Source organism: Klebsiella michiganensis (assembly GCA_000963575.1).
Lineage (GTDB): Bacteria > Pseudomonadota > Gammaproteobacteria > Enterobacterales > Enterobacteriaceae > Cedecea > Cedecea michiganensis_A.
This window is the reverse complement of sequence record CP011077.1, coordinates 2,651,082-2,766,424: the sequence shown is the minus strand read 5'-3', so window position 1 is coordinate 2,766,424 and position 115,343 is coordinate 2,651,082. Positions and strand designations below refer to the sequence as shown.

The 115,343-nt window shown below is 55.3% G+C and carries 92 protein-coding genes, 2 tRNA genes and 3 pseudogenes (2 of these 97 cut by a window edge); 61 read left to right on the top strand and 36 right to left on the bottom strand.

Going from position 1 to position 115,343, the window contains the following annotated elements; genetic code table 11:
• The 3 genes from VW41_12845 to VW41_12835 all read left to right on the top strand — a co-directional run.
• On the top strand, nt 1-1,469 hold the 3' portion of the coding sequence (locus VW41_12845; GenBank protein ID AJZ89856.1) for a hypothetical protein. It extends 1,093 nt beyond the left edge of the window; the window shows 1,469 of its 2,562 coding nt (coding positions 1,094-2,562); the start codon falls outside the window, past its left edge; it ends in the stop codon at nt 1,467-1,469.
• 9 nt (nt 1,470-1,478) lie between these two features.
• A complete protein-coding gene (locus tag VW41_12840; GenBank protein AJZ89855.1) occupies nt 1,479-4,031 on the top strand; it encodes a hypothetical protein in 2,553 nt (850 codons plus the stop codon).
• Between the two features lie 296 nt (nt 4,032-4,327).
• The gene (locus tag VW41_12835; GenBank protein AJZ89854.1) at nt 4,328-6,007 is read left to right on the top strand and encodes a malate:quinone oxidoreductase; all 1,680 of its coding nucleotides are present in this window, start codon (nt 4,328-4,330) and stop codon (nt 6,005-6,007) included.
• A 245-nt stretch (nt 6,008-6,252) separates the two neighbouring features.
• Here VW41_12835 and VW41_12830 read toward each other — a convergent pair whose 3' ends face one another.
• From VW41_12830 to VW41_12810, 5 genes are all read right to left on the bottom strand, one after another.
• Entirely contained in the window at nt 6,253-7,263 is a 1,011-nt protein-coding gene (locus VW41_12830) for a glyceraldehyde-3-phosphate dehydrogenase (GenBank protein ID AJZ89853.1), read from the bottom strand.
• A gap of 78 nt (nt 7,264-7,341) precedes the next feature.
• Nucleotides 7,342-8,322, bottom strand: a complete 981-nt coding sequence (locus VW41_12825; protein AJZ89852.1) for an AraC family transcriptional regulator — start codon at nt 8,320-8,322, stop codon at nt 7,342-7,344.
• Between the two features lie 40 nt (nt 8,323-8,362).
• Nucleotides 8,363-9,160, bottom strand: a complete 798-nt coding sequence (locus VW41_12820) for an N-formylglutamate amidohydrolase (GenBank protein ID AJZ89851.1) — start codon at nt 9,158-9,160, stop codon at nt 8,363-8,365.
• Nucleotides 9,153-10,361 (bottom strand): imidazolonepropionase, encoded by a 1,209-nt coding sequence (locus VW41_12815; GenBank protein AJZ89850.1) that lies wholly within the window; start codon nt 10,359-10,361, stop codon nt 9,153-9,155. Before VW41_12815 ends, VW41_12820 begins: the two co-directional genes overlap by 8 nt.
• Before the next feature lie 51 nt (nt 10,362-10,412).
• The gene (locus VW41_12810) at nt 10,413-12,089 is read right to left on the bottom strand and encodes a urocanate hydratase (GenBank protein AJZ89849.1); all 1,677 of its coding nucleotides are present in this window, start codon (nt 12,087-12,089) and stop codon (nt 10,413-10,415) included.
• Between the two features lie 495 nt (nt 12,090-12,584).
• Here VW41_12810 and VW41_12805 point away from each other — a divergent pair, with 495 nt between their 5' ends.
• From VW41_12805 to VW41_12770, 8 genes are read left to right on the top strand one after another with little or no spacing between them, the layout of a single operon-like run.
• Nucleotides 12,585-13,682 carry a glycine/betaine ABC transporter ATP-binding protein gene (locus VW41_12805; GenBank protein ID AJZ89848.1) on the top strand — a complete coding sequence of 366 codons (1,098 nt, stop codon included), beginning with the start codon at nt 12,585-12,587 and terminating at the stop codon, nt 13,680-13,682.
• A complete protein-coding gene (locus VW41_12800; GenBank protein AJZ89847.1) occupies nt 13,679-14,323 on the top strand; it encodes an ABC transporter permease in 645 nt (214 codons plus the stop codon). Before VW41_12805 ends, VW41_12800 begins: the two co-directional genes overlap by 4 nt.
• A gap of 3 nt (nt 14,324-14,326) precedes the next feature.
• Nucleotides 14,327-15,007 (top strand): ABC transporter permease, encoded by a 681-nt coding sequence (locus VW41_12795; protein AJZ89846.1) that lies wholly within the window; start codon nt 14,327-14,329, stop codon nt 15,005-15,007.
• Between the two features lie 33 nt (nt 15,008-15,040).
• Nucleotides 15,041-15,925: a glycine/betaine ABC transporter substrate-binding protein gene (locus VW41_12790; protein AJZ89845.1), complete on the top strand. Its 885-nt coding sequence runs from the start codon at nt 15,041-15,043 to the stop codon at nt 15,923-15,925.
• A 9-nt stretch (nt 15,926-15,934) separates the two neighbouring features.
• The gene (locus VW41_12785; GenBank protein AJZ89844.1) at nt 15,935-17,494 is read left to right on the top strand and encodes a histidine ammonia-lyase; all 1,560 of its coding nucleotides are present in this window, start codon (nt 15,935-15,937) and stop codon (nt 17,492-17,494) included.
• A complete protein-coding gene (locus VW41_12780) occupies nt 17,487-18,683 on the top strand; it encodes an acyl-CoA transferase (GenBank protein ID AJZ89843.1) in 1,197 nt (398 codons plus the stop codon). The genes VW41_12785 and VW41_12780 overlap by 8 nt, the downstream gene beginning before the upstream one ends.
• A 16-nt stretch (nt 18,684-18,699) precedes the next feature.
• Complete coding sequence (locus VW41_12775; protein AJZ89842.1) at nt 18,700-19,593, top strand: 3-hydroxybutyryl-CoA dehydrogenase; 894 nt, start codon at nt 18,700-18,702, stop codon at nt 19,591-19,593.
• Entirely contained in the window at nt 19,586-20,347 is a 762-nt protein-coding gene (locus VW41_12770) for an enoyl-CoA hydratase (protein ID AJZ89841.1), read from the top strand. The genes VW41_12775 and VW41_12770 overlap by 8 nt, the downstream gene beginning before the upstream one ends.
• A gap of 208 nt (nt 20,348-20,555) precedes the next feature.
• On the opposite strand, the gene VW41_12765 is transcribed toward VW41_12770, so the two are convergent.
• Both VW41_12765 and VW41_12760 read right to left on the bottom strand, forming a co-directional pair.
• Entirely contained in the window at nt 20,556-21,110 is a 555-nt protein-coding gene (locus VW41_12765; GenBank protein ID AJZ89840.1) for a hypothetical protein, read from the bottom strand.
• Nucleotides 21,107-21,868: a histidine utilization repressor gene (locus VW41_12760; protein AJZ89839.1), complete on the bottom strand. Its 762-nt coding sequence runs from the start codon at nt 21,866-21,868 to the stop codon at nt 21,107-21,109. The genes VW41_12765 and VW41_12760 overlap by 4 nt, the downstream gene beginning before the upstream one ends.
• 107 nt (nt 21,869-21,975) lie before the next feature.
• Between VW41_12760 and VW41_12755 the strand changes: the two genes are divergently transcribed.
• The 8 genes from VW41_12755 to VW41_12720 all read left to right on the top strand — a co-directional run bounded on the left by VW41_12755 (nt 21,976) and on the right by VW41_12720 (nt 30,688).
• Complete coding sequence (locus VW41_12755; GenBank protein ID AJZ89838.1) at nt 21,976-23,343, top strand: N-formimino-L-glutamate deiminase; 1,368 nt, start codon at nt 21,976-21,978, stop codon at nt 23,341-23,343.
• Between the two features lie 92 nt (nt 23,344-23,435).
• Complete coding sequence (locus VW41_12750; protein AJZ89837.1) at nt 23,436-24,143, top strand: short-chain dehydrogenase; 708 nt, start codon at nt 23,436-23,438, stop codon at nt 24,141-24,143.
• Nucleotides 24,144-24,230: 87 nt separating this feature from the next.
• Nucleotides 24,231-25,694, top strand: coding sequence for a hypothetical protein (locus VW41_12745; GenBank protein ID AJZ89836.1), 1,464 nt, complete (start codon nt 24,231-24,233; stop codon nt 25,692-25,694).
• A 151-nt stretch (nt 25,695-25,845) separates the two neighbouring features.
• The gene (locus VW41_12740; protein AJZ91957.1) at nt 25,846-26,676 is read left to right on the top strand and encodes a cell division protein; all 831 of its coding nucleotides are present in this window, start codon (nt 25,846-25,848) and stop codon (nt 26,674-26,676) included.
• Nucleotides 26,677-26,832: 156 nt separating this feature from the next.
• Nucleotides 26,833-27,468: a carbonic anhydrase gene (locus VW41_12735; protein ID AJZ89835.1), complete on the top strand. Its 636-nt coding sequence runs from the start codon at nt 26,833-26,835 to the stop codon at nt 27,466-27,468.
• A 205-nt stretch (nt 27,469-27,673) separates the two neighbouring features.
• Nucleotides 27,674-28,075 carry a hypothetical protein gene (locus tag VW41_12730; protein AJZ89834.1) on the top strand — a complete coding sequence of 134 codons (402 nt, stop codon included), beginning with the start codon at nt 27,674-27,676 and terminating at the stop codon, nt 28,073-28,075.
• Nucleotides 28,076-28,420: 345 nt separating this feature from the next.
• Complete coding sequence (locus VW41_12725; protein AJZ89833.1) at nt 28,421-29,857, top strand: sulfonate ABC transporter substrate-binding protein; 1,437 nt, start codon at nt 28,421-28,423, stop codon at nt 29,855-29,857.
• 312 nt (nt 29,858-30,169) lie between these two features.
• Nucleotides 30,170-30,688: a hypothetical protein gene (locus tag VW41_12720; GenBank protein ID AJZ89832.1), complete on the top strand. Its 519-nt coding sequence runs from the start codon at nt 30,170-30,172 to the stop codon at nt 30,686-30,688.
• Nucleotides 30,689-30,956: 268 nt separating this feature from the next.
• Here VW41_12720 and ychF read toward each other — a convergent pair whose 3' ends face one another.
• Together ychF and VW41_12710 are read right to left on the bottom strand one after the other, a co-directional pair.
• Nucleotides 30,957-32,051, bottom strand: a complete 1,095-nt coding sequence (gene ychF / locus VW41_12715) for a GTP-binding protein (protein ID AJZ89831.1) — start codon at nt 32,049-32,051, stop codon at nt 30,957-30,959.
• Between the two features lie 139 nt (nt 32,052-32,190).
• Complete coding sequence (locus VW41_12710; GenBank protein ID AJZ89830.1) at nt 32,191-32,775, bottom strand: peptidyl-tRNA hydrolase; 585 nt, start codon at nt 32,773-32,775, stop codon at nt 32,191-32,193.
• A gap of 274 nt (nt 32,776-33,049) precedes the next feature.
• Between VW41_12710 and VW41_12705 the strand changes: the two genes are divergently transcribed.
• Together VW41_12705 and VW41_12700 are read left to right on the top strand one after the other, a co-directional pair.
• The gene (locus VW41_12705; GenBank protein AJZ89829.1) at nt 33,050-33,328 is read left to right on the top strand and encodes a hypothetical protein; all 279 of its coding nucleotides are present in this window, start codon (nt 33,050-33,052) and stop codon (nt 33,326-33,328) included.
• A 123-nt stretch (nt 33,329-33,451) separates the two neighbouring features.
• The gene (locus tag VW41_12700) at nt 33,452-34,504 is read left to right on the top strand and encodes a MerR family transcriptional regulator (protein ID AJZ89828.1); all 1,053 of its coding nucleotides are present in this window, start codon (nt 33,452-33,454) and stop codon (nt 34,502-34,504) included.
• Here the strand turns inward: VW41_12700 and VW41_12695 are convergent.
• Complete coding sequence (locus VW41_12695) at nt 34,461-35,372, bottom strand: LysR family transcriptional regulator (GenBank protein AJZ89827.1); 912 nt, start codon at nt 35,370-35,372, stop codon at nt 34,461-34,463. The two genes, VW41_12700 and VW41_12695, sit on opposite strands and share 44 nt — an antisense overlap.
• Before the next feature lie 118 nt (nt 35,373-35,490).
• On the opposite strand from VW41_12695, the gene VW41_12690 reads away from it, so the two are divergent.
• A complete protein-coding gene (locus VW41_12690; protein AJZ89826.1) occupies nt 35,491-36,231 on the top strand; it encodes a 3-oxoacyl-ACP reductase in 741 nt (246 codons plus the stop codon).
• A 13-nt stretch (nt 36,232-36,244) separates the two neighbouring features.
• Nucleotides 36,245-36,454: a 4-oxalocrotonate tautomerase gene (locus VW41_12685; GenBank protein ID AJZ89825.1), complete on the top strand. Its 210-nt coding sequence runs from the start codon at nt 36,245-36,247 to the stop codon at nt 36,452-36,454.
• Nucleotides 36,455-36,468: 14 nt separating this feature from the next.
• Here VW41_12685 and VW41_12680 read toward each other — a convergent pair whose 3' ends face one another.
• The 4 genes from VW41_12680 to lolB form a co-directional block, all read right to left on the bottom strand.
• Nucleotides 36,469-38,151, bottom strand: coding sequence for a transporter (locus VW41_12680; GenBank protein AJZ89824.1), 1,683 nt, complete (start codon nt 38,149-38,151; stop codon nt 36,469-36,471).
• Between the two features lie 116 nt (nt 38,152-38,267).
• Nucleotides 38,268-39,233, bottom strand: a complete 966-nt coding sequence (locus VW41_12675; GenBank protein ID AJZ89823.1) for a ribose-phosphate pyrophosphokinase — start codon at nt 39,231-39,233, stop codon at nt 38,268-38,270.
• 107 nt (nt 39,234-39,340) lie between these two features.
• The gene (locus tag VW41_12670) at nt 39,341-40,210 is read right to left on the bottom strand and encodes a kinase (GenBank protein AJZ89822.1); all 870 of its coding nucleotides are present in this window, start codon (nt 40,208-40,210) and stop codon (nt 39,341-39,343) included.
• Complete coding sequence (gene lolB / locus VW41_12665) at nt 40,210-40,833, bottom strand: outer membrane lipoprotein LolB (GenBank protein ID AJZ89821.1); 624 nt, start codon at nt 40,831-40,833, stop codon at nt 40,210-40,212. Before lolB ends, VW41_12670 begins: the two co-directional genes overlap by 1 nt.
• A gap of 202 nt (nt 40,834-41,035) precedes the next feature.
• On the opposite strand from lolB, the gene hemA reads away from it, so the two are divergent.
• From hemA to VW41_12635, 6 genes are read left to right on the top strand one after another with little or no spacing between them, the layout of a single operon-like run.
• A complete protein-coding gene (gene hemA / locus VW41_12660; GenBank protein AJZ89820.1) occupies nt 41,036-42,292 on the top strand; it encodes a glutamyl-tRNA reductase in 1,257 nt (418 codons plus the stop codon).
• Between the two features lie 36 nt (nt 42,293-42,328).
• Complete coding sequence (prfA, locus tag VW41_12655) at nt 42,329-43,411, top strand: peptide chain release factor 1 (GenBank protein ID AJZ89819.1); 1,083 nt, start codon at nt 42,329-42,331, stop codon at nt 43,409-43,411.
• Nucleotides 43,411-44,241 carry an SAM-dependent methyltransferase gene (locus VW41_12650; protein ID AJZ89818.1) on the top strand — a complete coding sequence of 277 codons (831 nt, stop codon included), beginning with the start codon at nt 43,411-43,413 and terminating at the stop codon, nt 44,239-44,241. Before prfA ends, VW41_12650 begins: the two co-directional genes overlap by 1 nt.
• Nucleotides 44,242-44,261: 20 nt before the next feature.
• Complete coding sequence (locus VW41_12645) at nt 44,262-44,651, top strand: siroheme synthase (GenBank protein ID AJZ89817.1); 390 nt, start codon at nt 44,262-44,264, stop codon at nt 44,649-44,651.
• A 2-nt stretch (nt 44,652-44,653) separates the two neighbouring features.
• Nucleotides 44,654-45,463, top strand: coding sequence for a hypothetical protein (locus VW41_12640; GenBank protein ID AJZ89816.1), 810 nt, complete (start codon nt 44,654-44,656; stop codon nt 45,461-45,463).
• 24 nt (nt 45,464-45,487) lie between these two features.
• Nucleotides 45,488-46,342, top strand: a complete 855-nt coding sequence (locus VW41_12635) for a 2-dehydro-3-deoxyphosphooctonate aldolase (GenBank protein AJZ89815.1) — start codon at nt 45,488-45,490, stop codon at nt 46,340-46,342.
• Between the two features lie 172 nt (nt 46,343-46,514).
• Here the strand turns inward: VW41_12635 and VW41_12630 are convergent, their stop codons facing one another.
• Nucleotides 46,515-47,618, bottom strand: a complete 1,104-nt coding sequence (locus tag VW41_12630) for a calcium/sodium:proton antiporter (GenBank protein AJZ89814.1) — start codon at nt 47,616-47,618, stop codon at nt 46,515-46,517.
• Between the two features lie 572 nt (nt 47,619-48,190).
• Here VW41_12630 and VW41_12625 point away from each other — a divergent pair.
• Nucleotides 48,191-48,886: a transporter gene (locus tag VW41_12625; GenBank protein AJZ89813.1), complete on the top strand. Its 696-nt coding sequence runs from the start codon at nt 48,191-48,193 to the stop codon at nt 48,884-48,886.
• A 180-nt stretch (nt 48,887-49,066) separates the two neighbouring features.
• Here the strand turns inward: VW41_12625 and VW41_12620 are convergent, their stop codons facing one another.
• The 3 genes from VW41_12620 to VW41_12610 all read right to left on the bottom strand — a co-directional run bounded on the left by VW41_12620 (nt 49,067) and on the right by VW41_12610 (nt 51,786).
• Entirely contained in the window at nt 49,067-49,312 is a 246-nt protein-coding gene (locus VW41_12620; protein ID AJZ89812.1) for a hypothetical protein, read from the bottom strand.
• 222 nt (nt 49,313-49,534) lie between these two features.
• Entirely contained in the window at nt 49,535-51,322 is a 1,788-nt protein-coding gene (locus VW41_12615; protein AJZ89811.1) for a chemotaxis protein, read from the bottom strand.
• Between the two features lie 110 nt (nt 51,323-51,432).
• A complete protein-coding gene (locus tag VW41_12610) occupies nt 51,433-51,786 on the bottom strand; it encodes a hypothetical protein (protein AJZ89810.1) in 354 nt (117 codons plus the stop codon).
• A gap of 161 nt (nt 51,787-51,947) precedes the next feature.
• On the opposite strand from VW41_12610, the gene VW41_12605 reads away from it, so the two are divergent.
• Nucleotides 51,948-53,348 carry an invasin gene (locus VW41_12605; protein AJZ89809.1) on the top strand — a complete coding sequence of 467 codons (1,401 nt, stop codon included), beginning with the start codon at nt 51,948-51,950 and terminating at the stop codon, nt 53,346-53,348.
• A 6-nt stretch (nt 53,349-53,354) separates the two neighbouring features.
• Here VW41_12605 and VW41_12600 read toward each other — a convergent pair.
• Nucleotides 53,355-53,657: pseudogene (locus VW41_12600) on the bottom strand (transcriptional regulator NarL).
• Nucleotide 53,658: 1 nt separating this feature from the next.
• Nucleotides 53,659-54,675, bottom strand: a pseudogene (locus tag VW41_12595) (nitrate/nitrite sensor protein NarX).
• A 307-nt stretch (nt 54,676-54,982) separates the two neighbouring features.
• Between VW41_12595 and VW41_12590 the strand changes: the two are divergent.
• From VW41_12590 to VW41_12535, 12 genes are all read left to right on the top strand, one after another.
• Nucleotides 54,983-56,374: a nitrate/nitrite transporter NarK gene (locus VW41_12590; protein AJZ89808.1), complete on the top strand. Its 1,392-nt coding sequence runs from the start codon at nt 54,983-54,985 to the stop codon at nt 56,372-56,374.
• A gap of 346 nt (nt 56,375-56,720) precedes the next feature.
• Nucleotides 56,721-60,467, top strand: coding sequence for a nitrate reductase (gene narZ, locus VW41_12585; GenBank protein AJZ89807.1), 3,747 nt, complete (start codon nt 56,721-56,723; stop codon nt 60,465-60,467).
• Nucleotides 60,464-62,002, top strand: a complete 1,539-nt coding sequence (gene narH / locus VW41_12580) for a nitrate reductase (GenBank protein AJZ89806.1) — start codon at nt 60,464-60,466, stop codon at nt 62,000-62,002. The genes narZ and narH overlap by 4 nt, the downstream gene beginning before the upstream one ends.
• Complete coding sequence (locus VW41_12575) at nt 61,999-62,703, top strand: nitrate reductase (protein AJZ89805.1); 705 nt, start codon at nt 61,999-62,001, stop codon at nt 62,701-62,703. The genes narH and VW41_12575 overlap by 4 nt, the downstream gene beginning before the upstream one ends.
• Nucleotides 62,703-63,380, top strand: a complete 678-nt coding sequence (gene narI, locus VW41_12570) for a nitrate reductase (protein ID AJZ89804.1) — start codon at nt 62,703-62,705, stop codon at nt 63,378-63,380. Before VW41_12575 ends, narI begins: the two co-directional genes overlap by 1 nt.
• 132 nt (nt 63,381-63,512) lie before the next feature.
• Nucleotides 63,513-63,854, top strand: a complete 342-nt coding sequence (locus VW41_12565; GenBank protein ID AJZ89803.1) for an ArsR family transcriptional regulator — start codon at nt 63,513-63,515, stop codon at nt 63,852-63,854.
• Between the two features lie 69 nt (nt 63,855-63,923).
• A complete protein-coding gene (locus VW41_12560; protein AJZ89802.1) occupies nt 63,924-65,213 on the top strand; it encodes an arsenical pump membrane protein in 1,290 nt (429 codons plus the stop codon).
• 10 nt (nt 65,214-65,223) lie between these two features.
• Nucleotides 65,224-65,652, top strand: a complete 429-nt coding sequence (locus tag VW41_12555; GenBank protein AJZ89801.1) for an arsenate reductase — start codon at nt 65,224-65,226, stop codon at nt 65,650-65,652.
• 186 nt (nt 65,653-65,838) lie between these two features.
• The gene (locus VW41_12550) at nt 65,839-66,750 is read left to right on the top strand and encodes an inorganic pyrophosphatase (GenBank protein AJZ89800.1); all 912 of its coding nucleotides are present in this window, start codon (nt 65,839-65,841) and stop codon (nt 66,748-66,750) included.
• A complete protein-coding gene (locus tag VW41_12545) occupies nt 66,747-67,178 on the top strand; it encodes a universal stress protein (protein AJZ89799.1) in 432 nt (143 codons plus the stop codon). The genes VW41_12550 and VW41_12545 overlap by 4 nt, the downstream gene beginning before the upstream one ends.
• A gap of 10 nt (nt 67,179-67,188) precedes the next feature.
• Nucleotides 67,189-68,478 (top strand): enolase, encoded by a 1,290-nt coding sequence (locus tag VW41_12540; GenBank protein ID AJZ89798.1) that lies wholly within the window; start codon nt 67,189-67,191, stop codon nt 68,476-68,478.
• Between the two features lie 53 nt (nt 68,479-68,531).
• The gene (locus tag VW41_12535) at nt 68,532-68,909 is read left to right on the top strand and encodes a camphor resistance protein CrcB (GenBank protein AJZ89797.1); all 378 of its coding nucleotides are present in this window, start codon (nt 68,532-68,534) and stop codon (nt 68,907-68,909) included.
• A gap of 41 nt (nt 68,910-68,950) precedes the next feature.
• On the opposite strand, the gene VW41_12530 is transcribed toward VW41_12535, so the two are convergent.
• The 7 genes from VW41_12530 to VW41_12500 form a co-directional block, all read right to left on the bottom strand.
• Nucleotides 68,951-70,720, bottom strand: a complete 1,770-nt coding sequence (locus tag VW41_12530; GenBank protein AJZ89796.1) for an arsenic ABC transporter ATPase — start codon at nt 70,718-70,720, stop codon at nt 68,951-68,953.
• Between the two features lie 19 nt (nt 70,721-70,739).
• Nucleotides 70,740-71,102 (bottom strand): arsenic resistance operon repressor, encoded by a 363-nt coding sequence (locus VW41_12525; protein ID AJZ89795.1) that lies wholly within the window; start codon nt 71,100-71,102, stop codon nt 70,740-70,742.
• A 74-nt stretch (nt 71,103-71,176) separates the two neighbouring features.
• Entirely contained in the window at nt 71,177-71,722 is a 546-nt protein-coding gene (locus VW41_12520) for an RNA polymerase sigma 70 (protein AJZ89794.1), read from the bottom strand.
• Nucleotides 71,723-72,458: 736 nt separating this feature from the next.
• Nucleotides 72,459-72,543 (bottom strand) — tRNA-Tyr (locus tag VW41_12515).
• Nucleotides 72,544-72,672: 129 nt separating this feature from the next.
• Nucleotides 72,673-72,757: transfer RNA gene (locus VW41_12510), tRNA-Tyr, on the bottom strand.
• A 157-nt stretch (nt 72,758-72,914) separates the two neighbouring features.
• Nucleotides 72,915-73,757, bottom strand: a complete 843-nt coding sequence (locus tag VW41_12505) for a formyltetrahydrofolate deformylase (GenBank protein AJZ89793.1) — start codon at nt 73,755-73,757, stop codon at nt 72,915-72,917.
• A 63-nt stretch (nt 73,758-73,820) separates the two neighbouring features.
• Nucleotides 73,821-74,177: an SEC-C domain-containing protein domain-containing protein gene (locus VW41_12500; protein AJZ89792.1), complete on the bottom strand. Its 357-nt coding sequence runs from the start codon at nt 74,175-74,177 to the stop codon at nt 73,821-73,823.
• Nucleotides 74,178-74,390: 213 nt separating this feature from the next.
• Between VW41_12500 and VW41_12495 the strand changes: the two genes are divergently transcribed.
• From VW41_12495 to VW41_12480, 4 genes are all read left to right on the top strand, one after another.
• Nucleotides 74,391-75,299: a hypothetical protein gene (locus VW41_12495; protein AJZ89791.1), complete on the top strand. Its 909-nt coding sequence runs from the start codon at nt 74,391-74,393 to the stop codon at nt 75,297-75,299.
• Nucleotides 75,300-75,380: 81 nt separating this feature from the next.
• The gene (locus VW41_12490; GenBank protein ID AJZ89790.1) at nt 75,381-76,394 is read left to right on the top strand and encodes a response regulator of RpoS; all 1,014 of its coding nucleotides are present in this window, start codon (nt 75,381-75,383) and stop codon (nt 76,392-76,394) included.
• A gap of 202 nt (nt 76,395-76,596) precedes the next feature.
• Entirely contained in the window at nt 76,597-77,505 is a 909-nt protein-coding gene (locus tag VW41_12485) for a UTP--glucose-1-phosphate uridylyltransferase (protein AJZ89789.1), read from the top strand.
• A 24-nt stretch (nt 77,506-77,529) separates the two neighbouring features.
• Complete coding sequence (locus tag VW41_12480) at nt 77,530-78,870, top strand: UDP-glucose 6-dehydrogenase (GenBank protein AJZ89788.1); 1,341 nt, start codon at nt 77,530-77,532, stop codon at nt 78,868-78,870.
• Between the two features lie 743 nt (nt 78,871-79,613).
• Here the strand turns inward: VW41_12480 and VW41_12475 are convergent.
• The 4 genes and pseudogenes from VW41_12475 to VW41_12460 form a co-directional block, all read right to left on the bottom strand.
• Entirely contained in the window at nt 79,614-80,021 is a 408-nt protein-coding gene (locus VW41_12475; GenBank protein ID AJZ89787.1) for a transcriptional regulator, read from the bottom strand.
• A 312-nt stretch (nt 80,022-80,333) separates the two neighbouring features.
• A pseudogene (locus VW41_12470) lies at nt 80,334-82,514 on the bottom strand (transposase).
• Nucleotides 82,515-82,546: 32 nt separating this feature from the next.
• Entirely contained in the window at nt 82,547-85,513 is a 2,967-nt protein-coding gene (locus VW41_12465) for a transposase (GenBank protein ID AJZ89786.1), read from the bottom strand.
• 3 nt (nt 85,514-85,516) lie between these two features.
• Nucleotides 85,517-86,077, bottom strand: a complete 561-nt coding sequence (locus VW41_12460; protein ID AJZ89785.1) for a transposon Tn21 resolvase — start codon at nt 86,075-86,077, stop codon at nt 85,517-85,519.
• Between the two features lie 309 nt (nt 86,078-86,386).
• Between VW41_12460 and VW41_12455 the strand changes: the two genes are divergently transcribed.
• Together VW41_12455 and VW41_12450 are read left to right on the top strand one after the other, a co-directional pair.
• Complete coding sequence (locus tag VW41_12455; protein ID AJZ89784.1) at nt 86,387-87,964, top strand: chemotaxis protein; 1,578 nt, start codon at nt 86,387-86,389, stop codon at nt 87,962-87,964.
• A 469-nt stretch (nt 87,965-88,433) separates the two neighbouring features.
• On the top strand, nt 88,434-89,039 hold the full coding sequence (locus tag VW41_12450) for a thymidine kinase (protein ID AJZ89783.1): 606 nt from the start codon (nt 88,434-88,436) through the stop codon (nt 89,037-89,039).
• A gap of 119 nt (nt 89,040-89,158) precedes the next feature.
• Here VW41_12450 and VW41_12445 read toward each other — a convergent pair whose 3' ends face one another.
• A complete protein-coding gene (locus VW41_12445; GenBank protein AJZ89782.1) occupies nt 89,159-91,831 on the bottom strand; it encodes an acetaldehyde dehydrogenase in 2,673 nt (890 codons plus the stop codon).
• A gap of 526 nt (nt 91,832-92,357) precedes the next feature.
• Here VW41_12445 and VW41_12440 point away from each other — a divergent pair.
• The 7 genes from VW41_12440 (at nt 92,358) to VW41_12410 (ending at nt 100,262) form a co-directional block, all read left to right on the top strand.
• On the top strand, nt 92,358-92,954 hold the full coding sequence (locus VW41_12440) for a hypothetical protein (GenBank protein AJZ91956.1): 597 nt from the start codon (nt 92,358-92,360) through the stop codon (nt 92,952-92,954).
• A gap of 803 nt (nt 92,955-93,757) precedes the next feature.
• Nucleotides 93,758-95,389 carry a peptide ABC transporter substrate-binding protein gene (locus VW41_12435; GenBank protein AJZ89781.1) on the top strand — a complete coding sequence of 544 codons (1,632 nt, stop codon included), beginning with the start codon at nt 93,758-93,760 and terminating at the stop codon, nt 95,387-95,389.
• 108 nt (nt 95,390-95,497) lie between these two features.
• Entirely contained in the window at nt 95,498-96,418 is a 921-nt protein-coding gene (gene oppB / locus VW41_12430; protein AJZ89780.1) for an oligopeptide transporter permease, read from the top strand.
• A 12-nt stretch (nt 96,419-96,430) separates the two neighbouring features.
• Nucleotides 96,431-97,339 carry a peptide ABC transporter permease gene (locus VW41_12425; protein ID AJZ91955.1) on the top strand — a complete coding sequence of 303 codons (909 nt, stop codon included), beginning with the start codon at nt 96,431-96,433 and terminating at the stop codon, nt 97,337-97,339.
• Nucleotides 97,340-97,350: 11 nt separating this feature from the next.
• Nucleotides 97,351-98,364: an oligopeptide transporter ATP-binding component gene (gene oppD, locus VW41_12420; GenBank protein AJZ89779.1), complete on the top strand. Its 1,014-nt coding sequence runs from the start codon at nt 97,351-97,353 to the stop codon at nt 98,362-98,364.
• Nucleotides 98,361-99,365, top strand: a complete 1,005-nt coding sequence (locus tag VW41_12415) for a peptide ABC transporter ATP-binding protein (protein AJZ89778.1) — start codon at nt 98,361-98,363, stop codon at nt 99,363-99,365. Before oppD ends, VW41_12415 begins: the two co-directional genes overlap by 4 nt.
• Nucleotides 99,366-99,416: 51 nt before the next feature.
• Nucleotides 99,417-100,262, top strand: a complete 846-nt coding sequence (locus VW41_12410) for a transporter (protein AJZ89777.1) — start codon at nt 99,417-99,419, stop codon at nt 100,260-100,262.
• Between the two features lie 29 nt (nt 100,263-100,291).
• On the opposite strand, the gene VW41_12405 is transcribed toward VW41_12410, so the two are convergent.
• From VW41_12405 to VW41_12395, 3 genes are all read right to left on the bottom strand, one after another.
• Nucleotides 100,292-100,615 carry a dsDNA-mimic protein gene (locus tag VW41_12405; protein AJZ91954.1) on the bottom strand — a complete coding sequence of 108 codons (324 nt, stop codon included), beginning with the start codon at nt 100,613-100,615 and terminating at the stop codon, nt 100,292-100,294.
• Between the two features lie 43 nt (nt 100,616-100,658).
• Nucleotides 100,659-102,119, bottom strand: coding sequence for a cardiolipin synthetase (cls, locus tag VW41_12400; GenBank protein AJZ89776.1), 1,461 nt, complete (start codon nt 102,117-102,119; stop codon nt 100,659-100,661).
• 231 nt (nt 102,120-102,350) lie between these two features.
• A complete protein-coding gene (locus tag VW41_12395; GenBank protein AJZ89775.1) occupies nt 102,351-102,584 on the bottom strand; it encodes a hypothetical protein in 234 nt (77 codons plus the stop codon).
• Nucleotides 102,585-102,626: 42 nt separating this feature from the next.
• Here VW41_12395 and VW41_12390 point away from each other — a divergent pair, with 42 nt between their 5' ends.
• Both VW41_12390 and VW41_12385 read left to right on the top strand, forming a co-directional pair.
• Entirely contained in the window at nt 102,627-104,156 is a 1,530-nt protein-coding gene (locus tag VW41_12390) for a diguanylate cyclase (GenBank protein AJZ89774.1), read from the top strand.
• A gap of 27 nt (nt 104,157-104,183) precedes the next feature.
• Nucleotides 104,184-104,948: a diguanylate phosphodiesterase gene (locus tag VW41_12385; protein AJZ89773.1), complete on the top strand. Its 765-nt coding sequence runs from the start codon at nt 104,184-104,186 to the stop codon at nt 104,946-104,948.
• Between the two features lie 43 nt (nt 104,949-104,991).
• Here VW41_12385 and VW41_12380 read toward each other — a convergent pair whose 3' ends face one another.
• Nucleotides 104,992-105,288 (bottom strand): hypothetical protein, encoded by a 297-nt coding sequence (locus tag VW41_12380; GenBank protein AJZ91953.1) that lies wholly within the window; start codon nt 105,286-105,288, stop codon nt 104,992-104,994.
• 215 nt (nt 105,289-105,503) lie between these two features.
• Here VW41_12380 and VW41_12375 point away from each other — a divergent pair, with 215 nt between their 5' ends.
• From VW41_12375 to VW41_12365, 3 genes are all read left to right on the top strand, one after another.
• Nucleotides 105,504-106,244, top strand: coding sequence for an energy transducer TonB (locus VW41_12375; protein ID AJZ89772.1), 741 nt, complete (start codon nt 105,504-105,506; stop codon nt 106,242-106,244).
• Nucleotides 106,245-106,529: 285 nt separating this feature from the next.
• Nucleotides 106,530-108,191 carry a peptide transporter gene (locus VW41_12370; GenBank protein AJZ91952.1) on the top strand — a complete coding sequence of 554 codons (1,662 nt, stop codon included), beginning with the start codon at nt 106,530-106,532 and terminating at the stop codon, nt 108,189-108,191.
• A gap of 9 nt (nt 108,192-108,200) precedes the next feature.
• Nucleotides 108,201-115,343 carry the 5' portion of a hypothetical protein gene (locus tag VW41_12365; GenBank protein AJZ89771.1) on the top strand. It continues 6,615 nt past the right edge of the window, so only the first 7,143 of its 13,758 coding nucleotides appear in the window; the start codon lies at nt 108,201-108,203; the stop codon falls past the right edge of the window.

The window sequence follows — 115,343 nt, the reverse complement described above, 5'->3', positions numbered from 1 at the left end:
TAACGCCTTCACAGCTTGATGAAGATAAAACCGTAGATGAGTTGTGGCGGAAGTTTTCAATTTGGGCAGAAGAAAAACAGGATGGCATTGCGCTGACTAACGCCGAATCGTTTCTTAAAGTGAGAACCATGCAATCGTCCGAGGCGCTTGATTTAAACTCGCTGATTGCCTTCAATCCGCTGTTGCAGAAAAATCGTTATAGCTGGGCTAAAAAGGATTTTTATACTCAACAGATAAATAACATAGCGGATTTGAAAGCGCATAAAACTAACAAAGGAATATTGGATACTGTTTTTTCTCAGCAATACGAAAGTCTTCTGGAGAGTAGAGATTATACGCTACGTAGTTTACCTCCTCTCGAGTTAATTATGGAACCATTATTCCTCAGTAAAGAAGTGGCTGAGAAGAAAGATGTAAATAATAAGTTACTGGCAATTTATACATATAATAATTACTATAGCCGTCAGCATAACAGGCGATACCATATTTTCTTTAGCCGCGCCTTTGAGGTTTTGGCTTGGTCACTGTTAGCCGTCACAGGTAATCTCCCTAAAGAATTTAGCGATAAAAAGGTGTTCAAGGAGCAATTTAAAAATATGTTCTTGAGAGCACCTTTTTATTCCATTTTTGCTTTGAATCCAACAAGGATTATCGATGAAGATGGTGAAGACGATCCAGATTTTGATGATTCCAGTTCGTATTCCGAAGAAATAGATAATATCGGTGAAGATATCTATAATTGGTCGGCTGATTATGCAATCCCTTCGCTTGCCGAGAAAAACTTCATTCCATTAATGTCCGTGTTGTTCAACAAAACATTTTCCCAACTAAATGTTTTAAGGAAGAATCTTGTTACGGACAAAAAACAATTCAAATATGAGCATCTTTCAGACCTGGCTTGTCGATTTGAATACATTTTCATAAACTCATTAACATCATTCTTGCGAGATGGGATAGTTATCAACACTAACGTGGCAACAGGTGCAAGATCTAGTTTGGTTAGAGATTTTGATGAGTTCAATAAGTATGACAGAACCTTGTCAAAAAATCTCGATGGAATATTACATTTAATTAGAGATGATAATAAAAAAGAATTAATCAAACATGAGAATGATTACATTAGATTAATTGTTGTCATGACTCAAAACCCTGTCTTTGAGTTAGGTCATAATAATCATTATCTCATTGGTAATAGTCGGGGTGAAGGCAAGGGTAATTTAGAGAAATTAAATGTTCTAATAAAAAGCATGGATTTCCCTGGGGTTAAAAGTTATTACTTGTCAAGATCAGGAAAGAATAGCGTTAAAATTAATGATGTGGAATCATGGGCAGCTTTAAATGTTGATGAAGCTCGTCTCCTATACAATAAAATTATAAACGATGAAAAAATAAGTAGTGCAATCGATTCCGGCGGCCAGATTGAATGGATGTATAAGGGCCTGGCCCGCGGCTTAGGCTTAGAGGAATAAAGGCGGCCTATGTACAACCAGGACCCTTATTGGCTGATCCCGAGCGCTTATTTAGCTTCCGACCGGCTCTTTAATCACCGTCTGCGGGAGCATATCGACAGCGTACCTTTCCAGAATAATGACTGGGCGGGAGACCGTAATGCCCTGCTGCGGGCGGCCCAAGACTATCAGTTTTATTTTGGTGGCCGCCTGCGAAAGGAAGACATTGAACATAATGCAAAACAATGGGATCTGCCCTCCGCTGGAACGGATATCCATCAACTGCTGAAGAAATATATCGATCACTTTCTTGTCTGGCAGGGGGATTGCTTTGAGGTTAGGCGTGAAAAGCTTGAATCTTGGGTGATGCTTTGCTCAATAGTCGATCCGGCGTGGATTATCGCCAGCGCCTATGTTCGGCTGCTGAAAGAGAATATTTTATCCGAGCATGAGTTTATTGCTGCCGTTATCGGACAGCAATGTGCTTTTGCTTTTCCCGGCGAGCGAAATGAGCTTGAGTATGCCGATAACCACGTGCATTTTAACGGACATGGCTATTCTTCTTTGTCCATGCTGAGTTTTATTGACGGGGATTTTGAACTTCAAAAAGGTGTCAACTGGCCACACCGGGAAGAATATACGCTTTTTGAAAGCCATCATCTGGACAAGAGAAAGCTCCCGCACTGGCTATCCGCGTATGTTGCCTGTTTATTACCGGCGATCTATAACGCCCCTGACGCGTCAAAAGAGATTGATTTCACGAAGCTTAATAGTGCGACTGCGTTGTTAAGCTCCACAGATGAGCGGTCGGGGCTTCTGGACACGGCCGCGCTTCGCGAGCCTGTGACGCAGCAGCAGCGTATTTTGCAGATTGCGATTCAGTCCGATGAGCAGGGGCATAAACGCTGGATGCTTTTTTGCTGCGGATTAATGCTGGGAGCGCACGCATCCGGGTACGAACACTGCCTCGAAAACCTCATCCGCGTCAGTAATATCCTCCGCAACTATATGGTGGTCTCGGCGGTGGGCCTTGGCCAGTTTGTGGAATATTTCAGCTTTGGGACTCGCCGGGCGGACAAGGAGTTGTTCAGGCGAGAGGCGACACGCTATGACTTCGGCAAGCATATTTCCCGTGAATACCGGGTTTCCCCAGACTTTGTACTGGGCAAAAGAAAAAAGCCGAATATTTACCATCACGAGCTTAAAGATTTCTACGCCAGCCACCATCAGCAGGCTTTGCCAGAACAGGCTCACTTGGTCATTCACTTCACGCGCGGATTACCGGACAAAAAGAAACCTTACGATCGTAGGGTAGAAAGCTTTCGAGATGATCTGTTGCGGCAGGTCAGGGGACTCGAGGCCTTCAATGCTTCCGTCACGCTAAAGAATGGCGAACATACGGGCGACATAGATGCAGAGCCACAACCTGTTGATTTACGTCGTCTTGTGCGCGGATATGATGTGGCAGGGAATGAAAATGACCTGCCGATTGAGATATTTGCCCCAGTGCTAAGGGTTCTTCGAGCGGCCAAACACCCAGGCGGCATGCCCATGTCGACGCGATTACAGCGACCGTTTATTACCGTGCACTGCGGCGAGGATTACAGCCATCTGTTAAGCGGCCTTCGCGCGATGGACGAAGCCGTAGAGTTTTGCCAACTCAGGGAAGGTGACAGGCTTGGGCACGGCCTGGCACTGGGCGTGGATGCGGGTCAATGGGCAAACCGGCAGCGCCGGGCCTGGCTCACCGCTGGCCAGCACTTAGATAATTTAGTCTGGGCCTATCACCAGGCTGTTCAGCTCTCGCAACACACAACTGAGCATATTCCCGTGATGCATGAGCTAAGAGATAAAATTCACCGCTGGTCTCAGCAGCTTTACCATATTATTTGCACGCCTGACATGCTTTATCGCGCCTGGCTGCTGCGGCGTAACTGGCCTGATTATGAAAAGATGCAGCCCGACATCAGTAACGTTGCCGAATGGGCACCCGATTATGAATGGCTGCACAGGGATGATAAGGACGAAGTGCGTGAGGCCAGTAAGCTATGGACACGCTATCTCAACAGTGGAATAGAAGATAATAATCCTTTTAATAGCATTATTTCAGTGAACTGCCAGACAGACGCGGGGGATCTTTTTGCGCCGAAAATTCACGACAATGAAGACGTGTTATCTCAGGGAGAGCTCCGCCTCTATGAGGCCATTCAGGATTTCCTGATGGAAAAATACAGCCGCAAAGGCTTGATCGTCGAGGCCTGTCCAACATCTAATATCTATATCGGACGGTTTGAAAAATACCACGAGCACCCGCTGTTTCGCTGGAACCCGCCGCAGCAAGAGTGGCTTAAGCCTGGAGAGAAGTTTAACCGCTATGGTTTGCGTTCTGGCCCACTGGCCGTCTGTATTAATACGGATGATAGTGCACTGATGCCGACAACGATAGCGAACGAACATCGAGTGATGCGTGAAACGGCCATTCAGTGTTTTGGCGTGGGGGCGTGGAGCGCAGATTTATGGATCGATTCCATCCGGCGTAAGGGCGTGAGTACGTACAGGTCAAATCATCTGCCTCAGAAATAAAAAAATAGTCTTTTTGTGCCGCTCGTGTTGACTGATATTCGGGCAAACATATACCGCAGCAGAATCGTCTTCTAGGATGATTTTGCTGCGGTTATATCTGCAGATATCCTCGTAACTGTCTAAAATAATTAATCTATTATCCGGGTTATTCTATTGTTCATTAATCCAATAAGTTTTCTGTTGTCTGGTTTTTTTAATTAAAAAAATCATTGGCATTAATTGTATGGATTAATAAGAATGTGAATGAGATTTTAAAATATCGTAAAAGTGGGTTAACATAGAAAGACTTCATTCACCTGCGATGCAATAGAATTATTATGCCTGCAATGAAAAAGACAATTATTTCTCTGACAACACTGGCGTTATTTGTAAGCTCTGCTAGCTATGCTAACGCTGATTCCACGCAAAAAACTGACTTCCTGCTGATTGGCGGCGGTATTATGAGCGCCTCTCTCGGGACGTGGCTCCAGGAACTGCAGCCGGACTGGAAACAGGTCATGGTTGAGAAGCTTGACGGCGTGGCGCTTGAGTCCTCTAACGGCTGGAATAACGCCGGTACCGGGCACTCTGCAAATATGGAACTGAACTATACTCCGGAGCGCCCGGATGGTTCTATTGATGTCAGCAAAGCGCTGGAAATTAACGAACAGTTTATGATTTCTCGTCAGTTCTGGTCCGCGCAAATTCAGCGTGGTATTTTGAACGACCCGCATTCGTTTATTAATTCCACACCTCACATGAGTTTTGTCTGGGGCGATAAAAACGTTGAGTATCTGACCAAGCGCTATGCCGCGCTGCAGAAAACAACGCTTTTCCAGGGCATGAAATTCTCCACTAACCACGAGCAAATTAAGCAGTGGGCTCCGCTGGTGATGGAAGGGCGCGATGCTAATCAAAAAGTGGCGGCAACCTGGACGCCAGTGGGTACCGACGTTAACTACGGGGAAATTACCCGCCAGCTGATCGGCAGCCTGAAAAAAAGCCCGAATTTCTCCCTGCAAACCTCTTCTGAAGTCACCGACTTCAAACGCAACGGCGATAATTCCTGGCACGTCACCATCAAAGACGTGACCAGCGGGAAAGAGCACGCCATCGATGCGAAATATGTCTTTATCGGGGCAGGCGGCGGCGCGCTGAAGCTGCTGCAGGAAACCGGTATTCCGGAATCGAAAAACTACGCCGGTTTCCCGGTGGGTGGCTCGTTCCTGATGACCGAAAACCCGGCGGTAACCAGCCAGCATCTTGAAAAAGTGTACGGTCAGGCCTCCGTGGGTGCACCACCGATGTCCGTGCCGCACATTGATGCCCGCTTTATCGACGGTAAGCGCGTGGTGCTGTTCGGGCCGTTCGCGACCTTCTCCACTAAATTCCTGAAAAACGGCTCTTTCTTTGATCTGCTGAGCACCACCACCACCAGCAACTTTATGCCGATGACCGATGTAGGTCTGGATAACTTTGATCTGGTGAAATACCTGATTGGTCAGGTGATGCTGAGCGATGAAGATCGCTTTGAAGCGCTGAAAGAGTACTACCCGCAGGCGCGTAAAGAAGACTGGAAACTGATTCAGGCCGGCCAGCGCGTGCAGATCATCAAAAAAGATGAGAACAAAGGCGGCGTACTGAAGCTCGGTACCGAAGTGGTTGTTGACCAGCAGAAAACCATTTCTGCTCTGCTGGGCGCATCCCCGGGTGCCTCTACCGCGGCACCAATCACGCTGAACGTGCTGAAGCAGATGTTCCCGCAGCAGTTCAACTCTCCGGAGTGGCAGAGCAAGATCCGCGCCGTTGTGCCAAGCTACGGCCAGGAGATGAACGGCAACGCGGCGCTGACGCAGAAGGTCTGGGATGACACCGCAGCCACGCTGCAGCTGACCAAACCCCCGGTCATTCAAATGAACGACCAGAGCGCAACGCCGGTGGCAAAACCCGCCGAAGCGAAAGCGGAAGCGGCTACCCAGCACGATATGGCGCTGTAAGTTTACGCCTCAGCCAGCCTCTGTATTGCAGAGGCTGCAATAAAAAAGCCAGCCGCAAGGCTGGCTTTAGACTGATGACAAATCTCATGCGGATAAAATTCTGCAATGTGTCGCCAGAAAAATAAACAGGAAAATCAATTCATTGATTTTCAGCTGATAAACACAAAGAGGGAAAAACCACGCTTTTTCCCTCTTTGTCAGCAATCAAGCCAGCCGCAAGGCTGGCTTTTTCATTTCAGGTAACTTTACAGTCCGCGTTTATCCATCAGCAGGGCAAGATCAACCAGGCGGTTAGAGAAGCCCCATTCGTTGTCGTACCAGGCCAGAATTTTCACCAGGTTACCGCCAATCACCAGGGTTGAAAGCCCATCAATAATGGAAGAGCGCGGGTCACCCTGATAATCGCTGGAGACCAGCGGTTCATCGCTGTAGCCCAGGATGTCTTTCAGCGGGCCAGCTTCAGCGGCTTTACGGAACGCCGCGTTAACCTCTTCCGCCGTGACATCGCGTTTGAGCGTCACGGTTAAATCGACGATAGACACCACCGGCACCGGTACACGCAGAGAATAACCGGTCAGGCGACCGTCAAGTTCAGGAATAACCTTGCCGAGGGCTTTAGCCGCGCCGCTGGAATAAGGCACAATCGACAGCGCCGCCGCACGCGCGCCGCGCAGGTCTTTTTCCGGCTGGTCGTGCAGCGCCTGGCTGTTGGTGTAGGCGTGTGTGGTGTTCATCAGCCCGTGTTCAATGCCGAATGCCTGATGCAGTACCTGCGCGGCAGGGGCAAGGCCGTTGGTGGTACAGCTGCCGTTGCTGACCACAAAGTGTTTCTGTGGGTCGTAGCTTTCGTGGTTCACGCCCAGCACAATGGTCAGGTCGTCATCTTTACCCGGGGCAGAAATGATCACGCGTTTTGCGCCGCCGTGGGTGATGTGTACTTCTGCTTTTTCGCGGCTGGTAAAAAAGCCGGTGGCCTCGATAACAATATCTACGCCGACGTCACGCCACGGGATCTGCGCCGGATCTCTTTCGCTGAATACGCGGACCGGCTTGCCGTCAACGTGCAGCAACCCTTCAGAGGCCTCTACCGGCGCGGGCAGTTTGCCCATCAGCGAGTCGTGTTTTAACAGGTGCGCAAGGGTTTTGCTGTCCGTCAGATCGTTGATTGCCACGATCTCAATATTGGGGTTACCCAGGGCAGCGCGCAGCACGTTGCGTCCTATTCTGCCAAAACCATTAATCCCGACCTTAACCATGATTCACTCCTTCTCTTGAATGTCTGGAGTCAGAGTAGGCCCAGAGTGAAATGGCGTAAATGACAAAAAAGGATCAATTCATGCCAACTTCCGGCAGTGGAAGCGTTCGCGGTATTCCCCCGGCGTAAGGTGAAGTTGCCGCTCAAAGACGCGGCGCAGATTAATGGCGGTGCCAAAACCTGAGGCGCAGGCCACCCGTTCCAGGGTGTCGTTCGACTGCTCAAGATGATGGCGGGCGGCGGCCAGTCTGGCTTCTTCCACATAGCGGGCGGGCGTGACGCCGGTTTCCCGGGTAAAGACGCGGGTAAAATTACGCGGACTCATGGCAACCCGCTCCGCCAGTTTTTCTACCGACAAATCATCCGCCAGGTTATCCAGCAGCCAGTCCTGGAGCTGGCTTATCGGCCCGGTGTTGGCCGCCTGGCGCAGATGGTAGCGGCTAAACTGCAGCTGCCCGCCGGGGCGATGGAGGTACATCACTAGATCCTGAGCGACGTCACGGGCGAGAGTAAAACCGTAATCCGCCTCTACCAATGCCAGGGTGAGGTCAAAGCCGGAACTGACGCCGCCGGACGTCCACACCGGGCCGTCCTGAATATATAAAGGGCCGCCTTCCACTTTGATTTGTGGCCACCTGGCCTGCATCTCTTCCAGCATTCGCCAGTGGGTGGTTGCCCGACGGCCATCCAGCAAACCGGCGCGGGCCAGCAGCATAGCGCCGCCGCAAACCGAGGCAATGCGCTGGGTATTTGGCGCCGCCCGGCATAGCCATTCGACCACCGCGCTGCCTTCCGGCTCGCTCTGACCTTTGCCGGTGACCATGATGGTATCGCGAGGCTCATTGGGATCGAGGTCGGCCAGCCGGTGGTCGGCCAGCAGGTTCAGGCCGGACATGCCGTGCACAACGTGGTGGGGCTGAGTGGTGGCGATACTGATGCGGTAGCGAGGCTCGGGCAACGCTTCCGCATGCAGGCGATTAGCCTGCATCAGAATATCGGCGATACCGGCGGCTTCGAACAGCATGCCGCCGTCAGGGACAATAACCAGAATCGTTTTCATGTCCTGAAAAGTACGCTCTTAACAAATTAAGTCAAGAGGGCTAGCCGTAGTGCCGCTGTCCCCAGGCAAGGGCGGTTTCAATCAGCCGGGTTAGCACCTGCTGGAACTGCGCCCCTTTTTCCTCAGACCAGGCAAAACTCTCTTCATCCATGTAGCAATCCTGCGCCACCTCCAGCTGCACGGCATGAATATTTTGCTGTGGCGCACCGTAGTGGCGCGTGATGTGGCCCCCTTTGAACCGCCCGTTCAGCACTTTGCTGTAGCCGCTGAAAGCTTCACTGGCTTGCAGCAATTCCGCGCTCAGCGACGGGGCACAGCTGGTGCCGTCCGCGGTACCGAAGTTAAGATCCGGCAGGCGGCCATCAAACAGGCGCGGTACCACCGATTTGATGGAATGCGCGTCCCACAGCAACGCATAGCCAAAGGTTTCTTTCAGTCTTGCCAGTTCCTGGGCAAGTGCCTGATGATACGGCTGCCAGATAGTGGTCAGGATGTCGGCTCTGGCCTGCTTGTCAGGGGATTTTCCCGCCTCGAACAGCGGTTCGCCGTCGAAAAAGATGTCCGGATAAAGCCCGGTGGTGGCGGTGGCGTACAGCGGCTTATCGTCCGACGGGCGGTTCAAATCAACCACGTAGCGGGAGTAGTTGGCGCTGAGTATGCTGGCACCCATTTCGCGTATCGGTTGGTAAAGTTTGGGAATATGCCAGTCGGTATCTTCCAGTTTTTTGGCCCGTGCCGTCAGCCCGGTCGCCACTTCCGGCGTTAATTGTGTACCGGGATGCGGCATGCTGATAAGCAGCGGCAGCTTGCCCTGATAAAGCTCAAAGCCCTTAATCATTCCACACCTCTTTCCCGTGATAGATAACCCGTTTGGAGAGCGTGCCGCCCAGCCAGTAGCTCAGCTCGGCGGGATGGTCTATTTCCCACGCAACAAAGCTTGCTTCTTTACCGGCTTCAAGGGTGCCCGTTTTCTCACTAATTCCAAGCGCCCGCGCCGCATTCAGCGTCACCCCCGCCAGCGCCTCTTCCGGCGTCAGGCCAAACAGCGTGCAGGCCATATTCATCATTAGCCGCAGCGACTGCACCGGGGAAGTACCGGGATTGAGATCGCTGGAAATAGCCATCGGCACATAATGTTTACGCAGCAGCGAAACCGGCGGTTTCTGCGTTTCGCGCAGGAAGTAAAATGCCCCAGGCAGCAGGACGGCGGTTGTGCCATGCTCTGCCATCAGTCGAATATCCTCCTCGCAGAGATATTCGAGGTGGTCGGCAGAAAGCGCATTATGTCGGGCGGCGAGCCCCGCGCCGTGGAGCAGCGAAAGCTGTTCGGCATGAAGCTTGACCGGCAGGCCCAGCTCATGGGCTTTCACAAAAACGCGTTCAACCTGCGGCACCGAAAAGGCCAGGTGTTCGCAAAAGGCATCCACGGCGTCCACTAGCCCTTCGCGATGCAGGTCTGGCAACCAGCGGTCACATACGTTGGCGATAAAGTCATCGCTGCGGTCTTTGTATTCCGGGGGCAGGGCGTGGGCGGCCAGGCAGGTGCTGTAAATCGTCAGCGGCAGGCTTTGCGCCAGCTGGCGGATCACGCGCAGCATTTTGCGCTCGTCTTCAAAGCTGAGGCCGTAGCCTGATTTCACTTCCAGGGTAGTGACGCCGTCTTTGCGCAGCGCATCAATGCGGCGGCTGGCGCTTGTCAGAAGTTCGGCTTCGCTCGCCTGCCGCGTGGCTTTCACCGTGCTGGCGATACCTCCGCCCGCTGCGGCAATATCCGCGTAGGTTGCACCGTTCAGGCGCATCTCAAATTCCTGACTGCGGTTGCCGCCGAACACGCTATGGGTGTGGCAGTCAATAAGTCCGGGGGTGACAAGCTTGCCGTGCAGATCCTGCTCTTCGTCATAAGGCTGGTCGGGACGCTGGCTATAAGGGCCCACCCAGGCAATTTTGTCACCTTCGGTGAGCAAAGCCGCGTCTTCGATAAGGTTGTACTGGCCGTTGACCATGGTGGTGATGCGGCAGTTACGCCATAAAATCCGCATAAGATCTCTCTCATCTGGACAGGGCGCGGCGAGTGCCGCGCCACAGGGGAACTACTTCGCCAGCATTGGCAGGTTCAGACCATGCTCTTTGGCGCACTCGATAGCAATATCATAGCCCGCATCCGCGTGGCGCATTACGCCGGTGGCCGGGTCGTTGTTCAGCACGCGAGCAATACGTTCTGCAGCTTCATCGGTGCCGTCGCAGACAATAACCATGCCGGAGTGCTGCGAGAAGCCCATCCCGACGCCGCCGCCGTGGTGCAGGGAAACCCAGGTCGCGCCGCTCGCCGTGTTCAGCAGGGCGTTCAGCAGCGGCCAGTCGGATACCGCATCAGAGCCATCCTGCATTGATTCGGTTTCGCGGTTCGGGCTTGCCACCGAGCCGGAGTCAAGGTGATCGCGGCCAATGACGATAGGCGCAGACAGCTCGCCGCTTCTGACCATTTCGTTAAATGCCAGCCCGAGTTTGGCGCGCTGGCCCAGGCCGACCCAGCAGATACGCGCCGGCAGACCCTGGAAGCTAATGCGCTCTTTGGCCATGTCCAGCCAGCGGTGCAGATGCTTGTCGTCCGGGATCAGCTCTTTGACCTTGGCGTCTGTGCGATAAATATCTTCCGGGTTGCCGGACAGTGCGGCCCAGCGGAAAGGCCCGATCCCGCGGCAGAACAGCGGTCGAATGTAAGCCGGCACAAAGCCCGGGAAATCAAAGGCGTTACTGACGCCCATCTCTTTCGCCATTTGGCGAATGTTGTTGCCGTAATCAAAGGTCGGAATGCCCTGCTGCTGGAAGGCGAGCATCGCTTTTACATGTTCCGCCATGGACGCCTTCGCGACCTGAGTGACCACCGCAGGCTCAACGGCCGCGCGCTCGCGGTACTCTTCCCAGCTCCAGCCCACTGGCAGATAGCCGTTGAGCGGGTCGTGGGCGCTGGTCTGGTCGGTAACCATGTCCGGGCGAACGCCACGCTTCACCAGCTCAGGCAGAATTTCTGCGGCATTACCGTGCAGGGCGATAGAAACGGCTTTCCCTTCGCTGGTGTAACGTTTGAGGCGGGCGAGGGCGTCATCCAGATCTTTGGCCTGCTCGTCCACATAGCCCGTGCGCAGGCGGAAGTCGATGCGGGACTGCTGGCATTCAATGTTCAGTGAACAGGCGCCGGCCAGGGTCGCGGCCAGAGGCTGCGCGCCGCCCATGCCGCCGAGGCCTGCGGTGAGCACCCAGCGACCGGTCAGGGAGCCGTTATAGTGCTGGCGGCCTGCTTCAACGAAGGTTTCATAGGTGCCCTGCACGATGCCCTGACTGCCGATGTAGATCCATGACCCGGCGGTCATCTGGCCATACATCGCCAGCCCTTTGGCGTCCAGTTCATTAAAGTGTTCCCAGTTAGCCCAGTGCGGCACCAGGTTAGAGTTGGCAATTAGCACGCGGGGGGCATTGGCGTGGGTTTTAAAGACGCCAACCGGCTTGCCGGACTGCACCAGCAGGGTTTCGTCTTCATTTAGCGCCTTAAGGGCTTCGACCATTTTGTCGTAGCATTCCCAGTTTCTCGCCGCCCGGCCTATGCCGCCGTAAACCACCAGTTCTTTCGGGTTTTCAGCCACATCCGGATCGAGGTTATTCATCAGCATGCGCAGCGGGGCTTCCGTCAGCCAGCTTTTTGCATTCAGCTTCGTGCCGCGCGGCGCCCTGATTTCAACATCACGATAACGAGAAAACTCACTCTTCATGGGGTTCACCTTGTTTTGGGATAACGGGGAAAGTGCTCACGAAAAATACCATGTCATTTTTTCGTTTGCTTGTATATACATGATTAGCATATTTGATGCCAGGCGCGACATTGATTTTTTAGTTGTTTAAAATCATGGTGTTAATGCGCATCTCTCGAGTAGTTACATCATATATCGTTTCTTTTTTATCCTGTGTCGCACCATTTTGGCGCTCTTTACAAAGAGATTGATCCTTTTTAGGGCAAAAATAGCAGTTCGGATAGCTGGAAAATCGCCCGTAAGGCACCGTTTAATCCTGATAAAAATCACGCCTTGATCACATTTAAAATTTAATAAAACAAACATATATTTGTTTTTAAACAATAAATTGTCTTTATTTCAATGTTGCGTTTTTGTTATGGCACAGGCTTTGCAGATTGTACATACAATGCTATACATAGCTTTTTTACGCAGCCGTTCATTTCTTCGGCAGCCAGATGACCATGAGGCGTAGCGATGATTACTTTCAACAATGTGACCAAGTTTTATGACGACGGCACGGTCGTGGTGGATGGACTCAATCTCACCGCACCTGGCGGCAAGATTACCGTGCTGGTAGGCCCTTCAGGCTGTGGGAAAACAACGTCACTGCGCATGATTAATCGGCTGATTGAGCCATCCTCCGGCGAGATTTTGCTCAACGGTGAATCCACCTCCGCCATGGACGTGGTGCAACTGCGCCGCCGCATTGGCTACGTCATCCAGAATGCGGGGCTGTTCCCTCACCGAAACATCATCGACAACATCGCCACCACCGCGATCCTCAATGGCATGCCTAAGGCCAAAGCCCGGGCAAGAGCGGGGGAGCTCCTGGAGGTCGTCGGCCTGGCCCCGCAGTTGGCCAAACGCTATCCGTGGCAGCTTTCCGGCGGGCAGCAGCAGCGCGTAGGGGTTGCCCGAGCCCTGGCCGCTGACCCGGAGTTTATGCTGATGGATGAACCTTTTAGCGCCGTGGACCCGGTGGTGCGTGACCAACTGCAGGAAGAGTTCCTGCGTATACAAAAGGAAGTGAGTAAAACCATCATTATGGTGACTCACGATATTGATGAAGCCATGAAGCTGGGTGATTTGGTTGCGGTACTGAAGCCCGGCGGCAAGCTGGGGCAGATGGCATCCCCGGGGGAGCTGCTTAACGCCCCGCAAAGTGATTTTGTGGCCGATTTTATTGGCCGCGACCGCGGCTACCGCAAGCTGAGTTTTTACAATTCAGGGCCGCTGGCATCCATGCAGATGGAGCCGACCGCCGAGGTAGGCACGCCGATTGACATGGCGCGCGACATTGCGGTGCAGCGCTGGCTGCTGGTGACCCGCGAAGGCAAAGCCTGCGGCTGGTTTGATACGCATCAGCAGGTTGAGGCGGTGGTGCCGGAGCACATTAATCTGGGCGCGACCTTTTTCCCGCAAAGCGGCACGCTGCGCCAGATGCTTGACTCCGCGCTCAGCTCGCCGTGCCATCGCGCGGTGGTAATTGGCGAGCGGGCCGAAGTGTTGGGGACCCTGGGGCTGGATCACGTCCTGGATGCCTGCAAGTCAATGGCGCGGGAGGCGGTATGAGATTCGACTGGCTGTGGGCGCAAAGCGACAAAATTTTCCATTTGCTGCTGTGGCACCTCTATCTCTCGGTCACGCCGATCCTGATTGGCCTGCTGCTGGCTATCCCGGCCGGCTGGCTGGTGAGCAGTATGCCGCGCGTGAAGGGCATCATTCTTAACCTGTTCGGGCTGCTGTACACCATCCCGTCTCTGGCGCTGTTTGTGCTACTGCCGCCGCTGCTTAATACGCAGATCCTCGACCCGATCAACGTGGTGGTGGCGCTGACGATTTATAGCTTCGCGCTGCTGGTCAGAACCGTGTGCGACGGGCTGGATTCGGTACCTACCGACACCCGGCAGTCCGCCTTTGCCCTCGGCTATAAGCCGGTTCACCAGTTTTTCCAGGTCGACCTGCCGCTGGCGGTGCCGGTAATTGGCTCGGGGATGCGAGTCGCCGTGGTCTCTAACGTCAGTATTGTTTCCGTCGCCGCGCTGATAGGCGCCCCGCAGCTCGGGTCGCTGTTTACCCAGGGGTTTCAACTGCAGTTTCTGACGCCGATTATTGCCGGTATCGCGCTGTGTATCATCCTGGCTTTTGTGCTCGACTGCGTGGTTGTGGCCGTCACCCGCTCATTAAGCCGCTGGCAGCCAACAAGGGGATAAAGTATGTCTGACTGGTTCTTTACGCTCAGCCACTGGTATGGCGATGACGGTATTCTCCCGCTGCTGGCGCAGCATATCGGCTACAGCGCGGTGGCGCTGGCGATAGCGATAGCCATTGCGTTTCCGGTGGGCTGCTACACCGGTCATACCGGCAAAGGGGAAGCGCTGCTGATTGGTACCACCAACGCGCTGCGCTCTCTGCCGTCGTTTGGCCTGATTATCCTGCTGGTTATTCTGATGGCGGGGTACTTCGAGTCGGACATGGCCTTTATTTTGCCGTGCATTATCGTGCTGGTGGTGCTCGCCCTGCCGCCGATAGCGCTGGGCGTTCATGCGGGTATCCGCTCCGTTGACCCAAGCGTTCACGACGCCGCCAAAGGTATTGGCCTGACGCCGTTCCAGGTGCTGACTCAGGTTGAGCTGCCCTGTGCCACGCCGTTAATTCTGTCCGGCATTCGCAGCGCCACACTGCAGATAATCTCTACCGCCACCATCGCGGCCTACGTCTCTCTTGGCGGCCTGGGCCGGTTGATTATCGACGGTCGCGCGGCGAACGATTTTGCCCAGATGACCGCCGGCGCGGTGCTGGTTGCCATTCTGGCGCTGCTCGTGGATGTGTTCTTTTCCCTTTCGGTGAAGTACGTGGTTTCCCACGGTATTTCCCGACGTATCAAAACCCAGTGATGTTGAGCCCGTTAATTACACAAGGTGAAAGCGATGAATATGAAGAAACGTTGTTTGACGCTGTTGAGTGCCGCGATGCTGTCTGTTGTTTCCTCCGCGTGGGCGGCAGATGCGGGGCAGAAGGTGATTATCGGTTCGGCTGATTTCCCGGAAAACCAACTGCTGGCGACGATTTACGCCGGGGCGCTGGAAGCGCAAAACATCCCGGTGGAGAAGAAGCTCAACATCGGCAGCCGCGAAGTTTACATTCCGGCCCTGCTGGACGGCTCCATTAACGTTATCCCGGAGTACAGCGGCGCGCTGCTGAGCTATCTGGACGCCAATAATACGGCGCACAGTTCAGACGAAGTGGCAACCGCGCTGGCGGCGAAGCTCCCGGCAAAAGTGAAGATGCTGAACACCGCCGTGGCGCAAAACAGCGATGTTATCGCCGTCACTAAGAAAACGGCAGATAAGTACCAACTCAAAACCATTGAAGATCTGAAACCGCATGCGGCAGAGCTCATTCTGGGCGGCCCGGCAGAATGGAAAACCCGCCACGAAGGCGTGCCGGGGCTGAAAGAAGTGTATGGCCTGAATTTTAAGAGTTTCAAAGTGCTGGACGTGGCTGGCCCGCTGACGCTGACCGCGCTGAAAAATAATCAAATCCAGGCGGCGGATTTAACCTCCACCACGCCGGAAATTCAGAAGGACCATCTGGTGGCGCTGGGCGATCCGAAAAACCTGTTTGCGGCACAAAACATTGTTCCGATTGTGGCCACCACCACGCTGAACCCGACCATTGAGAACACGCTGAACAAAGTGTCTGCGCAGTTAACCACCGCAGATTTGATTGCTATGAACGGGCAGCTTGCCGAATTTGCCAGCATCGATGACGTCGCGCATCAGTGGCTGGTTAAACATGGCCTGAGCAAGTAAGGGCGCACGATGACAAGACAAACTGGCTCCACCGCACACGCCCATCAGGTCGTCACCTTAGGCAGAGCACAAACCAGCATCGACGAGCTGGTGCGTATCGCCGACGGGGCGCCGGTCGAACTGGCTCCCGAAGCCCTGGCGAATATGGACCACGTCAGCGGGTATATTCGACGAGCAATAGATGAAGGGCAGGTGATCTACGGCCTGACCACCGGGGTAGGTGACCTGGTCACGGAACGCCTTTCCGCCGACCAGATAGCCAGCGTACAGCTCAATATGCTGCGCAGCCACGCCTGCGGGATGGGGCCAGATTTGTCCGTACGTGAAGTGCGCGCAATGATGGCGGTAATGCTGAAATCGCTGCTGCAGGGTTACAGCGGCGTCAGCGCTGAACTGGCGAAACGCATGGCCGAAATGCTTAACCGGCAGGTTACGCCGTGGTCGCCGGCCAGCGGCTCGGTAGGTTATTTAATTGCGACGGCGCATATCGGGCTGTCGCTGTTTGGCGAAGGGCAGTGCTGGTATCAGGGGGAGCTTCTGCCGTCCGCCGAGGCGCTGGCAAAGGCGGGCATCTCTCCCCGAGTTCCGGGCCCGCGTGAAGGCCATGCGCTGATCAGCGGCACCTATGAAATCACCGGCCTGGCGTGCCTGGCCGTGCATGATTTTGAGCGGTTGCTGCCGGTGGCGGATATGGCCGGCGGCATGTGTCTGGAGGCGCTGAAGGGGAATACCCGGGGCTATGACGCCCGCCTGCATGCCCTGCGGCCACACGACGGGCAGCAGAAAACTGCCGCGATTCTTCGTCGTCTGCTGAGCGGCAGCGAGATCTTCGCCCGCTACCGCGACCACCGGGTGCAGGATGCGCTGAGCCTGCGCTGTATCCCGCAAATTCACGGCGCGGTGCGCGACCAGCTTGCCCACTGCCGCCAGATTGTGACTATTGAACTGAATTCGGTTACCGATAACCCGGTCTTCCTTATAGAACACGATGCGCTGGCGATCCTGCCCGGCGGCAACGGCCACGGCGCCCCGCTGGCGCTGGCGCTGGATTCTCTGGCTGTGGCCATTGCCCAGGTCAGCACCGCATCTCAGGCGCGCTCAGATCGTATTACCAACGTGCATCTTAGCGGCCTGCCTGCGTTCCTGGTTGGCAGAAGCGGTGCGAACTCCGGGATGATGATCCCGCCTTACGTCGCTGCCGCGCTGGCGGGGGATAACCGCAGCCTGGCTGCGCCTTCGAGCGTGCATACCGTTACCACCTGCGCCGGGCAGGAAGACCATATCAGTATGGGCGTTTCTTCGGCGCGCAAAGCCATGCAGGCGGTGAGCAACGCGGTGGATATTGTTGCCATCGAACTGCTGTGTGCCAGCCAGGCGCTGGAGTTTCACCGTCCGCTTCGCGCCTCGGTTGGCGCGGAATTAACTTTGGGCATGGTGCGTGAACGCGTGCCGTTCCGTGAGGCGGACACAGCGCTCTACCCGGATATGCACGCCGTGCGTGATTTGATTGCAGAAGGTGAGCTGAGCCAACGGCTGCTCGCCCTGGTTGAGGAGTCCGAACATGAGTGAAGCTTTGCAGCCGCTGAAAGGTGTCAGAGTGCTTGATTTATCCCGCGTGCTGGCCGGCCCGTGGTGCGCCTCGCTGCTTAACGATCTGGGTGCGGAAGTCATCAAGATTGAGATGCCGGGCAGTGGGGATGACTCCCGCAGCTTCACCCCGCACATCGGCGGGGAAAGCAGCTACTTCATGCAGCTTAACCACGGCAAAAAAAGCGTCACCCTGGATTTAAAGGCGCCTGAGGGGTTAGCCATTCTTAAGCAACTGGTGGCGCAGGCCGACGTGCTGGTGGAGAACTTCCGTCCCGGAGTGACAAAACGCCTTGGCATCGACTACCCGACGCTGCAGGAAATCAACCCACGGCTGGTTTACGCCAGTATTTCCGGGTTTGGGCAGCAAGGAGCAATGGCCCACAAAGCCGCTTATGACCATATCGTGCAGGCCTACGGCGGCATTATGCAGGTCACCGGCTGGGCAGAAGGGGAACCCACCCGCGTGGGGGACGCCATTGGGGATGTTGTGGCCGGGCTGTACGGCAGTTGGGCGGTGCTCGCGGCGCTGCTGCAGCGCGGGATCAGCGGCAAAGGGCAGCACCTTGATGTGTCGATGCTCGACACCATGGTAACGATGCAAATGGTTTCTCTGACCCAGTGGATTGGCGGGCAACCCTCCGCCGGGCGGCTGGGTAATGCCCATCCTATCAGCGCCCCGATGGACAGTTATCCGGCTCAGGATGGCCATATTGTTATTGCGGTCGCCAACGACAAACTGTTCCGCCAGCTTTGCTCGGCGATGGAAAAGCCCGAGCTGGCAGGCGACCCGCTGTATCTCACCGACCCATTGCGGCTGGCGAACCAGCGGCCGCTGAGGGCAGAAATTGAACGCTGGCTGGCGGATAAAACGGTTCACGATGCTCAGGCCATTTTGGACAACGCAGGCGTCCCTGCTTCAGCCGTGCTGCGCCTCGACCAGATTCTGACCAGTGATTATGCGCGAGAACGCGAGCTTGTTAAGCAGGTGACGCACCCGACGGCAGGCAATATCTCTATTGTCCCTCAGCCGGTGAAAATGAGCGCCATGAAAGCAGAGCCTGCGCTGGTACCCCCTGCGCTGGGCGAACATACGGCAAGCGTGCTGCGAGAGCTGCTGGCTATTGATGAGGCAACGCTAACGCAACTTAAGGCGCAGGGCGTAATTTAAGCGGCGGGGAAGGTAAATGGTGCAAATAAAGAAAGTTGCGGTAGTCGGGGCCGGAACAATGGGGGCGCGTATCGCCGTGGTGATGTCGCGGGCGGGCTACCGGGTGAGTCTGTGGTCGCGCTCTGAGTCGACGATCGATAAAGCGCGGGCCATTGTGGCCTCGCTCGGCGCTGGAGAATGCGTGGAATTCACCACCTCTTTTGAGGCCTGCCTGAGTGACGCCGACCTGGTTTCTGAGAACGTTGCTGAGGACGTGGCGCTCAAGCAGCGGGTCCTCAAAGATGTCGAGAGGCTGGTCAGCGCGGAGTGCGTAATAACGACGAACACTTCAAGCGTGTCCATCACGCTGCTGGCCTCATCCTTGAGCCAGCCGCAGCGGCTGATCGGCATGCACTGGTTTAACCCGGCGGATACCATGCCGATGATCGAGATTGTGCGCGGGGAGCACACCGGGGATGACATTTGCCAGCGCGTGCGGGATATCTGCCAGCAGTTGGGGAAAGAGACTATCGTCGTCAACCAGGATATTCCGGGGTTTATTATCAACCGGCTGCAGTACGCGATGCTGCGCGAGGCCCTTTACCTGGTGGATGCCGGCATCGGGTCCGTGGAGGACGTAGACCGGGCGGTGCAGCGCACGCTGGCTCCCCGCTGGGCGGCAATGGGGCCGATGAAGCTGATGGATTTCGCCGGGCTGGATACGGTGGAAAAAGTGGCCGGTATTTTACTGCCCGCGCTGGATAACAGCGGTGAACTCCCCGCGTGGCTGAAAGCCAAAGTGGCCGACGGCAAACTCGGTGCGAAAAGCGGGGAAGGCTTCTATGCCTGGACTGCAGAGACCGCCGCGGCAGGCATGCGCCACCGGGATGAAATCGTCAGACAGCTGACCGGGGGAGAGAAACATGAGTGATATTCTCTCTCGCGTTGACGGCGCGGTTGCCGTGGTTACGCTCAACCGGCCGCAGAAGTACAACGCGCTCACGGGTGAGATGCTTGATGAGCTGCTCGGCGCCTTAACCGAGCTGGACGGGCGGCCGGACGTCAGGGCGATCGTTTTGCTTGGCTCTCCCAGGGCGTTTTCTGCCGGGGCTGATACCGGCACGCTGGCGTCTGCTTCGGCGACGACGCTGTGGCGCAGCGGGTTTAGCGAGAAGTGGGATCGGGTGGCGGGCATTGAAACTCCGCTGATTGCCGCCGTGTCCGGCTATGCCCTCGGCGGCGGCCTTGAGCTGGCGCTGCTGTGCGACATTATTATCGCCGATCAAAGCGCGGTCTTCGGCCTGCCGGAAAGCCACATCGGTATTATCCCCGGTGCGGGGGGAACGCAGCGGCTGGTGCGAGCCGTGGGCAAGTCGCTGGCAATGGACATGTTATTGAGCGGCAGACGAATTGACGCGCAGGAAGCGCTGCGTGCCGGGCTAGTCAGCCGGGTGACGGATTCACTTGAAGAGCAGGCGTTAGTGCTGGCAAATCAGGTCGCTAAAGCCGCGCCGCTGGCCGCGATGATGATTAAAAAAGCCGTGGCGGCGAGCTACGAAATGCCGCTGAGCGCGGGCGTGGCCTATGAACGATCGCTCTCGGCGTTAATCGCCGACAGTGAAGATCGGGCGACGGGGCTGACGGCGTTTAAGGCTAAACAGTCGCCTGAGTTTAAGGGCCGATGAAGTGAAATAAAGACGAAACCGGCAGCCAGTCTGCCGGTTTTAGACGGATGACAAACCTCTGACGATAGAAAAAATACCAGAGGGCTCGTTAAAAAAACTGGAAAATCAATTCATTGATTTTCGGCTGATAACCACCAAGAGGGAAAAACCACGCTTTTGCCCTCTTGGTCAGCAACGTAAAACCGGCAGCCAGTCTGCCGGTTTATATTTATACCGTAAGGGTGACGCGCGCGAAGAGGGAGGCGGCAGAGGGCAGCACGCGGACCGTGGCCGGTTCACTAAGCAGCAGGCTGTCGTAGTGCTGCAAAATGTGTTGCTCCCCGTTGACGTCAACCTCCAGCCGGTCACCCGCATTAAACAGCAGTTGCGTACCCTGCTGGTGCGCCCAGGCTCCTTCCCGCAGCCAGCTTACGGTTGCTTGTGTGGTGGCTGCTTTATAGATGACGTTAAAGTCCAGCAGCGGCCCGCCGACAATAGCGCAGGAGACGTCGCTGTCGCCGCTAAAATCAGTTGCCTGGAACCGCGGGATCAGCGCGCCTGGCTCGCCGTCAACGGTGAGATACATGCCTTCACCTTCCAGCACGCTGATATTACGCAGATAGCCGGCAAAAAGAGAGAAGGGGCCGTCATGGCGGATCGTTGCCACCGAAATACGCCAGTCATAGCCATCCGTAGCCGGGAAGCGGTAAATTTCCCGCGTGACGCCCTGGCCGTTTTTCCAGGGCATGTCAGGGCATTGCTCGTAGGGCAGAAGCTGGATCATTTGTGCATGCTTCCTTCGAGCCGATAGCGTGAACCCGGGTAAACCAGGCGCACGCTGGTAACGATTTTTTTGTTCTGTCGCCCGGTCCAGGTGCGGCGATTCACCTGCAGGCAAGGCGTGTGCTCGTCGATTTCCAGATAGACGCACTCTTCGCGAGGGACGTTCACCGCCTCAATAATATGCTCTCCCTCAACGATTGGTGCGATGGAGGAGAGATAGGCGTTGGGCGTGATACGGGTGAAGTCCTGCTGGAAGTAATCCGGCACGATAAGCGAGTTCACCAGGCGGTCTTCCAGCATCACCGGCACGCCGTTTTCGTAGTGGCAAATCAGCGAGTGGAACAGGCGGCTGCCTTTGGGTAAGTTGAAGGCCATTGCCTGCTGCGCATCGGCATACACCTGGGTTAGCTCCAGCACGCGGGCGTGATGGCGGTGCCCGCGGCTGGCTATTTCGTCGGCAATATTATTGATTTCCAGCAGGGCGGACTGCCCGCGGACTTCGGCGACGAAAGTACCGATACCCTGCATGCGCACCAGCAGGCCTTCGGCGGTCAGCTCGCGCAGGGCGCGGTTGATAGTCATGCGGCTGTAGCCAAACTGATTCACCAGTTCGCTTTCGGAAGGAACCCGGTAGTTTACTGGCCATAGTCCACTATGAATATTGGTCTTAATAATGATTTTGACCCTTTCATAGTAGGGGGCCGGCTGGTCCAGATTGTCGGTCTCTGCCGCTGCTTTAAAAACGTCGTTTTGTGCCATTCATCATTCCTCGCCCGGGTATCCTTTAAAGTTTACTCTACCCCTATTTGGATGTATATATACATGCATGTATATACAATTGATTAACATCGAACCGGGGTGCTGATATGGCGGTATATTTCGCGGCGAAAGCGCTTCTGCCGCAGGGCTGGGCGGAGAATGTCAAACTGGGCGTTTCGCCCGAGGGCGTAATTCATTCACTGGCGTACGACAGCGTGCCGGATGCCAACGATATTCGCCTGGACGGCATTGTCGTACCGGGGATGCCGAACCTGCATTCGCACGCATTCCAGCGGGCGATGGCGGGGCTGACGGAAGTGGTTGGCGACCCGGCAGACAGCTTCTGGACGTGGCGGGATCTGATGTACCGTCTGGTGGGCAAAATCACCCCGGAACAGCTGGAAACCATCGCCAGCTATCTGTATATCGAAATGTTAAAAGCCGGCTATACCTCGGTCGCCGAGTTTCACTATTTGCACCATGATGTTGACGGCAAGGCCTACGCGCAGCCTGCGGAGCTGGCGCTGCGCGTCTCCCTGGCGGCAAAAAATGTCGGCATTGGTTTGACGCTGCTCCCGGTGCTGTACACGCATTCCGGCTTTGGAGGGCAGCCCGCATCCACGGGGCAGCGCCGCTTTATTAATGATACTGACAGCTACCTGAAACTGTACGACAGCATCGCCACTGCACTTGCCCCGGAACCGATGCAACGCGCCGGCTTATGCTTCCATTCGCTGCGGGCCGTTACGCCGGAACAGATGCGTATTGTGCTCGAAAGTCAGCCGCAGCCGCAGCCGGTTCACATTCATATCTCCGAACAGCAGAAAGAGGTGGCGGACTGCCTCGCCTGGTCCGGGCTGCGCCCCGTGGAGTGGCTGTATGAAAATATGCCTGTCGATGAGCGCTGGTGTCTGATTCATGCCACCCATATCACCGACAGCGAAACGCAGCTTATGGCTGATTCTGGCGCGGTTGCCGGGCTATGCCTGACCACAGAAGCGAATCTCGGGGACGGCATTTTCCCCGGGCAGGCGTTTCTACAGCAGGGCGGCAACTGGGGAATTGGCTCAGACAGCCACATCAGCGTCAGCGTCAGCGAGGATTTACGCTGGTTTGAATACGGCCAGCGCCTGAATAACCGCCGCCGTAACTTGCTGCACCTTGAGACGGAGCCTTATGTCGGCAACGTGCTTTATCAGGGGGCACTGCGCGGTGGGCGCATGGCGCTGGGGCAAAACATTGGCGAGCTGGCCGTGGGGGCGAGAGCCGATTGGCTGGTGCTGGACGGCAACGATCCGTTCCTGGCGACGGCGAAAGACAGCGAATTGTTGAACCGCTGGATTTTTGCCTGCGCCTCTAATCCGATTAAAGAGGTGATGACCGGCGGGAAATGGGTGATACGCGAAGGGCGGCATGAAAAAGACGCCGAGATCAAAGCCGGTTTCGCACAGGTGCTAAAGCAACTAACGCGTTAGTTACCCGGTGAAAATGCATATCTGCTATTGCGCTATCCTCCTCTGTGCTTTCGGGTTTTAATGCTGGCCTGCGCGTTCACGAGGAGAAAATCATGGCCAATACGCGTTATGCCATTTTGGGCGGCAGCTCTGGCATCGGGCTGGCGCTCGCCCGCAAGCTGACCTCTCGCGGAGACAGCGTGCTTATCGGCGGTCGGTCGGGGGAAAAACTGCAGGCGGCAGTAGCCGGGCTTGGCAAAAATGCCGCAGGCAAAAGGGTAGACGTGACTGACCGTTTGTCTCTCAGGGCTTTCTTTGCGGATGCCGGGCCGCTGGCGGGATTGTTTACCCCGGCTGCCTCTTATCAAACTGGCGATTTCCGCGACGGCGATACCGCCACCTCAGAAGCGCTGTTTCAGGCAAAATTCTGGTCACAATATTGGGCCGTCTATGAAGCGCTTCCCAATCTGCAGGCTTCCTCTGCCGTGGTGCTGATGTCCGGCGCGGCCTCTGCCCGCCCCATCGGGGCACCCGCTTATGCTGCCTGCAATGCGGCGCTGGAGGGGCTGGCGCGAGGCCTGGCGGTGGAACTGAAGCCGGTGCGGGTAAACTGCCTGTCGCCGGGCACCACCGACAGCGAACTTTGGCGTAACCGCCCGGCGGAAGTCCGTGAGCCGGCCTACCAATATTGGAACAGTCTGGCGTTAAATGGCCGCCCGGGACACGTAGACGAACAGGCCGCAACGGCGCTTTTTCTACTGGATAATCAGAATATTACCGGCAGTACTATTTATTGCGATGGTGGCTATACGCTGCGTTAGGCGTGTTTGTCCGTGGATGCTTTTTCACTCAAGTAAACCCCGATCAGGCCGATATTCATTGCAGACCAACATAATGGGATGAATTAAATGACAGGTCCGATTGGCAGCATTGGTTTTTCTGTTCCCTTGATGGGGGCAAATATTACGGCAAAGGTTAAAGCTCCGGTGGTACCGGCCCCGGCGATTCAGTCCTCAACGCGCGTCACCCTCAGCGGGGCGAGCGACAACATTAGCGCTATTTACTCGTTTGGTGCCCAGAAACTTCGGGCGACTACTCCCGGCGTCAACAGCAATTTATCCATGCTGATGGGAGCCACGCTTTCGCAACCGACCTCCGTCGCGTTCCAGGGGCTGGGCAAAGAGCTTCTGCTGGCGCTGAAAGATAACCCGAAAGGTTTCTCTCTGGCGGTAGCCTCGCCTGCGGCCGCCGCCGCAGATGGCAACGTCGTTCAGGACAAAGACAGCGCGGTCGCACTGAATATTGAGACACAAAGCGGCGTTAAGGTCAGCATTTCGTTATCCCGTCAGTCTGAAGGCCTGGTCGCGGAAGTTCAGACCAGCGGAGGCGACCTGACCGACGATGACGTGGCGGCGATCTCGGGCCTTGCGGATGGTTTCCAGAATGCACTTGATGGCCTGGCGCAGAAGCCACCGGCGATAAAAATCGGTGGATTGCTCAACGTCGACAGCAAGCTGTTCAAGTCCGTGGAGCTGAACACCGATGTTAGCCAGGCCGGCAGCTCAATCCAGTCTCTGCATTTCCAGAGCGATAGCACCCAGCGCGCATTAAGCTATAAAGATGCCGACGCGACGTTTAACCTGACTACGGATCTCAGCACCCCGGGGACCTTGGGCAGCAAAAGTCAGCAGACTCAGGCGCTTTCCGCCTATGAGAGACAGCTGGACGGGGCAGGATCCCGCGGCCACGCCAACAAAGCCCAGCTAGCCCTGTTTAAAAGTGCCTTCCACGCGCTGAATAGCGATTACGGCTCGAACGAGGCGAAAACCAGCGGGATTCAGCAAACCATTACTTTTTCTGCGGAGGATAAGGCACGCTCTTACTTGAGCGGATTGGCGGACTTTACCGCGTCGTTCAAGCAGGCGGACGCGGCCTCCAACCCTTACAAGCCTGAGGAAAACGACAGTTTTTCCTATGACTTTAGCCAGTCGACCCAGGCCAGCACCGACAGAAAAGGTGACCTGAGCAAGCTGGTGCAAAGCACGAAGGCAAGCCTCAAGGCCAGCTATCATGAGTCACTGGTCCCCGGCGCAAAACTGGAGCTCACGGGACTGAAATCGTCGCAAAACTACACCTATCATGTGATCAGTGAAGAAACGACCACTCAGACCGCGCTGGAGTTCAAAAAGGGCAATCTGGCGAGCGTGGAAACCAGCCGGGCGACCCATAACGCCGAATATGTTCAGACTTACGTTGCGGCACAGTTGACCGATGAGAAACGTACCCCGTTTGATAAAGAAGAGACGAAGAAGGTCAATCTCCGGGCGGACAATATCAGCCCGAAATCAACCCATCCTCTGAACCTGAAATAATCCTGCCCCCACGCTTCGGCGTGGGTTTTTTACCCCGGCGGGGGAACCTGTGCGTCACCGCTACCACTCAGCCTCAATTGCCCAACGAGTGGAATACCCTCCGATGAGAAACATCCTTAATACTTTCCGTCCTACACAGTCAGATCCGCGCCTGCAGGCACAAAGCGGCCAGTCAAGCCGCACTGCCAGAACGTCGGCCACGGCTTCGTCTTCACGTAGCGTGAATAACCCCTCCACCCGCCTGGTGCAGGATTTCGCGAAGCTAAGCGGCAAAAACCTGAGAGCCAACGTGCTGCTTAACAGCGATGACAATTCGGTGCCAATTCACCATAAAAGCCCTTCGGCGCTGCTGAAAGCGATAGACGATAATATTTCAAATACGGCCCGGGAGTGGGGAATGCCTAAACATGAAGTTGAGGCAATGCTGGGCAGCAGCAAACGCATTAACGAGCCTGTTTGCGGCGTCACGGCGAATAACGTGATGAAGCTTTTCCTCGACACCGACCATTTCAGCTACGCTTTTGAACACGGGCACACAATGTCGTTGCCTCAGCTTCAGCAACAGCTTGCCAATTTACCCGCCCATAAGCATTTCATATTGCGCGTGAATGATGCAGGAATGGGGCACGCCTATGTGATTGATCTGCCGGCAAGCGCAAAACCAAGGCGCGATGCGTTCCTGTATCAGTCTGATTTAGGGGATGGGGCGACGCGCCCGCTGCGCCTTGATGACTGGATGAGCAAGAAAGCTTCGCATCCGGTATCGCTGAACGATATCAACACGCATTTTATGAACATGGCACATGGCCGAATCGATCCGGGGCATATTGCTAAGCTGTTTGACGTTGACAGCAACCCGAATATGCTGCGCCCGGAGCGTCTGGATTTAAAGAGAAATCAAGGTTTTAATTTTCAGCTGGCGGAATACGATCCGGCGAACCTCGAGAGAAATGTCTCGGCGATTAAAACGCGATGCAGCTAATCATTAGCCGCCAGTAAGCCGGAATAGATCCACAAAGGATGTGGATTTGTTCTGGTTTAGCGGGAGAGAAAAAGCGACCTTTTGGCGCGTTGGGACTGGACTAACGCAATGTGATCTCTATCATGTCGGGGTCACTACAGAACAAGAGAACGTGCTATGCAACATATCATCGAAGGTTTTCTTAACTTCCAGAAAGAGATTTTTCCGCAGCGCAAAGAGCTCTTTCGCAGCCTGGCGTCCAGCCAAAATCCTAAAGCGCTTTTTATTTCCTGTTCCGACAGCCGTCTGGTGCCGGAGCTGGTGACTCAGCAAGAACCGGGGCAGCTCTTCGTTATTCGTAATGCCGGCAATATCGTGCCTTCTTTCGGCCCGGAGCCGGGCGGCGTTTCTGCGACCATTGAGTACGCAGTTGTTGCCCTTGGCGTAACCGATATTGTTATCTGCGGGCACTCTAACTGCGGCGCGATGAAAGCTATCGCCTCCTGCCAGTGCCTGGATCCGATGCCGGCCGTTGCGCACTGGCTGCACTATGCCGATGCGGCAAAAGCGGTCGTGGAAAAGAAAACCTGGAATAATGAGACCGACAAGGTCAACGCCATGGTTGAAGAAAACGTTATCGCGCAGCTGAACAACATTAAAACGCATCCTTCCGTCGCGGTTGGGCTGCGCAACAATGGCCTGCGGCTGCACGGCTGGGTGTACGATATCGAAAGCGGTGAAATTCGCACCCTGGATAAAAACAGCAAAACCTTTATTTCCCTGGCGGATAATCCTGACGTTTGTTTCGAATAAAAAACGCCGGCGTTCCTGCAGATAAAAAAAATCCACGCTTTGCGTGGATTTTTTACATCTAAGGATAAATTAAGACGCCAAAAGCGGGATTGTGGAGATTTCGGGGATTTACCGTCCCTGTACGGAAAAGCCTGAGGCGGCGGGACTATAATCGACCTAAAGCGGGCTAAAGCTCGCGTTCAGCCGCAGGTCAGGAGTGTTTAAGATGAAAAAGTCTCTGTATGTATGGGTGATGTCTGCGCTGATTGTTGTGCCGCCGCTGGCGCAGGCGCGTCCAGGCCCCTGGTTTGGCCATGGCCCGGGATTCTGGTCTGGCCCACGCTATTACCCGGGGCCGCATTATTTCTATGCAGGGCCACGCCTCACCGTACTGCCGGGGCTTGCCACGGCCATTATCGTTGGCGGGTTAACCTATTATGTGGTCAACGGGATTTATTACCAGCGTCAGGGGGCGGAGTACGTTCGGGTAGAGACGCCGTCCAGCATCAACTCTGGCGTCAGCGTGCTGGATTACAACGGGAAACGCTATTACGTGCGTAACGGGAGTTATTACCAGAAGGATATCGACGGGAACTATATTGAAGTTCCGCGTCCAGCCGGGCTGTAATCCCCGATTTTACTCAGCCTGTGGCCGAGGCAGGTTGGCAGGCAATCATCTAAGAAACCCACCGTGCGCGTGGGTTTTTTTGGCCTAAATATTCGGCCTTAATTTTCCGTTTTCCCTCAACGTTAACCCTCTCACCAGCGTTCGGGCTGGCCTTCCCGCGCCCGGTAGCCATCAGTTTTTCATATTGGTACATCTGCACATCAATTTGGTTACATAAAATCTACAACTTAGTTCGCAAATTCATTATCAGCAGGGTGTGGTTTGCGTCTTTTGCTTGTATATACATGAGTGATCATTTGATGTGTGGTGGGTTTCCGGCGTTCAATCAGGTTTAGCGAGGTCGTTATGTCTTCCTTTTCATCCACAGAAGAACAGTCAAAAAAGGGCTCACGTCTGAGCGAGACCCGATCTATCGATTACATCCCGGACGGGGAACGTCACGGGCATCCTTTTAGCCAGTTTACCCTTTGGTTCGGGGGCAATTTGCAGATCACCGCGATTGTTACCGGCGCGCTGGCCGTTGTGTTGGGCGGCGATGTCGTCTGGTCGCTGGTGGGGCTGTTTGTGGGGCAGATTCTGGGGGCATCGATCATGTCCTTCCATGCTTTGCAGGGGCCGAGACTTGGCCTGCCGCAGATGATCCTCTCCCGGGCGCAGTTTGGCGTTTACGGGGCAGTCATTCCGCTGGTGCTGGTGTGCATTATGTATATCGGGTTTTCTGCCAGCGGAACCGTGCTGGCGGGGCAGGCGATGGCGCATTTGCTGTCAATCAGCGATGTCAGCGGGATGGTTCTGTTCAGCGCCATCATCATCGTCATTGCCGTGCTCGGCTACCGCGTGATCCATAAGCTCGGGAAGGTCGCCAGTATTGTTGGCGTGCTGGCCTTTGCCTGGCTGTTTGGGTCGCTGCTGTTTAACACCGATCTCACGGCCATCCTGCAAAATAATCATTTCTCCATGCCGATGTTTTTGCTGGCGGTGTCGCTGTCCTCTTCCTGGCAAATTGCGTTTTGCCCTTATGTGTCCGACTATTCGCGCTACCTCCCGCGGGACGTGTCTGGCCCGAAGGTGTTTTTCTCGGTGTTTAGCGGCACCGTGCTGGGGACTCAGGCCTCCATGACGCTGGGCGTTATTACCGCCGCCATTGCCGGGAGCGCCTTTTCCGGCCACGAGGTCGGCTATATTGTGGGGTTGGGCAAAACCGAAACCATGGCGATGCTGATTTATTTTGCTATCTGCTTCGGCAAAATCACCTTTACTACCCTGAACGCCTACGGCAGCTTTATGTCGCTGACCACCATTGTGTCCGGATTCCGCAAGCAGGTCGCCCTGAGCCAGAAGAATCGCGTTCTGTTTGTGGTACTGATGGTAGCGGCTTCATGCATCATTGCGCTGCTGAGTGAACCGGCATTCCTGAAACATTTCACGCATTTTCTGTTGTTCTTGCTGGCCTTCTTTGTGCCGTGGAGCGCCATCAGCCTGACCGATTACTTTTTTATTTCGTCCCGAGCCGTAGATATTCCCGCGCTGTTTGACGCCGACAAGCGCTATGGCCGCTGGAACCTGTTTGGTATTGGCGTCTATATCGTCGGGGTGCTGATTCAGCTACCGTTTATTGAGAACCCGCTGTTCCATGGCTCGCTGACATGGCTCTTCGACGGCAACGATGTGTCGTGGATCATCGGCTGGTTTGGCACCGCCATTATCTATTATGGCTTGCACCGTCTGGATAAACGCTCGCTGCCGGCGGCGACGGTTTACCCGAATAGCGCGACTCGCTGATTCTTCTTTGTTGTAAAAAAATCCACGCTTCGGCGTGGATTTTTTATTGTCAGGTTACTCATTACGTTTGTAGAACATTCAACTTCACTGGCTTTATATATGGTGCTCTATTGCTGGATTGGTTTTCGGTCTCAATGTTCTGGGGTATTTATTAAGTAATATACCTTAGTAGCATGATATAACTCAGTTGTGCTAATGTGCCAGGCGTCAGATTCTGGTTTGTTAATAACTACAAGTCTCGATAGATGAAACACACAAATAGTGATGTTATAAGATCTTGCACTTAACTCAAATTAATATAACGGTTCAGAAATGTATAAAAAAATTATAGCTACTGGAATAGCGACAATACTTCTTAGCGGATGCACTGCCGGCTTCCGGCCCGCACTGGAAGACTATAAAGGGGCGGATGCAGCCCGCATACGCGCCAGCACTATGGGCAACACGGCATTGCAGTTCTATGAAAAGCAGCCCAGCGGCTGTTATAAAAAAGTGTTGGAAAGACGTATTACTTCAGGTTTTGCCCTGATTGGCATCCCGGTAACCGGGAACAAGAGACTTGCAGATATGCCTGCATCGCAAAATGTAAGCGGTCCGTTTATAAATGAGTTTACGATAAAGCCCGGGCAGTTGATCGATGTTGTACATTATGCGAGCCGTTGGACATATGCCAATTTTATACCTCAGCCTAACCATAACTACGATATTGTAGTTACTGGTTCCTTATATGCCGGTGATTCTGTTTCTGTTAAAGACATAGATACCAGTGAAAAAATCGTTACCTGGAAGACTGAAGACGTCAAGCTTTGCCCTGGCAGTGTTTTTGACTGACAGCAACGACGATGGCCTGGTGATATAGATATATACGTGACGTAGTACCTTGCAGGATGTAGATACCAGCGATACCTGACTTAGAATGAAATGAACCTGACGGTTTATCTATGATGAATTTTAATGGTGCGCTGCCGAGAATATTTAAATCTATTCACTGAACTTATTCTGCAGCTAATTTAGATTAAGTTTAAAAATTTTACTTAACGTATTATTAAAACAAAAAATCCACGCTCGAGCGTGGATTTTTTTATGGCACACGAAGGGGTTAGACGTTGAACAAGAAGTTCATCACGTCGCCGTCTTTCACGACGTAGTCTTTACCTTCGGCGCGCATTTTGCCGGCTTCTTTCGCACCTTGCTCGCCCTTGAAGGTGATGAAGTCTTCATAGGCAATGGTCTGCGCACGGATGAAGCCTTTTTCGAAGTCGGTGTGAATTTTACCCGCCGCCTGCGGAGCGGTGGCGCCGACAGGGATGGTCCACGCGCGGACTTCTTTCACGCCAGCAGTGAAGTAGGTTTGCAGGTTCAGCAGCTCGTAGCCTGCACGAATCACGCGGTTCAGGCCCGGCTCTTCCAGACCCAGCTCGGCCATGAACTCTTCCCGGTCGGCGTCGTCCAGCTCGGCGATGTCGGATTCGACGGCAGCACATACGGCAACCACAACGGAACCTTCACCTGCGGCGATTTCGCGAACTTTGTCGAGGTACGGGTTGTTTTCAAAACCGTCTTCGTTAACGTTGGCGATATACATGGTTGGCTTCAGGGTCAGGAAGCTCAGGTATTTGATTGCAGCCTTATCTTCTTCGGTCAGATTTTTCAGCGCGCGCAGCATACCGGCGTTTTCCAGCTGCGGCAGGCATTTTTCCAGCGCCGCCAGCTCGGCCTTAGCGTCTTTGTCGCCGCCTTTGGCTTTCTTCTGCACGCGGTGAATCGCGCGCTCGCAGGTATCCAGGTCAGACAGCGCCAGCTCGGTGTTAATAACGTCGATATCGTCAGCCGGATCCACTTTATTGTTTACGTGGATGATGTTGTCGTTTTCAAAGCAGCGCACAACGTGGCCGATAGCTTCGGTTTCACGGATGTTGGTCAGGAACTGGTTGCCCAGGCCTTCACCTTTAGACGCGCCTTTCACCAGGCCGGCGATGTCCACGAACTCCATGGTGGTCGGCAGAATACGCTGCGGTTTAACGATTTCGGCGAGCTTGTCCAGACGCGGGTCCGGCATTGGCACAACGCCTGTGTTCGGCTCGATGGTACAGAACGGGAAGTTAGCCGCTTCAATACCTGCTTTGGTCAGCGCGTTGAACAGCGTGGATTTACCAACGTTCGGCAAGCCGACGATACCGCATTTGAATCCCATGGTTTAAATCACCTTAATTGCTTGATAATCAATGAGCTTTAACGTTTTCATTGAAAAAATGTAGATAACTTTGCCTATTATACACTTAAACCGCTGCCAGCGGGCGTGGAAATCCTTTCCTGGCGCGGGGAGAGCCGGTTTATTGTGCTTTAAAGGCGTGCAGACGATTGGTCGCTTTGGTCAGGCCTTCTTTCAGCCAGACCTCGGTGCAGCGCGCCGCTTCGTCCACGGCGTCGTCGATCAGCTTCTGTTCGCTGACCGGCGGTTTGCCGAGCACAAAGCCGACAACTTTGTTTTTATCGCCCGGATGGCCAATCCCCACGCGTAACCGGTGAAAGTTTGGGTTATTGCCCAGTTTGCTGATGATGTCCTTCAGGCCGTTGTGCCCGCCGTGGCCGCCACCAAGTTTAAATTTCGCCACGCCCGGCGGCAGATCCAGCTCGTCGTGCGCCACCAGAATTTCGTCCGGAGCGATGCGGAAGAAAGTGGCCATAGCGGCAACGGCTTTCCCGCTGAGGTTCATAAACGTGGTCGGAACCAGCAGACGGACGTCTTCTCCGCCAAGATTAACGCGGGCGGTATAGCCAAAGAATTTCGCTTCTTCTTTCAGCGACTGATTGTGGCGCTCGGCCAGTAAATCCACATACCAGGCCCCGGCATTGTGGCGGGTCGCTGCATATTCAGCGCCTGGGTTTGCCAGGCCGACAATTAATTTGATGCTCACGTTTAAATTCCTGAAAACCGTTCACAGCCGCGTAGTTTACTGCGCCACAGCGACGTTGACAAAGCGCAATCCCCGCGCCGACACATTCTTGAATAGTTGATGATCTGAACCATTAGAATTTCAAGCAACTCAGGCGCTTATTTGTAAACTTTTGTAGGTCTTTCGTTCGTAATTGTGATCGCTCACGCACACGCTCATTAGGGACATTGTCTATACTTTAGTCACAAGGAGAGGGGATGTTCCCCACCGACCCGTAATTTTGCGGAGGTGACATATGAAACGCAGAAACGCTTCGTTACTCGGTAATGTCCTCATGGGATTGGGACTGGTTGTGATGGTGGTCGGCGTGGGCTATTCGATTCTGAACCAGCTCCCGCAGCTAAACCTGCCGCAGTTTTTCGCCCACGGTGCCGTGCTGAGCATCTTCGTCGGGGCCGTACTTTGGCTTGCCGGGGCGCGTGTTGGCGGACGTGAGCAGGTGTGTGACCGTTACTGGTGGGTACGCCATTACGATAAACGCTGCCGCCGGGATGAACATCATCGCCATAGCTAATATTTAGCAGATTTTGAGAAACGGCTCCTTTTCAGGGGCCGTTTTTTTTATGCTTAGCGGGTTGACCCTCACGTAACGTGAGGCTGCACACTCCATCTCAGCAGAAGCCAAAAGGAGCAGGACATGTTGTTCAAAGTTGGGGAGCTGGCAAAGCGTGCTGGCATCACAGTACGAACGCTACACCACTATGAAGCCATGGGCCTGTTGCTGCCTTCTGCCCGCACCGCGGCGGGTTATCGACTGTATAACCGGCAGGATATCACCAGGTTACACCACATTCAGGCGCTGAGCCGGATGGGTATGAGCCTGAGTGAGGTGCGCGACTGTCTTGAGCGTCAGGCGCTGTCGCTCCAGGAGATCCTGGATTCGCAGATCTCCATGCTGGATGGCCAGTTGGCTGAAATCGCCGTGCTGCGACAGCGGCTGGTTACGCTGCGTGAAACCCTGCGCAGCGGCGCAGAACCTGACCTCGAGGAATGGCTGACTACGCTGGAGTTAATGACGATGTACGATCGCTATTTTTCAAAAGAAGAGTTACGGCGCCTGCCTTTTGCGCAGCCTGATAGCCGCCGTGACGAGGAATGGAAGCAACTTGTGGAGGAGGTGGCCGGGCTTCATGCCCAGGGCGTTCCGCCAGAGAATGAGCGGGCGCAGCGGCTGGCCACGCACTGGATGGAAATGCTGGAGCGTGACACGGCGGGGGAGCCTGACTTTCTGGTTCGGCTGAACAGAATGCACCAGGCCGAGCCGGACATGGCCCGGCAGACAGGGATCACTCCGGCGCTGACAGAATACGTGACCCACGCATTTGGCCACAGCAAGCTGGATATTTACCGGCGCTACCTGAACGATGAGGAGTTTGCCTTCACCCGCCGCCACTATTTCGACCGTATGCAGGAGTGGCCGCCGCTGGTGGCCGCTGTGCGTCAGGCCAATGCGCAGGGCGTGAAACCTGATTCAGACCAGGCGCAGCAGCTTGCGCGCCGCTGGCTGGAACTGTTTCAGTCTTTTGCCGGCCAGTCGCCGCAGACGCAGCAAAAGTTCCGCACCGCAATGGCGAACGAACCTGCGCTGGCTAAAGGCACCTGGATGACGCCGGAGGTGCTGGCCTGGCTGCAGCAGGCCATCGGCGCTATGTTCCAAGCCGCTGGACCAGGAAATCAACCAGGCTCCTGACCCGCAGAGAGAGATGGCGGGCGTGAGGGTAAAGTAAAATAAAGGGCCGGGAGGTGCCGCCGTACTCGGGCAGCACCTCAACCAGCGTTCCCTCGGCGACATCCTGCTCCAGAATAAATCGGTAGGTCTGGATCAGGCCCGCGCCGCTTCTGGCAAGCGTCACAATGCCCAGCACATCCTCCGCACAGGTAAAGCCGCCGCTGGTAAAAATATCGGTGTCTTTGCCGTCGATGCTGAATGTCCAGGGGACTTTTCGCCCGGTGCTCGGCAGTTCGAACTGGATGCACTCGTGCTGATTCAGGTCATCCAGCGTTTTCGGTATTCCCGCCCGGGCTAAATAGGCCGGAGAGGCGACCGTAATCAGCTCGGCGTCTTCGAGTTTGCGGGCAATCAAAGAGGAATCCGCAGGGGAACGGCCGCGAATGGCAATGTCGTAACTTTCATCGGCAAAGTCGATGTTGCGGTTGCTGATGTGCACCTGCACCGACACGCGGGGGTAGAGCTGCCTGAATTCCGGCAGCAGCGGCAGCACGCGATAATGAGAATAGGGCGTGGGGAGGCTTATTCGCAGCACGCCGGCAGGTTCAATCTGTGCGCCGGTCACTTCCCGCTCCGCCTCTCTGAGCTGCTGCAGTGCCTGCTGGCATTGGCTGAAGTAGCGCTCACCGCTTTCCGTCAGCCTTATCTGGCGGGTTGTACGCACGAACAGGCGCACGCCCAAACGCTCTTCAAGGCGGGCGATAGAGCGACTGACCGCCGCGGGCGTGATCCCCATAACATTGGCCGCCGCGCTGAAGCTGAGCTGTTCTGCGGCCTGGCAAAACAGCTCCAGCGTGCCGATCTGCATCTCTTCGAAGTGGCGTTTCATCGCGGGTGCTCCCTTTTTATTTATTACATCAGGTATCTTGTCATGTTACGGATGGCTAATTTATCGGTCATTATGTCATAAGTATAGTGAGCTCCACATTCACCCACAGGAGCACAGTATGAACTCAACCCCAACCGTTATTGTGACCGGCGCCTCAAGCGGCATTGGTCTGGCTATCGCGCAGGCTTATCTGGCTCGCGGCTACAATGTCGTCGGCAATGGCCGCACGCTGAAGCGCTTAGAAACGGCGGCGGCAAGCCTGGGCAACCCGGCCAATTTCCTGCCGGTGGGCGGAGATATCGCGCTGAAGTCAACCGCAGAAACGCTGTTTAAGCAGGCTATCGCCGCTTTTGGCCGCGTTGATATTCTGATCAATAACGCCGGGATCTTTATCCCGAAACCGGCGAGCGAATACAGCGAGCAGGATATCGACGCGTTGATTAACACCAACCTGAAAGGGTTCCTCTTCCCGTCCCAGCTTGCCGCCAGCCATATGAGTAAAAACAAGTCGGGTCATATTGTGAACATCACGGCGAGCGTGGCCATGCAGCCCAACGTCAAGGTGCCGGCTTTGCTGCCGGTGATGGTGAAGGGCGGTTTGAATCAGGCCACCCGGGCGCTGGCTTTAGAGCTGGCGGCGGACAATGTGCGGGTTAACGCCGTGGCGCCTGGCATTATCGAAACGCCGCTGCACGCGGATTATTCCGGCTCGGTAGGTTTTCTCAGCACGCTGTCGCCGAGCGGGCGGACGGGCACCGTGCAGGATGTGGTAAACGCCGTGCTGTACCTGACGGATTCGCAGTTTGTCAGCGGCACGGTGATGGCCGTTGACGGCGGCAGTACCGCTGGTATCTGGTAACGGGAGAATTGCTATGCCATACGTTAATATTCGCGTCACCCGGGAAGGGGTCAGCGCAGAGCAGAAGCTTGCGCTGATTGAGGGCGTCACCGACCTGCTGGAGCAGGTGTTAAACAAAAAGCCCGCCGACACCTTTGTGGTTATCGATGAGGTTGAAACCGACAACTGGGGCGTGAACCGCGAAAGCGTGACCGGCCGGCGGCGGCGTGAAGCCGGGCAGTAGTATTGAACTGGCCGCTAGTCGGCGGCCAGTGCTGCCTGAACGTCCGGGAAGAACGCAAGACGGCCAGGGATCAGCTTAACGCCAGCCCGCGCGAGGGTGCGCAGCGGCTGGAATTCGAGGTTTGTCACCCGCAGCTCACAGCCTTCCGGCATTTTTTCCACAAACCGCTGGAAGGCATCCAGCCCCCCCGCATCCAGCAGCGGCACAGCATCCCACTGCAGAACAACCACCCGATGACCCGGCACCTGCTGGGCTAGCTGAACGAACAGCCCTTCGGCGGCGGCAAAGAACAGCGGCCCGGTGACCCGCAGCGCCAGCACATCCTCGGCGGTATTCACATTGCTAAGCGGTGCGAGGCGGGTCATACGGGCAATCCGGCGCATGAAAAGCAGCGACGCCAGCACAATGCCAACGCTGATGGCTATCACCATGTCAAACAGCACGGTCAGCGACATGCAGATCAGCATGACGATGATGTCGTCTTTCGGGGCGCGGCGCAGCAGGTTCACGACTTTATGCGCCTCGCTCATGTTCCATGCCACCATCAGCAGCAGGGCGGCCATCGCCGAAAGCGGCAGCCAGGAAAGCAGAGGGGCGAGCGCCAGCAGGGCAAGGATCACCAGCAGCGAGTGAATAATGGCGGCAACCGGCGAGGTTGCCCCGGCGCGCACGTTAGCGGCGGAGCGGGCAATCGCTGCGGTAGCGGTAATGCCCCCGAAGAATGGGGCAATAATATTCCCCAGCCCCTGGCCGACCAGCTCGCTGTTGGCGTTGTGCCTGGTATCGGTCATGCCGTCCAGTACCACCGCACAAAGCAGCGATTCAATGGCCCCCAGCATGGCCATAGAAAACGCGGCAGGCAGCAGGGCGCTCAGCGAGTCCCAGCTCAGCGTAAAGTCTGAATGGGGCATATCCCACGGCAGCACTAGCTGAGGCAGCAGTTGAGGAATGCCGTTGCCCTGGCTGCCGTCGGCCAGCACGTAGTGGAAGCGGGAGCCAATAGTGGCCACTTCACCGCCCAGCGAGGTGACAATCGCCATAACGGCGCAGCCTGCCAGAAGCGCAGGCAAATGTCCCGGCAGGCGAATTCCCAGCCGAGGCCAGACAATCAGCACCGCCAGCGTCACGATGCCGATCGCCGCATCGCCCATATTCATGGTGGGCATCGCCATCGCCAGCGCGGCCACTTTATTAAGATAGTGCTCCGGTACGTGCGCCAGCGTCAGGCCGAAAAAGTCCTTCACCTGCATCGTGGCGATAGTTATCCCGATCCCGGAGGTAAAGCCCAGCGTCACCGACAGCGGAATGTACTCGATAAGCCGGCCAAAGCGCGCCAGTCCAAACAGGATCAGGAATATGCCGGACATCAGCGTGGCCACCAGCAGCCCCGCCAAACCGAACTGCTGTGCGACCGGGTAGAGGATCACCACGAAAGCCGCTGTCGGGCCGGAGACGCTGAAGCGCGACCCACCGCTTAGGGCGATAACAATCCCGGCGACGGCGGCCGTATACAAACCGTACTGCGGCGCGACGCCGCTGCCGATGGCCAGCGCCATAGCCAGAGGAATAGCAATGATCCCAACGGTAACGCCGGCAATGGCGTCGCGGCTAAAGCGGGACAGGGTGTACTTTTCGCGCCAGCAGGCATCAATCAGGGCGCGGAAAGGCATGACGTGAGAAGAAGATACGGTTTTCACTTGTGATTCCATCCGTGAGCGCATCATCTGTCGTTCAGGCAGGTGAAGGAGGCATTGAAAAAGAGTCGTTCAAAAACGAAAAAACCCGCCGCAGCGGGTTTTAAAAGCAACGTCTATCAGTGCTCGAACATCGCAGAGATAGATTCTTCGTTACTGATACGGCGAATTGCTTCTGCCAGCATACCGGACAGGGTCAGGGTACGGACGTTTGGCAGGGCTTTGATTTCGTCAGACAGCGGGATGGTATCGCACACAATCACTTCGTCGATCACCGAGTTGCGCAGGTTGTGTACCGCGTTACCGGAGAAGATTGGGTGAGTTGCATAGGCGAATACGCGTTTTGCGCCGCGTTCTTTCAGCGCTTCCGCTGCTTTACACAGGGTACCGCCGGTATCGATCATGTCGTCAACCAGGACGCAATCACGGCCGGACACGTCACCGATGATATGCATAACCTGGGAAACGTTAGCGCGCGGGCGGCGCTTATCGATGATAGCCATATCGGTGTCGTTCAGCAGCTTAGCGATAGCACGGGCACGAACCACGCCGCCGATGTCCGGGGAAACCACGATTGGGTTTTCCAGGCCGATTTGCAGCATATCTTCCAGCAGAATTGGGCTACCGAAGACGTTGTCTACCGGGACGTCAAAGAAGCCCTGGATTTGTTCAGCGTGCAGGTCCACGGTGAGAACACGGTCAACCCCTACGCTTGAGAGGAAGTCAGCAACGACTTTCGCAGTGATTGGCACACGAGCGGAGCGCACGCGGCGGTCCTGACGAGCGTAACCAAAGTAAGGGATAACAGCGGTGATACGGCCTGCAGAAGCGCGGCGCAGGGCATCAACCATAACAACCAGTTCCATCAGGTTGTCGTTCGTTGGGGCACAGGTGGACTGGATGATGAAAATATCACCACCGCGTACATTTTCGTTGATTTGTACGCTTACTTCACCGTCGCTAAAGCGACCGACGGCGGCGTCACCAAGGGAGGTGTACAGGCGGTTGGCAATACGTTGTGCTAGTTCCGGGGTGGCGTTACCAGCAAAAAGCTTCATATCAGGCACGAGAAGAACCTCAGGCATGCGTCCAGTGGCGGATGGTTGCTACCGCATTATGTGCGGGCGGGGTAGCCCCCATCCAGGCGGTGTATTAAAGAGCACGATGCAACGTCTGAAACGAGGTGACGTTGTCACCAATGCCCAGCTTGCCCGGATATGGCCTGATGCAGCGGAGATCTATTAACGCCTCGCGCAACAAACCCATGCAGCCATTCCGGGGCTTGCTCAAGCACCTGCCGGGCGGCGTGCTCGGTGTTGAATTCAGCAAACACACAAGCGCCGGTGCCGGTCAGGCGCGACGGCGCGTATTCTAACAGCCAGGAAAGCGCGGCATCAACCTCGCGAAAACGTTTTCTTGCGATAACCTCACAATCGTTGCCAAATTCACATTTTAGCAACGTCGTAATTGACCTGACCGGGGTTTCGCGCGGGAGGTCGGGATCGCCAAAAATGATCGGCGTCGGAATACTGACGCCCGGATGGGCAACCAGGTACCATTTTTCTTCAGGTTCAACCGGCGTCAGGATTTCGCCGACGCCTTCAGCAAAGGCTGCGTGCCCCCTGACAAACACCGGCACGTCGGCCCCAAGACGAATACCCAGCGCAGCCAGTTCGTCTTCGCTGCAGCGCGTATTCCAGAGATGATTCAGCGCAACCAGCACCGTTGCCGCGTTGGAGGAGCCACCGCCCAGTCCACCGCCCATTGGGAGCCGCTTCTCGACGCCGAGATCCGCTCCCGCGCCGGCGGGCAGAGTTCCTTTCTCTGCCGCGTACTCACCCAGCATCCGGGCAGCGCGGATAATCAGGTTTTCATCATCCGGCACGCCGTCAATGGGTGTCACCAGTTGAATCACGCCGTCCTGGCGCGGTGAAATGGTGAGCGTATCGCCATAATCGAGAAACTGAAACAGCGTCTGCAGGTTGTGGTAACCGTCGGCCCGGCGACCGGTGATGTACAAAAACAGATTTAGTTTTGCAGGAGAAGGCCAGCGAGAGATCATTATTTCACCGTCCAGCTGTCCATTTTCAGCTTGATGCGCTGGTCGCCTTCGCGCAGTTCCATATTGGAAGGCAGGGAGGGCTGGGTTTTGCTGTCGTAATCGCTGTAGACCACTTTCCAGGTTTTTCCGCCCTGGGTGTAATTCACTTCACGCAGGCGGTACTGGTCGTCCAGCTTGTAATCTGTTGAATCGCCCGGCAGGCCTAACATCCACTGGCGCAGGCTGTTCAGCGGAATAGGCATCCCGGTCAGTTTGCCGATCATCTCTTCCGCATCTTTGGCAATGTAGCGCTTGCCATCACGGTCGGTTAACTGAACCCGATCCGGCTGAGCGTTAAGTTCAAGTTCGGTGCTGCCGAGCGGGTTTGTTAGCAGCAGACGGTAGCGGTCCGGCGCGGTTTGCTGCCAGTTAAAACGGGCATATACCTTTTGGCTATCGGAGAGATAAGCAAAAGCGCCACGCGTTTGATATTGGGTGATTTTTTGTACTTGTTGCTGGTGTTCTAACCATTGCGGCGAGTCAGGGCTCTTGCCCGGGCCGCTCGGTTGGTTGACTGAACAGGCGGCCAGTACGAGGCTGGCAAGGGGCAGAAGGCGCATCAGACGGGCTTTTGGCATCAACATAGCGGCAGCAAATCCTTAAATTCATTTTTGTGGTCAACCCTTCATGCTAACGGGCAGGCGGCAGGGCGTCTACGGTCATGTTGTCTTAAATCATAAAACATCCACTTACTCCACAAGGGGAAGCTCTCTTTTATTGATTCGGCTCATCCTGTATGATGCGACCAGAAATCCTTATCAACATCGGTATTACTCAGACCGCTCCATGACCCTGTTAGCGTTAGGAATTAACCATAAAACCGCTCCGGTATCGCTGCGAGAACGCGTAACGTTTTCGCCAGACACGCTCGACCAGGCGTTGGGTAGCTTGCTGGAACAGCCTATGGTTCAGGGCGGGGTGGTGCTGTCGACCTGTAACAGAACTGAGTTGTATCTGAGCGTTGAGCAACAGGAAAACCTGCACGAGAGGCTGGTGCGCTGGCTGTGCGAATACCACAACCTCAATGAAGAGGAAGTGCGTAAAAGCCTTTACTGGCACCATGATAACGACGCCGTCAGCCATCTGATGCGCGTGGCCAGCGGCCTGGATTCACTGGTGCTGGGCGAACCGCAGATCCTCGGGCAGGTGAAAAAAGCCTTTGCCGATTCCCAAAAAGGACATTCACTTTCCAGCGAACTGGAACGCATGTTCCAGAAGTCCTTCTCCGTTGCCAAGCGCGTGCGCACCGAAACCGACATCGGCGCCAGTGCCGTTTCCGTCGCATTTGCAGCCTGCACCCTCGCGCGGCAAATTTTTGAATCTCTTTCCTCGGTTACCGTCCTGCTGGTCGGCGCCGGGGAGACCATCGAACTGGTTGCCCGCCATTTGCGCGAGCATAAAGTTGAGAAAATGATTATCGCCAACCGTACCCGGGAACGCGCCCAGGTGCTGGCCGATGAGGTCGGTGCGGAAGTGATCGGCCTGAGCGAGATTGACGAGCGTCTGGCGGATGCCGATATCATCATCAGCTCTACCGCCAGTCCCTTGCCTATCATCGGCAAAGGCATGATGGAACGCGCACTCAAGGCCCGCCGTAACCAACCGATGCTGCTGGTGGATATTGCCGTGCCGCGTGATGTCGAGCCGGAAGTCGGTAAACTGGCGAACGCTTATCTTTACAGCGTGGACGATCTGCAGGCCATTATTCAGAGCAACCTCGCGCAGCGCAAAGCGGCGGCTGTTGAGGCTGAAACTATCGTGGCGCAAGAGTGCAGCGAATTTATGGCCTGGCTGCGCGCGCAAAGCGCCTCTGAGACCATTCGCGAATACCGTAGTCAGGCAGAGCAGGTGAGAGATGACCTGGCTGCCAAAGCGCTGGCTGCCCTGCAACAGGGCGGCGACGCGGAATCCGTACTGCAGGATCTGGCCTGGAAATTGACCAATCGCCTGATCCATGCCCCAACCAAATCGCTCACGCAGGCTGCCCGTGACGGGGACGACGAACGCCTGCAAATCCTGCGTAACAGCCTCGGGCTGGATTAGCACACACAACTCTTATTACAAGGTGAACCACCGCCCATGAAGCCTTCTATTGTTGCCAAACTGGAAGCCTTGCAGGAGCGCCATGAAGAAGTTCAGGCCCTGCTTGGCGATGCCTCGACCATTGCCGATCAGGACCGCTTTCGCGCCCTGTCTCGTGAATATGCCCAGTTAAGCGATGTATCGCGCTGTTTCCTGCAATGGCGCCAGGTACAGGAAGACATTGAAACCGCAGAAAGCATGCTCAGCGACCCGGAAATGCGCGAAATGGCGCAGGAAGAGCTGGCCGAAGCTAAAACCAGTGGCGAAGAGCTGGAGCAGCAGCTCCAGGTGCTGCTGTTGCCAAAAGATCCCGACGATGAGCGCAATGCGTTTGTCGAAGTTCGCGCCGGTACGGGCGGGGACGAAGCCGCGCTGTTTGCCGGCGATCTGTTCCGCATGTACAGCCGCTATGCCGAATCCCGCCGCTGGCGCGTTGAGATTATCAGCGCGAACGAAGGCGAGCACGGCGGTTTCAAAGAAGTGATCGCTAAAATCAGCGGTGACGGCGTCTATGGCCGCCTGAAGTTTGAATCTGGCGGCCACCGCGTACAGCGCGTCCCGGCCACGGAATCTCAGGGGCGTATTCATACCTCCGCCTGTACCGTGGCGGTGATGCCGGAAATCCCGGAAGCAGAACTGCCGGACATTAACCCGGCGGATCTGCGCATCGATACCTTCCGTTCTTCAGGCGCCGGCGGCCAGCACGTCAACACCACCGACTCCGCAATCCGTATTACCCATTTGCCAACCGGGATTGTGGTGGAGTGCCAGGACGAACGCTCCCAGCATAAAAACAAAGCCAAAGCGCTTTCCGTGCTGGGGGCGCGTATTCGCGCTGCCGAAGTAGCAAAGCGCCAGCAGGAAGAGGCATCCACCCGCCGCAACCTGCTGGGCTCCGGCGACCGTTCTGACCGCAACCGTACCTACAACTTCCCGCAGGGGCGCGTGACCGATCACCGCATTAACCTGACGCTTTATCGTCTGGATGAAGTGATGGAAGGGAAAATCGATGCCCTGATTGAGCCGATTGTGCAGGAGTTCCAGGCCGATCAGCTCGCGGCGCTGTCCGAGCAGGATTAATGGAGTTTCAGCTATGGCTTCGCCAGGCCGTGCAACGCCTGGCGCAAAGCGAAAGCCCAAAGCGGGATGCGGAGATTTTACTTGGGTTTGTCACCGGCAAATCCCGCACTTTTATCCTCGCGTTTGGCGAAACCACGCTGACGCCAGGCCAGCAAGCCGAACTTGATGCTCTGCTGGCGAGGCGGGAGCGCGGCGAGCCGGTAGCGCACCTGGTTGGGGTGCGCGAGTTCTGGTCGCTGCCGCTGCGCGTTTCTCCGGTGACGCTGATTCCTCGCCCCGATACCGAATGCCTGGTCGAACATGCGTTAACAAAGCTGCCGGATGCCCCGTGCGCAATTTTAGATCTTGGCACCGGGACCGGCGCTATTGCTCTGGCGTTGGCCAGCGAACGCCCTGACTGCGATGTCACCGCGCTGGACGTGGTGCCTGAAGCGGTGGCGCTGGCGAAAATGAATGCGGATAACCTTGGCATAACCAACGTCAGGGTACTGCAAAGTCACTGGTTTAACGCCCTCGATACCGAGCGTTTTACGCTGATTGTCAGTAATCCACCGTATATCGACGAAGCAGACCCGCACCTCAGCGAAGGTGACGTCCGCTTTGAGCCGAAAAGCGCGCTGGTGGCGGAGAATCATGGCCTGGCCGATTTAGAAACGTTGGTTAACGATTCACGCCGTTTTCTTGAACCCGGCGGTTGGCTGGTGCTGGAACACGGCTGGACGCAGGGCGAAAGCGTACAGCGTTTGCTGCGGGATGCCGGTTTTATTGAGGTTGCAACCTACAAAGATTATGGCGATAACGATCGCCTGACGTCAGGACGCTATCTTTGACTCATTAAGGAACAGACATTTTGGCGACTTATTTCTCACTTAAATATCTGCATATTTTCACCGTCGTTATTTCAATCAGCCTGTTTGTTTTACGCTACTGGTGGCAATATCGCGGGTCTGTGATGTCCGGCAGGCGCTGGGTGCGCATCGTGCCGCACGTTAATGATACGCTGTTATTGATCAGCGGCTTTGCGCTGGTCATGGTTACGCATTTCTATCCTTTTACGCCGCAGGGAACGTGGCTGACTGAAAAGCTGTTTGGCGTTATCATCTACATCGCTTTAGGTTTTATCGCGCTGGGTAAACGCCCGCGCAGCCAGCAGGTTCGTTGGTTTGCTTTTCTGCTGGGGCTGGTGGTGCTCTACATCATCATAAAACTCGCCACCACTAAAATACCGATATTGGGGTAAGTATGCAGTCGTTAGCCGATTTCGAATTTAATCAGGCACCGCTCTGCGAGGGCATGATTCTGGTCTCGCAGCTGATTCGGGATGATTTCCCGACCGCAGAAGTTAAAGCGCAGCTCGGCGAGCTGGTCAGCCTGGCAAAAGAAGAGATTTGCCAGGGGGCGCATCCCGACCTGCAGCTGGAAAAACTGCTGGAACTCTTTTACGGGGAGTGGGGCTTTAAGGATTCAGGGGGCGTTTATCGCCTGTCCGACGCCCTGTGGCTGGACAATGTTTTAAAAAGCCGCCAGGGGAGCGCAGTTTCCCTCGGGGCGATATTGCTGTGGGTCGCTGAGCAGCTTGATATTCCGCTGATGCCGGTTATCTTCCCGACGCAGCTTATCCTGCGTGCCGACTGGATGGATGGCGAAATGTGGCTTATCAATCCGTTTAACGGCGATACGCTGGATGAGCACACGCTGGAAGTGTGGATCAAGGGCAACATTAATCCAACGGCCGAGCTGTTCGACGAGGATCTGGACGAGTCCGACAACGCGGAGGTGATCCGCAAGCTGCTGGATACGCTCAAGTCCGCGCTGATGGAGGAGCGGCAGATGGAGATGGCGCTGCGCGCCAGCGAAGTGCTGCTGCAGTTTAATCCGGAAGATCCTTACGAAATCCGCGACCGCGGCCTGATTTATGCGCAGCTGGACTGCGAGCATGTGGCGCTCAATGACTTAAGCTACTTTGTTGAGCAGTGCCCGGAAGATCCGATTAGCGAAATGATTAAGGCGCAAATCAATTCGATTGCGCACAAGCAGATTACCCTGCATTAAGTTCACACCTGATAAGGCGAACATATGAAACAAAAAGTGGTTAACATTGGCGATATCAAGGTCGCAAACGACCTGCCATTTGTGCTATTTGGCGGCATGAACGTGCTGGAATCCCGCGACCTGGCGATGCGCATCTGCGAACACTACGTTACCGTGACCCAAAAACTGGGTATTCCGTACGTGTTCAAAGCCTCTTTTGATAAAGCCAACCGTTCATCCATTCACTCTTACCGCGGCCCAGGCCTGGAAGAGGGCATGAAGATTTTCCAGGAGCTGAAGCAGACCTTCGGCGTGAAAATCATCACCGACGTGCATGAGTCTCACCAGGCTCAGCCTGTGGCTGACGTGGTTGACGTGATTCAGCTGCCGGCATTCCTGGCTCGTCAGACTGACCTGGTTGAAGCGATGGCCAAAACCGGTGCCGTCATCAACGTGAAGAAACCACAGTTCGTTAGCCCGGGCCAAATGGGCAACATCGTGGATAAATTCGCCGAAGGCGGTAACGACAAAATCATTCTTTGCGATCGCGGCACGCAGTTCGGCTACGACAACCTGGTTGTCGACATGCTGGGCTTTAGCGTCATGAAGCAGGTCTCTAACGGCGCGCCGGTGATTTTCGATGTTACCCACGCTCTGCAATGCCGTGACCCGTTTGGCGCGGCGTCAAGCGGCCGTCGCGCTCAGGTGACCGAACTGGCTCGTGCCGGGATGGCCACTGGCCTCGCCGGTCTGTTCATTGAAGCGCACCCGGATCCGGACAACGCGCGCTGCGACGGCCCATCCGCGCTGCCGCTGGCGAAGCTGGAAGCTTTCCTGACCCAGATTAAAGCCATTGACGATCTGGTGAAGAACTTCGAGCCGCTGGACACCAGTAACTAATTCCTGCAAAAAAACAAAACCAGCCGCGGCGGGTTTTTTTATATTTGGACCCCTCTCTTGAGGGAGACAGCGAAATGAGTTTGTAGTGGCCTGATGCCCTCACCCCGACCCTCTCCCACGGGGAGAGGGCGCAAACACTAGAGACTGCCCTTATGGGCAGTCTGCTGTTTACTTAGGCAAAGATTGTCATCAGGTAGGCCGCAAACAGCGCCAGGTGTGCGGTGCCGTTCAGCACGTTGGTGCGGCCCGTTGAGAACGAAATCTGACACAGCACCAGCGCCGCCATCATCACCACCATTTGCGGCATGCCGAGGGCGAAAATCAGGTCGTTGCCGGTGAACCAGGCAATCAGCGTTACCGCCGGTACGGTCAGGGAAATGGTGGCCAGCACGGAACCGAAGAACAGGTTCATTGCGCGCTGAACCTGGTTGCTCAGCACCGCTTTTAGCGCGCCCAAACCTTCCGGAGACAGAATCAGCAGAGCAACCAGGAAGCCGGTGAACTGGGCCGGTGCATCCATCGCGTCCAGAAGATGCTCCAGCGGGTTGGCGTTCATCTTGGTGACGGCGATAACCGCAATCAGGTGGACGATAAGCCAGGCCGTATGCCATGTGGAGCTGTGTGCGGACGGCTTGCCGTGGTGCGGGTCATCGCTGTCGCCTTCATCTTCATGCTCGTAAACAAACAGACTCTGGTGCGTTTTCGTCTGAATAAGCAGGAACACGCCGTACATGGCGGCCGAAATCAGCGCGACAAGGAGGGACTGACCCAGCGAGAAATTGCCGCCCGGCAGCGCCATCGGGAACACCAGCACGATCACCGCCAGCGGGAAGAGGGCGATCAGATACTGTTTAATGCCAAACAGGTTCATATACTGTGTGGCAAATTTGCGACCGCCCATCAACAGGGAGAAGCCTACAAGGCCGCCGGTCACAATCATAATGATGGAATAGAGCGTGTCGCGCATCAGCGTCGGGGCGGCATCCCCGGTGGCCATCAGCGCGGAAATCAGACTAACTTCAAGAATAACGACCGACAGGCTCAGGATCAGCGAGCCGTAGGGTTCACCCAGACGGTGCGCCAGCACGTCCGCGTGACGTACAACGCTAAAAGCACTGCTGAGAATGGCGACCAGCGCCAAAATATTGATGCCGACAACCACCGGCAGGGACTGGCTTGACCCCCACATTGCCAGTACCGCCAGTGCCAGTACCGGGAAAATGAGAGAACTCTCCTTGTGGCGGGTTTTTACCGCCTCATGTTGTGTTTTTGTCATTCAACTTCTCCATCTCTGCAGGCGATAACCTGTTTTGATCATTATAGTCAGGTTTTTGAAGTCATATAAACTAGCAAAAAACCGTTACTTTTAGTTGTAAATTTACTTACTTTTACGGCATTTATTTGAATTTAGTTCTAATGCACCAAAATGGTGTGTGTTCTTTATTTAGTTTAAATAAAACATATTGATATGGATTTAATTAAAGCAAATAACCGTTATTTTTGACGGCCTATGTCTGGGGTATTCGCATGAAAATCACAACCTGAGCGTGAAATCAGCATGTTAGCGAAACGAAAACGGACGAGTAAGCTGTTCACAAAGAGAGGCGCCAGGAAAATTAACCCTCTATTGTGTGTGACTATTTTATGGATGACAGAGTAACGCCCGTCAGTGTGACAAGAAAAAATGACAATTTATCTATTATGTGATCGTCATCATACTTGCCAGCGCGCGGCGAATTGCTTATGGTCTTGATATGTTGCTCTATTAGTAGGCAAAAGTTGTCAATAAATGCCGGGAAGGCGCAGCGTGTGCAGTCGCATGGAAGCAAGCAGTGGCGGAGGTATATCGTGTTAACGCGTGATTTCTTAATGAAAGCGGATTGTAAGACGGCTTTTGGTGCCATTGAGGAATCGTTATTGTGGTCCCCTGAGCAGCGCTCGGCGTCTCTTGCCGCGACGCTCGCTTGTCGCCCAGACCAAAGTCCGGTATGGCTTTTTGGTTACGGTTCATTGATGTGGAACCCGGCTTTTGAATTTGAAGAGTCAGCCCCCGGCATGCTGGTGGGCTGGCATCGTGCATTTTGCCTGCGGCTGACGGCGGGGCGTGGAACTGCCTGCCGTCCCGGACGCATGCTCGCGCTGAAAGAGGGCGGCAGAACAACCGGGCTTGCTTACCGGTTACCGGAGGCGGGGCTTGAAGACGAGCTGACGCTGGTCTGGAAGCGGGAGATGATTACCGGCTGTTATCTTCCCACCTGGTGCAAACTCGCGCTGGATGACGGGCGGACGGTCAATGCGCTGGTGTTCATTATGGACCCGCGTCATCCGCTTTATGAGGCGGACACCCGGGCAGAAACCATCGCGCCGCTGATTGCTTCCGCCAGTGGGCCTCTGGGCACCAATGCGCAGTATCTTTTTTCTCTCGAGCAGGAGATGAAAAAGCACGGGATGAAGGATGACCGTATGTCCGAACTGGCAAACCAGGTCCGCGCCTGGCTGAGCGGGCATGAGGATGAAGGCGGGCTGCAGCCCGGTTTTGCCTGACAAGAAAAAGGCCACCTTAGGGTGGCCTTGATTTTTCAATGTGTATTCATTGTTCTAAAAATTAGCACGCCTTATTCATAAAACAATGAATGGTGTCTTCTGGTTTGCCCCAAACAGTTGAAAACCACGTTTTCGACTGTTTGTCACCGATATAAGGCCACCTTAGGGTGGCCTTGATTTTTATGCCGGAACAAAACTGATGGAGTGCTCAAGCGACTGGGTGTGGCTGTCTATCAGTACCTTCCAGGTTCCGCTGTAGGGCACGGCGATATAGGCCGACCGGCGATTCTGCACGCTCAGAACGTCGGCCTCCGTGCTACCTCGCTTGTCTGAGTCGCACATCAAATGGATATGGCAGTTATTCGAACAGCGAACCACCACGGTATCGCCACCAAAAAGTTTTAGACTGGCTTTTACTACTGGCATTTTTCACTCCACTTCCGCATCAAACATGGCCTTTAGGCCCCCAAAGGTGCTGTCCTGGTACGTGATGTTGTTCACAAATCACTCGAGGCATCACACCAGAGCCTGGGGGAGCAAATGCTGATGCTGATCAAAAAATGCCGCAACGATTAAACAATAATCATATTGTGCCTGAAACCTTTCAGCTGACGGGTGTTTCGTTGGCAAACGCCCGTCAGCACATCATTAAATACGGAAATGCCCCGCGGTTTCCGCTAAGTCTCCGGCCTGACTTTGCAGCGCGCCCGCCGCCGCCGCGGATTCCACCACCAGCTCAGCATTCTGCTGCACCATACTGTCCAGATGGTTGACCGCGTGGTTAATCTCCTGAATCCCTTTCATCTGTTCGTCGGTTGAGAGGGTTATCTCGCGCATGATCGCCAGCACGCTTCCGACGCTTTGTTCTATTTTGTCCATCGCTTCACCGGCCTGGCGCACATAAAGCGAGCCATCGGCAACGCTTGCGGTAGTAGAGTCGATCAGGCTTTTGATCTCCTTCGCCGCCTGCGCGCTACGGCTGGCGAGGTTCCGTACTTCGCCGGCCACCACGGCAAATCCCCGGCCTTGTTCACCGGCGCGAGCGGCCTCAACGGCGGCATTTAGCGCCAGGATATTGGTCTGGAAAGCGATGCTGTCAATGACGCCGGTGATGTCCCCGATTTTGCCCGAGGCCTGTTCAATGGCCTGCATGGTGGTTATCACTTTTGAGACGACTGCACCCCCGCGCCCGGCGGCTTCACTGGCGCTGTGGGCCTGCGTATTGGCCTGAGCGGCTGATGCCGTAGAGTTCGCGACGGAGGCGGTGATCTGCTCCACGGCGCTGGCGGTTTCCCGCAGGCTGGAGGCTGCCTGCTCGGTGCGGGCAGAAAGATCCTGATTACCGGCGGCAATTTCGTTGGCGGCCACCTTCACCGAGGCGCTTGAATCCCTGAGCTGGGTCATGACCACGCCCAGCTTATCGCTGAAGGCGTTAAAGGCGTGGGCTATTTCCGTCACTTCATCGTGGCCGGTTTCCGGTAACCGCTGTGACAGGTCGTTCGTGCCGTTGCTGATGGCGCGCATCCCGTCACGAATCATACCGAGGCGGCTCATCACCTTGCTAATAAGCAGGTGCACAACTGCGCCAGAGATAAGGACGAGCACCAGCAGGGCGATGGCGGAAGCTTTCACTAAGGCACGCATCCCCGAAGTGGCATCATGCTCGTCGAGGGCCACCACCAGATACCAATGAGTCCCGGCAATCGGCGTGGCCATTAGCTGCTTGCGTTGCTCATTCATTGTGCCTGTGGTGCGATGGGTGTCGCCCAGCAGTTGCCTGAAATCAGCCTGTTGAACGGCATCAGAAAAGGCCTTCAGCGTCAGGGCGGGATCCTGGCCGGCAATCAACGTTCCATCACTATTGATAAGCAGCCCGCTGCTGTCTGGCGTGGGGTGAATGCTGCGTACGTTAGCAATCACGCTGTCCATCGCGACATCCCCCGCGACGACAGCTTTAAGGTTGCCATTTTGCTTAATGGGCACGGCAAACGTTACCACCAGTTTACCGGTACCGGCATCCACGTAAGGGGCGGTCACGACGGGGGCATCGTCTTTCACCACCTGCTGGTACCACGGGCGCCCGGTCGGGTCGAAATCGGCGGGTACCCCCGTTGGGTCTGAGAATTTTGCGGTTTTATTCGCGTAGCCTACATAGATATTGGTGAAGCCCCCGGCTTTTGCCTGTTGGGTGAAGACCGGGATGGGATCTTCGCTCAGCGCAGCGCTTTCCAGAGAACTCACGATGGCCATTTTACCGCTGACCCAGTCGCCGATCGCGACGGAATGGCTCAGGCTGGTGCTGGTCAAGGTGTCAGTTATGGCACGCTGGTTATCGCGGCTGGTGACGGTGTAATTAATGAAGGTGTTGAGACATAACGCGGAGACCAGGCAAATTGCCGTGACTAAAAGAAGACGTGTACGAAGAGATCTAACCATAATTATTATCCTGCTGCTGTGTTGTCCTAAGCCAAATATCGGCAACATTTGCAGGTAACTTGATGGCGCGAGAGAGGGTATAAGCAAATAATATTCCCGCGCCGAAATAATTAGAAAGTGAGGGTTTTATCTGACGCTAAGGTCCATTCGGCAAGTTCAACGAGCGTGCCGATGGCGACGCCTTCAATGAGCGGCAGGCCGGTGATGCCGCGCCCGTCGGTACAGGTTTTACAGAGTTTCACGGGCACGCCCTGTGCGGTGAGAATTTCGAGCATCTGCTGAATGTTGTATCCCTCGGCAGGCTTCTGGCCACGCAGGCCAGCGGTAACCGCGTCGGACATCAGGAACAGTTTTACTTCTGGCTGCGGCTCCTGGTCGCGCAGGGCGATGGCCAGCCGCAAACTGTTAAAAAGTGACTCACTGCCGTAAGCCGCTCCGTTGGTAATAATGACTATCTTCTGCATTGTCTTCTCCTTGATGATAACGCTGAGCATAAGAAACAGTGTATCGCCCTGAGTTACCGGTGAGTATGATTTATCCCCGGAAAAGCCGGATTAATCCTGGAGTCGTACATGTACGTGGCCCCGGCAGGTTAAGGGCAAAACCAGTGTGTTATCATTACGCAATGCGTAGATTTGCCGTTCCGTTTTTGACTTTGTGCTGCCTGCTCCCTCGTCCGGGAGGGGCAATGAGTACCTCACACAACGCCGCGCCTGCTGCCCGAAATCCTTTCTCTTCTCCCGCCGACGACCTGCCGAATATGGGCCTTGCGCCTGAAACCGATGCCGCCGCGCGCAGAATTGCCGCGATGGCGAAGAAGTTTGGCGAAGACAGCATGGTGGACAACGGGCTGGATACCGGCGAGCAGGCGCGACTGTTCGCCTTTACCAGTCTGAGGGATTTACTGACCGACAAAGTGACCGATGAAACCCAGGCTTTGCTTTCGCCCTGGGGCAAAGCCAACGTCAATTTACGGGTGGATGAGCACGGCAATTGGTCCGGCAGCAGCGGGGCGTTATTTACCCCCTGGCAGGACAACAATCGTTATCTGACCTGGAGCCAGCTCGGCTTTAGCCAGCAAAAAAACGGCGCCACCGGTAACATTGGGTTGGGACAGCGCTGGGTAGCCGGTAACTGGCTGCTGGGTTACAACTCGTTCTACGACAATCAGCTGACAACGCAGCTCCAGCGGGCGGGGTTTGGGGCGGAAGCCTGGGGGGAATACCTGCGGCTTTCGGCTAATTATTACCAGCCTTTGAACGGCTGGCGCGCGCAAACCGACACGCTCGAACAGCGCCTGGCCCGGGGCTACGATGTCACGGCGCAAGCCTGGCTGCCGTTTTATCGGCATATTTTTACCAGCCTTAGCTTTGAGCAATACTTTGGTGACAACGTCACGCTCTTCGACAGCGATAGCGGATACCGAAACCCCGTCGCGGTGACGATGGGCATCAACTACACGCCGGTGCCGCTGATTACGCTCACGGCCCAGCATAAGCAGGGTGAAAGCGGGATCGCGCAGGACAATCTGGGGCTTAAGCTGAATTATCGCTTCGGAGTGCCGTTGCAGAAGCAGCTCTCGGCGGACGAAGTGGCCACCACCAGTTCGCTGCGCGGCAGCCGCTACGATAGCGTTGAGAGGGACTCTGTCCCGGTGATGCAGTTCCGCCAGCGCAAAACGCTGTCGGTATTCCTGGCGACGCCGCCCTGGCAGCTACAGCCGGGAGAAACGGTTTTGCTTAAGCTGCAGGTGAAAGCGACGCACGGCATCCGGCGGCTGGTATGGCAGGGTGATACTCAGGCGCTTAGCCTGACGCCACCGGCCCAGCCGCTCAGCGCCGACGGCTGGAGCATTATTTTACCTGCGTGGCAGGACGGCGCCGAAAATAATTACCACCTGTCGGTCACCGTGGAAGATGCAAAAGGGCAGAAGGTCACTTCGAATGAGATTGTGCTCAAGCCCGCGGCTCCGCTACTGATCACCCCTGAAAGCGATCCGCGCTACTCCCTGTTACCGGAGGAGTAGCAGGCGTTAGAAGATGCGATCCTGGTGAACCCAAACGGCGGCTTCTACCCGGGATTTGAGCTTCATTTTTTTCAGCAGGTGTTTGACGTGCACCTTCACCGTGCTTTCGGTGATGTCCAGGCGGCGGGCTATCATCTTGTTAGGCAAGCCCTGGGCTATCAGCTTCAGGATATCGCGTTCGCGCGGCGTGAGCTGATTAACATCACGATCGGAGGTGGTACGGTTGGCCCGCAGGCTTGCCGCCAGCACAGGTGTTAGCGCCTCGCTGAGTACCATCTCGCCCGCCGCGGCCTGCTGCAGGGCTTTAATGAACGTGGTTATCGGTGAGCCGCCACTTCAGGGTCGTGGTTTCCTGTGGCTGCGCTGCCCCGGCATCCGGACACAGCTGGCAGCCCTGAGCGTCGCAGAGTGCATCCGGCTGGAAAGTGTATTCCTGGTAATTCTCTTCATCTTCGTACTCATAAACCCGCAGCACGATCCCCAGCAATGGCGTTAAAACCTGCAGCTCGCTCAGCACGGGGGAAATACGCTGGCACAGCGGAGCCCGGGCGTGCAGGCGGCGATTTGCCTCATAGAGGAAAGTGAGCATCTGGTTTTTTTGCTCAAGCCCGGCGGTTTTCTCCCGAACCCGCCGTTCAAGCACGGCGTAACTTTGCGCCAGCTCGCTGGACATGCTGTTAAGCGCGATCCCAAGCGTGGCCATTTCGTCCCGCCCCCGAACATTCACGCGCTGGGTGAAGTCTCGCTGACCAATGGCGGCGGCCATCGCCAGAAGTTGCCGCCACGGGCGGAGTAATCTTTTGCGTAACCAAATCAGGGTAAAAACGATCAACAACCCGAGTAATACCGCCATACCCTGCTGCAGCAAAATCACATGATGCAGACGCATCTCCGTGGTGCGGTCGAAGGAGCTGACCAGTTCATCAATGCTGGTCACAAAATGGGCGACGGCGGGTTTCACCTGCTGTGGCGTTTGGGCGGCGATCAGCGCGGGTTCGAGGGTGCTGCGCCAGTATTCTTGTAACTGCTGAAGTTTAGCCTGCTGCCCGTCGCGTTCGGCGGCAAGGAGCAGATCGTCACTCCAGGTGGTTTGCTCCATTTCACTAAGCAGCTCCTTATCCTGTTCCGTCAGCGGAATGGCCGCCAGCAGGCGGTAGCTCTGCATGCGCATCGAGCCCGTTTTATTGATCGCGTGGGCATTGCCGGAGATCCCCTGGGCCAGCCAGCCGGCCATTGCCATTCCCGCCACGCTTAACGTCGCCAGCAGCATGACAACCAGCGTGAGCTGATTGACCAGCGAGAGGGGAGAAAGCAGGCGTTTTAGCATTGCGCACGGGCTCCTGAAGCGGTGAAGGGGATGAGTGGCGCTATTTTCGGCCAACACCTGGAGTATACCCATACCCACTAAGGATTACCCCTAAATTGCCACAGGTGGCAGAGCGCCGAAATCAGTCGGCAACCAGCCCCGCAGGGATGTGATAAATCACGTTATTTTTTTGTCAGAAGATTACTCACAAAGAATGAGGGGGAATTTTTGCCCGCCCGAGAGATAGATTATCCCTTGATTTACATCAACTAATATCCACGCAGGAACCCTAAGGTTGCGGCATTTACTCACACGAAATGAGGTGTTTATGTCACAGTCTCCCGTTACCGAGAAGTCGTCGGGCGCACTGATTACCGACTGGCGGCCCGAAGATCCGCAGTTCTGGCAACAAAAGGGGCACCGGATCGCCAGTCGCAACCTGTGGATTTCCGTGCCAAGCCTGCTACTGGCTTTCTGCGTCTGGATGCTCTTCAGCGCGGTGGCGGTGAATTTGAATAAGGTTGGCTTTACGTTCACCACCGACCAACTGTTTATGCTCACGGCGCTACCGTCCGTTTCTGGCGCCCTGCTGCGCGTGCCGTATTCGTTTATGGTGCCCGTTTTTGGTGGCCGACGCTGGACGGCGTTCAGCACCGGCATTTTGATTATTCCGTGCGTCTGGCTTGGCTTTACCGTGCAGGACACCAGCACCTCGTTTAACACCTTCATATGCATCTCGCTGCTGTGCGGCTTTGCCGGGGCGAACTTTGCTTCCAGCATGGCAAACATCAGCTTCTTTTTCCCGAAGGCAAAGCAGGGCGGTGCCCTGGGGATTAACGGCGGGCTGGGGAATATGGGCGTGAGCGTGATGCAGCTGGTCGCCCCGCTGGTTATCTCCCTGTCGATGTTTGCCGTTTTCGGCGGTAAAGGCGTTGAACAGGGCGATGGCACGATGCTGTTTCTGGAAAATGCCGCGTGGATCTGGGTGCCGTTTCTGGCCGTTTTCACTTTAGCGGCCTGGTTCGGGATGAACGATCTCTCGGCGTCCAAAGCGTCCCTGCGTGAACAGCTGCCGGTGCTAAAGCGCGGCCACCTCTGGATTTTGGGTCTGCTGTACCTGGCCACATTTGGCTCGTTTATCGGTTTTTCCGCCGGGTTTGCGATGCTGTCTAAAACTCAGTTCCCGGACGTCAACATTCTGCATTTCGCCTTTTTTGGCCCGCTGTTTGGCGCGCTGGCACGTTCCGCCGGTGGAGCGATCTCCGACCGCTGGGGCGGGACGCGAGTCTCGTTGTATAACTTTATTCTGATGGCGATTTTCAGCGCGCTGCTGTTCACCACGCTGCCGTCTGACGGCCAGGGCGGGAACTTTATCGCCTTCTTTGGCGTGTTCCTGATGCTGTTCCTGACGGCCGGGCTGGGCAGCGGATCCACCTTCCAGATGATCTCCGTGATCTTCCGCAAGCTGACAATGGACAGAGTGAAAGCTGCCGGCGGCAGCGATGAAGTTGCCCTGCGAGAAGCCGCCACGGATACCGCCGCAGCGCTGGGCTTTATCTCGGCCATCGGGGCCATTGGCGGGTTCTTTATCCCTAAAGCCTTCGGCACGTCCCTGGCGCTCACCGGCTCGCCTGCCGGGGCGATGAAGCTGTTCCTCGTCTTCTATATCGTGTGCGTGGTCATCACCTGGGCCGTTTATGGCCGTAAATCTTCACGCTAATGCTTTGACCTTTTGGTTATCCCTTTGCGCGGCTTCGGTCGCGCTTTTTTTTGCCCGGAATGTTTCCAGGGGCGGTTATGACGCCGCCTACCCCTTAATACCCAAACCCGGCCTGGCCCTAATCCCTCGCTGATAAATTTTAATATTTTTATGTTTACATTCATATAGTTATTGAAATTGCAGGGATCACACTTTGGGGGTAGAGGTTGGTGGGGAGTAAAAAACCACACCAGGAGCAGTTGATCGTTATCAAAAATCCCCTTCTTTCGAGGCGTTACCGTCTCGGGCATCAAGCAATGTCGATTTCACCAGAAGAGCCACCAGGCTCCACATCAGGAGTATCCCGATGAGCAAGTTCCTCGACCGGTTTCGTTATTTCAGGCAGAAGGGAGAAACCTTCGCCAATGGACACGGCCAGCTACTCGATACCAATCGCGACTGGGAAGAAGGGTATCGCCAGCGCTGGCAGCATGACAAAGTGGTACGTTCCACGCACGGCGTGAACTGTACCGGCTCCTGCAGCTGGAAGATTTATGTCAAAAGCGGCCTGGTGACCTGGGAAACCCAGCAAACCGACTACCCGCGTACCCGCCCGGATATGCCAAACCACGAACCTCGCGGCTGCCCGCGCGGGGCGAGCTACTCATGGTATCTCTACAGCGCCAACCGTCTGAAATACCCGCAGATGCGTAAACGGCTGATCAAGCTGTGGCGCGAAGCTAAGACGCAGCATAAGGATCCGGTCGAGGCCTGGGCATCCATCATTAACGATCCTGACAAAGCCAAAAGCTACAAACAGGCCCGTGGCCGCGGGGGATTTGTTCGTTCAAGCTGGGAAGAGGTTAACGAACTGATTGCGGCGGCGAACGTCTATACCGCAAAAACCTACGGCCCGGACCGGATCACCGGCTTCTCACCGATCCCGGCGATGTCGATGGTTTCTTACGCGGCAGGGACGCGTTACCTGTCGCTTATCGGCGGCACCTGTATGAGCTTCTACGACTGGTACTGCGACCTGCCGCCTGCGTCTCCACAAACCTGGGGCGAGCAAACAGATGTGCCGGAATCCGCCGACTGGTATAACGCCGGTTACATCATCGCATGGGGCTCTAACGTTCCTCAGACGCGTACCCCAGACGCCCATTTCTTTACCGAAGTTCGCTATAAAGGCACCAAAACCGTTGCCGTGACGCCGGACTATGCGGAAATCTCCAAGCTGTGCGACCAGTGGCTGGCGCCGAAGCAGGGGACCGATGCCGCGATGGCAATGGCCATGGGCCACGTCATGCTGCGAGAGTTCCACCTCGACAAACCGAGCCAGTACTTCACCGACTACGTTCGTCGCTACACCGATATGCCGATGCTGGTAACGCTGGAAGCGCGTGACGGATTTTATGCGCCCGCTAATCTGCTGCGTGCGGCAGACCTGGTCGACAGCCTTGGTCAGGAAAATAACCCGCAGTGGAAAACCGTCGCGCTGGCTGACCAGACCGGTGAGCTGGTGGCACCGAACGGGTCCATCGGTTTCCGCTGGGGGGAGAAAGGCAAGTGGAATCTTGAACAGCGTGACGGCAGCACTGGCGAAGAAACCGCGCTGCGCCTGAGCCTGCTCGGTAGCCACGATGAAGTCGCCGAGGTGGGCTTCCCGTACTTTGGCGGTGAGAGCACCGCGCATTTCGAAAACGTCAAACTGAAAGACGTGCTGCTGCATAAACTGCCGGTGAAGCGCCTGCAACTGGCGGATGGTTCAAGCGTGCTGGTGGCTACAGTTTACGATCTTACCCTGGCTAACTACGGCCTGGATCGCGGTCTGAACGATGAAAACTGCGCCAGTAGTTACGACGAAATGAAAGCCTACACCCCGGCCTGGGCCGAGAAGATAACCGGCGTGCCTCGCCAGGACATCGTGCGTATTGCCCGTGAGTTTGCGGATAACGCAGACAAAACCCATGGCCGCTCGATGATTATCGTTGGCGCGGGCGTGAACCACTGGTTCCATATGGATATGGCCTACCGAGGGCTTATCAATATGCTGATCTTCTGCGGCAGCATTGGGCAGAGCGGCGGCGGCTGGGGCCACTATGTCGGTCAGGAAAAACTGCGCCCGCAAACCGGCTGGATGCCGCTGGCGTTTGCCCTCGACTGGCAGCGTCCACCGCGCCATATGAACAGCACCTCCTACTTCTATAACCACTCCAGCCAGTGGCGCTACGAGACGGTGACGGCGGACGAGTTTCTGTCGCCGCTGGCGGATAAATCCCGCTATACCGGCCATCTGATCGACTTCAACGTGCGCGCCGAGCGTATGGGCTGGCTGCCGTCTGCCCCGCAGCTTGGCACTAACCCGCTGCGCATTGCTGACAGAGCGAAAGAGGCCGGGATGTCGCCGGTGGATTACACCGTCGATGAGCTCAAATCCGGCGGTATTCGCTTCGCCGCTGAGCAGCCGGACTCCGGCTACAACCACCCGCGCAACATGTTCATCTGGCGCTCCAACCTGCTGGGGTCCTCCGGGAAGGGGCATGAGTTCATGCTCAAATACCTGCTGGGCACCGAGCACGGTATTCAGGGGAAAGATTTGGGCCAGGAAGGCGGGCTGATGCCGGAAGAGGTGGAGTGGGTCGATAATGGCCTGGAAGGCAAGCTGGATCTGGTAGTCACCCTGGACTTCCGCCTGTCGAGCACCTGTCTGTATTCCGACATCGTGCTGCCGACCGCCACCTGGTACGAGAAAGAAGATCTGAATACCTCGGATATGCATCCGTTTATTCACCCGTTCTCCGCCGCCGTTGATCCTTGCTGGGAGTCAAAAAGCGACTGGGAAATCTACAAAGGCATCGCGAAGAAATTCTCTGAAGTTTGCGTCGGCCACCTCGGTAAAGAAACCGATATTGTGACGCTGCCGATTCAGCACGACTCCGCCGCCGAACTGGCCCAGCCGTATGGCGTGATGGACTGGAAAAAGGGCGAATGCGACCTGATCCCGGGCAAAACTGCGCCGCACATCATGGTGGTTGAACGCGACTATCCGGCGACGTATGAACGGTTTACCTCCGTGGGGCCGCTGCTGGAGAAAATCGGCAACGGCGGGAAAGGTATTAGCTGGAATACCGAGAAAGAAGTCGAGTTCCTGCGCAAGCTCAACTACGTGAAGACCGACGGCCCGGCTAAAGGCCAGCCGATGATCAACACGGCGATTGATGCCGCTGAGGTTGTGCTCAGCCTTGCGCCGGAAACTAACGGTCAGGTGGCGGTGAAGGCCTGGGCCGCGCTCAGCGAATTTACCGGCCGCGACCACACGCACCTCGCGCTGCCCAAGGAAGAAGAGAAGATTCGCTTCCGGGACATTCAGGTTCAGCCGCGCAAAATTATCTCCAGCCCGACCTGGTCCGGCCTGGAAGATGAGCATGTGTCCTACAACGCGGGCTATACCAACGTTCACGAACTGATTCCGTGGCGCACCCTGTCAGGCCGCCAGCAGCTTTATCAGGATCATCAGTGGATGCGTGACTTTGGCGAAAGCCTGGTGGTGTATCGCCCGCCAATTGATACCCGTTCCGTGGACGGCATGATGGGCCACAAGTCCAACGGCAATCCGGAAAAAGCGCTGAACTTCCTGACGCCGCACCAGAAGTGGGGCATCCACTCCACCTACAGCGACAACCTGTTGATGCTGACGCTGGGGCGCGGGGGCCCAATTATCTGGCTGTGTGAAGCCGACGCGAAAGAAATCGGCATCGCGGATAACGACTGGGTTGAAGTGTTTAACAAAAACGGGGCGCTCACGGCGCGGGCGGTGGTGAGCCAGCGTGTGCCCGCCGGGATGACGATGATGTACCACGCGCAGGAACGCATCATGAACCTGCCGGGGTCTGAAATTACCGGCCAGCGCGGGGGGATCCATAACTCGGTTACCCGCATCACGCTGAAGCCAACCCACATGATTGGCGGCTACGCCCAGTTGGCCTACAGCTTTAACTACTACGGTACGGTCGGCTCAAACCGCGATGAATTCGTGGTGGTTCGTAAGATGAAAGCGATTAACTGGTTAGACGGCGAAGGCAATGACCAGGTACAGGAGAGCGTAAAATGAAAATTCGTTCACAAATTGGCATGGTGCTGAATCTGGATAAATGCATCGGCTGCCATACCTGCTCGGTGACCTGCAAAAACGTCTGGACCAGTCGGGAAGGGACGGAGTACGCGTGGTTTAACAACGTGGAAACTAAACCCGGCCTGGGCTACCCAAATGACTGGGAAAACCAGGAAAAATGGAAGGGCGGCTGGATCCGCAAAATCAACGGCAAGCTGCAGCCACGCATGGGTAACCGCGCGATGCTGCTGGGGAAAATCTTCGCTAACCCTCATTTACCGGGCATCGATGATTATTACGAGCCGTTTGACTACGACTACCAGAACCTGCACACCGCGCCGGAGGGCAGCAAAGCGCAGCCCGTGGCCCGGCCTCGCTCGCTGATTACCGGCCAGCGAATGAATAAAATCGAAGCTGGCCCGAACTGGGAAGAGCTGCTCGGCGGTGAATTTGAAAAACGCGCGCAGGACCAGAACTTCGTCAATATGCAAAAGGCGATGTACGGCCAGTTCGAAAACTCCTTCATGATGTACCTGCCGCGCCTGTGCGAACACTGCCTGAACCCGGCCTGCGTGGCGACCTGCCCGAGCGGCGCTATCTACAAGCGTGAAGAAGACGGCATTGTCCTGATTGACCAGGATAAATGCCGCGGCTGGCGGATGTGTATCACCGGCTGTCCGTACAAAAAAATCTACTTCAACTGGAAAAGCGGCAAGTCTGAGAAGTGCATCTTCTGCTACCCGCGCATTGAAGCCGGCATGCCAACAGTGTGTTCTGAAACCTGCGTAGGGCGTATTCGCTACCTCGGCGTGCTGCTGTACGACGCGGATGCGATTGAACAGGCGGCCAGCACGGAAAACGAGAAAGATCTGTATCAGCGCCAGCTGGACGTGTTCCTCGATCCGAACGATCCGGCGGTTATTGCTCAGGCGCTGAAAGACGGGATCCCTCAGGGCGTGATCGCCGCTGCCCAGCAGTCTCCGGTTTACAAAATGGCGATGGACTGGAAGCTTGCCCTGCCGCTGCACCCGGAATACCGCACGCTGCCGATGGTCTGGTATGTGCCGCCGCTGTCGCCGATTCAGTCCGCAAGCGATGCGGGCCAGCTGCCGCATACCGGCATTCTGCCTGACGTCGAAAGCCTGCGTATTCCTGTGGAGTATCTGGCAAACCTGCTGACCGCCGGGGATACGGCTCCGGTACTGCGGGCGCTGAAACGCATGATGGCGATGCGCCACTACAAACGTGCCGAAACCGTGGACGGCGCGATCGATACCCGCGCGCTGGAAGAGGTGGGGTTAACCGAAGCTCAGGCGCAGGAGATGTACCGTTACCTGGCTATCGCGAACTACGAAGATCGCTTTGTGGTGCCGACCAGCCACCGCGAGCTGGCGGCGGAAACCTTCCCTGAGCACAGCGGCTGCGGTTTTAGCTTCGGCGATGGCTGCCACGGCAGCGATACCAAATTCAATCTGTTCAACAGCCGCCGGATTGACGCCATCGACGTCTCGAGCAAAACGGAGCCGCACCCATGATTGAATTACTGATTATCTCCCGCCTGCTGGAGTACCCGGATGCTGCCCTGTGGCAGCATCACCAGGAGCTGCATGACGCCCTGGCCCAATGTGAGGCATTGACGGAAGAACAGCGCGGCGATCTGGCTGGATTCATTGATGCACTTTGCCACCGTGAACTGCTGGACGCGCAATCCAGCTACAGCGAACTGTTCGATCGCGGCAGGGCAACATCGCTGCTGCTGTTCGAACACGTTCACGGTGAATCACGCGATCGTGGCCAGGCGATGGTTAACCTGATGAACCAGTATCAGCAGGCCGGGCTGGAAATTGACAGCCACGAGTTGCCGGATCACCTGCCGCTGTACCTGGAATATCTGTCCCAGCGCGCCCCTGTGGAAGCGCAGGGCGGGCTGCAGGACATCGCGCCAATCCTGGCCCTGCTCAGCGCTCGTCTGAAGCAGCGTGAGAGCAATTATGCCCTGCTGTTTGACCTGCTGATTGCTCTGTCTGAAAGCGGCGTCAGCGTGGAAACGGTTCGCCAGCAAATTGCTAACGAAGCGCGCGACGACACGCCGCAGGCGCTGGATGCGGTGTGGGAGGAGGAGCAGGTGAAATTTATGGCCGATGACAGCTGCGGAGAGACTGAAATTACCGCGCACCAGCGTCGTTTTGCCGGGGCGGTGGCTCCGCAGTACCTGAATATAGCAGGAGGGAAATAATGCATTTTCTCAACGTCTTCTTCTTTGACATCTACCCGTACCTTTGCGGCGCCGTTTTCCTGATTGGTAGCTGGCTTCGCTATGACTACGGGCAGTACACCTGGCGCGCAGCGTCCAGCCAGATGCTGGATCGCAAGGGCATGAACCTGGCGTCAAACCTGTTTCATTTCGGCATTCTTGGGATCTTTGCCGGGCATTTTCTCGGCATGCTGACGCCGCACTGGATGTACGAGTCGTTTTTACCGCTGGAAATTAAACAGAAAATGGCCATGTTTGCCGGGGGGGCCAGCGGCGTGATGACGCTGGTAGGGGGCCTGCTGCTGCTGAAGCGTCGCCTGTTCAGCCCCCGGGTTCGTGCCACCACCACCGGGGCCGATATTCTGATCCTTAGCCTGCTGATGCTCCAGTGTGCGCTGGGGCTGGGCACCATTCCGTTCTCCGCTCAGCATATGGACGGCAGCGAAATGATGAAACTGGTGAACTGGGCGCAGCACGTGGTGACCTTCCGCGGCGGTGCATCGGCATATCTTGACGGCGCGGCGTTTATCTTCCGCGTCCATCTGGTGTTGGGGATGACCTTGTTCCTGCTGTTCCCGTTCTCTCGCCTGGTGCATATCTGGAGCGCGCCGGTAGAGTACCTGACGCGCAAATACCAGATTGTTCGCGCGCGCCGCTAGTCTTTCAGAATCATCGCAAGCCCGGTTTAGACCGGGCTTTTTTATGACAAACAAATTCGTTTATTCGAATGTGATGATTGACTTTAGCGCGCTGAGATTTACTATAGCAGCGCCTATTCAAGAGACTCCATCATGACTGCACTGACGCCTTTACAGCTTTTTAAATATCTTTCTGAAGAGACCCGGCTGGCTATCACCCTGCTGCTGAGGGCGAAAAGCGAGCTTTGCGTTTGTGAACTCACTGCCGTACTGGATCTGCCGCAGCCTAAGGTCTCCCGGCATTTGGCTATGCTGCGCGAGGGTGGTTTGCTGCAGGACAGAAGAGAGGGGAAATGGGTTTACTATCGTCTCTCACCGCATATGCCCGCCTGGGCGGCGGCGGTCATTGAGCAGGCCTGGCAGAGCCAGGGGCATGAAGTCCTGGAACGTTTAAAGCAAACTGAAGCGAGCGGAACGATGACGCTTTGTCAGTAAAAAAATTTATCTTAATACATTCGTTTTTTCATATATGAATGATGTGGTGTTACTGGAACGGGAGTTAACATGTTTTTAGCAGGGGTAATATTCCTTCTCACCCTGGGGCTGGTTATCTGGCAGCCGCGGGGGCTGGGCATTGGCTGGAGTGCGATGCTGGGCGCCGGGCTTGCATTGGCGACAGGTGTGGTTCAGATCGCCGATATTCCCGTCGTGTGGGCGATTGTCTGGAATGCTACGGCCACCTTCATCGCGGTGATTATTATTAGTCTGCTGCTGGATGAATCGGGTTTTTTTGAGTGGGCGGCATTGCACGTTGCCCGCTGGGGAAAAGGGCGTGGACGATTGCTGTTTACCTGGATAGTGCTGCTTGGCGCAGCCGTGGCGGCGCTATTTGCGAATGATGGCGCGGCGCTTATTTTGACGCCGATTGTTATCGCCATGCTGCTGGCCCTGGGCTTTAGCCCGGGCGCGACGCTGGCGTTTGTAATGGCCGCGGGATTTATCGCCGACACGGCAAGCCTGCCGCTGATTGTCTCTAACCTGGTTAATATCGTTTCCGCAGACTTCTTCCAGCTTGGGTTTAGCGAATACGCTTCGGTGATGGTGCCGGTTAACCTCGCGGCGATTGCTGCCACGCTTGCCATGCTGCATCTGTTTTTCCGCAAAGATATTCCCCCAGTTTACGACCTTGAACTGCTGAAAACCCCGGCCAGTGCCATCAAAGATCCGGCCACGTTTAAGGCGGGTTGGATTGTTCTGGTGCTGTTGCTGGTGGGCTTTTTTGCCCTGGAGCCGCAGGGGATCCCGGTCAGTGCTATAGCCGCCGTGGGGGCGTTGATTCTGCTCGCGGTGGCGAAAAAAGGGCATTCGATTAATACCGGCAAAGTGCTGCGCGGGGCGCCCTGGCAGATTGTGATTTTCTCGCTGGGGATGTATCTGGTGGTGTATGGCCTGCGCAACGCCGGTTTGACGGGGCAGCTTTCCGGTTTGCTCAGCGCGCTGGCAGAACGCGGGGTGTGGACTGCGACGCTCGGCACGGGGTTTATCACCGCCTTCCTGTCGTCCGTGATGAACAATATGCCTACGGTGCTGATCGGGGCCTTATCCATTGAGGGCAGCAGCGCCGGGGGCGTCGTCAAAGAGGCGATGATTTACGCCAACGTCATCGGCTGCGACCTCGGGCCTAAAATCACGCCGATAGGCAGCCTGGCCACGCTGCTGTGGCTGCACGTTCTTGCCCAGAAGAAGCTGACCATCAGCTGGGGCTACTACTTCCGCACAGGCATTGTGATGACGCTGCCCGTGCTGGCGGTTACGCTGGTGGCGTTAGCCCTGCGTCTTTCTTTCTCTCACTGAGTCACCGACCATGAGCAAAATTACGATTTACCATAACCCTGAATGCGGTACCTCCCGCAACACGCTGGCGATGATCCGGCACAGCGGGACGGAGCCTGTGATTATCTATTACCTCGAGACGCCCCCGTCCCGTGAAGAGCTTCGCGGCCTGCTTGCCGGGATGGCGATTAGCGCCCGCGAACTGCTGCGCAAAAACGTTGAGCCCTATGAGACTTTGGGGCTTGAGAAAGGGCAGTTCAGCGATGAGCAGCTCATCGAGTTTATGGCGCAGTACCCGCTGCTAATTAACCGCCCGATTGTGGTGACTGAACTTGGGACGAGACTGTGCCGCCCTTCAGAACGCGTGCTGGATATCCTGCCTGACCCGCTGCAGGGCGCGTTCAGCAAAGAGGATGGCGAACAGGTTGTGGATGCGCGGGGCCAGCGGCTGAAACCATAAAACCTGCTTGAAACCCTGTGGGGAAGGGTTCACAATGCTTCGCAAGGTGATGGCGTTCCACCTTCCCCAACCGCCTCGTTCGGAGGCTGATGACGCCTGGTATGACTCTTTTAATCCAAGAGGCATGTCAGGCTGGTCAACGTTTACCCCCCGGCTCTGCATGCTTCCCTTAACGGGGCTCGAGCCATGATACATGTTATTGGTCACCTTCATCCCGACAGCGATGCCGTTTGCAGCGCCGTGATGGTTGCGCGCTGGTTAACGCTGCGGGGCCGCACTGCGCAGGCGTGGCGCTGCGGCGAGGTTAACCGTGAAACTGAACTGATTTTCTCCCACGCCGGGCTTCCTCTGCCCGGGCTTCTCTCGTCTTCTCTGAGCAATAAAGACATCTGGCTGGTGGATTTCAACGAGCCGGGGCAAGGGCCAGACTCGCTTATCACCGGCAATATTGTCGGGATCATCGATCATCACCGTTTGGGCGGGCTGATGACCCGGTTGCCGCCGGAGGTGTGTATCAAACCCGTGGGCAGCACCGCCACAGTGCTCTGGCAGCTTATGGACGCCCGACTTCGTGACGGACTCTCTGCCAGCGAGGCTATTTTACTCCTGGGTGCGCTACTCAGTGACACCGTCGCGCTACGTTCGCCCACGACCACACCTGAGGATAGGCTGACGGCGGATGAGCTGGCCGGGCGCATCGGTATTGATTATGAAGAGTTTATTACCGACCTGCTGACGGCTAAGACCTCTATTGCCGGGCTGAGCGCGAGGGAACTCCTGCACAAAGATCTCAAACGTTTTGACATCAACGGTGTTCGGCTAAAAATTGCGCAGCTGGAACTATACTCTCTAACGCAACTTGCTCCTCAACTGGATGCCCTGCTGGAAGAAATAAACCGGCATGCAGCCGACGCCGATGTCGATTTTGTCGTGTTGATGGTGACCGACATTAATGCCGGGCTTTCTGAACTCTATTTTTCTACATCTTCCTTGATACCTGGGGCGCAGCCCTGCGTGATGCCCGGCATGATGAGCCGCAAAAAACAGCTTCTCCCCTGGCTGCAAAGCCAACTCAATCCTGCCTGGAGCCGACTATGAGCCTCTATTCCCACGTTCTCGTACTTATTCAGGGCAAGACCGACGGACTGGTGCTGATCCAGCATGCCGCCCGCCTTGCCGGGGCGCTGCCCGTCCAAATCACGCTGGTACACATTAGCGATGACTACCGGGAGATGAATTACGTCTCCGATGCGCGAATGGATGACAACGTTTCCGCCGACCTGATTCAGGCGAAAGCGTTGTTTAGCGAGCTGGTGCGCTCCGTCAGCGTGCCGGTAAAAACGCGGGAACTGGTCACGCTGAACCGCTTTGAAGACGTTGAAAAATGCATTTCTTCACTGGGAGTGGACCTTGTGCTGGCCGGGCACCGCAACCGATGGCTGGGGCAGTTCGCTTCTGACTCGATGGAATACGTCAATCATCTGAATGTTGACGTGCTGATTAAACATATCGATGGCAAAAAATGAGGTAGTCACCATGAATTTTACGCTGGATAAAATTGTTGCTCGTGAAATTTTGGATTCTCGTGGCAACCCAACCGTTGAAGTTGATGCTTATACCGCAGAGGGCGTAATGGCGCGGGCGTCTGTTCCGTCCGGTGCCAGCACCGGCTCAAGGGAAGCCATTGAGCGGCGGGATGGCGATAAACAGCGCTTCAACGGCAAGGGTGTGCAGAATGCGGTGCATTCGGTCAACACCGAGATTCATCAGGCGCTTGTGGGCGTTGATGCTCGCGAACAGCGAGAGGTGGATGACATTCTGTTGGTGCTGGACGGCACGGAAAATAAGGCGCGTCTCGGAGCCAACGCCATTCTCGGTGTTTCTTTGGCCGTCGCACGGCTTGCTGCTCAGGTTAGCGGCCAGCCGCTGTTTCGCTATCTCGGCGGGCTGAGGGCGAACCTGCTGCCGGTTCCCTGCATGAATATTGTTAACGGTGGGGTGCATGCCCGTGGGCAGGGAGCGGATTTTCAGGAGTTTATGATTGCGCCGCATGGTGCGGCCAGCCTGACCGAAGCCGTGCGCCAGGGGAGCGAAGTCTACCAGGCGCTTCGCCAGATCCTGCTGGATAACAATCTTTCTGCAGCCGTGGGTGACGAAGGTGGATTTGCCCCGGCGGTGTCCTCTAATAAACAACCTTTGCAGTTTATCGTGCAGGCGATTGAGAAAGCGGGCTACCGGCCTGGGGAAGATATCAGCATCTGTATCGATCCCGCTTCCAGCGAATTCTATACCGAGGGTAAATACCACCTAAGAACGGAAAAAAGCACGCTTAGCGCCGAAGAGATGACGAGCTATTATGCCGAGCTGCTGAGTCAGTTTCCTATTGTGCTACTTGAAGATGGGCTGGCCGAGGATGACTGGGCAGGCTGGAAGCACCTGAACCAAAAATTGGGCAACAGGGTCGAGCTGGTGGGGGACGATCTCTTCGTGACTAACGTGAAATACATCCGACGTGGCATAGAAGAGAACCTGGCTAACGCCGCGCTGATCAAGCTGAACCAAATAGGGACTCTGAGTGAAACCTTCGACGCGGTGGCACTTTGCCAGCAGCACGGCTGGGGAACGTTTATTTCGCACCGCAGCGGTGAAACGACGGACAGCTTTATTGCTGACATGACGGTTGCCCTGCGTGCGGGGCACCTGAAAACCGGCGCGCCTTGTCGGGGTGAAAGGGTAGAAAAATATAATCAGCTGATGCGAATTGAACAGGCCTTAGGCACCGATGCGCATTTTGCCGGGCGCGGCGCTTTTATTCATAAAAGCTAAAAGCAAAGTTCTTATTTAACAACACTGTATCGTTTAGATCGTTTGAGGGAAATATGGTTAAACCACTGTTTGCAGTTATTGTTGGCGGCTCGGCCGGGTGTGTGATTCGCTGGCTTCTTGCGCTACGTCTGAATGGCCTTTTCCCTCATTTGCCCCTCGGCACGCTGGCGGTCAACCTGTTGGCCGGGTTGATTATCGGTGGCGCGTTGGCTTTCTTTCTGCGTCAGCCGCATCTGGACCCTATGTGGAAACTGCTAATCACCACCGGCCTGTGCGGTGGGATGAGTACTTTTTCAACGTTCTCTGTTGAGCTGTTTTCGCTGCTGCAGGGGGGGAATTATGCCTGGGCGATGGCGTCTGTTTTCGCCCACGTGCTGGGTTCACTGTTAATGACCGCGGTCGGTTTCTTTGTGATAAATGCCGTGATGTAACTTCTACGGACTCAGGCTGCCTGAGTCCGCTTTTTTAAGGTTTAGTTTCTCCCGTTCAGTTTCATCAGCCGTTCGATGCCCACCGGTTCTTCAGGCTGAAGCGGTATGAGGGCTATGCGTCTGGCGTGTACGCTCTGAATCTCCTGAATAATCGGTATTTCTCTGCTGGCCCTGGCCTTCAGCAGCGGAGACGAGGGCTGCGCGGCTGCGATGCTGTTGTTAATTATCCACGCCCAGGGCTCAATCGAGGCCCGTCGCAGATCGCTTTGCAGGTTAACCGCCTCCAGCATCGGGGTTGTTTCCGCCAGCGTGACGATAATCACTTTGGTTTGCTCCGGGTCCTGCAGCTGCATCATCGGTGTGAGATAACGCTCTTCAGTATTGCCCATCTGGCGCACCATCTCTTTGTGGTAGTTGCCTGAGGCATCCAGTAATAACAGCGTGTGTCCGGTGGGAGCGGTGTCCATAATCACAAAATGGTCATCCGCCTCTTTGATGATGCGGGAGAACGCCTGGAACACCGCAATTTCCTCAGTACAAGGGGAGCGTAGATCCTCTTCCAGCACGGCTCGCCCGGCGTCATCAAGATCTTTGCCCTGATTGTCCATCACAAAGCGGCGGTAGCGCTCGGTTTCTGCTTTGGGATCGATTCGGCTCACCGTCAGGCCGGGCATGGCATCGGCAAAGGTGTAGGAGAGATGCGCCGCCGGGTCGGACGTTGTCAGATGAACGTTATGCCCACGACTGGCCAACGCGACGGCCAGCGAGGCAGCAAGCGTGGTTTTCCCTACGCCGCCTTTGCCCATCGTCATCACCAGCCCTTTCCCCGCGAGACTTAATGTTTCCACCAGAGTGGAAAGTGGAGGCAACGCTGGCGCAGTTGCCTGTACTGGGATATCTGTGTGCGAGGGATGTTCATCAACGGGATTAAGGAGCGCTCTCAGGGCATTAACGCCCACCAGGTTGAATGATTTTAGCGGTAGCCGGGTTTGCGGGAGCTGCAGCAGATTTTCAGGCATGGCCGCTAGCGCTCTTTCTTCCCGGGCCAAAATACTTTGCGCCAGCGGATCGTGCTCATCCTGCTGTGGCGTGAGTACACCGTTAATGGCGAGGTGCTGGTGCTTCAAACCCAGGTGAGAAAGTTCATCGTGGGTGTGCGAAACCTCTTTCAGCGTGGAAGTTTGCGCGCGGGCGACCAGCACCAGCCGAGTCAGGTTTTCATCCGCCAGGGCGGCGACGGCATTCGCATATTGATGTTGCTGTTTTTCCAGCCCGACCAGCGGGCCAAGATTAGCGGTGGCGTCTGGATTCGCGTCCAGATAATTGCTCCATGCGCCCGGCAGTTCAAGCATGCGGATAGTGTGGCCGGTGGGGGCGGTGTCGAACACAATATGCTGATATTTCTCGCGTAATGCTTCGCTGGTCAACAGCGCAGTGAACTCGTCAAAGGCGGCTATTTCGGTCGTGCAGGAGCCGGAAAGCTGCTCCTCTATGCTGCTCACTACGTCCGCCGGCATGTGATCCCGCACCGGGTTAAGAACCCTGTCACGGTAAGCCTGTGCGGCGGCGAGCGGGTCGACTTCCATCGCATCCAGGCCCGGTACTTGCTCCACGGCCACGATTCGATGTCCGATCTGCTGATTGAATACCTGCCCAACGTTAGACGCCGGGTCGGTGCTCACCAGCAGCGTACGTTTCCCGCTGTCGGCCAGCCGGACAGCCGTCGCGCAGGCCAGAGAGGTTTTGCCCACGCCGCCTTTGCCAGTGAAGAAAATAAACTGAGGGATGTCAGTTAAGAAAGACATTTCCATGATTTGCTCCTGAGATGAATTAAGGCAGACGGGGGATGGTGCAGCAGCCGGGTTCAGCGCTGTGTTGTTCCCAGTCCTGGGTGAAGGGGATGTTTGCCCAGCGGGCCAGATCCACGCGGTCCGGGCGCTTACCGGCCAGGGCTAATGACCCATCGACCAGTACAACCGGCAGCACGCTGGAGCCTGACTCATTCAGGAGATGCTTCACCGTGGGGTTATTGATAAAGCTGGCGGGATTTTTAGCCAGATTGTACCGCTGGAGAGCGATACCGTTTTGCTTCGCCCAGTCGAGGTCGGCGCTCCACTGCAGATCGGTTTGCTGGACGTTTATGCTGCTCGTCGCGCAGCAGCCGGCTGCCTCATAAATTTCAATTCTGGCCATGTTGTTTGCCTCAAAAGTAAGCCACAAAGTGTGGTATTGAGGTAAACGAACGAGGAAAGAAAAAGATGCGAAAATTAATGCATTTTTTTATGGCAGCAGACGGGGGAGTGTTCATCCGCTTCAATGTCACACAGCTCAATTAGTTTTTGCTTCAGGCTTGATCTGGCGCGCAGCAGCCTGGATTTTAGGGCGCTCAGCGTCAGTTTGAGTTCGTCGGCAACGTCCTGCTGCGGGCGGCGATAAATATCGCATTGCTCAATAAGCCAGGCTTCACCGGCGGGAAGGGACTGGAGCGTTTCCGGCAGGCATTGCGCCAGGGAGGAAACGGGCTCGGCCAGAGAGGGCTCATGAATCAGTGACTCAGGGACTTCAACGAATGTTTTTCCCAGACGATGCTCATCAATCAGCAGGTTTCTCGCTGCGCGATAGAGCCAGGCTAACGGATAATCCATTTCGCAGAATGTTCCGGCATTATCCCGGGCCTTTAAAAACAGTTCCTGCAGCAGGTCTGCGGCTTTATCCGGATCGGCGGTTTTGGCTAACAGGAAATGGTACAGCTCGGCCTGATGCTGACGCCAGAAAGGGGTCATGCAGCGATTGAAGGTGTGTATATCAGGCATCTTATTTCCTCTGAATGAATACGGAAATAGCATAACGCAGTTTCGGGCGTGGCTGAAAGAGTGGCGGATAAAGTGGTTGAGGTGATGCGGGGGAAGGATGACCGCACAAGTGCATTCTCACTGGCGTGAGTCGAACCTTAGTCGAAGCTTCTCGTCCTTCCCCAACGGGAATCTGGCAGAGTGCGCAATTTTTTAGGTTTGGATGTGTTCTGGAAGATGGTGGCGGGGGAAGGATTATTCGTCGCTTCACTCCTCACCCTTCGGGTCGCTGCCAGCGGCAGCGCGCTCTCGCTATTGCTCGAGTCGAACCTTAGTCGAAGCTTCTCGCCCTTCCCCAACGGGAATCTGGCAGAGTGCGCAATTTTTTAGGTTTGGATGTGTTCTGGAAGATGGTGGCGGGGGAAGGATTATTCGTCGCTTCGCTCCTCACCCTTCGGGTCGCTGCCAGCGGCAGCGGGCTCTCGCTATTGCTCGAGTCGAACCTTAATCGAAGCTTCTCGTCCTTCCCCAATAGGGATCTGGAAGATTGTGCGAGTTTTGAAGTTGGGATGTTTTCTGGAAGATGGTGGCGGGGGAAGGATTATTCGTCGCTTCACTCCTCACCCTTCGGGTCGCTGCCAGCGGCAGCGGGCTCTCGCTATTGCTCGAGTCGAACCTTAATCGAAGCTTCTCGTCCTTCCCCAATAGGGATCTGGAAGATTGTGTGAGTTTTGAAGTTGGGATGTTTTCTGGAAGATGGTGGCGGGGGAAGGATTCGAACCTTCGAAGTCGATGACGGCAGATTTACAGTCTGCTCCCTTTGGCCGCTCGGGAACCCCGCCAGGGGTAGTGCTTTAAATTTTGAGATGGTGCTGGGGGAAGGATTATTCGTCGCTTCACTTTTCACCCTTCCAAATAAGTGAAAACATTGCTTCATCTCATCGGTATTACCACATCGCTGCGGTGAATAATGGTGGTGGGGGAAGGATTCGAACCTTCGAAGTCGATGACGGCAGATTTACAGTCTGCTCCCTTTGGCCGCTCGGGAACCCCACCACGGGGTAATGCTTGTTACTGGCCTGCTTCGCTGTGGAAGCGGGGCGCATCATATCAAATGAAGCGCCGCTGTAAAGCATTCACTTTGGGAAAATGAATCGTTTGCCGCTTTTTTACGCTGAGCGCCGTAAAGCTAACCAATTCATTTTCCGGGTGATTAAAGAATAATCGTGCGGTTGCCGTAGACGAAGACGCGCTGGGCCAGCACTTCGTAGAGGGCGCGGCTTAGTACATTTTTCTCTACGTCACGCCCGGCACGCATCATGTCATCGGCGGTGTAGGTGTGATCGACGTGAATCACGTCCTGCATGATGATTGGGCCTTCATCCAGATTATCATTAACGTAATGCGCGGTAGCGCCGATAATCTTCACACCGCGCTCGTACGCCTGATGATACGGACGTGCGCCGATAAACGCCGGCAGGAACGAGTGGTGGATATTGATTATCTGGTTCGGGAATCGGGCGACAAACTCGGGCGTCAAGACGCGCATGTATTTTGCCAGCACGACGTAATCTGGTTTATGCGCGTCAATGGCATCGGCCATTTGCATGTCGTGCTCTTCTCGCGTCATACCTTCGTGACTGACTAACTGGAACGGAATATCAAAACGCTCCACTAAGGTACGCAGGGTTTCGTGATTGCCGATGACGGCCGCAATTTCTACGTCCAGACCGCCATAGGTAGATTTCATCAGCAAGTCGCCCAGACAGTGGGCTTCTTTGGTGACCAGAATGACAATGCGGCGGCGACCGGCAGGCGTCAGCTCGCGAATTGAGCCTTCCGGCAGCGCGCTGTCCAGATCGGCCATCAGGGTGGTGTCGTTAAAAATGCCTTCCAGCTCGGTGCGCATAAAAAAGCGGCCGGTACGATGATCGACAAATTCGTTGTTCTGAACAATATTGAGTTCGTGTTTGTAGCAAATGTTAGTGATTCGCGCGATAAGACCCTTTTGATCGGGGCAGATTGTGCGGAGAACTTTACGTTGTAGTGCCTGCATGAAGAGATAAATCCTGTTGAACGGTGTTTGCGAAACAATAATGCTGTTATGCGGTGAAGGCTATCATCCGCAGCATTTTTTATATTTTTTCCCGGAACCGCAAGGGCAGGGGTCGTTACGACCGAACTGCGGGCGGATGCCGTCGATATAGTACCATTGACCGCTTTCCCTGACGAAACGGGAACGTTCGATTATCGCGCTTTGCTTGCCGTTTTCCTGAAAACGGGCAACAAAGCTGACAAATCCTTCGTTTGCATCTTTGCCTTCGGCCTCTTCATATATTGTCAGGCCAAGCCATTCCGTGTCACCGAAGGCGCTGGATATTTCTGATTTTAAAGACGGGCGACGGCAGCGCTCATGCCAGCTGGAAACAAGATAATCGGCATCCTGCTTCACAAAAGCGGTGTAACGAGAGCGCATAAGCTGTGACGGGCGTTGCGGATGCTGGGCTGCGCTTAGGTAAGGCTGGCAACATAAGCTATACTCCAAACCGCTGCCACAGGGACAAAGTTGCAACATAATATCTCCAGGAAAAAATAAACGACGCCAATAATACGACGGCAGCACTTATGTTAACTGAGCGGTGGCGTTGGCGTCACGGAGTGATTACCGGGGAAGATTGACCGAGGCGTGATGAGACAGGTAAAGATCGGCCTGGCATTAGGGTCGGGTGCGGCTAAAGGATGGGCGCACATTGGCGTTATCAATGCGTTAAAAAAAGCAGGGATTCAGATTGATATCGTGGCAGGGTGTTCCGTCGGCGCGTTGGTTGGTGCCGCCTATGCCAGCCAGCGATTGCCGGTGATGGAACGGTGGGTGCGGTCTTTCAGCTACTGGGATGTTCTGCGCCTCATGGATCTCTCCTGGCGTCGCGGCGGGCTGCTTCGCGGTGAACGCGTGTTTAACAATGTCCGCAAAATTATTCCAGAAACCGCTATCGAGGGCTGTGGCATGAGATTTGGTGCCGTGGCTACCAACCTGAGTACCGGCAGAGAGCTGTGGTTTACCGACGGTGACCTGCATCAGGCTATTCGCGCTTCCTGCAGTATGCCGGGACTGCTGTCGCCTGTTGCACACAATGGTTACTGGCTGGTGGACGGCGCTATTGTTAATCCGGTGCCCATTTCGCTCACCCGCGCGCTGGGGGCGGATATTGTGATTGCCGTGGATTTGCAGCACGATGCACATCTGATGCAGCAAGATCTGCTGTCGGTAAATATGACGCCCGCCGGGGATGATGGGCTGGCACAGCCTGCGTCCTGGCGTAGTCGTTTGCGGGAGCGTTTGGGGAAAATGACCCACCGCCGGGCGAACGTCACGCCGACCGCGATGGAGATCATGACCACCTCGATTCAGGTGCTTGAGAACCGCCTCAAGCGCAACCGTATGGCGGGGGATCCCCCGGATATTCTTCTGCAGCCGTTTTGCCCACAAATTTCCACGCTCGACTTTCACCGCGCGTCCGAAGCTATTGCGGCGGGGAGTCTGGCGGTTGAGAAAAAAATGGATGAGTTACTGCCGTTGGTTCGTACTCATGGTTAGGTCAATACTTAAACCGTTTCTGACAGGCGCTCGTTGCGATACCGTGCCACTATTGAAATATTGCCAGGCAGAGGAAAGCGCATGAGTTACCCGCTGGAAGGAAAACAGATCCTCATTGTTGAAGACGAGCCCGTTTTCCGCTCTCTGCTGGACAGTTATCTGACGTCGCTGGGAGCTGGCACGCTGCTTGCCTGGGATGGGATGGATGCGCTTGAGAAGCTGGGGCAATTTACACCGGACTTGCTGATTTGCGATCTGGCGATGCCGAGAATGAACGGACTTGAGCTGGTAGAACACATCCGTAATGAAGGTAACCAAACGCCCATTCTGGTTATTTCCGGGACTGAAAATATGTCCGATATAGCCCAGGCCTTACGGCTTGGCGTGCAGGACGTCTTGCTAAAACCCATTAAAGATCTTAATCGATTAAAAGAAACCGTGCTGTCCTGCCTCTATCCCGCGATGTTTAATTCCAGGGTTGAAGAGGAAGAGCGACTGTTTCAGGACTGGGATGCGCTGGCGCGAGATCCTCAGGCGGCCTCAAAGCTGCTGCAAGAGCTACAGCCGCCGGTCCAGCAGGTAATGTCGCGCTGTCGAATAAATTATCGCCAGTTAATTTCTGTCGATCAACCCGGGCTGGTGCTCGATATTGCACCGCTTTCAGATAATGACCTGGCTTTTTATTGCCTCGATGTTACCCGCGCCGGCGATAACGGTGTATTAGCGGCGCTGTTGCTCAGAGCATTATTCAACGGATTATTACAGGAACAACTTTCGCATCAAGGGCAGCGTTTACCCGAACTGGGTAATTTACTTAAACAGGTCAATCAGCTATTGCGTCAGGCAAACCTGAACGGACAATTCCCGCTCATTGTTGGTTATTATCACAGCGGATTAAAAAACCTCATTCTGGTCTCAGCCGGGCTTAATGCAACATTAAATACCGGAGAGCATCAAATTCAGGTCAGCAACGGGGTGCCGCTGGGCACGCTGGGCAACGCTTACCTCAATCAAATCAGCCAGCGGTGCGAAGCCTGGCAATGTCAGGTGTGGGGTTCAGGCGGGCGTTTACGGCTGATGCTGTCTGCAGAATAAACAACGGAACAACTGATTACATTTAGCTTTTTTCCTGGAACCCGGGCGGTGGTAATATCGCGACCAACCTAATCGTATTTGTCTTAAATTAGCCGCTGCCGGAGTAAACGGGGGGCGGTTTTTGTTTTTAAGCTGATATACTCAACCGCGTTTTTAAATTGACGACAAGTGTGAAACTTGAACAGTCCTGGAGGTTTTTTCAATGGCTGCCATTAATTCTAAAGTAAGAAAAGCTGTTATCCCGGTTGCGGGGTTGGGAACGCGTATGTTGCCGGCAACAAAGGCAATTCCAAAAGAGATGCTGCCGCTGGTTGATAAACCGCTGATTCAGTATGTCGTTAATGAGTGTATCGCTGCCGGTATCACTGAGATTGTACTGGTTACCCACTCTTCTAAGAACTCCATCGAGAACCACTTCGATACCAGTTTTGAACTGGAAGCCATGCTTGAGAAACGTGTTAAGCGTCAGCTTCTGGAAGAAGTTCAGTCTATTTGCCCGCCGCACGTCACCATCATGCAGGTGCGTCAGGGGCTGGCGAAAGGCCTGGGCCACGCCGTGATGTGCGCGCATCCTGTCGTCGGTGATGAGCCGGTAGCGGTGATCCTGCCGGACGTAATTCTGGATGAGTTCGAGTCCGACCTTTCTCAGGATAACCTGGCCGAAATGATCCGTCGCTTTGATGCGACCGGCAACAGCCAAATCATGGTTGAACCTGTTGCGGATGTGACCGCTTATGGCGTGGTTGACTGTAAAGGTGTGGCACTCTCTGCAGGCGACAGCGTGCCGATGGTCGGTATTGTTGAGAAACCTAAAGCAGACGTCGCGCCGTCAAACCTGGCCGTTGTGGGGCGTTATGTCCTGAGCGCCGATATCTGGCCGCTGCTGGCGAAAACCCCTCCAGGCGCCGGGGATGAAATTCAGCTCACCGACTCTATCGCCATGCTGATGGAAAAAGAGACCGTTGAAGCTTACCACATGAAAGGCGTGAGCCACGACTGCGGCAACAAACTGGGTTATATGCAGGCGTTTGTTGAGTACGGTATTCGTCATAACACGCTGGGTGCGGACTTTAAAACCTGGCTTGAAGCCACCGTAGGCGCGAAGAAATAAGTTAATTCAACGCAGGATGGTAAGATGAAAGTTACCGTATTTGGTATTGGCTACGTTGGCTTAGTCCAGGCAGCCGTGCTCGCCGATGTTGGGCACGATGTCATGTGTATCGACGTAGACGCAAAGAAAGTGGAAAACCTTAAAAAAGGCGAAATCCCTATCTTTGAGCCAGGCCTTGCGCCGTTGGTGAAGAAGAATTATGAAGAAGGGCGCCTGCAGTTCAGCACCAATGCTGAAGAGGGCGTCAACCATGGTGAAATGCACTATATCGCCGTGGGGACTCCGCCGGATGAAGACGGTTCCGCTGACCTCAAATATGTGACCGCCGTTGCACGCACCATCGCGCAATACATGGATTCACATAAAGTTGTCATCGACAAATCGACGGTTCCTGTTGGTACGGCAGACAAAGTGCGTGCGGTGATGGAAGAAACGCTGAAATCTCGCGGACTGGAAATCAATTTTGATGTGGTTTCTAACCCTGAGTTTCTGAAAGAAGGGGCTGCGGTTGCCGACTGTATGCGTCCTGAGCGCATCGTCATCGGTACGGATAATGAAGAGGTTATTGACCTGCTTCGTGAACTGTACGAGCCGTTTAACCGCAATCACGATCGTATGATTTTGATGGATATCCGCAGCGCCGAGCTGACCAAGTACGCGGCTAACTGCATGCTGGCGACCAAAATCAGCTTTATGAACGAAATTGCGAACTTGGCCGAACGCCTGGGGGCTGACGTTGAGAAAGTGCGGATGGGTATCGGCTCTGACTCTCGGATTGGTTATAGCTTCATTTATCCTGGCTGTGGCTACGGCGGTTCATGCTTCCCGAAAGATGTTCAGGCGCTGATTCGCACCGCGGAGCAGATTGGCTACACGCCTAAGATCCTGCAGGCGGTTGAAGAAGTTAACTATGCCCAGAAGCAAAAGTTGCCTGAGTTTGTGATTCGCCATTTCGGGCAGGATCTAAAAGGCAAAACCTTTGCGCTTTGGGGGCTGTCCTTCAAGCCGAATACCGACGACATGCGGGAAGCTTCCAGCCGGGTGCTGATCGAGGCGCTTTGGGAACGCGGTGCACAGGTGCAGGCTTACGATCCTGAAGCCATGGATGAAACCCAGCGTATTTATGGCCACCGCAGCGATTTAAGACTGATGGGAACCAAAGAGGCGGCCTTGCAGGGCGCTGATGCGTTAGTGGTTTGTACCGAATGGCAGAGCTTTAAGGCACCGGATTTCGATCTGATGAAGAAATCCCTGAAGCAGCCGGTTATCTTTGATGGCCGTAATCTTTATGATCCAGAAAGACTGAATAAGCGTGGTTTTGTTTATTACGCCATCGGTCGCGGTGCCTCTATTAATGTTGTCTAAATAACGTCCGCATTTTGTTATTTAACGCGACCGGCACGACAGCGCTTCCACAGAGCTTGTACGCTGCCGGTCACGTTTCCCTCCTCGTACTACCCGTAAGCTTTTAAATCCTCATCACAGCTTTTCTACACGGTATTTTCGCCCGTCTCGGGTACGCTTTGCTGACAGCCATCGAACAGTCCTTATAATCCGCGTCAGGATACAGGCTTGTGCTCGTTATTTAACCGCCTGCTCGCGAGGCAGGCATAACGGCAGGCCACCTGATTAAATGGCCAGGGCGAATATTCACGATTAAAGATGCAGGAATATACTTAGCCGAACCAAAGCGAGGCGAGGGCTTCTCACCGTGCCGAAGATAAAAGCAACGTAAGCCGTGCTTAATAAGCACGGGGAGTGAGATCTTTGGCCAGGAAACCATTTCCTCAGGCTATGATTCAACTCCAGATAGTAATATCTCATTTTTAGTTGATAACGCTTATGGAGTATATCGACTCCGGAAAAGGATTATCTTCACATCAGATAAATCAGTTTCAGGCTTAACCTGATGATTAGCGAGTGAAATTAACTGTACTAAAGGACAGGTATTGTATCTAAAGATATTGGCGATGGTTCATTAATAAAGAAACGTAAGCTGTTATATGATTGTTTTTCTGAGGTGAGGGAAGTTCGGGACATTAAACTGAGGGGCGTCAGAAATAAAAAATCCCGCCGGAGCGGGATCTTAATAAGCAGCACTGAGAGGATTACAGCAGGAAGTCTTCCAGTTTCTTACCTTGCTCATCCATTGCTTTCTTGATAACAGCTGGAGTACGGCCCTGGCCAGTCCAGGTTTTGGTTTCACCGTTTTCGTCGACGTACTGGTATTTAGCAGGACGCGCAGCGCGTTTCGCTTTACCTGCAGATTTAACAGCAGCAATGCTGTTCAGCAGTTCGTTAGGGTCGATGCCGTCAGCAATCAGCATTTCACGGTATTGCTGCAGTTTACGAGTACGCTCTTCAACTTCAGCGGCCGCCGCGTTTTCTTCTTCACGACGTTCGTTAACGACAACTTCTAATTTCTCCAGCATTTCTTCCAGTGTTTCCAGGGTGCATTCTCTGGCCTGGGCACGAAGAGTACGGATGTTGTTCAGAATTTTAAGTGCTTCGCTCATTGTAGTAATCTCAAACTTATTATTGGGGGGTGACGTTTGAGCTAATAATAGAGCGTTATATTAAGTTGTGCAATAGCCGTGAATGTAAGTAATTCAAAATTTGCTGATATATATGTGGCGTTTTAAATAGGGTCAACTTAATTTCTGGCCGGGAGACCACGTAAAATGGCACTTTAAGACTCAATTTTTACACAACAACCCTGACATCAAAAGGGTTTGCCACAGAGGGAAAAGATAGAAATTTCGCATTAATCATCAAATATCAACTCCGGGTATTAAGGGGAGCCCGCAGAATTCGGAAAAAATCGTACGCTAAGGTTTTCCGGGCATCCGTAAGGGCCGAAACTTCCCGTCTTCCAGTCTGCGGCTCTGCCGCCAGACGTAATCGCCGGTTAGGTTGATGTGCTCCCAGCCCAGCGGCGACAGGAATTGCAGCAGCTCGCCGTCCACCGGCTTGCCGGCCTCGACCAACCCCTGGGTGGCGCGTTCCAGGTACACCGTGTTCCACAGCACGATAGCCGCCGTCACCAGGTTGAGGCCGCTGGCCCGGTAGCGCTGCTGCTCGAAGCTCCGATCCCTGATTTCCCCAAGGCGGTTGAAGAACACCGCCCTGGCCAGCGAGTTGCGCGCCTCACCTTTGTTCAGGCCGGCATGCACGCGGCGGCGCAGTTCAACACTTTGCAGCCAGTCCAGGATGAACAGCGTGCGCTCGATCCGGCCCAGCTCGCGCAGGGCCACGGCCAGTCCGTTCTGGCGCGGGTAGCTGCCGAGCTTGCGCAGCATCAGCGAGGCGGTGACGGTGCCCTGCTTGATCGAGCTGGCCAGGCGCAGGATGTCGTCCCAGTGGGCACGCACGTGCTTGATGTTCAGGGTGCCGCCGATCAGCGGGCGCAACGTCGGGTAGGCTTGCACGCCCTGCGGCACGTACAGCTTGGTTTCGCCGAGGTCGCGGATGCGCGGCGCGAAGCGGAAGCCTAGCAGGTGCATCAGGGCAAAGACGTGATCGGTGAAGCCGGCCGTGTCGGTGTAGTGCTCCTCGATCCGCAGGTCGGACTCGTGGTACAGCAGGCCGTCGAGCACATAGGTGGAATCGCGGACGCCGACATTCACCACGCGGGTGCTGAACGGCGCGTACTGGTCGGAGATATGGGTATAGAACAGCCGTCCCGGCTCGCTACCGTACTTCGGGTTGACGTGCCCGGTGCTCTCGCCCCGGCCACCCGCGCGGAAGCGCTGGCCATCGGAGGATGAGGTCGTGCCGTCGCCCCAGTGGGCGGCAAAGGCGTGGCGATACTGGTGGTTGACCAGCTCGGCCAAGGCCGCCGAATAGGTTTCGTCGCGGATGTGCCAGGCTTGCAGCCAGGACAGCTTGGCGTAGGTCAGGCCGGGGCTCGACTCGGCCATCTTGGTCAGCCCGAGGTTGATCGCATCACCGAGGATTGCGGACAGCAGCAACGTCCTGTCTTTGGCCTCGGCCCCGTCCTTCAAGTGGGTGAAGTGGCGGCTGAAGCCCGTCCAGTCGTCCACGTCCATCAGCAGTTCGGTGATCTTGATGCGCGGCAGTAACTGGCTGGTTTGGTCGATCAGCGCCTGCGCCCGATCCGGCACCGCCGCATCCAGCGGGGTGATTTTCAGCCCTGACTCGGTGAGGATGGCATCGGGCAGCTCGTTGTCCTTGGCCAGGCGGGTGACGGTGGCCAACTGCTCGTCCAGCAGCTGCAAACGCTCTTCCAGGTACTGGTCGCTGTTCGGGTTGATCGCCAGGGGCAGGGCCTGCTCGCGCTTGAGTGCGGCGAACTTCTCGGCCGGCAGCAGGTAGTCGTCGAAGTCGCGGAACTGCCGCGAGCCCTTGACCCAGATGTCGCCGGAGCGCAGGGCGTTCTTCAGCTCGGACAGGGCGCAGATTTCGTAGAATTTCCGGTCGAGGCCTTCCGGGGTGATCACCAGCGGCTTCCAGCGCGGCTTGATGAAGGCCGTGGGTGCATCGGCCGGCACCTTGCGCAGGTTGTCGGCGTTCATCTCACGCAGGGTCTGCACGGCTGCCAGCACGCCTTGCGCGGCCGGCGCGGCGCGCAGTTCCAGCACCTCCAGCAAGGCCGGCGTGTAACGGCGCAGGGTGGCGAAGTTCTCGCCGACCAGGTGCAGGTGGTCGAAGCCTTCCGGCCGGGCCAGCAGCTCGGCCTCGCTGACGCTCTCGGTGAACTCGTCCCAGGGAATCACCGCCTCGATGGCGGCATAGGGGTCGCTGCCGCTTTCCTTCGCTTCCAGCAGCGCCTGGCCGATCCTGGAGTACAGGCGCACCTTGTCGTTGATCGCCTTGCCCTGCTTCTGGAACTGCTGCTGATGCTTGTGCTTCGCGCCGCTGAACAGCTTGACCAGGATGCGGTCATGCAGATCGACCAGCTCATCGATCACGGTCGCGGTGCTCTCCAGCACCACGGCGGCCAGGGTCGCGTAGCGGCGCTGCGGCTCGAACTTACCGAGGTCTTTGGGGGGAGCCCGCAGAATTCGGAAAAAATCGTACGCTAAGGTTTTCCGGGCATCCGTAAGGGCCGAAACTTCCCGTCTTCCAGTCTGCGGCTCTGCCGCCAGACGTAATCGCCGGTTAGGTTGATGTGCTCCCAGCCCAGCGGCGACAGGAATTGCAGCAGCTCGCCGTCCACCGGCTTGCCGGCCTCGACCAACCCCTGGGTGGCGCGTTCCAGGTACACCGTGTTCCACAGCACGATAGCCGCCGTCACCAGGTTGAGGCCGCTGGCCCGGTAGCGCTGCTGCTCGAAGCTCCGATCCCTGATTTCCCCAAGGCGGTTGAAGAACACCGCCCTGGCCAGCGAGTTGCGCGCCTCACCTTTGTTCAGGCCGGCATGCACGCGGCGGCGCAGTTCAACACTTTGCAGCCAGTCCAGGATGAACAGCGTGCGCTCGATCCGGCCCAGCTCGCGCAGGGCCACGGCCAGTCCGTTCTGGCGCGGGTAGCTGCCGAGCTTGCGCAGCATCAGCGAGGCGGTGACGGTGCCCTGCTTGATCGAGCTGGCCAGGCGCAGGATGTCGTCCCAGTGGGCACGCACGTGCTTGATGTTCAGGGTGCCGCCGATCAGCGGGCGCAACGTCGGGTAGGCTTGCACGCCCTGCGGCACGTACAGCTTGGTTTCGCCGAGGTCGCGGATGCGCGGCGCGAAGCGGAAGCCTAGCAGGTGCATCAGGGCAAAGACGTGATCGGTGAAGCCGGCCGTGTCGGTGTAGTGCTCCTCGATCCGCAGGTCGGACTCGTGGTACAGCAGGCCGTCGAGCACATAGGTGGAATCGCGGACGCCGACATTCACCACGCGGGTGCTGAACGGCGCGTACTGGTCGGAGATATGGGTATAGAACAGCCGTCCCGGCTCGCTACCGTACTTCGGGTTGACGTGCCCGGTGCTCTCGCCCCGGCCACCCGCGCGGAAGCGCTGGCCATCGGAGGATGAGGTCGTGCCGTCGCCCCAGTGGGCGGCAAAGGCGTGGCGATACTGGTGGTTGACCAGCTCGGCCAAGGCCGCCGAATAGGTTTCGTCGCGGATGTGCCAGGCTTGCAGCCAGGACAGCTTGGCGTAGGTCAGGCCGGGGCTCGACTCGGCCATCTTGGTCAGCCCGAGGTTGATCGCATCACCGAGGATTGCGGACAGCAGCAACGTCCTGTCTTTGGCCTCGGCCCCGTCCTTCAAGTGGGTGAAGTGGCGGCTGAAGCCCGTCCAGTCGTCCACGTCCATCAGCAGTTCGGTGATCTTGATGCGCGGCAGTAACTGGCTGGTTTGGTCGATCAGCGCCTGCGCCCGATCCGGCACCGCCGCATCCAGCGGGGTGATTTTCAGCCCTGACTCGGTGAGGATGGCATCGGGCAGCTCGTTGTCCTTGGCCAGGCGGGTGACGGTGGCCAACTGCTCGTCCAGCAGCTGCAAACGCTCTTCCAGGTACTGGTCGCTGTTCGGGTTGATCGCCAGGGGCAGGGCCTGCTCGCGCTTGAGTGCGGCGAACTTCTCGGCCGGCAGCAGGTAGTCGTCGAAGTCGCGGAACTGCCGCGAGCCCTTGACCCAGATGTCGCCGGAGCGCAGGGCGTTCTTCAGCTCGGACAGGGCGCAGATTTCGTAGAATTTCCGGTCGAGGCCTTCCGGGGTGATCACCAGCGGCTTCCAGCGCGGCTTGATGAAGGCCGTGGGTGCATCGGCCGGCACCTTGCGCAGGTTGTCGGCGTTCATCTCACGCAGGGTCTGCACGGCTGCCAGCACGCCTTGCGCGGCCGGCGCGGCGCGCAGTTCCAGCACCTCCAGCAAGGCCGGCGTGTAACGGCGCAGGGTGGCGAAGTTCTCGCCGACCAGGTGCAGGTGGTCGAAGCCTTCCGGCCGGGCCAGCAGCTCGGCCTCGCTGACGCTCTCGGTGAACTCGTCCCAGGGAATCACCGCCTCGATGGCGGCATAGGGGTCGCTGCCGCTTTCCTTCGCTTCCAGCAGCGCCTGGCCGATCCTGGAGTACAGGCGCACCTTGTCGTTGATCGCCTTGCCCTGCTTCTGGAACTGCTGCTGATGCTTGTGCTTCGCGCCGCTGAACAGCTTGACCAGGATGCGGTCATGCAGATCGACCAGCTCATCGATCACGGTCGCGGTGCTCTCCAGCACCACGGCGGCCAGGGTCGCGTAGCGGCGCTGCGGCTCGAACTTACCGAGGTCTTTGGGCGTCATCTGCCCACCCTCGCGGGCCAGCTTGAGCAGGCGGTTCTGGTGGATGTGCCGGCCCAGGCCTTCGGGCAAGTCCACCAACTGAAATGTCTTCAGCCGCTCGATGTGTTCCAGCATGTGCCGAGAGTTGGGTTTCAGCGGTGCCTGGCGCAGCCAGGTCAACCAGGTGATGCTGCTGCCGGCCTTGAGCTTCAACAGCTCGTCCAGCTTGGCCCGATGCGAGTCCGTGAGTGGTTCGACCAGGGCGCGGTAGACCCGCCGATTGGCTCGCGCAATGGCTTCCGAGCAGGCCCGGTCAATCACGCTCAGCGCCGGCAGGATGCGTCGTTTCTGCCGTAGGCTCTCCAGGGCCTGACCGGCCAGCAGCAAGCCTTTGTCGGTCTGCTGGGCCAGCTCGGTTAGCTCGCGCACCAGGGCGCGGAAGTCGGACAGGCCGAACGGGGCCAGTTGCAGGTAGGTGCGCAGTTCCTGGGCATGCTCGCGACGGGTCACGTCGCGCTCGCCGTACTTTGCCCAGCTCGCCGGCTCGGCCTGGACTTGCTTCGCCACCCACAGGATGACCGGCTCGGGCAGCTCGCTGTCGGTTCCCAGCGCGTAACCGGGGTAGCGCAGCAGGCAGAGCTGCACGGCGAAGCCGAGGCGGTTGGCGTCGCCGCGTCGCTGGCGGATCAGCGACAGGTCGGAGTCGTTGAAGGTGTAGTAGCGGATCAGGTCATCCTGGCTTTCCGGCAGCGCAAGCAGGGTGTCCCGCTCCGTGGCCGAGAGGATCAAGCGACGCGGCATGTGTCAGTCGTCCGTGCGGAGGTACTGGTAGAGGGTTTCCCGGCTGATGTTGAACTCGCGGGCAAGCTGCGCCTTGGGCTCGCCGGCCGTCGCTCGCTGCCGCAGGGTAGCAGCCTGCTCATCGGACAGGGCTTTCTTGCGGCCCCGGTACGCGCCACGCTGCTTGGCCAAGGCGATGCCCTCACGCTGCCGCTCGCGGATCAGGGCGCGCTCGAACTCAGCGAAGGCCCCCATCACCGACAGCATCAGGTTGGCCATCGGCGAGTCCTCGCCAGTGAACACCAGGCCCTCCTTCAGGAACTCGATGCGCACGCCGCGCTGAGTCAGCTTCTGTACCAAGCGACGCAGGTCATCGAGGTTGCGGGCCAGCCGATCCATGCTGTGCACCACCACTGTATCGCCTTCGCGGACGAAGCTCAGCAGCGCTTCGAGCTGGGGGCGCTGGGTGTCCTTGCCCGATGCCTTGTCGGTGAACACCTTGCTCACCTGGGTTTGTTCCAGCTGGCGTTCCGGGTTCTGGTCAAAGCTGCTGACCCGGACGTAGCCGATGCGGTGCCCCTGCACGATGTCTCCTTGGTTGAAGGCGGCTTAAGTGCACTTTCTGTTCCGTTGTGCCTCAAAGCCCATTTCTGTCAGGCTGAAATCTATAACCTTCGCGGGCATGTGTCAAAAAATGGGAAAGCAGACTCTATTCTGACGAAGCGGCGCGGCCCTGCCTGACATCAAGTTAGGGTATAGCCTAGATTGACATGCGCGATGCAACCCTTAACTTGCTTGCACCTATCGTTTCCATGCTAGCTTTATCGTAACGCTCAAGAAATTGGGCTTAATGCCGAAAACAATAAAATAAAACAGCCAACCCTTGAGGTTCTTATGCGCCAGAATTTACCAGTGACGGGTCGAAACTTAGAACTCCCAAAAGATGCCAATATTCTTTCGACTACCTCCCCTCAAAGCCATATCACGTACGTTAATCCTGACTTCATTAAAATCAGTGGTTTCACTGAGGAAGAACTATTAGGCCAGCCTCACAACATCGTAAGACACCCAGATATGCCGCCTGCTGCATTTGAGCATATGTGGAGTACATTAAAATCTGGCCGCTCATGGATGGGGCTAGTAAAAAATCGCTGTAAAAATGGCGACCACTATTGGGTAAGTGCTTATGTAACGCCAATAGCTAAGAATGGTTCGATTGTTGAATACCAGTCTGTAAGGACCAAGCCTGAACCTGAGCAGGTTTTGGCTGCGGAAAAATTATATGCTCAATTGAGAAGCGGGAAGGCCGCGAGGCCGAAATTGGCTGCTAGCTTTTCCGTGAAAATACTCTTGCTCATATGGGGTAGTATTATATCAAGCGCAATGGCTGCCGGCATGCTTACTGATACATCAATAAGCAGCTTATTGTTAGCCACTTTAATGTCAGGAAGCTTAAGCTCTGTTAGTGTTTTGGCTATTCTCTCTCCTCTTGGAAGACTGGTTGAAAGAGCCAGGAATATTTCCAATAACCCATTAAGTCAATCCCTCTACACTGGGCGCACCGATGAGTTTGGCCAAATAGAGTTTGCTTTACGAATGATGCAAGCTGAAACAGGCGCCATAGTAGGTCGCATAGGTGATGCATCAAATCGGCTTAGCGAACACACCCGAGGCCTACTAAAGGATATTGAGTCAAGCAATGTACTTACAGTTGAGCAGCAGGCAGAGACAGATCAAATAGCAACGGCAGTAAACCAAATGGTGGCAAGCATTCAAGAGGTTGCGAGCAATGCACAGCATGCTGCAGATGCGGCCGGAAGAGCAGACACTGAGACGGCATCTGGCCAGCGTCTGGTAGCCCACACAAGCCAGTCAATCACTGCCCTTGAAGGTGAAATTAGGCAAGCCACTCAGGTTATTCATGAGCTTGAAGGTCAAAGTAACGAGATATCAAAAGTTCTTGACGTTATACGAGGGATCGCCGAGCAAACGAATTTGTTGGCACTCAACGCAGCAATTGAGGCCGCGCGTGCTGGTGAGCAGGGGCGTGGTTTTGCTGTTGTCGCCGATGAGGTTCGCAGTCTTGCTGCTCGCACACAGCAATCGACAACGGATATTCAAAGCATGATCAGCGCTCTACAAGAGCGAGCGCAATCCGCTGTTACAGTCATGGAGCAAAGTAGTCGGCAAGCGCACACGAGTGTAGCTCACGCAGAGGAAGCAGCTACAGCTCTTGATGGAATTGGCCAACGCGTTAACGAAATTACCGACATGAACGCGCAAATAGCGACTGCGGTCGAGCAGCAGGGAGCAGTAAGTGAAGACATAAACCGCAGTATTATCAATATACGCGATGCTGCTGATACCAATGTACAGACCGGGCAGAATAATTTGCAAAGTGCGAAATCTGTCGCTCAGTTAACTAGCGCTCTGAGCGAACTGGCAAAACAGTTTTGGGAAAAACGAGGATAACGCTTTTCAGTATCTCGACAGGGATAACTTACTTTACCATCGGTTATCCCTTTTAGCCGCACAAATTTTAGCCATGGCTTTTCAGGAAGTCAGGGCTATCAGAATGGCCTTAGAAAGCCTAGTCAAAGAGCTGTCACGAGAACACCGTTAGCTTAGCGTACGATTTTTTCCGAATTCTGCGGTTCCCCCATTAATGCCTGGAATGGATGTCGGCCGTTTACAATTTATAATAATTGAGCAGGTTAACCATTTCATTCAGGCTCGATAAACCAGTCGTGATGGTGCCCGCCATCTCAGTTTCATACCCCAGGCTATCCCGCTATTACTCAGCGTATATGCGTGATTTATTAATATACCTAATGCAATTAACCCGGGTGTTTTGCAAGGTAATCCGCCATCCACCCGCCCGGTACAGTGTGATACAATCGCCGAAACATAATTTACACTTTTGATTCAGGCTACAGGTGCAATGGCTCAACTCTATTTTTACTACTCAGCAATGAATGCGGGAAAATCGACGGCGCTACTTCAGTCATCCTGGAATTATCAGGAAAGAGGGATGCGAACCCTGGTCTATACCGCCGAGATAGATAATCGCTTTGGTGTGGGTAAAGTCAGTTCGCGTATTGGTCTCTCTTCTCCGGCCCGGCTTTATAACCCAACGACGGACCTGTTTGCCGACATTCGCGCAGAGCAGCAATCCGCACCGGTGCACTGTGTCCTGGTGGATGAAAGTCAGTTCTTATCTAAAGAGCAGGTTTATGCTTTATCAGACGTTGTCGATGAGCTGGATATTCCCGTTTTATGCTACGGGCTGCGGACGGATTTCCGCGGAGAACTATTCAGCGGCAGCCAGTACCTGCTGGCGCTGTCCGACAAACTGGTTGAACTGAAAACAATCTGTTTCTGCGGCCGTAAAGCCAGCATGGTACTGCGTCTCGATCAGGCAGGGCGACCATATAATGAAGGCGAGCAGGTTGTGATAGGCGGTAATGAACGCTATGTGTCGGTCTGCCGTAAACATTATAAAGAAGCGTTGCTTAAAGGCTCTTTGCAGGCGATTCAGGGCAATTAATAAACGACCGGCTAATCCCTGATATCTTTTGGATTAAACATCTTGTGAAGGCCTGAGTGATGTATTCAGGCATAAAAAAACCCGCCGAAAGGCGGGTTTTGTGTTTTCAGGGCTAACGATTAAGCCGTTTTCTTGGCTTTTTTGTCAGCTTTTGCCGCTGGCGCTGCTTCTTTAGCTACAGCACCTTCTACAAACGGACGGCCGTAGTAGGTGTCCAGCAGAATTTGTTTCAGCTCAGAAATCAGCGGATAGCGTGGGTTGGCCCCGGTACACTGGTCATCAAACGCATCTTCAGACAGTTTGTCGACATGTGCCAGGAAGTCTGCTTCCTGCACGCCAGCTTCACGGATGGACTTAGGAATACCCAGTTCAGCCTTGATTGACTCCAGCCATGCCAGCAGTTTCTCGATCTTGGCTGCGGTACGGTCACCCGTTGCGCTCAGACCCAGGTGGTCTGCAATTTCAGCGTAGCGACGACGAGCCTGCGGGCGGTCGTACTGGCTGAAAGCAGTCTGCTTGGTTGGGTTGTCATTCGCGTTATAGCGAATAACGTTGGAGATCAGCAGGGCGTTCGCCAGACCGTGAGGAATGTGGAACTGAGAGCCCAGTTTGTGTGCCATGGAGTGACACACGCCCAGGAAGGCGTTAGCAAATGCGATACCGGCGATAGTTGCGGCGTTGTGAACACGTTCACGCGCTACCGGATTTTTAGCACCTTCATTATAAGAAGCAGGCAGGTTTTCTTTCAGCAGTTTCAGAGCCTGCAGAGCCTGGCCGTCAGAGAATTCGCTTGCCAGCACGGAAACGTAAGCTTCCAGCGCATGGGTCACGGCATCCAGACCACCGAAGGCGCAAAGCGACTTAGGCATATCCATCACCAGGTTGGCATCAACAATCGCCATGTCCGGGGTCAGCGCGTAGTCAGCCAGCGGGTATTTCTGGCCGGTCGCATCGTCGGTAACAACCGCAAACGGCGTTACTTCAGAGCCGGTACCGGAAGTGGTGGTCACCGCAATCATCTTCGCTTTTACACCCATTTTCGGGAACTTGTAGATACGTTTACGGATATCCATAAAGCGCAGGGCCAGTTCTTCGAAGTGGGTTTCTGGGTGCTCGTACATTACCCACATGATTTTGGCTGCATCCATTGGGGAGCCGCCGCCCAGCGCGATGATCACGTCTGGTTTGAAGGAGTTGGCCAGTTCTGCACCTTTGCGAACAACGGTCAGCGTAGGGTCAGCTTCAACTTCGAAGAAGACTTCGGTTTCTACGCCAGCGGCTTTCAGCACGGAGGTGATCTGATCCGCATAGCCGTTGTTGAACAGGAAGCGGTCGGTCACAATCAGCGCACGTTTGTGGCCATCAGTAATCACTTCATCCAGCGCAATTGGCAGGGAGCCACGGCGGAAGTAGATAGATTTCGGAAGTTTATGCCACAGCATGTTCTCAGCTCGCTTAGCAACGGTTTTCTTGTTGATCAGGTGCTTAGGACCCACGTTTTCGGAGATGGAGTTACCGCCCCATGAACCACAACCCAGCGTCAGAGAAGGCGCCAGTTTGAAGTTATAGAGGTCACCGATACCACCCTGAGAGGCAGGGGTGTTAATCAGGATACGTGCGGTCTTCATTTTGTCGCCGAAGAACTTAACGCGCTCAGGCTGGTTGTCCTGGTCAGTATAGAGGCAAGAGGTATGGCCGATGCCGCCCATCTCAACCAGTTTTTCCGCTTTAATAACGGCGTCTTCGAAGTTCTTAGCACGGTACATGGCCAGCGTCGGAGAGAGTTTTTCGTGAGCAAACGGCTCGGACTCATCTACTACGGACACTTCACCGATGAGGATTTTAGTGTCTGCCGGGACGGTGAAGCCTGCCAGTTCTGCAATTTTAGTTGCCGGCTGGCCAACAATCGCGGCGTTAAGCGCGCCATTTTTCAGGATGATGTCCTGAACGGCTTTCAGCTCTTTACCCTGCAGCAGGTAGCCGCCATGGGTAGCGAAACGTTCGCGCACTGCGTTATAAGCAGAGTCGACAACGATGACGGACTGTTCAGAAGCACAGATAACGCCGTTGTCGAAGGTTTTTGACATCAGGATAGAAGCAACTGCACGTTTGATGTCTGCAGTTTCGTCAACCACAACCGGAGTGTTACCGGCGCCAACGCCGATAGCTGGTTTACCGGAGCTGTAAGCTGCTTTAACCATGCCCGGGCCACCGGTTGCCAGGATCATATTGATATCCGGGTGGTGCATCAGGGCATTAGACAGCTCTACGGACGGCTGGTCGATCCAACCGATCAGATCTTTTGGTGCGCCCGCAGCGATGGCTGCCTGCAGCACGATGTCAGCCGCTTTGTTGGTTGCATCTTTAGCACGCGGGTGCGGGGAGAAGATGATAGCGTTACGGGTTTTCAGGCTGATTAAAGACTTGAAGATAGCGGTAGAGGTAGGGTTCGTGGTTGGGACGATACCGCAGATGATGCCGATAGGTTCAGCGATAGTGATGGTACCGAAGGTGTGATCTTCGGCCAGCACGCCACAGGTTTTCTCATCTTTATAAGCGTTATAGATATATTCGGAAGCGAAGTGGTTTTTAATCACTTTATCTTCGACGATACCCATACCGGATTCAGCGACGGCTAATTTAGCCAGGGGGATTCGAGCGTCGGCAGCGGCCAGGGCGGCAGCACGGAAGATCTTATCGACTTGCTCTTGAGTAAAGTTGGCATATTCACGCTGGGCTTTCTTTACGCGCTCGACGAGGGCGTTCAGTTCCGCGACATTAGTTACAGCCATAATGCTCTCCTGATAATGTTAAACTCTTTTAGTAAATAAGCTGCGCGAGTCGACAGTATAGTCAGCAGCAACAGAATGCGTGTTTAAGACAAAAAACTGTCATAAAAAAGGCCTGGATTCATGCGCTGATTTACTAAAAGAGCCTCATCTGAATAAGCTGTGATAGAGGAAAACCTGCTTTTCAGATGTGTCCAAGAGTACCCACTTCTGAGTAGGTTTTTCGTGATCTAAATCACAACTACTTCATGCTGACACCATTCAGCAGGCGCTATCCAGGTGATTGATAAATATTTAAAAATTTAGTCACAGCGATGTCAAAACAAAGTACCACAAACTCAACATTCAGGTAACAGTTCATCATCATGCTAAAATAAGTTGCTGTAGACGTCGATTAAGCAGGGAAATAGCGTAGCGGCGAATTTTTTTTTCCATTACATTACGCCTGCTTTTGCTTTGTTCATTTGCGGAGTTTTGCGTGGCTCAATCTTTTTTCGACCTGCCAACCTATATTAAGTTCTTTATCGGGATGTTTGCTCTGGTCAACCCGGTTGGGATCATTCCCGTATTTATTAGTATGACCAGTTACCAGACTGCCGCAGCGAGAAATAAAACCAACCTCACGGCCAACCTCTCGGTGGCGATTATTCTCTGGACCTCACTTTTTCTGGGTGACGGCATTCTGCAAGTCTTTGGAATCTCGATAGACTCATTCCGCATCGCCGGCGGTATTCTTGTGGTCACTATTGCTATGTCGATGATCAGCGGCAAGTTGGGTGAAGATAAACAGAACAAACAAGAAAAATCGGAGAGCGCAATTCGCGAAAGCGTGGGGGTTGTTCCCCTGGCATTGCCGTTGATGGCAGGGCCGGGGGCAATCAGTTCCACTATCGTCTGGGGGAGCCGCTACCATAACTGGGGGCATCTCCTGGGCTTCTCCATTGCCATTGCGTTGTTTGCATTTTGCTGTTGGCTGCTGTTCCGTATCGCACCCTGGCTGGTACGTATGCTGGGGCAAACCGGCATCAACGTGATCACCCGTATTATGGGTCTGCTTCTGATGTCGCTGGGTATCGAATTTATTGTCACCGGCGTCAGGGCTATCTTCCCAGGTCTGGCAAGTTAATTACGCTGCCGCTTTCAAATGAAAAAGCAGAATCTCTATTCTGCTTTTTTTCTTCCAGCAGAACAAAATTTCATCCCCTCGCTTTCCTCGTTATTGAAAAAGTAATTGCGAATCTTTCATAAGAAAATGCTTTGGAAAACCGGGCATTAGCAGTTGACGCTGTAACAATCTGTACAGAAAAGTGGCAATCGAAATGATATTTAGCCGTCGTTATGCAATCAGGCTTGCTGCGGGTTTATTGAGATGATATTAGTAATTCATGCCTTCCCGCAGAGGAATGTGCTAAAAAATAATCAATTGTTAATTTTTTGTGAGTGATGAAGCGGGCGATATAGCGACCTACCTTCCCATGCGGCGATAGTATACTAACTCCATGATTATAAAGATTATGATTGGGTTTATACAAACGTCCTTCGCGCATAACACTCCCCACAATCTCTCCATAAAAGAGAAATGGTTAACAAATTTGCAAATTGTATTGGCGGGTATCTGAAGCTTTTGATACTTTCCGGGCAAAACAATTCGCTGAAAAATGTTTCTTTTCTAGATGAGAATGATTTCGCAACGTAATCATGTCCTGCGAAACAGTGAACAATGGCCGTCGACCACGCAATCGGCGGTAGAAAGAATCGACGTAATGAGGCTGCCGAATCGAGTGGCCCGAAAATAAAGTCGGTGATAGCGAAGTAGTAAGGAAAGCAGTATCCCGTACGGACGTCTAACGCTCCTGCGCTGTAAGGGACCCCTGAGGGGAAGAGGCCGGCTTTCGGGTCGGTAATTATAATGAGTGGAGTACCAACACAATGACAAATATCACTAAAAAAAGCCTGATTGCAGCGGGCATTTTAACTGCGCTGATTGCTGGCAATGTCGCGATGGCGGCAGATGTTCCGGCGGGTGTGCAATTGGCAGAGAAACAAGATCTGGTTCGTAACAACGGCTCAGAACCTCAATCTCTTGATCCGCACAAAATCGAAGGTGTGCCAGAGTCTAATATCAGCCGCGACCTGTTCGAAGGTCTGCTGGTGAGTGACCTGCAGGGCCACCCGTCTCCGGGCGTCGCAGAGTCATGGGACAACAAAGATTTTAAAGTCTGGACCTTCCACCTGCGTAAAGACGCTAAGTGGTCCAACGGCGAACCTGTCACCGCACAGGACTTTGTGTACAGCTGGCAGCGCCTGGCTGACCCGAAAACCGCTTCTCCTTATTCAAGCTACCTGCAGTATGGCCACCTGACCAATATCGACGATATCATCGCCGGTAAGAAGCCGACCAGCGATCTGGGCGTGAAAGCCATCGATGACCACACTCTGGAAGTCACGCTGAGCGAGCCGGTACCTTACTTCTACAAACTGCTGGTTCACCCATCCGTTTCTCCAGTGCCGAAAGCCACCGTTGAGAAATTTGGCGACAAGTGGACCCAGCCTGCCAACATCGTGACCAACGGTGCGTACAAATTAAAAGATTGGGTGGTGAACGAACGTATCGTTCTGGTGCGTAACACCAACTACTGGAATAACGCGAAAACCGTGATTAACCAGGTTACCTACCTGCCAATCTCTTCTGAAGTAACAGACGTAAACCGCTACCGCAGCGGTGAAATCGACATGACGTATAACAACCTGCCGATTGAGCTGTTCCAGAAACTGAAAAAAGAAATTCCAAACGAAGTTCATGCCGATCCGTACCTGTGTACTTACTACTACGAGATCAACAACCAGAAAGCACCGTTCACCGACCCTCGCGTCCGTGCAGCCCTGAAACTGGGTCTGGATCGCGACATTATCGTGAACAAAGTGAAAAACCAGGGCGACCTGCCGGCTTATGGTTACACCCCACCGTACACCGATGGCGCGAAACTGACCCCGCCAGAGTGGTTCACCTGGTCTCAGGACAAGCGTAACGAAGAAGCAAGAAAACTGCTGGCTGAAGCGGGCTACACCAAAGATAAGCCGCTGACCTTCAACCTGCTGTACAACACCTCCGATCTGCATAAGAAGCTGGCTATCGCCGTGGCTTCTATCTGGCAGAAAAACCTGGGCGTGAACGTCAAGCTGGAGAACCAGGAGTGGAAAACCTTCCTGGATACCCGTCATCAGGGGACCTTCGACGTGGCGCGTGCAGGCTGGTGTGCGGACTATAACGAACCGACTTCCTTCCTGAACACCATGCTGTCCGACAGCTCTAACAACACTGCGCACTATAAGAGCCCGGCGTTCGATAAGATAATTGCCGACACCCTGAAAGTAACCGACGAAGCCCAGCGTACCGCGCTGTATGAGAAAGCTGAGCAGCAGCTTGATAAAGACTCAGCCATCGTGCCGGTTTACTACTACGTTAACGCCCGTCTGGTTAAGCCGTGGGTGGGTGGTTACACCGGTAAAGACCCGATGGATAATGTCTACGTAAGAGACTTGTACATTATCAAACATTAATGGCAATTCGTGGGGCAGGACCCACCGGCTTCGGCCGGTGGATAAATTCTGCCCCATCGTGTCTTATTTACATCGCACTGCAAAGGCACAGGCCAGAAGGTACGGGCAATGTTGAAATTTATTCTACGTCGTTGTCTGGAAGCAATTCCGACACTCTTTATTCTTATCACTATTTCCTTCTTTATGATGCGTCTCGCACCGGGGAGTCCTTTTACCGGCGAACGTACGCTGCCGCCAGAAGTGATGGCGAACATCGAAGCGAAGTATCACCTTAACGATCCGATCACCACTCAGTACTTCAGCTATTTAAAACAGCTGGCGCACGGGGACTTTGGGCCGTCATTTAAATACAAAGACTATTCGGTAAATGACCTGGTGGCGTCCAGCTTCCCGGTATCCGCAAAATTAGGCGCGGCTGCTTTCCTCTTTGCCATTGTGCTGGGGGTGACGGCGGGCGTGGTTGCGGCGCTGAATCAAAACACTAAATGGGATTACACGGTAATGGGCTTTGCCATGACGGGGGTGGTTATCCCAAGCTTCGTGGTGGCGCCGTTGCTGGTACTGATATTCGCTATCACCCTCAAATGGCTGCCCGGTGGCGGCTGGAATGGGGGGGCGCCGAAGTACATGATACTGCCGATGATTGCTCTGTCTTTGGCCTATATCGCGAGCATCGCGCGTATTACCCGCGGCTCAATGATTGAAGTCCTGCACTCTAACTTTATCCGCACCGCACGCGCTAAAGGCCTGCCGATGCGTCGTATTGTACTGCGCCATGCCCTGAAACCTGCGCTGCTGCCGGTCCTGTCATACCTCGGGCCAGCGTTTGTCGGGATCATCACGGGTTCCATGGTTATTGAAACAATTTATGGCTTGCCGGGTATTGGTCAGCTGTTTGTTAACGGGGCGCTGAACCGTGACTACTCACTGGTTCTCAGTCTGACCATTCTGGTCGGTGCGCTGACGATTCTGTTCAACGCGGTGGTTGACGTGCTGTATGCCGTTATCGACCCGAAAATCCGTTACTAAGCTGGAGTGGCCATAATGTTGACTAAGAAAAACAGCGAGGCGCTGGAAAACTTCAGTGAAAAACTGGAAGTTGAAGGCCGTAGCCTGTGGCAGGATGCGCGTCGCCGTTTTATTCATAACCGCGCGGCGATCACCAGCCTGTTTGTGCTGGCTTTGATTGCGCTGTTCGTAGCTTTTGCGCCAGTTCTGTCGCAGTTTACCTACTTTGATACCGACTGGGGCATGATGTCCGCGGCGCCAGACATGGCATCCGGTCACTACTTCGGCACCGATTCGTCAGGCCGTGACCTGCTGGTGCGTGTCGCCATCGGGGGACGTATCTCCCTGATGGTTGGCGTGGCAGCGGCGCTGGTGGCGGTAGTTGTCGGAACGCTCTACGGCTGTCTGGCTGGTTATCTCGGGGGCAAAATTGACTCCGTGATGATGCGTCTGCTGGAGATCCTGAACTCCTTCCCGTTCATGTTCTTCGTTATTTTGCTGGTGACCTTCTTCGGGCAAAACATCCTGCTGATCTTCGTGGCTATCGGCATGGTGTCCTGGCTGGATATGGCGCGTATTGTGCGCGGCCAGACCCTGAGCCTGAAACGCAAAGAGTTCATCGAAGCGGCACACGTAGGCGGTGTTTCCACGATGAATATCGTTCTGCGTCACATCGTGCCGAACGTACTCGGCGTGGTGGTGGTTTACGCCTCGCTGCTGGTGCCTAGCATGATTCTGTTCGAATCTTTCCTGAGCTTCCTGGGCCTCGGCACGCAGGAGCCTCTGAGCAGCTGGGGAGCGCTGTTAAGCGACGGTGCAAACTCCATGGAGGTATCACCGTGGCTTCTGCTGTTCCCGGCAGGTTTCCTGGTGATTACGCTGTTCTGTTTTAACTTTATCGGCGATGGCCTGCGTGATGCCCTCGACCCGAAAGATCGTTAAGGAGTACCTCCATGAGTACAATTGAAACCTCTCCGGTGGCCGCTCCACTGAATAAATCTGAGGTCTTGCTCGACGTTAAAGATCTGCGCGTGACCTTCGGCACGCCGGACGGTGACGTTACGGCAGTGAACGATCTCAACTTTAACCTGCGTGCCGGTGAAACACTCGGCATCGTCGGCGAGTCCGGCTCGGGCAAATCCCAGACTGCTTTTGCGCTGATGGGGCTGCTGGCGGCCAATGGCCGCATCGGCGGCTCCGCTAAATTTAACGGCAAAGAGATCCTGAACCTGCCGGAGTCGCAGCTTAACCGCCTGCGCGCCGAGCAAATCTCGATGATTTTCCAGGATCCTATGACCTCACTGAACCCGTACATGCGTGTGGGCGATCAGCTGATGGAAGTGCTGATGCTGCACAAAAAACTTGGTAAAGCGGAAGCGTTTGAAGAGTCTGTGCGGATGCTGGATGCGGTAAAAATGCCGGAAGCGCGTAAGCGTATGCGTATGTTCCCGCACGAGTTCTCAGGCGGGATGCGCCAGCGCGTGATGATTGCCATGGCGCTGCTGTGCCGGCCAAAATTGCTGATTGCTGACGAACCCACCACCGCACTGGACGTTACCGTTCAGGCGCAGATCATGACGCTGCTGAATGAGCTCAAGCGTGAGTTCAACACGGCTATCATCATGATCACCCACGACCTGGGCGTAGTGGCCGGGATCTGCGATAAAGTTCTGGTGATGTACGCCGGGCGCACGATGGAATACGGCAACGCGCGTGACGTCTTCTACAAGCCGGTGCACCCGTACTCAATCGGCCTGCTGAACGCGGTGCCGCGTCTGGACGCGGAAGGGGAGTCTCTGCTCACCATCCCTGGTAACCCGCCGAACCTGCTGCGCTTGCCGCAGGGTTGTCCGTTCCAGCCTCGCTGCCAGTTTGCGATGGAAGCGTGTAATAGTGCTCCGCCACTGGAGCAGTTTGGTGATGGCCGCCTGCGTGCCTGCTTTAGACCGGTGGAGGAATTAGCATGAGCACCGTTGCAGAAGAGAGAAAAGTTCTGTTAGAAATCGCTGACCTGAAGGTGCATTTTGACATCAAAGACGGCAAACAGTGGTTCTGGCAGCCTTCAAAAACCCTGAAAGCCGTTGATGGCGTGACGCTACGCCTGTACGAAGGGGAAACCCTCGGCGTGGTGGGCGAGTCCGGCTGCGGTAAATCGACCTTTGCCCGCGCCATCATTGGCCTGGTGAAAGCGACCGACGGCCGCGTAGCCTGGCTGGGTAAAGATCTTTTAGGTATGAAGCCGGAAGAGTGGCGCGACGTGCGCAGCGATATTCAGATGATTTTCCAGGATCCGCTGGCTTCTCTGAACCCGCGCATGAACATCGGCGACATTATCGCCGAGCCGCTGCTGACCTATCATCCCAAAATGCCGAAGCAGGAAGTACGCGATCGCGTGAAGGCGATGATGATGAAAGTAGGCCTGCTGCCAAACCTGGTGAACCGCTATCCGCATGAGTTCTCCGGCGGTCAGTGCCAGCGTATCGGTATTGCCCGTGCGCTGATTCTGGAACCCAAACTCATCATCTGTGATGAGCCGGTCTCCGCGCTGGACGTGTCGATTCAGGCCCAGGTAGTTAACCTGCTGCAGAAGCTGCAGCGCGAGATGGGGCTGTCGTTAATCTTTATCGCCCACGATCTCGCTGTGGTTAAGCATATCTCCGATCGCGTGCTGGTCATGTACCTGGGCCATGCGGTGGAGCTGGGCACCTACGATGAGGTTTACCATAACCCGCTGCACCCTTACACCAAAGCGCTGATGTCGGCGGTGCCTATCCCCGATCCTGATCTGGAAAAGAACAAAACTATTCAGCTGCTGGAAGGGGAGCTCCCGTCGCCAATCAACCCGCCTTCTGGCTGCGTGTTCCGCACCCGCTGCCCGATTGCCGGCCCGGAATGCGCAAAAACGCGGCCGGTGCTGGAAGGCAGTTTCCGCCATGCGGTTTCCTGTCTGAAGGTTGACCCGCTATAATCTCGCCTGGGGCCAGCACCGCGCTGGCCCTTTCTTTTTGCGAGGATCACCGTGCCAGGCAACATTTCATCACTTCGTGTGCTGCTTTACCGCTTTCTGTTTGATCAAAATACCCGTTCCGGGCGCCGTTTCGAGGCCTTCTGCGGCCTGCTGGCGCTGCTCAGCGTGGCCGTTGTTTTTACCGAATCAAGCGTCGGGAGCGATCCCCGGCTAACCTACGGCGAATGGCAGCTGTTTATCTGGCTGGAAATCATCTTCACGCTGCTGTTCACCTGCGAATATCTGCTGCGAGTGCTCAGCTGGCCACAGCCTATCCGCTACGTGTTTAGCTTCTGGGGCATTATTGACCTGGCGACCATGCTGCCTCTGTATGTCCTGTGGCTGTGGCCAGAGTTTGCCATTCACTACTATTTTGCCTGGCGAGCAATGCGCGCCATCCGCGTGCTGCGCATTCTCAAACTTCTGCGCTATATGCCCGCGCTCAAAAGCCTGTGGCGTAGCCTGATCGGCGCCAGCAATCAGCTGATCCTGTTCTACTCCTTTATTGCCATTGTGATGGTAGCCGCCGGGGCGCTGATGTACGGCATAGAAGGGAAGGCCAACGGCTTCACCAGCCTGGGCGTAGCGGTCTATTGGGCCGTGGTGACGGTGACAACCGTCGGCTACGGAGACATTGTGCCGCACACTGCGCTGGGCCGCTTTGTTGCCTCGCTGCTGATTCTGATTGGTTATTCAGTGATAGCTATCCCTACCGGGATTCTAACGGCACAGATGTCGCAGGATTTGCAAAGAAGGCGGTCGGTGAGGGAGTGTGTGCGCTGTCATCAGCAGGATCATGCCAGCAACGCGCATTACTGCAAAACTTGCGGGGAGCATCTCCCGCCCAATGAGAAGTAACAGCGCGGCCTGAGGGCCGCGCTGGATTATTACTCACGCCACAGGATGTGGCACAGCTTGTGATCCTTCTCACGACACAACAGGACGCGAGCAAAGATATCGTTCAGCTCGCCGCCGTCGGTATCCGCCAGCCCGATAACGACTTCCGCGAAGAAGTCCGGGTTCAGGTCGAAATCGACGTGCTCCTGCCAGTCTTCGGCCGGATCAAACAGCTCGGCCCCGCCGCGCTCCTCGAACTGCAGATTGAAAAGAATAATGTCGGCAGGATCGAGGTTATCGCCGGCCAGCTCGAGAAAAATATCGTACGCCTGTTCTAAAGTCTCGTCTTCGGTCAGGCGGTTATTCAGATCCATTTCCATCTCTACATCCACTTATCGAGTGCTGATGCGCCACGTTTTACAGCAATGGACTAAAGAAGTAAAACAGTCGCTCGGCCATTCGCTGCCAGAGCGGGCGTTTTACCCACAAATGCGCGTCCAGTAGCCGCGAGCGGGAGATATAGTCGTCCTGCACCGCCGCTAAATCACCGGCAAAACCTTCATCATCAATGACCAGCGTAATCTCAAAATTCAGCCACAGGCTGCGCATATCCAGGTTAACGGTGCCAACCAGGCTCAACTGGCCATCGACTAGTACGCTCTTGGTGTGCAGCAGTCCGCCTTCAAACTGGTAAATTTTCACGCCGGCGGCGAGCAGTTCGGTGAAGAACGCGCGGCTTGCCCAGCCTACCAGCAGAGAGTCGTTTTTGCGCGGCACGATGATGCTCACGTCTACGCCACGCTGCGCTGCGGTACAAATTGCATGGAGCAAATCATCGCTTGGCACGAAATAAGGTGTTGTCATGATCAGGTATTCACGCGCCGCATAAACGGAGGTCAGCAACGCCTGATGAATCAAATCTTCCGGGAAACCTGGGCCTGAAGCAATGGTATGGATGGTGTGACCGCTGGCCTCTTCAAACGGCATGATGTTTTCATCCGGCGGCGGCGGGAGAATACGTTTCCCGGTCTCTATCTCCCAGTCGCAGGAGTAAACGATACCCATTGCGGTGGCGACCGGACCTTCCATACGTGCCATCAAATCGACCCACTGGCCCACATTCGCATCCTGCTTGAAGAAACGAGGGTCAACCATGTTCATGCTGCCGGTATAGGCAATATAGTTATCGATCATCACCATCTTGCGGTGCTGGCGCAGGTCCATGCGGCGCAGAAAGACACGCATGAGGTTAACCTTCAGCGCTTCTACCACCTCAATGCCTGCGTTACGCATCATATTGGCCCAGGGGCTGCGGAAGAAGGCGACGCTGCCTGCTGAGTCGAGCATCAAACGGCAATGAATGCCGCGTCGTGCGGCGGCCATCAGGGACTCGGCCACCTGATCGGCCATCCCGCCGGGTTGCCAGATATAAAACACCATCTCGATGTTATGTCGCGCCAGTTGGATATCGCGGATTAGCGCCTGCATTGTGTCATCCGAACTGGTTAATAGCTGGAGCTGATTACCCTTAACGCCGGCAATGCCCTGGCGGCGTTCGCAAAGCTGGAACAGCGAGCTGGCAACCTCGCTGGTTTCTGAGGCAAAGATATGCTTGCAGCTTTTCAGATCCTTAAGCCACTTAGCGGTAGAAGGCCACATGGCGCGAGCGCGCTCCGCCCGGCGTTTGCCGAGGTGCAGTTCCCCTACGGAGAGATAGGCAATAATCCCGACCAGCGGCAGAATATAGATGATTAACAGCCAGGCCATTGCCGAAGGTACGGCGCGGCGTTTCATCAGTATACGCAGCGTAACGCCGGCGATAAGCAGCCAGTAGCCGAGAATGACCAGCCAGCTCACCACGGTATAGAAGGTTGTCATGCCTTAAAAATCCTTTTGAAACCGAAGAGTTGAGAGTGTACGCAGAACTTTCATTGCTTAACACTAAAAGTATACGCAAAACGGATGGTTTGCCCGGCAGAAGGTTCTATAATGACGCGTCTTTTTTTGGAAAGTTGAGTCGTAGACATGAGACGTAGCAGAACGGAAGTTGGGCGTTGGCGTATGCAGCGTCAAACGCAAAAGCGCAGGGCGCGTTGGCTGGAAAGCCAGTCACGGCGCAATATGCGCATTCATGCCATTCGTAAATGCCTGGTCAACCAGCAGCGCAACTCTTTGCTGTTTGCCATCCACGATCGCTGGGCATAAGGTTCGGGCACCGCGTGAGGTGCCCATAAATTTTTTCGGGAAATAAACCTTCCTTTTTCCCTGAAATTGTATTTCCAAAGGGCGGAAGTTTGTTTTTAAAATGATCGCGATCATTATCTGAATAAAAAGTGACGGCATAATCCTCGGGATTTTTCTTACCGCGCCAGGATGCCAAAATAAGTGATCAATGACTTAATAAAAAAGGATTTTTCTTACGCCAGGAGAATAAATTTCCTGTTTGTTATTATTATTACTGTGCTAATTGTTTTTAGCTCAATCATAGCCTACGTAAGTTATAATCATCTGAAAACGACATTAAATGAAGAGAACGAGGGTTTTGTTCATAATGTCGCAACCTTCTATCTGGAACAGCAGCTAAAAACTTTAGAGAATGCACTCTGGCAAAATTCTATCTTACTGGACAACGATTGTGTTGAGGCGCTGGTTAAGTCTGAAGATGAAGAGTTGGAGAAAAAGCTCACCACATCAATCTCAATGTTGCCCGCTATTTCTGGGTATATTATTGCTACGCGTGATGGTCGATATAACAGCATCCCCAAATCCTATGTCGATAGTAATTACATTCTTTCGGGCCGCACCTGGTACGAACGTCTCAGCGTGAAGAGCTCTTTTGTTAATTACTCGGAAATTTATGCCAATGCGGTTGATAAATTACCCGTGGTGACAATAGCCAAACTCTTGCATAACGATAAAGGTGAGCGCTATGGCGTGTTTGCCATGGATCTGAATCTTACCAATATGAGCTACGTGCTGCGCCAGCTGGAGAGCCCAAGTGAAGGGCACTTCTCGATTATTGATCGTCAGGGGCGAGCCGTACTGGATGCGGACAGCGATGCAATAGGTACCCCGGTTGTCCCGCAGGCGGCAATCCAGAGAATGACAAACGGGCTGGGCTCATTTCATGACAAAGTCGCCGGCAAACATTACTACTATTATTCATTTTCTAATCCCGACTGGTTTGTTGTGTTCACCGTTGAGGATAAAGCAATAGATGAATACACATTGTATTATGTCTGGGTTATTTTGGCAGCCTTCGCTTTCTGCCTGGCAATTTATTCATTGCTGTGGTTGTTTATGCGTCAGTCGATAAAGTCGATGATTGTGGATATTGTTTCGATGATGCGTTTTGGCCGGCTTGAGTTAAAGGATGGGGTAGATAAGAAAATTTTAAGTGAGATTAACGAAAACAGCCAGCAAATAAAGAATGCAAAAAATGCTTCGCTCACGGATGGACTGACCGGCTTGCTTAATCGCCGAAGTTTTGACAACGACGTTAACTATTTATTAACGCGAGAGGCACCTTTTAGTCTCGCTATTATTGATGTTGATGACTTTAAAAAAATAAATGATGGTTATGGACATCTTGTTGGTGATACGGTTTTAAAGGTGATTGCCGATATGGGCATGGGGCTACTGGACGATCACGCTAAGCTCTATCGCTACGGCGGGGAAGAAATCGCATTTATATATTTCTCCGATAACCAGGTTAAAGCCATGGAGATTATGGAAAGCTGGCGTAAGCGGGTGGAAGATAAAACCTGGCGTGAACAAGGATTAACCGTCACTTTCAGCGGAGGCCTTTGCCCGTGGCGGGGAGAGGACTATGAAAGGCTCATTGAGAAAGCCGACAAGCTGCTCTACAAAGCAAAATCCAATGGTAAAAATAAAGTGGTTATATCGACCAGCTAAGTTAAGCCTGCACTAAGGAGTTGTTACATGGAGAAAAGCGCAGAATTCATCGTTAATCGCGTGATGAAGAATAACTTTAGCCTGGCTTTTGAGTCGTTGCTGCAGCCGATTTTTGATACCTCCAGTTTTAAATGCGTCGGGACCGAAATACTGATTCGCGGCGTGCATCGTCGGGCGCTCGTTGCCCCGGACGTCTTCATCAACCGGCTGGAGGAAAACGGGGGCATTGTTTCGCTGGGCAAACATATTATCACCACGGCTTTTAGCTATATGACAGACGTCATCATGCCCCATAACAGCAGTTATTTATTGCATCTTAATCTTTCCCCCGTGCAGCTGAATGACGTTGGTTTTGCCGAACGGGTGATTACCCTCGCTGAGCGGCGTTCAGTTCCCGCGCAGCGAATTGTGTTTGAAATCACGGATAACGGCATCATGTTAGACGACGCCGGGCGTGAAAATGCCGCTCAACTTCGCGAGGCGGGTTTTTTACTGGCGTGGGACGATATTCACAGCGTTGAACAACTGCAGAACAGGTTGACTCAGGTGGAAACGGACTTCATTAAGCTCGATCGAAGCTGTTTCAAGGCGACGTGCAGTGAGGAAACGCTGCGAATGGTTCGGTGTGCACAGGCAAGGGAAGTGGATGTTATTGCCGAAGGGGTGGAAACTTTTTCGCAAATGCAGATGCTGTTCAATAACAATGTCAGGCTGGCGCAGGGCTATCTTTTCTCGCGGCCTCTGGACCGGGACAGTTTCCGACAAAAGCATTTACAGGCGACGGAAACCTAACAGGCTACTGAGCCTGCTAGCTGCAGGCTCGCGGATGGGCAAATCAGAATACTTTTTTAAACGGTTTTACTTCAACCTTAGCGTACACGCCAGCGGCAACATACGGGTCCGCATCAGCCCAGGCCTTCGCCTCTTCCAGAGAAGCAAATTCGGCAATTACCGTTGAGCCGGTAAATCCGGCGCTGCCGGGATCGTTGCTGTCAACTGCCGGCATTGGGCCTGCGGTCAGCAGGCGACCTTCGTCGCGCAATACCTGTAGACGAGCCAGGTGGGCAGGGCGAACGGAGAGGCGCTTTTCCAGCGAATCAGCAATATCTTGGGCATAAATGACGTACAGCACGGGCATTCTTCCTTCTTGATGTTGGGTTGCAAACCACGTTAAGTGAACGGCGGGCAGACTGCAATTGAAAGATAAACAGGATGTTAAATCCTTGAGAAAATAGCGGGAAACTCGCGCAGACAGCAGGAAAAAGTGCGCCTTTGGGCAATGCGTTGTTGAATATGATTGTTATTTGCATTTAAAATTGCCCTTTCCTGAAAGACACTGAAACCATTATGACGTCAATGACCCTGGAATTACCTCGCCGCTTTCCGTGGCCGACTCTTCTCTCCGTCGGGATTCATGGTGCCGTTGTGGCCGGGTTGCTCTACACCTCGGTACATCAGGTTATTGAGTCCCCAGCACCATCGCAGCCGATCAGCGTCACGATGGTTGCGCCTGCTGACCTTGAACCTCCGCAACCTCAGGTTGTGCAGCCTCCGCCACAGCCGGTTGCGGAACCAGAGCCGGAGCCAGAGCCAGAACCGATACCTGAGCCGCCGAAAGAGGCGCCAGTTGTCATTCACAAGCCCGAACCTAAGCCAAAACCGAAGCCCAAGCCGGTGAAAAAGGTTGAGCAACCGAAACGTGATGCGAAGCCGGTCGAGCCTCGCCAGGCTTCTCCTTTTGAGAATAATGCGCCAGTGCAACCGGTGCCGACGCCGGCAGCAAAATCAGCCCCGGCAGCGCCAGTACAGACGGTGAATACCGGGCCGCGCGCTATCAGCCGTGGCGAGCCGCAGTACCCCGCGCGAGCTTTTGCATTACGTATGGACGGCAACGTTCGGGTTAAGTTTGATGTTGATGCCGATGGTCGGGTGAATAACGTCGAAATCCTTTCGGCCCAGCCGGCCAACATGTTCGAACGTGAAGTGAAGCTGGCGATGAAGAAATGGCGCTATGAGAGCGGTAGGCCCGGCCAGGGAATTACCGTGAACATCAAGTTCCGCATTAGCGGCGGCGCAAGCGTGGATTAATTTTTTGCCCGTTTTTAAAAGGTCACGCATGAGAATGCGTGGCCTTTTTTATTTCATGATCGGTTTTATTCGCTGTGGTGGATTATTATTTACGCAGTGACTCGTTGTTACGATCATTCCTTATAAAACAATGTGTTGGTTTTTATTTAATTCCCTATCCTAAATTAAATAATCGGACTTAATGCAAATTAACTACCAATATTAATAGGATGTTTATTTAAGACTTTTCTTATTTATTGCTGCGCTGGCATACTAAAAAGAATGACAAAAATAGACTCTTATTTTATGCGCCATTATTATAGGGCCGCCTTTTTGTGCGCGCTTTTTTACTCTGGCTTAAGCTATGCCGCGCCGCTGACGCCTGCCGACCGGGACAGTATCCAGCAGCAGCAGCAGGATTTACTGTTGCAAAACCAACAGCAGCGGGAAGAGATCCAGCGCAGCCTGCAGCCGCGGCTGGCAAGCCCCGTGGCAGGAGCTGAGCAGGGCCCTTGCTTTACCATTCAACAGATTGCTATCGAAAATACAACGCTGCTTTCTGTCCGGGATCGTCAAACATTAAGTGCGCCATATATTAATCAATGCCTCGGCATGGCGAAAATTAATCAGCTGACCCGGGATATTTCTGACTGGTATATCAGCCGAGGATATATCACCAGTCGTGCATTTTTGACCGAGCAGGATCTTTCTGCAGGAACACTGCATATTGCGGTGCTGGAAGGCAGGCTACAGGCCATTCGCATTGAAGGTGCACCTTCACGTCAGCTAAAAACGGCTTTTCCTGGGCTGGAAGGAAAACTCCTCAACCTGCGTGATATTGAGCAGGGTATGGAGCAAATAAACCGGTTACGCACCACGCCGGTACAAATTGAAATATTGCCGGGGGAAAAGGCCGGAGAATCCATTGTCAATCTCACGGCAACGCCGGAATTTCCGTTTTCCGCAGCCGCTGGGTTTGATAACAGCGGGCAAAAAAGCACCGGCACCGGGCAACTCACCGCCTCTCTGACCGCCAATAATCCGCTAGGCCTGGCGGATAAATGGTTTATCAGCGGCGGGCGCAGCAGCGATTTTGCCGGCGACCACGATGCGCAAAGCTTCCAGGCCGGCGTCAGCGTGCCCTGGGGCTATAGCCTGGTCGATTACAGCTACAGCTGGAGCGACTATCTCACCACTCTCAATAACCGAGGTTATCTGTGGCGTTCGACCGGGCAGGCCGAAACACACCGCCTGAACCTCTCCCATGTGCTTTACCGAAACGGGGACTTAAAAACCGCCGCTTCCGTCGGGCTGACTCATCGGCTCAGCCGCAACTACCTGAACGATGCGCTCTTGCTCAGCAGCAGCCGTAAGCTCACCAGTTTGCAATTCGGTCTCAACCATACGCAGAAAATTGCCGGCGGTGTGGCCACTCTGAACCCGTCATTCAGCCACGGTGTGCCGTGGTTTGGGGCCGAAAACGATAACGGCAAGCGGGGCGACGTGCCAAAAGCTGAATTCAAAAAATGGAGCCTGAGCGGCAGTTTTCAGCGCCCGCTGACGCAAAAAATTTGGTGGTTAACCAGCGCCTACGGGCAATGGTCACCTGATCGGCTTTACGGCAGTGAGCGCTTAACGATTGGCGGTGAAAGCTCGGTGCGTGGCTTTAAAGAGCAATACCTCTCCGGCGACAACGGGGGCTATCTTCGCAACGAACTGAACTACGCCCTGTTCAGCCTCCCTTATCTGGGTGAGGTCAGCCTGAACGCGGCCGTGGATGGCGGTTGGTTGCGCAATGACAGCGATGATCGGCAAGCTTCCGGGACGCTTTGGGGCGCTTCTGCTGGCCTCACTGTCGCCGGACGCTACTACTCCAGCCAGTTCACCGTCGGCACGCCACTTCATTATCCGGCCTATCTGGCGCCGGATCACCTCGTGATTTATTACCGCCTCGGCCTGGCGATTTAAGAGACCAATATGGATAAGCACCCCGTGGGATTAGCGAAGCGCCTGTTAAGTTATTTCGTCATGTGCCTGATCGCCGGGCAGCCGGTTTTTCCGGCGGTGGCGGCGACCATCAACCCGGCCACGCCGGGCACGCAGATGGATCAGGCCGGAAACGGTGTGCCGGTCATTAACATAGCCACGCCAAACCAGGCAGGGATCTCCCATAACCAGTTCCAGGACTATAACGTCGGAAAAGAGGGGCTGATTCTTAACAACGCCACCGGGCAACTGACCCAGACTCAGCTCGGGGGACTAATTCAAAACAACCCTAACCTCCGGGCCGGTCAGGAAGCGACCGGTATCATCAATGAAGTCATCGGGGGCAATCGCTCACAGCTGCAGGGCTACACTGAAGTGGCGGGCAAGGCGGCCAACGTGATGGTTGCCAACCCCTACGGTATTACCTGTAACGGCTGCGGATTTATCAACACCCCCAATGCCACGCTGACCACGGGCAAACCCCAGTTTGATGCGGCAGGCAACCTGCTGGCGCTGGATGTCAGCAAAGGCACCATCACGGTGGAAGGCCAGGGCCTGGACGCCAGCCAAAGCGACGCGCTGTCGATCATTGCCCGGGCAACGGAAGTCAACGCTGGTATTCATGCCAAAGATCTTAAGATGACCGTGGGTGCCAACCGTGTTTCATCCACTGGCGCAGTCACCCCGATAGCCGGAGAGGGCGCCGCCCCCGTGGTGGCCGTTGATACCGGCGCGTTGGGCGGGATGTACGCCAATCGTATTCATCTTGTGTCCACCGATAAAGGCGTGGGCGTCAACCTGGGGAACCTGAACGCGCGTCAGGGAGACATTACTCTGGATGCCAGCGGCAAACTGGTGGTGAATAACAGCCTTGCGAGCGGCAATCTCATGGCTCAGGCGGATAGCGTAGTACTGAGCGGCGAGCATAAAAGCGGGGTCGCAACACAGGTTAATAGCCGGTCCGACATCACCGTCGCCAACGGCAAAGTAGCCAGCGATCGGGACATAACGCTGAACGGCAGCGGAAAACTGGCGCTGAACAACGGCCAGCTCACCGCCGGCAATGACATCACTCTCAATGCCGGGGCTGTAAGCACGGATGCGGCCAGCGAAGTCAACGCGGGCGGTGCGATTCGTGCCAGCGCGGCGGCAGGCCTGGACAATGCCGGTAAGCTGACGGCAGGGCGAGACACTGCTTTATCCGCTGACCAGTTAACCAACAGTGGCCAGGTGACGGCCAATGGGAACCTAAACGCCAAAGCGGACAGCTTTAACAACCGCGGTAATCTGCAGGCGCAGCGCAATATCCAGCTCGATCTTGGTTCGTTAACCCACAGCGGCCAGATGCTGGCCGGGGCAGCACTAACGGCCACGACCGGGGATGCGTGGATAGACGGCATGTTGAGCAGTGGCACCGACCAGGCATGGACCAGCCACAATGCCTTTACTGTTGGCCCAAATGGCCAGCTTTTGAGTAACGGTAAACTTGCGCTTCAGGCTGACAGCTTCAGCCATGCGGGGACGGTTAACGGCAAGCAGGATGTGACGTTAAGCAGCAATCGGTTTAACGGCCTGCAGGGAAGCTCGCTGGCAAGCGGGGGCAACCTAGAGTTATTGACTCAGCAGCTACAAAGCGCCGGGCAAATCACCTCGCAAAAAGACCTGACGTTCAAAGGCGAGCGATTTGAAACTCTTGCCGGCGGGCAGTTGCAATCTGAAGGCAATATGCTCCTGCAGGCGGAGAATAGCATCACGCTGGGCGGTACGCAGGCCGCAAAAGGCGCGCTGGCGGTTAACACCGACTCACTGACGCATAGCGGCAGCACTCAAGGCAATACCGTTACGCTTGGGGCCAAACAGCTCGACACCAGCGGAAATATTCAGGCCGACGGCGCAATGTCGCTCACCGCGGACAACATTGTGCAACAGGCCGGTGGTGCGCTGCTGGCGCAGAAAAGTTTACAGCTTAATGCCCTGAACTTTACCAACCGGGGATCGCTGGACAGCGATGCCCTGACTCTGGCGATTGCAGGGAACATCGACAACCAGAACGGCGGGAAAATCACCGCCCGCAATGGTCTGAACAGTACCTCCGATAACTTCAACAACGGCGGTCAGATAGCGGCTTCCACGCTTGACGTAGTTGCGCACAACGCCTTGACCAACACCGGCAGCCTGTTGGCTGAGAAAAACCTGAATGCGACAGCGGCACTGCAAAAAAACACCGGGCAGCTTGAGGCTGCTTCTCTCGCCCTGCACAGCATTACGTTAGACAACGGAGGCCTGATTCAGGGCGGCCAAACTCTGGCGTTGACCGCCGCGGAGTTGACTAACCAAAGCGGTGGGAAAGTGATCAGCGGCAGCGGTCTGGCGCTCAGTATCCCGCAGCTTACCAATGCCGGGCTGATCTCCGTCCAGCAGGGGCTGGCCATTGAGAGCCAGATGCTGGCTAACCGCGGCAATATTGAATCTCAGACAATGACGCTGAAAGCTGGCCAGCAGCTGGACAACCAGGCCAGTGGTGCACTGCTGGCGAAAGATTCGCTCTCGCTCACGGCTGACAACTTCAATAATGCCGGGAGCCTGCAGGGAAAAAAACTCGCGATCGGCGCGGGGCAATGGAATAACAGCGGGCTGACCAGCGGAAGTGAGAGTTTAACGGTCAGCGTTAGCGGGGAACTGCAGAACGGCCCGCAAGGGAAAATCATCGTCGGTCAGCCGGACGCTCAGGGTGCCATCGCAGGTGGTCAGTTTGATCTCAACGCTGGCAGCGTGACCAACCAGGGCTGGCTGCAAAGCGGCGGTGGCCTGAACGTTACCGTTCAGGCCCTGGTGAACACGGGGGTGATTTCCGCCAACCAGGCGGCGACCATCGAAGGGCTGACGCTCGATAACCGGGGCCGCATTGAAGCGCAGGATCTTCAGCTAAAACTGCGTGAAAAAGTAAACAACTTTGCCGGTGCCGTGCTGGTGGCAAAACGCAACCTGCAGCTTTCTGCTTCTGAGTTGGATAATGCGGGGCAGTTAATCGCCGACAGTGCCGTTCTGGATGCACAAAACGTCTCTAACACGGGCTTGCTGCAGGGGGATTCCGCGCTCAAAGCCACAGGCGACACGTTCAATAACGCCACGGGTGGCAGCGTACTGGCTGAAAGACAACTGACACTTGCCGCTGGCCAAATAACCAATGCGGGAGAGATTCAGGCCGACGCCGCGACGCTAAATGCCAGCCACATGACCAACAGCGGCAAGCTGCTTGGCTTGTCCATCCTCAACCTGACCGCGACGGACGATGTCGTCAATACCGGTAAAATCCTCGGCAAAGACAAACTCGCGTTGACCAGCGGAAGCCTCGAAAACCAGGGCACACTGGCGGCGGCCGACCTCAGCGTCGAAAGCCAGCGTTACGTCAACGGCGGCCTGTTGCAGGGCGAAAAATCTTTGCGTCTGGGTGCCACGGTGCTGAATAACCTCGCGCAGGGGAAAATTATCAGCGGCAGCGGGTTGTCGCTGTCTGTTCCTGAGCTGAACAACGCCGGGCTGATTTCGGTAGAACAAGGACTGACTATCGATGGGGCCAGTCTCAGCAACAGCGGGAACATTGAAGCCAGCGACCTGCGCCTGGGGCTGACGCAAGGGCTGGATAATCAGGCCGGCGGTGTACTCCTCGCCGACAATACGCTCTCGGTGACGGCGGCAAAAGGCAGCAACGCCGGGAAATTGATGGCCAGCAATACCACTCTGGCGGTTGAGGACCTGACCAATAACGGATTGCTCCAGGGTAACAACGGCATTAGCGCCCGAGGCAGGACGCTGACTAACGGTGGCGCAGGCCAGCTATTAAGTGACGACAATATCGACGTGACGGCTGCGCGTCTGGATAACGCCGGTCGGCTGCAGGGCAGAAATCTCACGCTCACCGGCGGGCAAGATGGCGGTGAAAATACGGGGCAGATCCTTGGCCGCGAAGCGCTGAATATTTTATTCGGCGGGGCGTTCAACAACGGCGGGCGGCTGATTAGCCAGAATTATCTCGGCCTGAAGACCGGGCCGCTCCGCAATACCGGCATTATCGCCGCTTCTGCCCTGGACATTGATGCCGGGCAAGCCCAGGCAAGCAACAGCGGCCTGATTCAGGCCGACGGAAAACTTAATCTAACGGCCGCTGCGCTGCGAAACGACAAAGGGGCCACGGTGGCGGGCGGGGATGACGTCACCCTGACCCTGCCCGAACTAAACAATGCGGGCACGATTTCTGCCGGCAAACATCTTCAGCTCGACGGGAGAAATTTAGATAACCTCGGGGCGATTGACGCCCAGAACCTGGATTTGAACCTGAGCGGGAAGTTAAACAATCAGGCGGGGGCCTCACTGCTGGCGGGCAACCAGCTGGCAATGACCACTGGCGACTGGGCTAACGCCGGGCAAATCATCGGTGACAACGTCACGTTAACGACTTTGCAAGGGCAAAATGATGGCCTGCTGCAGGGCGGAAGCAGCCTGAAGCTCAACGCCACGCATTTTGGCAACGGCGCGGCAGGCAAGGTGCTGACCGGGGGCTGGCTTGATCTTCGCGGCAACCAGTGGAACAACACCGGGCTGCTTCAGGGGCAAACCCTGACGCTGCAGGGCGGAGATCTGCGCAACACCGGATCGCTGTCCGGTAAAGACAGGCTGTCGATTAACACCGATAAATCGGTCACTAACGACGGGCAGATGCTGAGTCAGGGCGAGCTGCAGCTTGCCACCGGCCAGCTGGATAATAATGGCGTGCTGGCTGCGACAAAGGTCGGTGTTCAGGCCGACACGCTTAATAACCGGGGAACGCTGCAGGGCAACAGCGGGTTGGATCTCCATACTGCCTCCGTGACAAACAGCGGCACGCTGCTGGCGAAGCAGGCGCTGAATATTATCGGTACTCACCTCGACAACAGCGGTATCGTGCAGGGTGACGCGCTCACCCTTGCCTTGCAAAACGGGCTCTCCAACCAGGCGACAGGGAAACTGCTGGCAACCGGCACGCTTGATTTCAGCGGAGAGTCGCTGAGCAATAGCGGCGCGGTGGCGGCGGATAACGTGCGCCTGGCGGTCAACATTTTCAATAACGGCGGGCTGGTGCAGGGCAATCATGGCCTGTCGCTCTCCGGTGCAGGAGCCAGTCGCCCTCAGAGGATGTTGCTGAGAAGTTTTGCCGCTGCTCCGCCTCCGGCCGTTCGTGTTCTGAATAACCTGAGCGGCGGGAAGCTGTTAAGCGGCGGCCAGCTCGACATTGCCGCTAACGACGTAAACAACACCGGCACCGTTCAGGCCCGGGACAATCTGACCTTCACCGCAGGCAGCCTGAGCAACCAGGGGACGCTTTCGGCGGGTAATTTAACGCTGGATATCGCCGGGCAGTTGAATAACCAAAACGGCGGCAAACTACTGGCAGCAGACACGCTCCACAGCCAGAGCGAAACCCTGGCGAACAGCGGCGTGATTGCCGCGGACAAGCTCGAGCTCAGCAGCAACCGCATTGATAACCAGGGCGTACTCCAGGGCGACAAGACGCTGGCGCTGAATACCCCGCAATTCAACAACCTTGCCGATGGGCAGATCGTGAGCGGCAGCTCGCTTAACCTGACTATCCCGCAGATGGTCAACCTGGGTTTGATCTCCGTCAAAGAGGCGCTCACGCTTTCCGGCGCGAGCCTGGATAACCAGGGCATGCTGCAGGGCGGTAGCCTGGCGCTGAACTTTACCGACAGCATCCTCAATCGCAACGCGGCCAGACTGCTGGCAGAGAAAGATCTGTCTCTGCAAACGGCCAGCCTTAACAACCAGGGCACGCTGGCGGGAGACACCGTTGCGATAACGACCAATACCCTGAACAACTCGGGCCTGCTGCAGGGCAATACGGCACTGACCCTGGCCTCGGGCATGCCATCCACGCTGACGGTGACGAACCAGAACGACGGGAGAATACTGACCGGCGGGGCGCTGGCGCTTAACTTGTCGACGCTCGCCAATCAGGGAACCCTGCTGGCGCAGCAGGGAATGACGGTCAATGCCGATACCGTGGACAACCAGGGCACGCTGCAGGGGCAAGATCTGACGGTTAACGCTGCCGCGCTGAACAACCTGTCCGGCGGCAAAATGCTCGCGGGCGGGCAGCTGGCGCTGAATGGCCAGCAGATTAGCAATGCGGGGGTTATGCAGGGGCAGAGCCTGGGCGTGAAGGCGACGAACTGGGACAACAGCGGCAGCTCGCTCGGCATCAACGGGCTGACGGCTCAGGTTGATAACCAACTGACCAACGGCGGGCGTTTGCTCAGCCAGGGCGTGAGCCAGATAAGCGCCGGAACGTTAAACAACACCGGCGCATTGTTAAGCGAGGGAGACTTAACGCTCAGCGGCGGCGCGCTGCTGAACCGCGGTAATATTCAGGGCAGCAACCTCACGGCCAGCAACACAGCGATAGACAACGCGGGATCGGTGATTGGCCTGAAATCGCTGACCCTGCAGCCTCAGCAGAACATCAACAACCGGCTGGGCGGCGCCATGCAAACCCAGGGCGCGATGCTGGTGTCCGGGCAAAACGTTACCAACGGCGGCCTGTGGCAGGCGCAGTATCTGAAGCTGAACGCTCAGCAACTGCAAAATAGCGGCACGCTGCAAAGTACCGGCAACCTCGATCTGGCGCTGGCATCCGGCCTGACGAATACCGGTGCCATCACGGCCAATAACGCGGCCACCGTCACGGTGCCAGGGATAACAAACCAGGGGCAGATCCAGGCCAAAAACCTCACTCTCAGCGGCAGCTCGCTCAATAACGGCGGCAGTATCAGCGGCGTTGAAGGCCTGGGCATCTCGCTGGGCGGCAATCTGGACGTGCAAAGCGGGGCCAAACTGCTGACCAATGGCTTGCTGACCGTCGGGGCTAATATCATCACCAACCTGGGCCACGTTCAGGGCAACGCGGTCAGTCTCAACGCCGCCGCACTGAACAATCAGGGGCGTGTAGAAGCGAATTCTGCCCTTACCGGCACGCTGAGTGGCAGCCTGGATAACGGGCCAAACGCGGTCCTGTTAAGTCAGGGCAGTCTGGATCTTGGGGCACAGCAGCTAACCAACACCGGCACCGTTCAGGGGAAC

Coding starts and splice junctions, on each gene's coding strand:
- VW41_12840 (AJZ89855.1), top strand. CDS start 1,479: ATGTACAACCAGGACCCTTATTGGCTGATCCCGAGCGCTTATTTAGCT.
- VW41_12830 (AJZ89853.1), bottom strand. CDS start 7,263: ATGGTTAAGGTCGGGATTAATGGTTTTGGCAGAATAGGACGCAACGTG.
- VW41_12825 (AJZ89852.1), bottom strand. CDS start 8,322: ATGAAAACGATTCTGGTTATTGTCCCTGACGGCGGCATGCTGTTCGAA.
- VW41_12820 (AJZ89851.1), bottom strand. CDS start 9,160: ATGATTAAGGGCTTTGAGCTTTATCAGGGCAAGCTGCCGCTGCTTATC.
- VW41_12815 (AJZ89850.1), bottom strand. CDS start 10,361: ATGCGGATTTTATGGCGTAACTGCCGCATCACCACCATGGTCAACGGC.
- VW41_12810 (AJZ89849.1), bottom strand. CDS start 12,089: ATGAAGAGTGAGTTTTCTCGTTATCGTGATGTTGAAATCAGGGCGCCG.
- VW41_12805 (AJZ89848.1), top strand. CDS start 12,585: ATGATTACTTTCAACAATGTGACCAAGTTTTATGACGACGGCACGGTC.
- VW41_12800 (AJZ89847.1), top strand. CDS start 13,679: ATGAGATTCGACTGGCTGTGGGCGCAAAGCGACAAAATTTTCCATTTG.
- VW41_12795 (AJZ89846.1), top strand. CDS start 14,327: ATGTCTGACTGGTTCTTTACGCTCAGCCACTGGTATGGCGATGACGGT.
- VW41_12790 (AJZ89845.1), top strand. CDS start 15,041: ATGAATATGAAGAAACGTTGTTTGACGCTGTTGAGTGCCGCGATGCTG.
- VW41_12785 (AJZ89844.1), top strand. CDS start 15,935: ATGACAAGACAAACTGGCTCCACCGCACACGCCCATCAGGTCGTCACC.
- VW41_12780 (AJZ89843.1), top strand. CDS start 17,487: ATGAGTGAAGCTTTGCAGCCGCTGAAAGGTGTCAGAGTGCTTGATTTA.
- VW41_12775 (AJZ89842.1), top strand. CDS start 18,700: ATGGTGCAAATAAAGAAAGTTGCGGTAGTCGGGGCCGGAACAATGGGG.
- VW41_12770 (AJZ89841.1), top strand. CDS start 19,586: ATGAGTGATATTCTCTCTCGCGTTGACGGCGCGGTTGCCGTGGTTACG.
- VW41_12765 (AJZ89840.1), bottom strand. CDS start 21,110: ATGATCCAGCTTCTGCCCTACGAGCAATGCCCTGACATGCCCTGGAAA.
- VW41_12760 (AJZ89839.1), bottom strand. CDS start 21,868: ATGGCACAAAACGACGTTTTTAAAGCAGCGGCAGAGACCGACAATCTG.
- VW41_12755 (AJZ89838.1), top strand. CDS start 21,976: ATGGCGGTATATTTCGCGGCGAAAGCGCTTCTGCCGCAGGGCTGGGCG.
- VW41_12750 (AJZ89837.1), top strand. CDS start 23,436: ATGGCCAATACGCGTTATGCCATTTTGGGCGGCAGCTCTGGCATCGGG.
- VW41_12745 (AJZ89836.1), top strand. CDS start 24,231: ATGACAGGTCCGATTGGCAGCATTGGTTTTTCTGTTCCCTTGATGGGG.
- VW41_12735 (AJZ89835.1), top strand. CDS start 26,833: ATGCAACATATCATCGAAGGTTTTCTTAACTTCCAGAAAGAGATTTTT.
- VW41_12730 (AJZ89834.1), top strand. CDS start 27,674: ATGAAAAAGTCTCTGTATGTATGGGTGATGTCTGCGCTGATTGTTGTG.
- VW41_12725 (AJZ89833.1), top strand. CDS start 28,421: ATGTCTTCCTTTTCATCCACAGAAGAACAGTCAAAAAAGGGCTCACGT.
- VW41_12720 (AJZ89832.1), top strand. CDS start 30,170: ATGTATAAAAAAATTATAGCTACTGGAATAGCGACAATACTTCTTAGC.
- ychF (AJZ89831.1), bottom strand. CDS start 32,051: ATGGGATTCAAATGCGGTATCGTCGGCTTGCCGAACGTTGGTAAATCC.
- VW41_12705 (AJZ89829.1), top strand. CDS start 33,050: ATGAAACGCAGAAACGCTTCGTTACTCGGTAATGTCCTCATGGGATTG.
- VW41_12700 (AJZ89828.1), top strand. CDS start 33,452: ATGTTGTTCAAAGTTGGGGAGCTGGCAAAGCGTGCTGGCATCACAGTA.
- VW41_12695 (AJZ89827.1), bottom strand. CDS start 35,372: ATGAAACGCCACTTCGAAGAGATGCAGATCGGCACGCTGGAGCTGTTT.
- VW41_12690 (AJZ89826.1), top strand. CDS start 35,491: ATGAACTCAACCCCAACCGTTATTGTGACCGGCGCCTCAAGCGGCATT.
- VW41_12685 (AJZ89825.1), top strand. CDS start 36,245: ATGCCATACGTTAATATTCGCGTCACCCGGGAAGGGGTCAGCGCAGAG.
- VW41_12675 (AJZ89823.1), bottom strand. CDS start 39,233: ATGCCTGAGGTTCTTCTCGTGCCTGATATGAAGCTTTTTGCTGGTAAC.
- VW41_12670 (AJZ89822.1), bottom strand. CDS start 40,210: ATGATCTCTCGCTGGCCTTCTCCTGCAAAACTAAATCTGTTTTTGTAC.
- lolB (AJZ89821.1), bottom strand. CDS start 40,833: ATGTTGATGCCAAAAGCCCGTCTGATGCGCCTTCTGCCCCTTGCCAGC.
- hemA (AJZ89820.1), top strand. CDS start 41,036: ATGACCCTGTTAGCGTTAGGAATTAACCATAAAACCGCTCCGGTATCG.
- prfA (AJZ89819.1), top strand. CDS start 42,329: ATGAAGCCTTCTATTGTTGCCAAACTGGAAGCCTTGCAGGAGCGCCAT.
- VW41_12650 (AJZ89818.1), top strand. CDS start 43,411: ATGGAGTTTCAGCTATGGCTTCGCCAGGCCGTGCAACGCCTGGCGCAA.
- VW41_12640 (AJZ89816.1), top strand. CDS start 44,654: ATGCAGTCGTTAGCCGATTTCGAATTTAATCAGGCACCGCTCTGCGAG.
- VW41_12635 (AJZ89815.1), top strand. CDS start 45,488: ATGAAACAAAAAGTGGTTAACATTGGCGATATCAAGGTCGCAAACGAC.
- VW41_12630 (AJZ89814.1), bottom strand. CDS start 47,618: ATGACAAAAACACAACATGAGGCGGTAAAAACCCGCCACAAGGAGAGT.
- VW41_12620 (AJZ89812.1), bottom strand. CDS start 49,312: ATGCCAGTAGTAAAAGCCAGTCTAAAACTTTTTGGTGGCGATACCGTG.
- VW41_12615 (AJZ89811.1), bottom strand. CDS start 51,322: ATGGTTAGATCTCTTCGTACACGTCTTCTTTTAGTCACGGCAATTTGC.
- VW41_12610 (AJZ89810.1), bottom strand. CDS start 51,786: ATGCAGAAGATAGTCATTATTACCAACGGAGCGGCTTACGGCAGTGAG.
- VW41_12605 (AJZ89809.1), top strand. CDS start 51,948: ATGCGTAGATTTGCCGTTCCGTTTTTGACTTTGTGCTGCCTGCTCCCT.
- VW41_12590 (AJZ89808.1), top strand. CDS start 54,983: ATGTCACAGTCTCCCGTTACCGAGAAGTCGTCGGGCGCACTGATTACC.
- narZ (AJZ89807.1), top strand. CDS start 56,721: ATGAGCAAGTTCCTCGACCGGTTTCGTTATTTCAGGCAGAAGGGAGAA.
- narH (AJZ89806.1), top strand. CDS start 60,464: ATGAAAATTCGTTCACAAATTGGCATGGTGCTGAATCTGGATAAATGC.
- VW41_12575 (AJZ89805.1), top strand. CDS start 61,999: ATGATTGAATTACTGATTATCTCCCGCCTGCTGGAGTACCCGGATGCT.
- narI (AJZ89804.1), top strand. CDS start 62,703: ATGCATTTTCTCAACGTCTTCTTCTTTGACATCTACCCGTACCTTTGC.
- VW41_12565 (AJZ89803.1), top strand. CDS start 63,513: ATGACTGCACTGACGCCTTTACAGCTTTTTAAATATCTTTCTGAAGAG.
- VW41_12560 (AJZ89802.1), top strand. CDS start 63,924: ATGTTTTTAGCAGGGGTAATATTCCTTCTCACCCTGGGGCTGGTTATC.
- VW41_12555 (AJZ89801.1), top strand. CDS start 65,224: ATGAGCAAAATTACGATTTACCATAACCCTGAATGCGGTACCTCCCGC.
- VW41_12550 (AJZ89800.1), top strand. CDS start 65,839: ATGATACATGTTATTGGTCACCTTCATCCCGACAGCGATGCCGTTTGC.
- VW41_12545 (AJZ89799.1), top strand. CDS start 66,747: ATGAGCCTCTATTCCCACGTTCTCGTACTTATTCAGGGCAAGACCGAC.
- VW41_12540 (AJZ89798.1), top strand. CDS start 67,189: ATGAATTTTACGCTGGATAAAATTGTTGCTCGTGAAATTTTGGATTCT.
- VW41_12535 (AJZ89797.1), top strand. CDS start 68,532: ATGGTTAAACCACTGTTTGCAGTTATTGTTGGCGGCTCGGCCGGGTGT.
- VW41_12530 (AJZ89796.1), bottom strand. CDS start 70,720: ATGGAAATGTCTTTCTTAACTGACATCCCTCAGTTTATTTTCTTCACT.
- VW41_12525 (AJZ89795.1), bottom strand. CDS start 71,102: ATGGCCAGAATTGAAATTTATGAGGCAGCCGGCTGCTGCGCGACGAGC.
- VW41_12520 (AJZ89794.1), bottom strand. CDS start 71,722: ATGCCTGATATACACACCTTCAATCGCTGCATGACCCCTTTCTGGCGT.
- VW41_12505 (AJZ89793.1), bottom strand. CDS start 73,757: ATGCAGGCACTACAACGTAAAGTTCTCCGCACAATCTGCCCCGATCAA.
- VW41_12500 (AJZ89792.1), bottom strand. CDS start 74,177: ATGCGCTCTCGTTACACCGCTTTTGTGAAGCAGGATGCCGATTATCTT.
- VW41_12495 (AJZ89791.1), top strand. CDS start 74,391: ATGAGACAGGTAAAGATCGGCCTGGCATTAGGGTCGGGTGCGGCTAAA.
- VW41_12490 (AJZ89790.1), top strand. CDS start 75,381: ATGAGTTACCCGCTGGAAGGAAAACAGATCCTCATTGTTGAAGACGAG.
- VW41_12485 (AJZ89789.1), top strand. CDS start 76,597: ATGGCTGCCATTAATTCTAAAGTAAGAAAAGCTGTTATCCCGGTTGCG.
- VW41_12480 (AJZ89788.1), top strand. CDS start 77,530: ATGAAAGTTACCGTATTTGGTATTGGCTACGTTGGCTTAGTCCAGGCA.
- VW41_12475 (AJZ89787.1), bottom strand. CDS start 80,021: ATGAGCGAAGCACTTAAAATTCTGAACAACATCCGTACTCTTCGTGCC.
- VW41_12465 (AJZ89786.1), bottom strand. CDS start 85,513: ATGCCGCGTCGCTTGATCCTCTCGGCCACGGAGCGGGACACCCTGCTT.
- VW41_12455 (AJZ89784.1), top strand. CDS start 86,387: ATGCGCCAGAATTTACCAGTGACGGGTCGAAACTTAGAACTCCCAAAA.
- VW41_12450 (AJZ89783.1), top strand. CDS start 88,434: ATGGCTCAACTCTATTTTTACTACTCAGCAATGAATGCGGGAAAATCG.
- VW41_12445 (AJZ89782.1), bottom strand. CDS start 91,831: ATGGCTGTAACTAATGTCGCGGAACTGAACGCCCTCGTCGAGCGCGTA.
- VW41_12440 (AJZ91956.1), top strand. CDS start 92,358: ATGTTTGCTCTGGTCAACCCGGTTGGGATCATTCCCGTATTTATTAGT.
- VW41_12435 (AJZ89781.1), top strand. CDS start 93,758: ATGACAAATATCACTAAAAAAAGCCTGATTGCAGCGGGCATTTTAACT.
- oppB (AJZ89780.1), top strand. CDS start 95,498: ATGTTGAAATTTATTCTACGTCGTTGTCTGGAAGCAATTCCGACACTC.
- oppD (AJZ89779.1), top strand. CDS start 97,351: ATGAGTACAATTGAAACCTCTCCGGTGGCCGCTCCACTGAATAAATCT.
- VW41_12415 (AJZ89778.1), top strand. CDS start 98,361: ATGAGCACCGTTGCAGAAGAGAGAAAAGTTCTGTTAGAAATCGCTGAC.
- VW41_12405 (AJZ91954.1), bottom strand. CDS start 100,615: ATGGATCTGAATAACCGCCTGACCGAAGACGAGACTTTAGAACAGGCG.
- cls (AJZ89776.1), bottom strand. CDS start 102,119: ATGACAACCTTCTATACCGTGGTGAGCTGGCTGGTCATTCTCGGCTAC.
- VW41_12395 (AJZ89775.1), bottom strand. CDS start 102,584: ATGCCGTCACTTTTTATTCAGATAATGATCGCGATCATTTTAAAAACA.
- VW41_12385 (AJZ89773.1), top strand. CDS start 104,184: ATGGAGAAAAGCGCAGAATTCATCGTTAATCGCGTGATGAAGAATAAC.
- VW41_12375 (AJZ89772.1), top strand. CDS start 105,504: ATGACGTCAATGACCCTGGAATTACCTCGCCGCTTTCCGTGGCCGACT.
- VW41_12370 (AJZ91952.1), top strand. CDS start 106,530: ATGCGCCATTATTATAGGGCCGCCTTTTTGTGCGCGCTTTTTTACTCT.